Source organism: Acinetobacter calcoaceticus (assembly GCF_051947995.1).
Lineage (GTDB): Bacteria > Pseudomonadota > Gammaproteobacteria > Pseudomonadales > Moraxellaceae > Acinetobacter.
In genome coordinates this window covers 1-92,603 of sequence record NZ_JBLVVH010000011.1, presented here as the reverse complement: position 1 = coordinate 92,603, position 92,603 = coordinate 1, and the positions used below count along the sequence as shown (strand labels likewise).

Annotated in this window: 84 protein-coding genes; 34 read left to right on the top strand and 50 right to left on the bottom strand. The window is 43.8% G+C overall.

The window, feature by feature from the left end; all coding sequences use genetic code 11:
* The first annotated feature begins 240 nt into the window (after positions 1 to 240).
* The 6 genes from ACNQO6_RS16600 (at position 241) to ACNQO6_RS16575 (ending at position 5,043) form a co-directional block, all read left to right on the top strand.
* On the top strand, positions 241 to 1,128 hold the full coding sequence (locus ACNQO6_RS16600) for an MlaA family lipoprotein (RefSeq protein ID WP_440209696.1): 888 nt from the start codon (positions 241 to 243) through the stop codon (positions 1,126 to 1,128).
* 130 nt (positions 1,129 to 1,258) lie between these two features.
* Positions 1,259 to 2,227, top strand: coding sequence for an RsbU family protein phosphatase GigA (gene gigA, locus ACNQO6_RS16595; RefSeq protein WP_032871171.1), 969 nt, complete (start codon positions 1,259 to 1,261; stop codon positions 2,225 to 2,227).
* Positions 2,228 to 2,329: 102 nt separating this feature from the next.
* Entirely contained in the window at positions 2,330 to 2,851 is a 522-nt protein-coding gene (gene gigB, locus ACNQO6_RS16590; protein WP_004774748.1) for an anti-anti-sigma factor GigB, read from the top strand.
* 28 nt (positions 2,852 to 2,879) lie between these two features.
* Positions 2,880 to 3,704, top strand: coding sequence for a carbon-nitrogen hydrolase family protein (locus tag ACNQO6_RS16585; RefSeq protein ID WP_440209695.1), 825 nt, complete (start codon positions 2,880 to 2,882; stop codon positions 3,702 to 3,704).
* Positions 3,705 to 3,914: 210 nt separating this feature from the next.
* A complete protein-coding gene (locus ACNQO6_RS16580) occupies positions 3,915 to 4,277 on the top strand; it encodes a DUF4951 domain-containing protein (RefSeq protein ID WP_343578865.1) in 363 nt (120 codons plus the stop codon).
* 331 nt (positions 4,278 to 4,608) lie between these two features.
* Complete coding sequence (locus ACNQO6_RS16575; protein ID WP_440209694.1) at positions 4,609 to 5,043, top strand: organic hydroperoxide resistance protein; 435 nt, start codon at positions 4,609 to 4,611, stop codon at positions 5,041 to 5,043.
* Positions 5,044 to 5,107: 64 nt separating this feature from the next.
* On the opposite strand, the gene gspE is transcribed toward ACNQO6_RS16575, so the two are convergent.
* Positions 5,108 to 6,598: a type II secretion system ATPase GspE gene (gspE, locus tag ACNQO6_RS16570; protein ID WP_440209693.1), complete on the bottom strand. Its 1,491-nt coding sequence runs from the start codon at positions 6,596 to 6,598 to the stop codon at positions 5,108 to 5,110.
* A gap of 93 nt (positions 6,599 to 6,691) precedes the next feature.
* Here gspE and ACNQO6_RS16565 point away from each other — a divergent pair, with 93 nt between their 5' ends.
* Positions 6,692 to 7,513, top strand: a complete 822-nt coding sequence (locus ACNQO6_RS16565; protein ID WP_005283463.1) for a hypothetical protein — start codon at positions 6,692 to 6,694, stop codon at positions 7,511 to 7,513.
* A 9-nt stretch (positions 7,514 to 7,522) separates the two neighbouring features.
* On the top strand, positions 7,523 to 8,440 hold the full coding sequence (locus tag ACNQO6_RS16560) for a mechanosensitive ion channel family protein (RefSeq protein WP_005228801.1): 918 nt from the start codon (positions 7,523 to 7,525) through the stop codon (positions 8,438 to 8,440).
* Here the strand turns inward: ACNQO6_RS16560 and ACNQO6_RS16555 are convergent, their stop codons facing one another.
* Positions 8,441 to 11,302: a DUF2339 domain-containing protein gene (locus ACNQO6_RS16555; RefSeq protein ID WP_440209692.1), complete on the bottom strand. Its 2,862-nt coding sequence runs from the start codon at positions 11,300 to 11,302 to the stop codon at positions 8,441 to 8,443. It abuts the gene before it with no gap.
* A 188-nt stretch (positions 11,303 to 11,490) separates the two neighbouring features.
* On the opposite strand from ACNQO6_RS16555, the gene polA reads away from it, so the two are divergent.
* Positions 11,491 to 14,256: a DNA polymerase I gene (polA, locus tag ACNQO6_RS16550; protein WP_440209691.1), complete on the top strand. Its 2,766-nt coding sequence runs from the start codon at positions 11,491 to 11,493 to the stop codon at positions 14,254 to 14,256.
* Positions 14,257 to 14,383: 127 nt separating this feature from the next.
* Positions 14,384 to 15,511, top strand: coding sequence for an acyltransferase family protein (locus tag ACNQO6_RS16545; RefSeq protein WP_440209690.1), 1,128 nt, complete (start codon positions 14,384 to 14,386; stop codon positions 15,509 to 15,511).
* A 43-nt stretch (positions 15,512 to 15,554) separates the two neighbouring features.
* Here ACNQO6_RS16545 and ACNQO6_RS16540 read toward each other — a convergent pair whose 3' ends face one another.
* From ACNQO6_RS16540 to ppx, 5 genes are read right to left on the bottom strand one after another with little or no spacing between them, the layout of a single operon-like run.
* The gene (locus ACNQO6_RS16540; protein WP_440209689.1) at positions 15,555 to 16,124 is read right to left on the bottom strand and encodes a YggT family protein; all 570 of its coding nucleotides are present in this window, start codon (positions 16,122 to 16,124) and stop codon (positions 15,555 to 15,557) included.
* 16 nt (positions 16,125 to 16,140) lie between these two features.
* Positions 16,141 to 16,980: a pyrroline-5-carboxylate reductase gene (proC, locus tag ACNQO6_RS16535; RefSeq protein ID WP_005228795.1), complete on the bottom strand. Its 840-nt coding sequence runs from the start codon at positions 16,978 to 16,980 to the stop codon at positions 16,141 to 16,143.
* Between the two features lie 15 nt (positions 16,981 to 16,995).
* Entirely contained in the window at positions 16,996 to 18,249 is a 1,254-nt protein-coding gene (gene tilS / locus ACNQO6_RS16530; protein ID WP_440209699.1) for a tRNA lysidine(34) synthetase TilS, read from the bottom strand.
* A gap of 56 nt (positions 18,250 to 18,305) precedes the next feature.
* Positions 18,306 to 19,130 carry an acetyl-CoA carboxylase carboxyltransferase subunit alpha gene (locus tag ACNQO6_RS16525; protein ID WP_005228791.1) on the bottom strand — a complete coding sequence of 275 codons (825 nt, stop codon included), beginning with the start codon at positions 19,128 to 19,130 and terminating at the stop codon, positions 18,306 to 18,308.
* A gap of 28 nt (positions 19,131 to 19,158) precedes the next feature.
* Complete coding sequence (gene ppx / locus ACNQO6_RS16520; RefSeq protein ID WP_343578857.1) at positions 19,159 to 20,679, bottom strand: exopolyphosphatase; 1,521 nt, start codon at positions 20,677 to 20,679, stop codon at positions 19,159 to 19,161.
* Between the two features lie 273 nt (positions 20,680 to 20,952).
* Between ppx and trxA the strand changes: the two genes are divergently transcribed.
* The 3 genes from trxA (at position 20,953) to ACNQO6_RS16505 (ending at position 23,501) form a co-directional block, all read left to right on the top strand.
* The gene (gene trxA, locus ACNQO6_RS16515; RefSeq protein WP_343578856.1) at positions 20,953 to 21,279 is read left to right on the top strand and encodes a thioredoxin; all 327 of its coding nucleotides are present in this window, start codon (positions 20,953 to 20,955) and stop codon (positions 21,277 to 21,279) included.
* Positions 21,280 to 21,608: 329 nt separating this feature from the next.
* A complete protein-coding gene (gene rho, locus ACNQO6_RS16510; RefSeq protein ID WP_004906752.1) occupies positions 21,609 to 22,877 on the top strand; it encodes a transcription termination factor Rho in 1,269 nt (422 codons plus the stop codon).
* A 387-nt stretch (positions 22,878 to 23,264) separates the two neighbouring features.
* Positions 23,265 to 23,501 (top strand): hypothetical protein, encoded by a 237-nt coding sequence (locus ACNQO6_RS16505; protein ID WP_440209688.1) that lies wholly within the window; start codon positions 23,265 to 23,267, stop codon positions 23,499 to 23,501.
* Positions 23,502 to 23,601: 100 nt separating this feature from the next.
* Here the strand turns inward: ACNQO6_RS16505 and ACNQO6_RS16500 are convergent, their stop codons facing one another.
* The 3 genes from ACNQO6_RS16500 to pheS all read right to left on the bottom strand — a co-directional run bounded on the left by ACNQO6_RS16500 (position 23,602) and on the right by pheS (position 27,331).
* Positions 23,602 to 23,898 (bottom strand): integration host factor subunit alpha, encoded by a 297-nt coding sequence (locus ACNQO6_RS16500; RefSeq protein WP_000126166.1) that lies wholly within the window; start codon positions 23,896 to 23,898, stop codon positions 23,602 to 23,604.
* The gene (pheT, locus tag ACNQO6_RS16495; RefSeq protein ID WP_440209687.1) at positions 23,895 to 26,276 is read right to left on the bottom strand and encodes a phenylalanine--tRNA ligase subunit beta; all 2,382 of its coding nucleotides are present in this window, start codon (positions 26,274 to 26,276) and stop codon (positions 23,895 to 23,897) included. The genes ACNQO6_RS16500 and pheT overlap by 4 nt, the downstream gene beginning before the upstream one ends.
* 74 nt (positions 26,277 to 26,350) lie before the next feature.
* A complete protein-coding gene (pheS, locus tag ACNQO6_RS16490) occupies positions 26,351 to 27,331 on the bottom strand; it encodes a phenylalanine--tRNA ligase subunit alpha (RefSeq protein ID WP_005283435.1) in 981 nt (326 codons plus the stop codon).
* Between the two features lie 231 nt (positions 27,332 to 27,562).
* Between pheS and ACNQO6_RS16485 the strand changes: the two genes are divergently transcribed.
* Positions 27,563 to 28,567 (top strand): hypothetical protein, encoded by a 1,005-nt coding sequence (locus ACNQO6_RS16485; RefSeq protein WP_440209686.1) that lies wholly within the window; start codon positions 27,563 to 27,565, stop codon positions 28,565 to 28,567.
* 53 nt (positions 28,568 to 28,620) lie between these two features.
* Here ACNQO6_RS16485 and ACNQO6_RS16480 read toward each other — a convergent pair whose 3' ends face one another.
* Both ACNQO6_RS16480 and ACNQO6_RS16475 read right to left on the bottom strand, forming a co-directional pair.
* Entirely contained in the window at positions 28,621 to 28,818 is a 198-nt protein-coding gene (locus ACNQO6_RS16480; RefSeq protein ID WP_440209685.1) for a hypothetical protein, read from the bottom strand.
* Positions 28,819 to 28,924: 106 nt separating this feature from the next.
* Complete coding sequence (locus ACNQO6_RS16475; RefSeq protein WP_440209684.1) at positions 28,925 to 29,302, bottom strand: hypothetical protein; 378 nt, start codon at positions 29,300 to 29,302, stop codon at positions 28,925 to 28,927.
* 72 nt (positions 29,303 to 29,374) lie between these two features.
* Between ACNQO6_RS16475 and ACNQO6_RS16470 the strand changes: the two genes are divergently transcribed.
* Positions 29,375 to 30,511, top strand: a complete 1,137-nt coding sequence (locus ACNQO6_RS16470; protein WP_440209683.1) for a hypothetical protein — start codon at positions 29,375 to 29,377, stop codon at positions 30,509 to 30,511.
* 41 nt (positions 30,512 to 30,552) lie between these two features.
* On the opposite strand, the gene rplT is transcribed toward ACNQO6_RS16470, so the two are convergent.
* Together rplT and rpmI are read right to left on the bottom strand one after the other, a co-directional pair.
* The gene (gene rplT, locus ACNQO6_RS16465) at positions 30,553 to 30,912 is read right to left on the bottom strand and encodes a 50S ribosomal protein L20 (protein ID WP_004655655.1); all 360 of its coding nucleotides are present in this window, start codon (positions 30,910 to 30,912) and stop codon (positions 30,553 to 30,555) included.
* An 11-nt stretch (positions 30,913 to 30,923) separates the two neighbouring features.
* The gene (gene rpmI, locus ACNQO6_RS16460; protein WP_004637967.1) at positions 30,924 to 31,118 is read right to left on the bottom strand and encodes a 50S ribosomal protein L35; all 195 of its coding nucleotides are present in this window, start codon (positions 31,116 to 31,118) and stop codon (positions 30,924 to 30,926) included.
* Between the two features lie 236 nt (positions 31,119 to 31,354).
* Between rpmI and ACNQO6_RS16455 the strand changes: the two genes are divergently transcribed.
* Positions 31,355 to 32,608: an MFS transporter gene (locus ACNQO6_RS16455; RefSeq protein ID WP_440209682.1), complete on the top strand. Its 1,254-nt coding sequence runs from the start codon at positions 31,355 to 31,357 to the stop codon at positions 32,606 to 32,608.
* Between the two features lie 37 nt (positions 32,609 to 32,645).
* Here ACNQO6_RS16455 and ACNQO6_RS16450 read toward each other — a convergent pair whose 3' ends face one another.
* The 7 genes from ACNQO6_RS16450 to thrS all read right to left on the bottom strand — a co-directional run bounded on the left by ACNQO6_RS16450 (position 32,646) and on the right by thrS (position 38,249).
* Positions 32,646 to 33,071, bottom strand: coding sequence for a YqaA family protein (locus tag ACNQO6_RS16450; protein WP_005283420.1), 426 nt, complete (start codon positions 33,069 to 33,071; stop codon positions 32,646 to 32,648).
* Positions 33,072 to 33,137: 66 nt separating this feature from the next.
* Positions 33,138 to 33,986: an arylamine N-acetyltransferase family protein gene (locus tag ACNQO6_RS16445; RefSeq protein WP_440209681.1), complete on the bottom strand. Its 849-nt coding sequence runs from the start codon at positions 33,984 to 33,986 to the stop codon at positions 33,138 to 33,140.
* 119 nt (positions 33,987 to 34,105) lie between these two features.
* Positions 34,106 to 34,498, bottom strand: coding sequence for a hypothetical protein (locus ACNQO6_RS16440; RefSeq protein WP_262769892.1), 393 nt, complete (start codon positions 34,496 to 34,498; stop codon positions 34,106 to 34,108).
* 46 nt (positions 34,499 to 34,544) lie between these two features.
* Positions 34,545 to 35,165 carry a glutathione S-transferase N-terminal domain-containing protein gene (locus tag ACNQO6_RS16435; protein WP_440209680.1) on the bottom strand — a complete coding sequence of 207 codons (621 nt, stop codon included), beginning with the start codon at positions 35,163 to 35,165 and terminating at the stop codon, positions 34,545 to 34,547.
* Positions 35,166 to 35,276: 111 nt separating this feature from the next.
* The gene (locus tag ACNQO6_RS16430; RefSeq protein ID WP_440209679.1) at positions 35,277 to 35,612 is read right to left on the bottom strand and encodes a DUF7709 family protein; all 336 of its coding nucleotides are present in this window, start codon (positions 35,610 to 35,612) and stop codon (positions 35,277 to 35,279) included.
* Between the two features lie 157 nt (positions 35,613 to 35,769).
* Positions 35,770 to 36,321: a translation initiation factor IF-3 gene (infC, locus tag ACNQO6_RS16425; protein ID WP_079281829.1), complete on the bottom strand. Its 552-nt coding sequence runs from the start codon at positions 36,319 to 36,321 to the stop codon at positions 35,770 to 35,772.
* A 5-nt stretch (positions 36,322 to 36,326) separates the two neighbouring features.
* Positions 36,327 to 38,249, bottom strand: a complete 1,923-nt coding sequence (gene thrS / locus ACNQO6_RS16420) for a threonine--tRNA ligase (RefSeq protein WP_440209678.1) — start codon at positions 38,247 to 38,249, stop codon at positions 36,327 to 36,329.
* 264 nt (positions 38,250 to 38,513) lie between these two features.
* Here thrS and ACNQO6_RS16415 point away from each other — a divergent pair, with 264 nt between their 5' ends.
* Entirely contained in the window at positions 38,514 to 40,157 is a 1,644-nt protein-coding gene (locus ACNQO6_RS16415; protein WP_440209677.1) for an acyl-CoA synthetase, read from the top strand.
* A gap of 53 nt (positions 40,158 to 40,210) precedes the next feature.
* On the opposite strand, the gene yjgA is transcribed toward ACNQO6_RS16415, so the two are convergent.
* From yjgA to mazG, 9 genes are all read right to left on the bottom strand, one after another.
* Positions 40,211 to 40,744, bottom strand: coding sequence for a ribosome biogenesis factor YjgA (gene yjgA / locus ACNQO6_RS16410; RefSeq protein WP_262755543.1), 534 nt, complete (start codon positions 40,742 to 40,744; stop codon positions 40,211 to 40,213).
* Positions 40,745 to 40,746: 2 nt separating this feature from the next.
* Positions 40,747 to 41,016: an HPr family phosphocarrier protein gene (locus ACNQO6_RS16405; protein ID WP_004804467.1), complete on the bottom strand. Its 270-nt coding sequence runs from the start codon at positions 41,014 to 41,016 to the stop codon at positions 40,747 to 40,749.
* Positions 41,013 to 41,864, bottom strand: a complete 852-nt coding sequence (gene rapZ, locus ACNQO6_RS16400) for an RNase adapter RapZ (protein WP_005228753.1) — start codon at positions 41,862 to 41,864, stop codon at positions 41,013 to 41,015. Before rapZ ends, ACNQO6_RS16405 begins: the two co-directional genes overlap by 4 nt.
* A 21-nt stretch (positions 41,865 to 41,885) precedes the next feature.
* Positions 41,886 to 42,731, bottom strand: coding sequence for a pantoate--beta-alanine ligase (gene panC, locus ACNQO6_RS16395; RefSeq protein WP_032871131.1), 846 nt, complete (start codon positions 42,729 to 42,731; stop codon positions 41,886 to 41,888).
* Positions 42,732 to 42,734: 3 nt separating this feature from the next.
* Positions 42,735 to 43,544, bottom strand: coding sequence for a 3-methyl-2-oxobutanoate hydroxymethyltransferase (gene panB, locus ACNQO6_RS16390; protein WP_343578839.1), 810 nt, complete (start codon positions 43,542 to 43,544; stop codon positions 42,735 to 42,737).
* A 39-nt stretch (positions 43,545 to 43,583) separates the two neighbouring features.
* Positions 43,584 to 44,072, bottom strand: coding sequence for a 2-amino-4-hydroxy-6-hydroxymethyldihydropteridine diphosphokinase (folK, locus tag ACNQO6_RS16385; RefSeq protein WP_440209676.1), 489 nt, complete (start codon positions 44,070 to 44,072; stop codon positions 43,584 to 43,586).
* Positions 44,069 to 45,517, bottom strand: a complete 1,449-nt coding sequence (pcnB, locus tag ACNQO6_RS16380) for a polynucleotide adenylyltransferase PcnB (protein ID WP_440209675.1) — start codon at positions 45,515 to 45,517, stop codon at positions 44,069 to 44,071. The genes folK and pcnB overlap by 4 nt, the downstream gene beginning before the upstream one ends.
* 140 nt (positions 45,518 to 45,657) lie before the next feature.
* Positions 45,658 to 46,083, bottom strand: a complete 426-nt coding sequence (locus tag ACNQO6_RS16375) for a ComEA family DNA-binding protein (protein ID WP_440209674.1) — start codon at positions 46,081 to 46,083, stop codon at positions 45,658 to 45,660.
* The gene (gene mazG / locus ACNQO6_RS16370; protein ID WP_440209673.1) at positions 46,052 to 46,858 is read right to left on the bottom strand and encodes a nucleoside triphosphate pyrophosphohydrolase; all 807 of its coding nucleotides are present in this window, start codon (positions 46,856 to 46,858) and stop codon (positions 46,052 to 46,054) included. Before mazG ends, ACNQO6_RS16375 begins: the two co-directional genes overlap by 32 nt.
* Before the next feature lie 102 nt (positions 46,859 to 46,960).
* Between mazG and ACNQO6_RS16365 the strand changes: the two genes are divergently transcribed.
* Positions 46,961 to 47,734: an SDR family oxidoreductase gene (locus ACNQO6_RS16365; protein WP_440209672.1), complete on the top strand. Its 774-nt coding sequence runs from the start codon at positions 46,961 to 46,963 to the stop codon at positions 47,732 to 47,734.
* A 46-nt stretch (positions 47,735 to 47,780) separates the two neighbouring features.
* On the opposite strand, the gene ACNQO6_RS16360 is transcribed toward ACNQO6_RS16365, so the two are convergent.
* From ACNQO6_RS16360 to cysM, 4 genes are all read right to left on the bottom strand, one after another.
* The gene (locus ACNQO6_RS16360) at positions 47,781 to 50,084 is read right to left on the bottom strand and encodes a RelA/SpoT family protein (RefSeq protein WP_440209671.1); all 2,304 of its coding nucleotides are present in this window, start codon (positions 50,082 to 50,084) and stop codon (positions 47,781 to 47,783) included.
* Positions 50,085 to 50,115: 31 nt separating this feature from the next.
* On the bottom strand, positions 50,116 to 51,525 hold the full coding sequence (gene rlmD / locus ACNQO6_RS16355; protein ID WP_440209670.1) for a 23S rRNA (uracil(1939)-C(5))-methyltransferase RlmD: 1,410 nt from the start codon (positions 51,523 to 51,525) through the stop codon (positions 50,116 to 50,118).
* Between the two features lie 9 nt (positions 51,526 to 51,534).
* Positions 51,535 to 52,356, bottom strand: a complete 822-nt coding sequence (locus ACNQO6_RS16350; RefSeq protein WP_440209669.1) for a 3'-5' exonuclease — start codon at positions 52,354 to 52,356, stop codon at positions 51,535 to 51,537.
* 78 nt (positions 52,357 to 52,434) lie between these two features.
* Positions 52,435 to 53,364, bottom strand: coding sequence for a cysteine synthase CysM (gene cysM, locus ACNQO6_RS16345; RefSeq protein WP_343578829.1), 930 nt, complete (start codon positions 53,362 to 53,364; stop codon positions 52,435 to 52,437).
* A 149-nt stretch (positions 53,365 to 53,513) separates the two neighbouring features.
* Between cysM and ACNQO6_RS16340 the strand changes: the two genes are divergently transcribed.
* The 5 genes from ACNQO6_RS16340 (at position 53,514) to rsfS (ending at position 59,381) form a co-directional block, all read left to right on the top strand.
* On the top strand, positions 53,514 to 56,324 hold the full coding sequence (locus ACNQO6_RS16340) for a GacS-like sensor histidine kinase (protein ID WP_032875850.1): 2,811 nt from the start codon (positions 53,514 to 53,516) through the stop codon (positions 56,322 to 56,324).
* A 75-nt stretch (positions 56,325 to 56,399) separates the two neighbouring features.
* On the top strand, positions 56,400 to 57,188 hold the full coding sequence (locus tag ACNQO6_RS16335; RefSeq protein ID WP_440209668.1) for a crotonase/enoyl-CoA hydratase family protein: 789 nt from the start codon (positions 56,400 to 56,402) through the stop codon (positions 57,186 to 57,188).
* Between the two features lie 21 nt (positions 57,189 to 57,209).
* On the top strand, positions 57,210 to 58,076 hold the full coding sequence (locus tag ACNQO6_RS16330; RefSeq protein ID WP_440209667.1) for an NAD(P)-dependent oxidoreductase: 867 nt from the start codon (positions 57,210 to 57,212) through the stop codon (positions 58,074 to 58,076).
* A 30-nt stretch (positions 58,077 to 58,106) separates the two neighbouring features.
* A complete protein-coding gene (locus ACNQO6_RS16325) occupies positions 58,107 to 58,901 on the top strand; it encodes a hydroxypyruvate isomerase family protein (RefSeq protein WP_440209666.1) in 795 nt (264 codons plus the stop codon).
* 81 nt (positions 58,902 to 58,982) lie between these two features.
* A complete protein-coding gene (gene rsfS / locus ACNQO6_RS16320; protein ID WP_005228728.1) occupies positions 58,983 to 59,381 on the top strand; it encodes a ribosome silencing factor in 399 nt (132 codons plus the stop codon).
* Between the two features lie 41 nt (positions 59,382 to 59,422).
* Here rsfS and ACNQO6_RS16315 read toward each other — a convergent pair whose 3' ends face one another.
* Positions 59,423 to 60,694, bottom strand: a complete 1,272-nt coding sequence (locus tag ACNQO6_RS16315; RefSeq protein ID WP_440209665.1) for a hypothetical protein — start codon at positions 60,692 to 60,694, stop codon at positions 59,423 to 59,425.
* A 336-nt stretch (positions 60,695 to 61,030) separates the two neighbouring features.
* On the opposite strand from ACNQO6_RS16315, the gene ACNQO6_RS16310 reads away from it, so the two are divergent.
* The gene (locus ACNQO6_RS16310; protein ID WP_440209664.1) at positions 61,031 to 61,651 is read left to right on the top strand and encodes an NUDIX hydrolase N-terminal domain-containing protein; all 621 of its coding nucleotides are present in this window, start codon (positions 61,031 to 61,033) and stop codon (positions 61,649 to 61,651) included.
* Positions 61,652 to 61,717: 66 nt separating this feature from the next.
* Here ACNQO6_RS16310 and ACNQO6_RS16305 read toward each other — a convergent pair whose 3' ends face one another.
* The 4 genes from ACNQO6_RS16305 to soxR all read right to left on the bottom strand — a co-directional run bounded on the left by ACNQO6_RS16305 (position 61,718) and on the right by soxR (position 65,830).
* Entirely contained in the window at positions 61,718 to 63,172 is a 1,455-nt protein-coding gene (locus ACNQO6_RS16305; protein WP_440209663.1) for an NAD(P)(+) transhydrogenase (Re/Si-specific) subunit beta, read from the bottom strand.
* Positions 63,173 to 63,175: 3 nt separating this feature from the next.
* Positions 63,176 to 63,499 (bottom strand): proton-translocating transhydrogenase family protein, encoded by a 324-nt coding sequence (locus tag ACNQO6_RS16300; protein ID WP_004774657.1) that lies wholly within the window; start codon positions 63,497 to 63,499, stop codon positions 63,176 to 63,178.
* A gap of 11 nt (positions 63,500 to 63,510) precedes the next feature.
* Positions 63,511 to 64,638 carry a Re/Si-specific NAD(P)(+) transhydrogenase subunit alpha gene (locus ACNQO6_RS16295; RefSeq protein ID WP_032871103.1) on the bottom strand — a complete coding sequence of 376 codons (1,128 nt, stop codon included), beginning with the start codon at positions 64,636 to 64,638 and terminating at the stop codon, positions 63,511 to 63,513.
* 706 nt (positions 64,639 to 65,344) lie between these two features.
* Positions 65,345 to 65,830, bottom strand: a complete 486-nt coding sequence (gene soxR, locus ACNQO6_RS16290) for a redox-sensitive transcriptional activator SoxR (RefSeq protein ID WP_440209698.1) — start codon at positions 65,828 to 65,830, stop codon at positions 65,345 to 65,347.
* Positions 65,831 to 65,898: 68 nt separating this feature from the next.
* Between soxR and ACNQO6_RS16285 the strand changes: the two genes are divergently transcribed.
* From ACNQO6_RS16285 to ACNQO6_RS16270, 4 genes are all read left to right on the top strand, one after another.
* The gene (locus tag ACNQO6_RS16285) at positions 65,899 to 66,318 is read left to right on the top strand and encodes a RidA family protein (protein WP_440209662.1); all 420 of its coding nucleotides are present in this window, start codon (positions 65,899 to 65,901) and stop codon (positions 66,316 to 66,318) included.
* A gap of 18 nt (positions 66,319 to 66,336) precedes the next feature.
* A complete protein-coding gene (locus ACNQO6_RS16280) occupies positions 66,337 to 67,533 on the top strand; it encodes an MFS transporter (protein WP_440209661.1) in 1,197 nt (398 codons plus the stop codon).
* A gap of 113 nt (positions 67,534 to 67,646) precedes the next feature.
* Positions 67,647 to 68,651 carry a tRNA dihydrouridine(20/20a) synthase DusA gene (dusA, locus tag ACNQO6_RS16275; protein ID WP_440209660.1) on the top strand — a complete coding sequence of 335 codons (1,005 nt, stop codon included), beginning with the start codon at positions 67,647 to 67,649 and terminating at the stop codon, positions 68,649 to 68,651.
* 259 nt (positions 68,652 to 68,910) lie between these two features.
* Positions 68,911 to 69,390, top strand: coding sequence for a CHAP domain-containing protein (locus ACNQO6_RS16270; protein WP_343580828.1), 480 nt, complete (start codon positions 68,911 to 68,913; stop codon positions 69,388 to 69,390).
* 16 nt (positions 69,391 to 69,406) lie between these two features.
* Here the strand turns inward: ACNQO6_RS16270 and ACNQO6_RS16265 are convergent, their stop codons facing one another.
* Positions 69,407 to 70,171, bottom strand: coding sequence for a tRNA threonylcarbamoyladenosine dehydratase (locus ACNQO6_RS16265; RefSeq protein WP_440209659.1), 765 nt, complete (start codon positions 70,169 to 70,171; stop codon positions 69,407 to 69,409).
* 462 nt (positions 70,172 to 70,633) lie between these two features.
* Between ACNQO6_RS16265 and ACNQO6_RS16260 the strand changes: the two genes are divergently transcribed.
* Positions 70,634 to 71,395: a hypothetical protein gene (locus tag ACNQO6_RS16260; protein WP_440209658.1), complete on the top strand. Its 762-nt coding sequence runs from the start codon at positions 70,634 to 70,636 to the stop codon at positions 71,393 to 71,395.
* A 45-nt stretch (positions 71,396 to 71,440) separates the two neighbouring features.
* Here ACNQO6_RS16260 and acnA read toward each other — a convergent pair whose 3' ends face one another.
* From acnA to ACNQO6_RS16235, 5 genes are all read right to left on the bottom strand, one after another.
* Complete coding sequence (acnA, locus tag ACNQO6_RS16255; protein WP_440209657.1) at positions 71,441 to 74,197, bottom strand: aconitate hydratase AcnA; 2,757 nt, start codon at positions 74,195 to 74,197, stop codon at positions 71,441 to 71,443.
* Between the two features lie 119 nt (positions 74,198 to 74,316).
* Positions 74,317 to 75,129 carry a TatD family hydrolase gene (locus tag ACNQO6_RS16250; RefSeq protein WP_440209656.1) on the bottom strand — a complete coding sequence of 271 codons (813 nt, stop codon included), beginning with the start codon at positions 75,127 to 75,129 and terminating at the stop codon, positions 74,317 to 74,319.
* A gap of 6 nt (positions 75,130 to 75,135) precedes the next feature.
* Positions 75,136 to 76,044, bottom strand: a complete 909-nt coding sequence (locus ACNQO6_RS16245) for an RsiV family protein (protein ID WP_440209655.1) — start codon at positions 76,042 to 76,044, stop codon at positions 75,136 to 75,138.
* A 119-nt stretch (positions 76,045 to 76,163) separates the two neighbouring features.
* Positions 76,164 to 76,988: a hypothetical protein gene (locus tag ACNQO6_RS16240; protein WP_440209654.1), complete on the bottom strand. Its 825-nt coding sequence runs from the start codon at positions 76,986 to 76,988 to the stop codon at positions 76,164 to 76,166.
* Positions 76,989 to 77,057: 69 nt separating this feature from the next.
* On the bottom strand, positions 77,058 to 78,647 hold the full coding sequence (locus tag ACNQO6_RS16235) for a peptide chain release factor 3 (RefSeq protein ID WP_199950220.1): 1,590 nt from the start codon (positions 78,645 to 78,647) through the stop codon (positions 77,058 to 77,060).
* Positions 78,648 to 79,057: 410 nt separating this feature from the next.
* Here ACNQO6_RS16235 and ACNQO6_RS16230 point away from each other — a divergent pair, with 410 nt between their 5' ends.
* On the top strand, positions 79,058 to 79,750 hold the full coding sequence (locus ACNQO6_RS16230; RefSeq protein WP_440209653.1) for an alpha/beta fold hydrolase: 693 nt from the start codon (positions 79,058 to 79,060) through the stop codon (positions 79,748 to 79,750).
* 16 nt (positions 79,751 to 79,766) lie between these two features.
* Here the strand turns inward: ACNQO6_RS16230 and ACNQO6_RS16225 are convergent, their stop codons facing one another.
* A complete protein-coding gene (locus tag ACNQO6_RS16225) occupies positions 79,767 to 81,176 on the bottom strand; it encodes a methylenetetrahydrofolate reductase C-terminal domain-containing protein (RefSeq protein ID WP_440209652.1) in 1,410 nt (469 codons plus the stop codon).
* 385 nt (positions 81,177 to 81,561) lie between these two features.
* Here ACNQO6_RS16225 and ACNQO6_RS16220 point away from each other — a divergent pair, with 385 nt between their 5' ends.
* From ACNQO6_RS16220 to ACNQO6_RS16205, 4 genes are all read left to right on the top strand, one after another.
* Positions 81,562 to 82,530 (top strand): DUF1852 domain-containing protein, encoded by a 969-nt coding sequence (locus ACNQO6_RS16220; protein WP_440209651.1) that lies wholly within the window; start codon positions 81,562 to 81,564, stop codon positions 82,528 to 82,530.
* A gap of 36 nt (positions 82,531 to 82,566) precedes the next feature.
* Positions 82,567 to 83,595: a methionine synthase gene (locus tag ACNQO6_RS16215; RefSeq protein WP_440209650.1), complete on the top strand. Its 1,029-nt coding sequence runs from the start codon at positions 82,567 to 82,569 to the stop codon at positions 83,593 to 83,595.
* An 87-nt stretch (positions 83,596 to 83,682) separates the two neighbouring features.
* Complete coding sequence (locus ACNQO6_RS16210) at positions 83,683 to 84,174, top strand: flavin reductase (RefSeq protein ID WP_440209697.1); 492 nt, start codon at positions 83,683 to 83,685, stop codon at positions 84,172 to 84,174.
* Between the two features lie 287 nt (positions 84,175 to 84,461).
* Positions 84,462 to 84,848, top strand: coding sequence for a carboxymuconolactone decarboxylase family protein (locus ACNQO6_RS16205; protein WP_440209649.1), 387 nt, complete (start codon positions 84,462 to 84,464; stop codon positions 84,846 to 84,848).
* Between the two features lie 59 nt (positions 84,849 to 84,907).
* Here the strand turns inward: ACNQO6_RS16205 and ACNQO6_RS16200 are convergent, their stop codons facing one another.
* The 4 genes from ACNQO6_RS16200 to ACNQO6_RS16185 form a co-directional block, all read right to left on the bottom strand.
* Positions 84,908 to 85,792, bottom strand: coding sequence for a LysR family transcriptional regulator (locus ACNQO6_RS16200; protein WP_440209648.1), 885 nt, complete (start codon positions 85,790 to 85,792; stop codon positions 84,908 to 84,910).
* Positions 85,793 to 85,812: 20 nt separating this feature from the next.
* Positions 85,813 to 86,544 carry a helix-turn-helix domain-containing protein gene (locus ACNQO6_RS16195; protein ID WP_343580809.1) on the bottom strand — a complete coding sequence of 244 codons (732 nt, stop codon included), beginning with the start codon at positions 86,542 to 86,544 and terminating at the stop codon, positions 85,813 to 85,815.
* Between the two features lie 271 nt (positions 86,545 to 86,815).
* Positions 86,816 to 87,616, bottom strand: a complete 801-nt coding sequence (gene tpgA / locus ACNQO6_RS16190; RefSeq protein WP_440209647.1) for a trimeric autotransporter adhesin/peptidogylcan-associated protein TpgA — start codon at positions 87,614 to 87,616, stop codon at positions 86,816 to 86,818.
* A gap of 71 nt (positions 87,617 to 87,687) precedes the next feature.
* Positions 87,688 to 92,603, bottom strand: a 4,916-nt coding sequence (locus tag ACNQO6_RS16185; RefSeq protein WP_440209646.1) for a YadA-like family protein, incomplete at its 5' end; no start/stop codon positions are given.

Here is a 92,603-nt window from a genome sequence, read left to right as displayed (position 1 = left end):
ACCGCCGATGGATGTGCATTCTACAGCATTTCAGATCAGTTGCAACACCCTTTTCAATCTTTTTTATTCGAGTGTATATTTTTAGATCAAAATTACATTTTTTCTTATATTTTTCGACCGAATTTGTTTTAATACCATAAGAACAATTAAACTGTACTCTCGATATCCATGTTTTGCGTTAAGTGACGCAATCATTTTAATGACTGTATTATTTCGCTCTCACAGCGATTAAGGACTTATATGCATTACTCGAATTTTATCTTGCTTGGGTTGTTAACTGCTGGAGCGTGTTCATCAGTGGCTGCGCAAGAGACGCCCAATGAGTCTGCTGCTCAAACTGCGACATCACAAGCACAGGTTACCCCTGAGCAAAAGGTTACTACCATTCAAGCTATAAAAGACTTAAAGCATCTCACCAAGAATGATTTAAAAGTAAATGCCAATGCTGCACAACCGGATGCAGTAAAAGATCCTTTACAGCCATTGAATCGTCAGATTTACGCATTTAATGACATGTTAGACCGTAACTTGTTAAAGCCCGTTGCGATTCAATATGTAGCTAAAGTTCCTGAACCTGTACGTAGCCCCTATCGTCAGTTCCGTAAAAACCTGGGTGAGCCATGGAATGCGGTTAACCAGCTGATTCAAGGCCGCCCTACCCGAGCAGCAAAAACTTTGGGTCGTTTTACGCTAAATACGTTAACCACTTTAGGTTTTGCTGATCCTGCGCGTCGCTTAGGCCTAGATACAGAAGAAGAAAGCTTTGGCGTGACGCTGGGTTATTATGGTGTACCTTCTGGTCCGTACGTAATGTTACCTTTCTTTGGCCCAAGTACTTTCCGTGATGGCTTTGGCTTGGCAGCAGACAGTTTTGGACGTCCACAAAAATATTTACTGGATGATCAGGAAGGTATTTACTGGTCTACCAATCTCTTGCAAGCCGTTGATGCGCGCTCACAAATTCTGGATATTGAAGAAAGCCTCAAAGGTGATAAATATTCCATGATCCGTGACTTCTACTTACAACGTAAAGCTTTCCAGATCTCAGAAAAACGTGGCGACTCGGATGATATCTCTTTTGTTGGTGATGCTGATGATGTTGATGACTCATCTTCTGACGAAAAATGATCATATTAAAATAATGTTTTACAAACTTATGTATTGTTAGAGAATTTAAACTCTGGCAATACTATGTTATAGGTCATCTTTCATCTATGATGAATCAAAAATGATCATACAAAGGATTGACTATTCATCTATGTATTTCATTCAACCCACACGTGCCATACCCTGTTTAGATCAAGCTTTAACCGAGTTACCAAGTTTGCAGATCATTCAAGTTGATGATCTGGATTTGTATGATCAAACCATTATTGCGATTGCCGACGTACAAGATTTTTTAAAATATCAATGGAAGTTACCTACCGTGGTGCTTGCCTTTGAACACGAAGGTGCAGCGCTGGCGCAGGCATGGGAACTTGGTGCTTTGGCAGGCTGGATTTGGGATAGTTTACCTAAAAATCCAATCCATTCCTTATTCAAGATCGACGCGCAATATAAGCGTAATCAGGATAGCCGTGACTTACCTTCGGCAGCCGAATTACAGAAACGTTTGTTGCCCAACCCGATTGAGCTTCCGAACTACCAGTTTGAATCTTTCTTTCAGCCTTCGGCTTACCTTTCGGGCGACTGGTATGATTACTGGCGTTTGAATGATGAAGAAGTACTATTCTATTTAGCTGATGTGTCAGGCCATGGCGTCACTAGCAGTTTATTAACCTCGTGGATGGCCGCCTTTCATGGACGCTCAAAAACGCCAGGACAACTGATTCAGAAACTCAATGCCATGTTGGTGCAAGAAAATATTGAAAAGCACATCACCATGGTTGCTGGTATTTTAAATCTGGCGACCCATGAAGTACGCTGGTCAAGTGCAGGACACTACCCGCCTCCGATCATTTTTGAACCTAACCAGCCTCCTCAAATTTTAACCACGAGCAGCTTTCCTCTAGGGCTCACGGAAGAACTGGAAGTTGAGGAACATCGCTGTGTATTAAGCCCTCAGGCACGGTTCATTGTGTGTTCGGATGGTGCGCTTGAACCTTTCGATGGTGGCCTGAATGATCAGTTTAATCAACTGGTCGAACACCTGCAAAATGATGCCTTTAAAGCACCGGATCATGTCGCGGATGACATTGCCATACTCAGCCTTCGCCGAATGAATTAATTTAAATATCATAAGCTTAACCAAATCCAGGCATCCACCCACTTGTGTCTGGAATATCACTATGGGATAATTTTATATCCTTTCTCTGAAAATGGCATTTATATGTCAACAGGTCATGTTGAATATGCAAGTTTGAACGGAACGCATATTTTCAAGCTTATTGGCGAAGTGCGTGCTCACTCTTGTATAAGTCTAGACAAACTGCTCAACCGAATTGAACAACAGCAAAATGTTGTTGGTGCAATCGTTGACTTAACTGAAACCACGTTTATTGACAGTACCGTTTTAGGCATTCTGGCAAAACTAGGTTTAAAGCTAAAGCAAGTTCATCAGATCCAAGCAGTCATGCTGTCAACAAATCCGGATATTACGACCTTAGCCAACAGTATGGGGCTTGGGCAGGTATTTGTGATTTTAAATTACTGCGGCGATCCGAGCGTATGTACTTTGGAGCTGACTGATGAACATGTCACCCATAGTGCCATGCTCAATACCGTGCTCGATGCACATAAAACGTTGATGCGTTTAAACGAAAACAACCAGAATATGTTTGAACCTCTGGTTAAACAATTGCAAAAAGAACAAGATTGCCTCAATCTCGATGCACATAAACAAAACGCTTGATCATTAAACCTGATATCGCGGCGCCTATATGACTTTACTTTCTGTTGCACAAATGAACTCCCAAAATGATATCGAAGCCAATTTCGATATCATTGAATCATTAATTCAACAGAGTAAAGCTCAGGCTACCGAGCTCATCGTTTTTCCTGAAAACTTTGTCTGCTTTGCTGCGGGTAAACAGCGTGAAACTGCGGCCCAATTCGAAAGTATTCAAAAACGACTGGAACAACTGGCACATCGCTATCAGATCTGGATAATTGCAGGCACGCTGCCATGTCCTTTCCGTCCAGATGGGTCAATTATTCAGGATGGTCGGGTTCGAACAGTCAGTTTATGTATCAGTCCTGAAGGTACCGAAGCACGCTACGACAAGATTCACTTGTTTGATGTGCAAGTCAGTGACGCAGTGGGCGGATATCAGGAATCCAAATTCTTTGAACCGGGTGATCAGGTGGTTGTAGCCAAAACACCTTTTGGTAACATCGGTCTGATGGTCTGCTATGACTTGCGCTTTCCTGAACTGGCTTTAACCCTGCGCCAGCAAGGTGCCAATATGTTAACCGCCCCTGCTGCATTTACCTATACAACGGGTCAAATGCATTGGCAGTTACTACTGCAAGCGCGGGCCATGGATAGCCAATGTTATGTTTTAGGTGCTGCCCAGCAAGGCTGGCATGGTGAAAAACGTCAAACCTGGGGTCACGCCGGGATTACCGATAGTCGCGGGCAGTTACTTCAAATGATCGAGACTGAAGGTCATGGTCTCATCACCAGTACATTTGATCTTGAAGAACAAAATGCTATACGTACTTCTATGCCACTGATGCAACATCGCAAATTAATTAATTATTAAAAATGCCATAATCGCAAGATTTTCAATGACGGTTTTGTACAAAATAACAGCAACAGCACATGTACTGACCGTATTGTTCAATTTTTATCAATGTGGCTTTTCTAGATTCATGATTTAATACAATTTATTTGATCATGATCGAACAAAGTCGAATGATTTTGGGATAGGCATGATGTAACATCATCAACTGATTCTTATTAAGCTTTATTCATGTTTAGATTTATCGCTGCTTTGTTTTTTTTGGGGACCACAGCATCACTTCATGCAACCACAGTTGATGCAAATATTGAGGAAACGGCGACTTCATCAATAATATTATCCACCCCACAGAACTTATCCTTGAATGCGTTTGGTCAATGGATTATTGGCTGGGGAACCGGTGCAGAAGGTGCCCGTCAACGTCTGGATAATATTCAACGTGAAGATGTTGCCGTGATTAAGCAAAAAGGTACCACGCTGGAAATGATCAAAGCCTGGCAGCAACATTTTGAACTTGAAGCACAAAATAATCTTAGTAACCCGACAGCACGTTATCGCGCCCGTCTCATGAAAAAAATTGCCGATCTCTGGTAACAGCTCAATCACCCTATTTTCCAATATAGGCATAAGTCTCGGTACTTATGCTTTTTTGGCCATCCATAAAGCCCGCTCACAGATTCATTTATGATTTCCAGAAGAGCGAATCTTTATTCGTCGACTGATGAGTGCTTATTTTTATTCAAGATAAAGTGGTAAAACTTAAAAATATCCTTGTCTATGAAATACCAAAGCGGCTGCAAGAAATTCTATTCCCCTACAGATCCCGCGACTAAAGATGGCAAGATCAACAACGTTTGCTGACTTGTATTTTAATTTAGTTCCAGTACGATCAAATTGCATTCAATAATATTCAGGGATAATTATCATGTCATTAGAAAAAGTGGTCTATCGTGCAAAAGCAAAAGCAACAGGCGGTCGAGATGGTCGTGCAATCTCTTCTGACGGTGTCTTGGATGTAAAACTCGGCGTACCTAAAGAAATGGGTGGTGCAGGTGGCGAAGTCACCAACCCGGAGCAACTGTTTGCTGCCGGCTATTCAGCCTGTTTCTTGGGAGCAATGAAGTTTGTTGCTAACCGCGATAAGTTCAATATCAGCAAAGATGCCTATGTAGAAGGTGAGGTCGGTATTGGCCCCATTCCAACAGGTTTTGGGATCGAAGTTACTTTAAATGTATATCTGCTCGGTATGGAACAAGCGGAAGCAGAACAACTGGTTGCTGCTGCACATATCGTTTGCCCGTATTCAAATGCAACCCGCAACAATATTGATGTGAATTTTAATATCGTGACTGCTGCATAATTTGATCGACCATAAAAAAACAGCATGCGATCTGCATGCTGTTTTTTTATTTAAAAGCTTAAATTTACTCTTCCGCAGCTTCATTGGTGACACGAAGTACTTCTTCCAATGTGGTTTTACCTGCTAGGACTTTTAATAAACCATCATCACGGATGGATGCAGCATGACGGCGCGCATGATTTTCCAGTTCATACTCAGCCGCATTGCCATGAATCAAACGGCGCATCGACTCATCGACTGGCACGATTTCATAAATAGCCGTTCGACCGCTAAAGCCTACATGTGAACACTTTTCGCAACCCTCCGGTTCAGGCAGTTGCATCGCTTCATCGGCTTTAAGATGCTGAAAAACCTGACGCTCAAAAGCATCTGCCGCTCGCCATGTGACACAATGCGGACATAGAGTACGCACCAGACGTTGGGCAATCACCCCAATTAAAGAACTGGCCAAGAGGAATGGCTCGATCCCCATATCCTTTAAACGAGTTACTGCCCCAATTGCGGTATTGGTATGCAGGGTAGACAGCACCAAGTGACCAGTCAAAGATGCTTGAACTGCAATTTCAGCAGTTTCCAGATCACGAATCTCACCGACCATCACCACATCAGGGTCCTGACGCAACATTGCCTTCAAGGCACGCGCAAAGGTCATGTCCACTTTGGTATTGACCTGCGTCTGTCCAATTCCTTCCAGTTGATATTCAATTGGATCTTCGGCAGTCAGGATATTACGGGTATTGTCATTCAGATCAGATAAGGCCGCATACAAGGTCGTGGTTTTACCCGAACCGGTTGGGCCGGTCACCAGAATAATGCCATGTGGGCGATGGACCAGTTGAGTTAAGCGCTCGTAGTCATTTTTCATCAAGCCCAAATGGGTCATGTTGAGACGCCCCGCCTGCTTGTCCAGCAAACGCATCACCACACGCTCGCCATGTGAAGAAGGTAAGGTCGAAACACGGACATCTACTTCACGTCCAGCCAGACGTAATGAAATACGGCCATCTTGCGGGACTCGCTTTTCGGCAATATCCAGTTTTGCCATGACCTTGATCCGAGATACCAACAGCGGTGCCAGTTCACGACGTGGCTGAACGATCTCACGCAATTGACCATCAACACGCAAACGTACTGACAGTTTTTTCTCAAAGGCTTCGATATGAATATCCGAGGCGCTGACCCGAATCGCTTCTGATAATAAGGCGTTAATTAAGCGCACAATCGGTGCATCATCTTCCTGATCCATCAGGTCTTCAGCTTCAGGTACCTGATCGGCCAGGCTCAATAAATCGGGATGGTCTTCCAGCCCTGCCGCAACCTGTTGCGACTCGCCGGTATCCCCCGCATAACTGGAACTGAGTAAGGCATGAAATTCCTGATCACTACACAATTGATCGTGAGCAGATTTCCCCAGAATTCGACGCGCTTCCTGCAACGCAATACGCGCAGTGTCCTTGCGTCGTACAATAAAAATTTGATCACCTTCATAGCGCAATAAAACGCCATGTCGCTTCGCAAAACTATAAGGAATTTGTATTTGTTTAAGTATTTGCATCACACAAATAATGATAAGAGAAAGTATTGAGTGTACTCTAAGCAGATTACAGCGTGAAGTCTGTTTAGCATACTCACAAAGGAATTTTGCATCTTGTCTCAAAATAATCAATTTGAAGCACCGCCTTCCAATACTTTGAAATGGTGGGGTGAACAACAATTCGAACTTCAACAGGCCAAAGCTTGGCAATTCGGTTCATTGCTCTTTCGTCTGACTCGTGGCATCAAAGAATGGCGTCTGGAATATCATCGCCCTCAATTTCAGTATGACTACGAACAACAATGGCGAATATTGAACGATATTGAATTTGCCATGCCACCCCCAGCAAAAATTGAACGCTACATGTTTCATAAAACCAATAGCACCTTTCATTTAATGCCACGACTAGCTGATCGTTCGGTGGTGATTCGTCCTGTAGATCCGATTTATATTCCAGCGGGTCAGCGCGGAACCTTATATATCAGCACACCGTTGTGGATCGCTGGTCTGGTGGACGGTCTTTCTGAACCGCTTTTTGATATTCCCGTGATTCAACCCAAAGACACCTGGTTTGGTAAAGACCCACAAAATGGTGAGATTTGCTACGCCACTTCAGTCGACGGCCGTATCGATTTGAACCTACTGAAACCCCGTGCTTTCCGAGCCGTGACTCCGATTGAGTTTCACAATACCAGTCATCATCAATTGCGCTTTGACCGTATGAATGTGCCGGTGCCTGCCCTGCCATTATTCTATAGTGAAAGTACAGGACGCTTATGGACCTCGCAAATCAAGGTCTATTACGAAGGAACCGACCATCCGGCACGTATTCGCATCGAAAACAAAACCCCGACTCAGGCAGGTGAAGTCACCTATGTACATCCCCCTCGAGCTCCAGGTAGCACCTTATTCAATATGTTTGATTCATTTTTCTAAGGGGGTGCCATGCCGAATTCAAATATTCCAAAAGACGTTGCTGGTAGCCTGACCAGTGTATTTACCAACATTAATTTTGAGCGTCTCAGCGAAATCGTGGTCGCCATTATTTTATGTTTTATTGGCTTCCTGATTGCGCGACTGGTGTCCAATGCCTTTATCCGCACCATTGGCAGCCGTTTTAATGCCCATCAACGCTTATTATGGCGTCGAGGTATTTTTTACTTTATTTTCTTACTGTTCATCATGACCAGTTTAAGGGAAGCGGGTTTTAAACTCAGTGTCTTTCTCGGTGCAGCGGGGATCTTGACGGTGGCACTCGGTTTCGCCTCTCAGACTTCAGCAACCAACTTGATCAGCGGTTTGTTCCTGATTGGCGAAGGTTCCTTTGAAGTCGGCGATACCATTCAGATTACCTTGATTCGGGGGCAAACCATTGAAGGTGAAGTCATTTCGATTGACTTACTCTCAGTCAAACTTTTGACGCTGGATAATGTTTATATTCGCTTGCCGAACGAACAGCTGATTCGAACGCCGGTGATGAACTTATCCAAATATCCGATACGGCGGATCCCGATTACGCTGGCGATTAACTTCCATGAAGATATCATCAAAGTTCGCCAAGTCTTGTTAGATGTTGCAGCGAAATATCCACTGGTCATGGATGACCCGAAAGCGACAGTGACGGTAACGGCGTTCAGGGAGTCTTCCATTGAGCTGTTATTTGCAGTGTGGTGCCGTCAGGAAAACTCACTCAAAGTCCGCGATGAAATGCAGGAACGGATTCGTAATGGCTTTCTGGAAAATGAGATCGAAATTCCAGTACCGAAGATGGGTCTGATTGATCGGCCTCTACCCTTGGAAAATGATGAAATCGATCAATATGCCAATCAGAAAGAACTAAAAAAAGACCAGAAAGAAAGATAATTAGCTTTCTTTCTCTGTTTCACTTAGCGCAGGTGGCAACGGTGCCAAATAAGCAATCACCAGCATTACCGCACCCGAACCAATAAACGAAATCACACGGGTTAAAGTGCCACTTTGCGATAAGTCCAATAACAGGAGCTTCAACACCACAATGCCCAATAAAGCCGCACCGACAAACCAGATTTGACGAATATGACGGCGACTAGAAAAGGTCATCAGGATAAACGCCAGAATCACCCATAGCAGCGTCAAACTGAGTTGCACATCACCATTCGACCAGATTGCTGTCCCCCAAAATGGCGCCCCCAAATAATGATGCATGGCACGCACCACCACACTACTCAGCACCAATAGCCCAATCAAAATCGTGGTGACTTTAAAACCCCATTCTATCGAACGCTCTGCGCTAAAGTCATGATGATAAATCATCCAGATCAAGCTAAAAAACATCAATAAAGACAGAATATCGGTCAGGTTAAATAGCGGTAGTACATAATATTGCTGCGCAGAATAAGGATCCAGACTGACCAATACCAACCAGAACAGGGTTAAGCACCAGATCGGAACCTGATGCAGCAATTGGGTGTTCTTCGATATAAATTGCCAAAGACTATAAACCGCAGGGACAATCGCAATTGCAACAAGCGGCATGATTGGAAAAATAGCCAATCCAATACTAGCAAGACTAAGCCAGAGCAAAGCCGACCACAGCATGAGCGATGCTTTAGATCTGTGAGAACTCAAGAACATCAGGATCAAGGTCATGGCAATCGACGCTACAGCAAAGCTGAGCTGGTTTAAGCTACTCGACCAATGCCAAACCGAATACACATTTTGAGCAAAACTTTCCGCGTAGAGCAATGCTAATAAGCCAGTCAACAAGATGAGCTGTACACTGCCCCATTGCAATCGAGATTTAAGCTGTACGGCCAGACTAAACAAAGCTAGCAAGATAGCTGCGACCGCGAGATATGGACTCAGCCCATGTTGTTGCCATTGCATCAATTCAACCGCAGCAATCGCTCCAGAATATAAACCAAGTGCTAAAAACACGCCGCTGAGCATGCGCGCACTGAAATATTTTTCGACTTCCTGATAATGCAACAAGTAAAAAGCCGAAATAAATTGCGCTAAAGCAAAAATCGAGGTGCTTAAAATCGGGAAATGATCATTTGACCAGACCTGAAACAGCAGTGCTACCGAACTGAGCAAGACCAGTGCGACGCCCACATAACGACTTAAACGATAACGCTCGGTGACACCCCAAACGATTAATGCCGTGCCCTGAATCACCCAGCCGGTTGAGGTCCAGTGCGCCCCTTTGGCCAGTGGGAAAATTAATGCAACGAATACCACCGCAAGGATAAAAAAGCTTTTGGCTAAAATTGAAAGTTGCGGATACTGGCGTTTAATCCAGAGATTTAAGGCAATGTAAGTCGCGGCAAGTGCAACTGCTCCCCATGTCAGTGCTGAGGTCGAGTTATGCATTAAATAAGCATGCAAGGAAAAGCCCAGCACAGGCACACTAAAGATCAGGCCGACATCCAGAATCGGCTGTAAGCGCTCAGATGACTGATCGGTTGGTTGCTGGTTTTGAGCGCGTAGCATTAACTGGCTATAACGGATACTGAGCCAGATAAATAAAGCGATATGCAACCACAGGATCACATCCAAAGTATCGAACTGCGACGTCTTGGCATACACCCCGATGCTAGAACCACCAATAAACATGGTGGCAAAGAACGCAATCTGATGCAGGATTTTCCAAGGTTGAATAAAATTCAATGCTGCCACTGCCAAGTTAATGACAAAGTAATAGCCAAACAGGAAAATCACATCCGGATGATTTTGTGGAATCACCAACGGTGCAAGATAAGCCATGGTCAAGGCCAACATGGCCAAATACAGGGCGTGTTGCTTTAAACTCAGATAAACCGTCGCTGATAATAAAATCACAAATAAAATACTGGCCGTGGTTAAGCTGGCAATCACGGCAAAATGATGAGAGAAAATCAAGGTCAGGAACACGACTGCCAGCCCGACGCCTTGCAACGCTACAGCAAAGAGCTGATTTTTCTGTTGCAGCCAATACCCCGCCACAGTCGTCGCGATACCGGCACTGGCAATAAAGCCCAGTTTCACACCCAGACTGAGTTGCCAATGTTCGCTGGCAAAACGTAAGAGTAAAACCACACCTACCATGAGTACCGCGACAGCGACACGCAGAATCGGATTGCCGTGTATAATCCAGTCCAGTGCGGGCTGCCACCAACTTGGTGTATTCGGCTTAGTGGCTTGAGTCACTGGCGTCGAAGTCTGCCCACCTGGTGCTGCAACGGATTCAGTTGTTTGCTGCATCCATGCTGGATGCAGCACGGGGTCAAGAGGAATAGAAGAAGCTGTAGTTGTGTGTTCAAGCTGCTGATCCAGCGGAGTTGACTGGGCTTGAGCGGCGCGCTCGACCTGAATCTGATGGTGTTGAATCACATGCTGTTCCAGATGCAATAAACGGGTCTGAAATGCACTGATGGTTTGGATCAGGCACAACAGCAACACCAATAAAGCACCACCCGCCAGCCACATCCAAGTATTCGCATAGGCAAACAGGGCCACCAATGCCGCGCTATAAATCACAATTTTCTGGACACCCATCCCTGTATCTGGCACAAAACCTTTGACGCTTGCTTGTTCAAGTTGTAGCAAACGCTGATGAATCTCAGACAGAATGTGCACAATAACAACGGTCAGCCCGATCGTCGCGGCAATAGCAGTTGCATGCCATTTGAATGCAACCGCACAAGCCAGCAACACCGTCAAAGCAATCAGGACAACGACTATTCCCTGTTTGTCTTTTTTATACATAGACTTATATCAATTATGACAGCTTCATTGCTGGTATCTTACTTGATCACTGCATAAGCAGGTATTTTCACATACAAAATACTGCAAATCTTAAACGACAAATCCAGCCGTACTCATCCACGTTCAGATAAGACAGCCACCGCTTTTTCACGTAAAATACCGACTAATTTATAATTAGGATTTGCGCAATGCCACCTTTTGTCTTGGTTGACGGGTCTTATTTCTTATTTCGTGCTTTTCACGCTTTACCGCCATTAACGACGTCTACTGGCTTACATACCAATGCAATACGTGGTGCAATTTCAGCAATCCAGAAATTGATGCGTCGTACCCAACCGACTCATATGGCAGTGATTTTCGATACGCCGGAACCGACTTTCCGCCATAAGTTATCACCGATCTATAAAGGTGATCGACCAAGCATGCCTGAGGAATTGTCTCAGCAAATTCCTTATCTACATGCATTAATCAGAGCACAGGGTATTCCGTTGTATAGTCTTCCTGGTGCGGAAGCAGATGACATTATTGGTACCCTTACCAAACGTGCGCTTTCGGAAGGTCATCATGTCCTGATTTCGACCGGTGACAAGGACATGGCACAGCTGGTCAATGAACACGTCAAACTGGAAGACAGCTTCAAAGAACGTGTTTTAGATGAAGCGGGGGTTTTCGAGAAATTTGGGGTCCATCCCAACCAGATCATTGATTACCTGACCCTGATGGGTGATGCATCTGACGGCATCATGGGGGTGCCGGGTGTTGGTGCAAAAACAGCGGCCAAGTTGTTAAATGAATACGGCACCTTGAGCAATATCATTGCCAATGCCGATCAGTTGAAAGGCAAAATCAGCCAGAACATTAAAGATAATCTAGACAACATCAAGATTGACCATCAATTGGCAAGTATTGTTTGTGATCTTGATCTGGCTTTAGATTGGCATGACCTGAAACTCACCAATCCAAATGTAGATCAGTTACGTCACCTGTATACCGAGCTTGAATTCCGTAACCAGTTACAGTCGCTGGATCATCCCAACAACCCGAATAGCCCTGCTTATCAACAGGCTGCACAAAGTATTGCCAAAGCGGAACAAAAGACTGAACAGGTGGTGATTGAAGATCATGCCAGTCTGTCGAGTCAGGATGATCAACTGGGTACAGCGACCTACCATACCGTGCTAAGCCAGCAGGATTGGGATGCATTATTGCAACGTATGCAGCAAGCAGATCATTTTGCGATTGATACTGAAACTACCAATCTAGACTACCGCTTTGCTGAGCTGGTCGGGTTCTCGGTCGCCTTTGATGCCAATGATGCATACTATGTTCCGGTTGCCCATGATTATGAAGGGGCACCAGAACAACTGAATCGTGAACAGCTTCTGGCCCAGATCAAACCGATTCTTGAAAATGATCAGGTCAAGAAAATTGGTCATCATCTAAAATATGATGCACATATCTTTGCCAATCACGGTATCACCATTCAAGGCTGGTATTTCGATACCATGCTGGCGTCTTATGTATTGAATGCGGCAGCCACACGACATGGCATGGATGATGTTGCACGTCTTTATCTCAGCCATTTGACTACGACTTTTGAACAGATTGCCGGTAAAGGCGCCAAACAGAAAACCTTTAACCAGATTGAGCTTGAAGTAGCAGCGCATTATGCGGCGGAAGATGCGCATGTTACCTATCGTTTATATGAAGTGCTCGCAGCAAAACTAAAAGCCCATCCTGAACTGGTGAATATTCTACATAACATTGAGATGCCTGTTGCACGCGTGCTCACGGGTATGGAAGAAGATGGGATTAAACTGGATCACGCCTTCCTTGATCAGCTCAGCGTGGAGTTTTCTGAAACCATTCAGACCCTTGAAGCGCAGGCAGCCGAACTGGCAGGTGAAGCCTTTAATGTCGCATCACCAAAACAGGTTGGTGAAGTGCTGTTTGAAAAGCTTGGACTTAAAGGTGGCAAGAAGACGGCAACCGGTCAATACAGCACCAGCGAAAGTATCCTTGAGAAAATTGAACATCCTTTGGCTGAAGTGATCTTGGAACATCGCGGTTTGGCGAAACTCAAAAATACCTATACGGATCGCCTGATTGAGCAGTCGCACGACTCAACCCATCGTGTCCATACCAGCTATCACCAAGCCTTGACCGCGACAGGTCGTTTGTCTTCAACCGATCCAAACCTGCAAAACATTCCAATCCGTACTCCGATTGGTCGTCAGATCCGTAAAGCTTTTATTGCACCTGAAGGTCGCGTGTTACTCGCTGCCGATTATTCGCAAATCGAATTACGTTTGATGGCGCATTTCTCGCAAGATGATGCGTTGGTGCATGCTTTCCAGCAAGGTCAGGACGTACACCGTCGTACCGCTTCCGAAGTACTAGGTATTGATATTGAAGATGTCACTAATGACCAACGCCGTCAGGCCAAAGCGGTCAACTTCGGTCTACTCTATGGGATGTCTGAATTCGGTTTAACCCGTCAGCTTGGCTTTAGCCGTGAAGAATCGCGTAGCTATATCGCGCGTTACTTCCAACGCTACCCAGGCGTACTGGATTATATGGAACGTACCCGCCAGATCGCACGTGAGCAAGGCTTTGTGGAAACCATTTTAGGTCGACGTTTGTATACGCCTGACATTATGGCGAGCAACAAGATGATCAAACAGGCGGCTGAACGTGCAGCAATCAATGCCCCGTTACAAGGCAGTGCGGCAGATATTATTAAGCTGGCCATGATCGCCGTCGATAAAATGCTACCGAAAGATCAGGCCAAACTGTTATTACAGGTCCACGATGAACTTGTGTTTGAAGCAGATGTGGCAATCGCCGATGAGCTTTCCAAACAAATTGCTGAAGTGATGCAATCGGTATTGGAAATTTCAGTGCCATTTGTGGTGGAAGTCGGACAGGGTCTAAACTGGGATGCTGCGCACTAAGCCATCCACACACACGAAAAACAAAATGTTTCTTGCAGACAGGGGATAAACTCCCCTGCGCTACAAGAAAACTTAAAATAAAGAATATCTGATAAAAATTAATTCGTATAGGAGAAAGGAATGCAATATGTCCTTTAATCAAGTCCAATTTAAGCGTTTTCACTCTATTGATTCATTACGCTGTATTTCAATCTTTCTGGTGTTACTGCATCACTTCAATATTCCTTACAAACTGTTTGATACCTCCATCAACTTCCAGATTTTTGGCGAAAACATCACCACGCTTTTAGCCCGCAATGGCAATTATGGCGTCACCATGTTTTTCGTGATCTCGGGCTATCTCATCACCTCCCATACCATCAAGCGTTGGGGAGCATTGCAGCAGATCAATATGCGGGATTTTTATATATCACGATTTGCACGCATCATGCCGACCCTGATTCTGCTGATCTGTGTGGTCAATCTTCTTGGTGCGTTTGAGCTCAAGCCTTTTATGACACAAGCTCCAAACGGCATCGTGGTGGCTCAATCCACCGTCAATCTGGCGGCTCTGACCTTCTGGATGAATCTGCTGATTATCGAAAATGGCTGGGTCAACTATGCGCTTGGCGTGTTATGGTCATTATCTGTGGAAGAAGTCTTTTATTTGCTGTTTCCGCTGACAGCCGTGCTCTTTAAGAGAAAACCCTACTTTCTATTGGTGTGTTTCGCCTTAATTCTATTTGCACCCTATTTTAGATCTTTGCACTATGGTGAAGAAAGTGGCGCATACCTCTATCATTATTTCTCTAGTTTCGACGGGATTGCTTTTGGTTGTATAGCAGCACTACTGGCACCGTACCTGAAACTACAAGCCCACACTTGGTCAGGCCTGAAATATATAGCCATTGTAACCATGTTCATCATCTACTTTTCTGCCCCGATTAAAGAAAACTGTATCTGGGGAATCAGTCTATTTGCACTGGCAACAGCAATCGTCATTCTTGCGAATGTCGCAAATGAGCAAGTTATACAGGTTCAGCGCTTTAAGTGGCTGCAAGAGATTGGTAAGAACAGTTATGAAATTTATTTATTCCATTTAATTATTTTAGGCTTTTTCAAACTGTTTTATACCCCGGCACTGACCGAGGGTAATATTAAACTGGTGTTATTATTGCTCTATCTTATCCTCGCCATTGGATTAGGTGCATTGATTGCGCGCTACTTTTCCAATCCCTTAAATCAGGCCATACGACAACGCTTGATCAAGAAATAAAAAAATGGGCATGACGCCCATTTTTTTATTGAATCAAACCTGCTTAAAGGCCCGTTAACAGAACTTTAGCCGCTTCATTCATCAGGATTTCAGCCACATAAAGTGCCAGAAATGCCAGAATTGGAGAAAGGTCAATCATCCCCATATTCGGTAATATACGACGGAAAGGTGCAAGCAAAGGCTCAGCCAGCTCCTGAATTACTTCAATATAAGGCGAGCGTGACTGGGTGAACATCACCACCCAACTCAAAATGATGGTGGCAAAAATCAAATAACGACAGAAACGGATCAAGTCCTGAATCATGGTCACAAATGTTGTGATGACCAAATACACTGCGCTGTGTGGCATCTGCCCTGATAAATACATCAAACCAAACATTTTCAGTAAATACAGCACCACCAACAACGCCACTGCCGCCAAATTGACACGGCCTTTACCCACTGTTGGAAAAATACGACTAAAAATATCTACAATCTTGGTTGCTTTCACTGTCGAAAGCACCACGGGATTGTATGGACTCACTGCCGCCAATTGCATTAAAAAACGGAAAAAGACCAATAAAATTGCAACATTGATCAAAACACCAAAAATTAGCGCAGAACTTGCACCCATAATTGTCTTATCCTACTTAAACCGATTTAGTCTTGTCACTCAGCTCTTGTGCAAGCTCTTGGCTACGCTTCTGAGCTGCTGCAAGCGCTGCTTGAATATTTTGTGAAATCTGGGCACGGTCAAACACCTCTAAAGCTGCTTGGGTTGTGCCGTTGGGAGAGGTCACATTTTTACGTAATTCTGCGGGAGAATTTGAACTGGTAATTGCCATTTGTGCCGCACCTAATGCGGTTTGCAAGGTTAATGCAGTTGCAACCTTTTCATCCAGTCCCAGATTTTTACCAGCGCGAATCATGCTTTCCATCAAATAGAAGAAATATGCAGGACCAGAACCCGATACTGCAGTTACTGCATCAATCTGTGCTTCATTTTCTACCCAGAGGGTCAAACCTGTCGCTGCAAGAATCTGACTGGTCAATTCACGGTCTTGTGCATCAACTGCTACAGGCGCATAAATCCCATGTGCACCCGTCTGCACCAGCGCTGGCGTATTCGGCATAACACGAACAATACGCTGACTGCCGCCGATCAAATCTGAAATGGTCTGAATTTCAGCCCCTGCAATAATCGAGATTACCAGTTTATCTGACAATAGGCCTTTTAATGGTTGTAATACCGTTGCCAGTACTTGCGGTTTTACTGCTAATACCACAACATCGGCATGCTTGATTGCTTCAACATTCTCAGTCGTGGTCTGAATTCCTTTTTCTTCCAATACGTGACGAATTTGCTCTACAGGATCAGAAACGGTAATGCGTGTCGTAGGTAATCCACGAGAAAGTAAGCCACCAATCAAGGCCTGGGCCATATTACCGCCGCCAATAAAACAAATATTTTTATTCAATGCTGTCGCCATGTCCTACTCGTCATATCAAAAAGACTGTTGAAAAGTACAGTCAGAAATTAAACTTGGTTGCCAACCACCTTGCTCTACATACTCAGATTGCGCCAACCAAAAACCTTTTGGGCTAAAAACCCCAAGCATAACATTATCCACGACTAATATTTGAATTGTATGACGTAACCAAGGCAAAATCTGTGCTTCCTGAATGGCTTTTTTCAAAGGCCAATGTCCAACACGGCCATAAAGATGAATTTTTTCCCCCCCCTGTCGTTTAAGCAACGTTAACTCTCGTCCTAAAAGCCGAGATGAAAGACCAATTTTTTGAGTTTCAATCTTGAATTGTCCAGCCGCGACCTCGACAGTTTGCCCAATTGCATAGTGTTGTAATACGACATTGGCAACCGACATCTGCTGTTGCGCATACAGTTCATCATGGCTTAAACGATATAATTTTTTCTGATAGCGCACATAATAATGCGGGTGAATATGCAAGCTTGCCTGTGCATCAGCTTTGGCCAGAATGACCTCATTTTGCAGGCGCTGCACCATAGCGTAACTTGGACGATATTGATCTGTGCCTTTAATCCAGGCGGATAATAGCTGCCGTTGTCGCGCAGTTGAGAGTTGAGCCAGTTGGGATAAATCCAGTTCACGATCTGTTGCGCAATCTTGCCAGTCTTGCTTCAATACATCATTGAGGATTTCCGCAGCATCTTGCATCAGATAACTGCTGCGTGCCACAGCGGCCTGCATTTTAGGGAAGCGCTGTTCTAGCATCGGCCATAATTGTTCCCGACACCATGCCCGATCATAATGGGTATCGTGATTGGTAGGATCGGTAACATAGTCCAAGGCCAGTTGTTGTGACCATTGCTCAATCTGTTCCCGACTCAAATCCAAGAATGGTCGCCAGATGGTCATATCCTCTCGGATATCGAGCTGTTGCATAGCAGCGAGTCCAGTGACTCCTGCCCCAGAAAATAAACGCAATAACAGCGTTTCAGCCTGATCTTGCTGATGATGGGCTAAAACAAGAATTTCATTGGACTGTAAATGCTGCTGATAAGCTTGATAACGCGCTTGGCGCGCTTGCTGTTCCAAATTGCCTGTCGCAACATCTACTTGTTGAATAATATACGGGATATTTAAGGCATCTGACTGCTGCAGAACAACACGGCCCCATTCAGCACTCATTGTTTGTAGTTGATGATCAACATAAATGGCACGAACTCGATGTGGAAATATTTCAGCCATCAGATACAGCAACAGCATGGAATCCATGCCGCCGCTACACCCAATCAGGAATCGGGTTTGTTCAGAAAAATGCTGTGTTTGTGCTAAGACGCGATGCCTAAATTGCTGCTGCCAAACTTCATTAAACGTTGATAACGTGCGTCGCATCGTTCCTGGGCATCCATCGGTTGCAATTCATCTAGTGCTTGTTTTAACACATCTTTCAAATCATGCATGACTTTTTCAGGTTGCAAATGTGCACCCTCACCTTCATCCACCACATATTCCACAATACCCAAAGCTTTCAGCTTGTCTGCGGTTAAAGCCAGTGCCTCACTTGCTTGCGCCGCTTTGTCAGCAGTTTTCCACAAAATAGAGGCACAACCTTCAGGTGAAATCACGGAATAAATACTGTGCGACAGCATAATCACACGATCAGCCACACCAATACCCAAGGCACCACCTGAACCGCCTTCACCTAGTACAGTGGCAATGACAGGAACTTTTAAGCTTGAAAGTTGCGCTAAGCTGGTTGCAATCGCTTCAGCCTGACCACGTTCTTCTGCCCCGACACCCGGATAAGCACCCATGGTATCCACAAAAGTAAAGACAGGTAAATTGAAACGCTCAGCCATATCCAGTAAACGCTGTGATTTACGATAGCCTTCCGGGTTACACATACCGAAGTTGTGTTGTAACTTTTCACGGGTACTGCGACCACGATGTTGACCCACCACCATCACGGGCTGTCCGTCAAAGCGTGCCAGACCACCAATCATGGCACCGTCATCACCAAATAAACGGTCACCATGAAGTGCATCAAATTCAGTAAAGATTTCACTGACATAATCTAGAAATTGCGGACGTTCAGGATGTCGTGCAATTTGAACCGTAGCCCAAGCCTTGGACTGAGTCGCTTTATTTTTCATAAGTCAAGAATGGTCCATAATAATATGGTTAATCAACAAATTTGTCTGACTGAATATTTAACTCAATGTCCCAATGCTTAAACTGCACTTGTTCATCATGCAGGTCAGCAACCAATAAAGGCCATTGTTTAGCATCGCCAGATACGCTTAGTTGCCATTGTTGATCATTTACAACACTCAGTTCAATGGCAGGAAGCATCTGATCACTACGACTATGGTTCAGCAAAACCGCCAGACGAAGCAATAAACAGAGATCAAGTAAATGGTTACCACCGACCTTTAAAACGTCATTTTTTGCATCTGCGCGTAACTTGCGGCGATGATGTGAAACCAGATGAGACAAATGGTTTTGATCAATTTGCGAGAAGCCTGGGATATCCGAATGCTGCAATAAATAAGCACCATGACGATGATAACCCGCATGACTAATTGCCAGACCAATTTCATGCAAATAAGCAGCACGACGCAGTAAGTCACTGTCTTCTGTAGTTAAATTCAGTGCCTGTGCCACCCCATCAAACAATTGCTGAGCGGTATTGACAACACGCTCGGCCTGTTTTGGATCGGCATTGTAACGGCCCATTAAGGCTTGCACACTACGGTCACGAATGTCTTCATGTTTGAAACGCCCCAGTAAGTCATACATGACCCCTTCACGTAACGCACCGTCAGAATATGCCAATTTGTCGATATCTAAAACTTCGAAAATGGCGAATAAAATCGCAAGCCCAGCTGGCAAAACTGCTCGACGGTCTTCACGTAAACCTTCGAAATCAATTTCAGAGATATGTTTAAATTTCAGTAAACGATCTTTTAACTTATAAAGGCCATCCCGGGTCAGGTTTTCCTGCTCATCACTTAAACCGAGATTAACTGCAATCTGGCGACAAGCCTTGATCGTTCCACTCGAACCAACAACCGTGTCCCAGCCGACAGATTTATAGGTATTGGCAATACCTGACATTTCTTTACGTGCTGCAACAACCGCTTTATCAAATGCTTTGCTGCTAATCTCGCCGTCAGCGAAATAGGTTTTGCTATACGCCACACATCCCATCTGTAAAGATTCGGTATGCAGTGGCTCAAACTCCTCGCCAATAATAAATTCAGTTGACCCACCACCAATATCCACCACCAGACGACGACCACCATTGGCCATGGTATGTGAAACACCCAAGTAAATCAGACGCGCTTCTTCACGACCGGCAATGATTTCAATCGGTTTGGGTAAAATTTCTGCAGCTTTCTGGATAAATTCATGACCATTTTTTGCCTGTCTTAAGGCATTGGTCGCGACAATTCTTAAACGATTCGGTTGTACCGAACTTAAACGTCCGACAAAACGGGCTAGACATGCCAGTCCGCGCTGTTGTGCTGCTTCTGTTAAATTCTTATTTTCATCAAGCCCAGCTGCTAACTGTACTTTTTCTGACATTGAAGCGACTTTCTTAACTTCACCATGATCAACACGAGCAATTGCAAGATGGAAACTGTTCGATCCCATATCAATCGCAGCAAGTAACTCTTCATCAATCAGAAAATCAGACATTATTCATATAAACCCATGCTCAATTCACGCATTAGAGTAATTCACATGCTTACAATTTTAAAGTCATTTTCATCAATAAAAGTGAGCTATTTCTGCTTTTCATGCATAAATCATTGTAGAAGTCGATGATCGACATCGTCAGCATCCATTAGACTTTTCCTTTTCAAACTTGAATAATCAGAACAAACCCTTACATTGAGTAAAGTAGCAATGTAATATTCATCGTGATGATGAGCTAATTCGCACTTTATTCCTTAAATTTGGAGCAACCTTATGTCTGCGACTATTGTTAATACCACTGATGAAAACTTCCAAGCAGATGTTCTAGATGCTGAAACGCCTGTACTTGTTGATTTCTGGGCTGGCTGGTGTGCACCATGTAAAGCAATTGCACCTGTTCTTGAAGATCTGTCTAATGAATATGCAGGAAAAGTAAAAATCGTTAAAGTTGATGTCACTTCATGTGAAGATACTGCGGTGAAATACAATATCCGTAATATTCCAGCATTATTGATGTTTAAAGATGGTGAAGTTGTTGCTCAACAAGTGGGTGCAGCCCCTCGTTCAAAACTTGCCGCTTTTATTGACCAAAACATCTGATACAACTGTTCAGTTGTCAGTACTCGAAATACATGATTAGATGAATCGTGTATTTCGAGTTAAAAATTGACAAATCCCCTGATTTCATCTATATTTCTAGATCAAGAAGCTTTGAATGGAATCTACTTCATTGCGCTTCTTACAAGACACAAAACATAAGATCGCCGCTCGGCAATAAACAATTGTTTTCACATTTCTCTCTGAAACAATGAACCAGACTACTGAATTGTGGTTGTGTAAATACAATTACATCAGCATGTATGTATGCGGTCGATTTTTATTCTTTCCCTAACGTAGTCCTCCACTTATTCCATTCTGTCTGACCACTTATGAACTTAACTGAACTCAAGAAAAAACCCATTGGCGAACTCATTAAAATTGCGGAGTTTATGGGCCTTGAAGGCATGGCACGTAACCGTAAACAAGATATTATTTTTGCCATTTTAAAACGCCATGCCATGAATGGCGAAGAAATCTTTGGTGATGGTGTTCTCGAAATTCTTTCTGATGGTTTTGGCTTCCTACGCTCTGCGGCTGGTTCATATTTAGCTGGACCAGATGACATCTATGTCAGTCCATCACAGATCCGTCGCTTTAACTTACGTACGGGTGACACCATTACCGGTACAATTCGTCCACCAAAAGAAGGTGAACGTTATTTTGCCCTATTAAAAGTTAACCAGATTAACTACGACACCCCTGAAAACTCACGTAATAAAATTTTATTTGAAAACTTAACTCCCCTCTTCCCGACAGAACAGTTAGTAATGGAGTTGGGTAATGGTACAACCGAAGATTTGACAGCACGTGTAGTCGATCTGGTTGCACCGATTGGTAAAGGCCAGCGTTCAATCATTGTTGCACCGCCGAAAGCCGGTAAAACAATGCTATTGCAAAATATCGCGCAATCCATTGTCCGCAACAATCCTGAAGTGTTCTTGATCGTGCTTCTGATTGACGAACGTCCGGAAGAAGTCACCGAGATGGAACGTACTGTTCGTGGTGAGGTAGTGGCATCGACCTTCGATGAGGCCCCTGCCCGCCATGTTCAAGTTGCTGAAATGGTGATTGAAAAGGCCAAGCGTCTGGTTGAGCATAAAAAAGATGTGGTGATTCTGCTGGATTCGATTACCCGTCTTGCCCGTGCATACAACACCGTGATTCCATCCTCAGGTAAAGTATTAACCGGTGGTGTGGATGCGCATGCATTAGAACGTCCAAAACGTTTCTTTGGTGCGGCACGTAATATTGAAGAAGGTGGCTCACTCACCATTATCTCAACTGCTTTGATTGAAACAGGCAGTAAGATGGATGACGTGATCTACGAAGAATTCAAAGGTACGGGTAACCAAGAGATCACCTTGGATCGCCGCATTGCAGAGAAACGCGTATTCCCTGCAATGAATATCAAGAAATCGGGTACCCGCCGTGAAGAACGACTCATGAGTGAAGAAAATCTGCGTAAAGTCTGGATTCTACGTAAGCTCCTTCACCCAATGGACGAGCTTGCTGCAATGGAATTCCTCTTGGATCGCATGAAAGAAACCAAGACGAATGATGATTTCTTTGATCAAATGAAACGAAAAGCATCGACCTAAAGTCTGATAAAAAGCTACCTTAATGGTAGCTTTTTTTATTTGGTTGACATACTTACATAATATTTACATTTCTTTAAAAAAGTTACCAAAAACACTATTTCATTGATTTAATTATATATTTATAAAATAACTTATTTAATTTCCGCAACTTACCGATTTAAAATTTATAGTTCATAGTTATTTTCTATCAAAAAACAGCCAAATTTTGCCCATTTTTGTCGTTTTGTTGGACAGAACAGTAGTAATTCATGAATTGCTTTGATAGGATAGCCTCAGACCAGTTAGGCTGCTCCCTGCGTTGTTACCTAAAGCGTTTAGGAATAATAAAAGCACAAACAGACTAACTTAAGGTTTTTTTTAATCTCACAAATTTATGAGAGTGATGCCATGTTATTCAAAAAATTCGCTGTTGTTGCTGCTATTGCTACTACTTTAGCTTTCGTTGGTTGCTCTAAGAAAGAAGCTCCAGCTGCTGACGCTAACGCTGCTGCTTCTGAAGCTGTAGCTGCTGCTTCTGAAGCGACTGTTGCTGCTTCTGAAGCGACTACTGCTGCTGTTGAAGCTACTGCTGCTTCTGAAGCTGCTCCAGCTGCTGCTTCTGCTCCAGCTTCTGCTGCACAATAATCTAGTTTTAGATTATCGAAAAAAGAGAACCTTACGGTTCTCTTTTTTTATGCCTGAATATTGCAAAGTACACATAAAACACAAAGATAAAAAAAGCAGATCAATCGATCTGCTCATTTCCAACACGTTGTCTAAATTTCTGACCCGCTCGGAACGTTACCACGCGACGGGCAGAGATCGGAATCTCTTCACCAGTCTTTGGATTACGTCCTGGACGTTCACGTTTGTCACGCAACTCAAAATTACCGAACCCAGAAAGTTTGACCTGTTCACCCGCAATCAATGCCTGGCTGATTTCGTCAAAAAATAACTCGACCATTTGTTTTGCTTCGCGGCGATTTAAGCTAGTCAGCTCACTTAAATGGTCCGCCATATCTGCTTTTGTTAATGCTGTCATGAGGCCCTCAATGTCGCTTGGTAAGTGTCTTCCAACACTTGAATAATGTTATCCATACCAGATTTAATTTCAGCATCTTCAAGCGTACGAGTTGGATGTTGCCATAACACTGCAAAAGCGAGAGAGCGTTTGCCTTGTTCAACCCCTTGCCCCGTATACACATCGAACAACCATGTCGAGTCGAGTAACTCTCCACCAGTTTGCTCAATTAACCGCTGAATATCTCTTACCTCAATATTATCAGAGATTAAAAGCGCAATATCACGTCTAACCGATGGAAAACGTGATAATTCTGTAAAATTAGATACATAAGATTGCAAAACTGCCTGCTGATCTAGTTCTGCCACCCAAGTTGTACCCAAATCGAGTTCACTTTCCAAAGATGGATGTAAACGACCGAGATAACCAATCGACTGCCCAGCCACTAAAATTTCCGCAGACTGGCCTGGGTGTAGCCATGCGCGTTCACTACGGGCAAACTCAACACCAATACGGCCTGCTGCCAGAATCTCTTCAACTTCACCTTTAAAGTCAAAGAAATCCATGGCCTGAGGTTTTGCATGCCAAGACTCTGGTACACGTGAACCAACCGCAATCAAGGCCAATGTCGGGATCTGTTTCAGATCATGAATACTTTGTGCATTCTGATAGTCAAAACGCAAACCTAACTCAAAGAAACGTACACGTGGCTGTTGACGGTTTAGGTTGTACTGTACACAAGGAATCAAGCTTGATAGCAAGGTACTGCGCATCGCAGCCAGATCACTTGAAATCGGGTTTGCCAGCATCAATGGCTGTACCGCTGGATTCAGCTGTTTTTCCAGTTTTGCATCGGCAAAGCTAAAGCTGATCGCTTCTTGATAGCCCAATGTTGCAATCGTTTGACGTAATTGCGCAATTTCAAAACGGTCTTGATATTTCTCTAACTTGACATCAATTTTTGGCAAACTGATTTGAATATTGTCATAACCATCAATACGTACCACTTCTTCAATCAAGTCTTGATAAATCGCCATATCATAACGATGTGAAGGTGGGACCACACTCCACTCACCTTCAGCAATTGCGGTTACAACACAACCCAGACGCGTTAATGCATCAACAATAAAATCACCCGCTACTTGATATCCAAGTAACTGATCAACTTGCGCCTGTTGCAATACAATCGCTTCACGTTTTGGCAATAAAGCCGCTTGCTCAGCAATCGTGATCGGGCCAAATTCACCGCCAGCAAAGGCCTGAATCAATTCAGAAGCACGGTGCATGGCAATCATTGGCAGTTCAAAATCAACCCCACGTTCATAACGTTGAGATGAATCGGTATGCAAGCCAAAACGACGTGCACGACCGGCAATTGCTAACGGCGCAAAGAAAGCGCTTTCAAGGAAGATATCTTGTGTATCATCGGTTACCGATGAGTCCAGACCGCCCATGATACCGGCAATGGCCAAGGCTTTCTGATCATCAGCAATCACCATGATGTCATCTTGCAGCTCAACTTCCTGATCATTAAGCAACATCACTTTTTCTTTAGGCTGCGCTTGACGAACCTGAATTGGACCTTCGATTTTCGCCAGATCAAAAGCATGCATCGGTTGACCTAACTCAAGTAATACATAGTTAGTGATATCCACCAGAATGCTATGTGTACGAATTCCTGAACGTGCTAATGCCTGCTCCATCCAGTCTGGTGTTGCTGCTTTGACATTGACATTTTTAACAATACGCCCCAAATAACGTGGCGTACCTTCAGTCGTGATCGTCACCGCTTTTTCATCAGTGATGGTCGCAGCAACTGACTGAATTTCAGGCTCATTCATCTTTAACTGATTAATGACTGCAATTTCACGTGCAATACCACGGATACTGAAACAGTCACCACGGTTTGGGGTAATACTGATATCAATCACATTGTCATCAAGTTTTAAATATTCACGGATATTGATGCCCACTGGCGCATCAGCGGGTAATTCCAATAAACCGTCAATCTTGTCTTCTAAATCAATTTCAGAAGCGCCGCATAACATGCCATGTGATTCAACACCACGCAGTTTGCCTTTTTTAATTTTAAAATCACCGGGTAATACCGCCCCAACAGTGGCAACAGGCGCTTTCATGCCCACGCGGACATTCGGTGCACCACAAACGATTTGTAATGGCTCACCTGAACCAATATTCACCGTGGTCACACGTAAACGATCCGCATCTGGATGCTGCTCAACCGTGAGTACTTCACCCACAACCACACCGGTAAAGGGTTTCGCCACAGGCGCCAACTCATCCACTTCCAGACCAAGCATGGTTAACTGATCAGATAATGTCTCGCTATCAATTGCTGGATTGACCCAGGTACGTAACCAATTTTCACTAATTTTCATTTTATTAAAAACCTATAAATCTACTTTTGTTCCCCTCTCCTTTTAGGAGAGGTTAGGGAGAGGTCCAAATCTATCTAGGCAAACTGGCGTAAGAAACGCACATCATTTTGATAGAACATACGCAAATCATTGATGCCATAACGCAACATTGCAAAACGCTCTACCCCTAAACCAAAGGCAAAACCTTTGTATTTATCAGGATCAATGCCTGCAGCACGGAGTACATTTGGATGTACCATGCCACAACCTAAAACCTCTAACCAACGACCGCGCTCATCCATGATATCCACTTCAGCACTTGGCTCTGTGAATGGGAAATAAGACGGACGGAAACGTACTTTCAAATCTTTTTCAAAGAATTCATTAAGTAAGTTAATCAACAAACCTTTTAACTCGGCAAAGCTGGTGTTCTCTGCAACATATAAACCTTCGATCTGATGGAACATCGGCGAATGGGTTTGATCCGAGTCACAACGGTAAACACGGCCTGGACACACAATACGAATCGGTGGCTGACTGGTTTCCATGGTACGAATCTGCACACCCGATGTATGAGTACGTAATAAATGTGTTGCATCAAAATAGAAGGTATCGTGCATGGCACGTGCCGGGTGATGCCCAGGAATATTTAAGGCTTCAAAGTTGTGATAGTCATCTTCAACCTCAGGACCATGCGCGACCTGGAAACCTGCTTTAGTAAAGAACTGGCAAATACGCTCCTGAACCTGAGTCACAGGATGAATACTGCCCATGCGCTGACCGCGGCCTGGCAAGGTAATATCAATGGTTTCACTTGCCAGTTTCTTTGCAAGTTCCGCTTGTTGTAATGACTGTTGACGCTCGGTCAAAGCGCTATTGATTGCTTCACGAACAGCATGGATGGCAGCACCTTGTACTTTTCGTTCTTCAGGATCCATCTTTCCAAGTGCTTTCGACTGCTCTGCAAGCTGGCTTTTTTTCCCTGTAAATTGCACACGTACTTGGTCGAGTGCAGCAAGGTCTTGAGCCGCTGCAATGGCAGCAAGCGCTTCAGTGGTCAGGGCTTCCAGTGACATAGTAACTCTCAAAGCAACAAAATATAGAAATATAAGAAAACGCTATAGTTTATCAGCTTTTCACCCATTTTATGAAGCAAAACCCAGCTTTAAATCTTCTGTTTTTTTGTGCAGCAAGTTGGGGGTAAAAGCCCAGGAGAATGAAATAGGCCGATTAATTTTTGAAAAAAATGATCAATAATTAAAATAAAATGGATAAGATACAGATATCGTCAATGAGAAAGAATAACGATGGCGCTTGATCAAATCTGGAAACAGCAACTTGCCCTTGTCACCTATGGCAATGAATACCTTGCAGGAAATCTCAATTTCAGTCGCTGGATTGAACACCCGGTTTTTAATCAAAATCGTCTGATCTTCAGAGATTTAATGTCACAGCATCTACTGGCTCAACATTTCCAGATCTGGCTTGAAGGCTTAAAAAAACAAGGCGTAAAAAAGCTGAGTCTACATTTATCTAGCCTACTCAATGACGAACAGAATCCTAATGCCAATGTTGAACTGCTTCCCTTCGCACATTTTATCGTAAGCCATCAAGCCAATAAAAAGACGGCCTGGATTTGCGGACATGAACTGGCGGAATGGGACGATAGTGATCGTGAATTTCAGGCCCCCGACTCTCAGCAATCAATGATACGTCAGGAAGCTCTTTGGCGTTACGAGCTAAATGATAAGTTCGCCAAGAAAATTGATGCAGATCTCAAAAAAGTGAACTGGAATGAAGTTGCTATTTTTCTGGAAAGAGAATTATTTGAAAGCAAATATGCGGACAACTTTATAGAACCTGAACAGCAGGACTTTCCTTTCTACGGTTATGCAGTCGATCTAGATGACCTATCAAGTCAGCAACTGGCCTTGATCCCGACCGACTATCCAGCTGACTGTGCACACCGCTTATTGCACCGCACCCAGGCATTGGTAGAGCATTTGGAACAGCAAAAGAAGCATCCTTATACTACGGCTGGCGAATTGCTAAGCCCCGAAGAGCAAATTAATGTGCGCAACTTTTTGCAAAAAGCGGATGACCTATTTGCGAAATTGATCGTAAAAACCGCCAATCATTATCAAAGCGCTCAATTGACAGCGGAAGAACCCGAAATCATCGACCGCACCATGGAAATTCCACAACAACGTAATCCAACCCAACAGCACCACAAAGTTGGCGCTTCAGGCGTGATCAAATTAATTCTCCTCACCATTATCATCTGTGTTTGTGCGTATTATTTTGGTTTATAACAACAGGCTAAATAAAAAAACCTAGATCACTTGATCTAGGTTTTTTGTTTAATTTAAAAAGTCGGTCTGATTTTGATAATGACTTTATGGCCACCATCATGCTGATTGACAATGTGATGGATATTTTCAATTTCACCCTCTACTTCCGCATCAGGACCATAGAAGATCCGTATAGTTTCGCCTTTTCTAGGCAAAATACTTAATTCTGTTTCAATCGCGCCTTGTTCTAAACCTTCTACACTCACTCGCATACTTTTTATCCCGATCTTGTTTTCTTTACTGTAAAAAGATTCAGGGAGAAAAGTCTATTGCAAGATGTTTGGGTTATGTAATCTTGAATTAAATCAAAAGATTGATTTAATCATCATAATCCAGCTCATCTTCATCCACATTGATAAAATCGGGTTCAGGGGTTTGCTCAAATTGCACGGCAAGAATATCGCCATGTTCCAGTAAACTTGCTTTGGCAACACGATGCATGCCATCCATGACCCGACCTTCGGCACATAAAATAATGGGATAACTCAGATCAGCGTCTTGAACCAATTGAAAATGTTCTAGGATTTGCTGTGTCGTCGGAAATTGATCTGGAAACCAATAAGCTTCGTTGAGTTCTCGAATATCAGCAAGTGCAACTTTCTTGATCACAAAAGTTTTGGTTAGCTCAACCAGATGATGTACATCCCAAATATAAATATCTTGAGCCACTTGTCTAAAGTGATATTGTCTGCGCACGTTTTAATCCATAGATAATTTCAGCTATGATTATCAACTTAACTTCTCATCAATAATAGTATTTATAAAACCATGACCGAGAATTACTGGAAGTTTATATTAGGTTTACAACATAATGCTCAACAGTTTTTTAAAGGCCTCATTTCTTATCATGCCGTTCGTCATCATTGGAGCATTCGTAATCACGATATTTTTATGGTGAGAGATTTAGATGATTGCTCACTTATTTATGACTCTATTGATGCCTTAATATTTGATCTATTCCATCAAGGTGCTTACGATTGTTCACTTTATCCTTTTACTCTACTTTTTCCTGAATTTGAAAAAATTCAATCTAAATTTTTATTTGAAACAAATAATTATCCAGTATTAGTCTTCAATCTAAGACATACCAATATCGCATTAATAAAAATAGAAAGAGAGATTGTAAAAGATATCCAACCTATAGGCGATCCTAGAGAGTTTTGGGGCACTCTATCTACCCAAGACGAGTGGAACTATATGTTGTTTAGTCTTATTCCTCTAAATTTAGAGCAAAACAAAAAAATTAGAATATTTAATAGTGATCTGAATTGGGAAAATTTCTATAAAGAAACTCAAGAATTTATTCGTTCTGCACCTTATCAATTTTATGGAACCTATGATATTTCGTTCATAAACAACTTACATCTTTATCCCCATGAAGAAGAAGGGTGTACTTTTCCATTGCTAGAAAGTCCCTCTTCACAAAATAATCTTGCATTCACCCTGCTTCAACAGTTCGAAACTTTACAAATTCATCTTCGAGGCTTTAAACATCCACGTAATGAAATGTCTGCATATCAAAACTTTGATTTGGAAGAAATCAATAAATTTAATCTCTATGAAAAATCAGTTGCTCAACAGTTTGTCCAACTTATTTGCCATACTGCTAACAGTTATCAAGCATCTTATATCTCAGTAAAAACTCAAAATGAGTTAGAAAAAGAAATAATATTAAGTAAAAAAGAATCTGGTTTGCAAGATTCATCAGTTATCGAAAATACCGCTTCGCCAGAACCTGAAACTATTTCTGGTTGGCGAGCACTAACTACATTACTCATCGTCTTAGCAATAGTCTTAATAATATTATATGGTCTATTTTTATTGGTTCAGAAATATGAATTTGCTAAGTTTTTATTACTTATTACCACAATCTTGTCTGTACTTATAATGATAGGCAGGAAATAAAAAAGACCGCTAAAAAGCGGCCTTCTTTTGAATCTCTAAGCTTATGCAGCTAATGCGCCTTTAGCTTTTTCAGCTAAAGCAGCAAATGCGATTGCATCATGCATAGCGATGTCAGCTAATACGCGACGGTCGATGATCACTTGAGCTTTTTTCAAGCCATCGATCATACGGCTGTAAGACAAACCGTTTTGACGAGCACCAGCATTGATACGCGCAATCCATAAAGCACGGAATTGACGTTTCTTTTGACGACGGTCACGGTATGCGTATTGACCAGCTTTGATTACCGCTTGGAACGCTACGCGATAAACGCGTGAACGAGCACCATAGTAACCTTTAGCGCGAGCAAGAATTTTTTTGTGACGACGATGAGCCACTACACCACGTTTTACACGAGCCATTTATAATCTCCTTAGATGTATGGGCACATAGCACGAACTGATGCAACGTCACTTACGTGAACCATTACACAACCGCGCAATTGACGGATACGCTTAGCAGATTTTTTGGTCAAAATGTGGCGCTTGAATGCTTGTTTGCGCTTGAAACCGTTTGCAGTCGCTTTAAAGCGTTTAGCTGCACCACGGCGAGTTTTTAACTTAGCCATAGTAACCTCTTTTGGGCACCTGTTCGGCACGTTTGCACGATTGCAAATCGACCTGCAGGTAAGGAAGGCAGTATGATATAGCATCTGCCGCTAAAACAAAAGTAAAATGCTCATTTTTTGATAGAAATAGAGATGTTTTCCGCAAACGTTATTTTCCATAATTAATTCTCAAATTATGAGAAACATACACAAAATCAGCGCCTATAATAGAGTCAAATTCTTAAATACCCATCCATATGAATATACAGAATGATGCTTTCGCCGCCTTGCGGTATCGGGATTTCTCTATCGTGACCGTTAATCAGTTCTGCTTAACACTGGCAATCCTGATTCAGGAAATTATCGTTGCCTATTCACTGTATCAAATTACCCGTGATCCGCTTACGCTCGGCTTTATTGGTCTGGCAGAGGCAATCCCCTTCATTACCTTGTCTTTATGGGGCGGCTATTTTGCAGATAAGCTAAATAAACAGAGCATCATGAAAGTCTGTTTGTTCTTTTCTATCCCCCTGCCGTTGGTACTTTGGGCACTGTTCCATTTACATGGTTTAGAAAAAATTGGCATCGCCACACTCTCTTGGGGCATTTATGCCGTCATTTTCGCCTTGGGCACCATTCGTGGCTTTTACAATCCCTCCGCAACGTCACTCAAGCCTTTTCTAATTCCTCGTGAACTGTATGCCAATGGCGCAACCTGGACCACGATTGGCTGGCAAAGCGGGGTCATTATTGGCCCCATGCTCGGTGGATTTATGCTGGCTTTTTTAGGTCGTGAAACCAGTCTGTTTGCGGTATCCGCATTATTGGCGGTTTGCTTCATTTTAATTAACTGCCTAGCGAAGCGAACTTTTCCGAAAATGGAAACCGAGAATGTGCTGCAAAGCCTGACCGATGGTTTCCGTTTTATCTGGAAAACCAAGATCGTGTTATGGGCCATCTCACTGGATCTGGTCTCGGTACTGTTTGGCGGCGTGATTGCCCTACTGCCGATTTTTGCGGAAGAAATTTTAAAAGTTGGCCCCGAAGGCTTAGGCTACTTACGTGCGGCACCTTCTATCGGTGCACTGATTACCATGATCGTACTGACCAAATTTCCTCCGATGCATCACGCCTGGCGTAATATGCTGTTGGCCGTCGCTGGCTTTGGTATTTTTACCATTCTGTTCGCCTTCTCGAACAATATGTGGCTGTCACTCTTTGCCCTTGCCATGACCGGTGCCTGTGATAGTGTTTCGGTGGTGGTTCGTCAAACCGTGCTGCAAATTTTCCCCCCTGAAAATATGCGTGGCCGTGTCGCTGCTGTAAATGGGATGTTTGTTTCTTCAAGCAATGAACTAGGCGCATTTGAATCCGGTCTGGCAGCCAAATATCTCGGTACCATCACCGCCACCATTTTTGGCGGCTGTATGACTCTGGCCGTCGTGAGTTATTGCTGGTTTAAAACCAGTGACTTATTTAAAGTCGATATTACCAAAGGTTCGGAACAATAAACTTAAAGAGGGAAAAGTCATGACTTTTCCCTTCTTTCTAAAAGATCCCAAGATACAGTGCGTATAAAGTGAGATAACGCCCACCTTTGGCAATGGTGACAATCACGAAGAATCGCCAAAAGTTCTCTTTCATCAAGCCTGCAATCAGGGTAATCGGGTCGCCAATCACAGGTGTCCAACTCAGCAACAGCGAATAGAAACCATATTTATGATAAATCTGCTGGGCTTGTTTTAAACGCTGCTCAGAAACAGGAAACCACTTTTTATCTTTAAAGTGTTCGATTTTTAGGCCAAGCCACCAGTTCACACAGGAACCCAATACATTACCAATGGTCGCAACCAAGATCAGATAAAACGGATTAGATAAACCTTGTACCAATAAGGTCATTAGTACCGCTTCAGACTGTAGGGGTAATAAAGTCGCTGCACCAAAAGCCGAGAGAAATAATAAAAAATAAGACATCAATTTAAAGGGATCACTCAATATCAATCAAAGCATAGCAGCCTATAGCACTATAAGCTGAAATTATTAAGTCAGTGCCAGTTTTCCCCAACTAGCCTGTAATTGCTCATCACTGATATTCATTTGAAAAACGGTCTTAATGGTGCGTTCAAATTCATCAAAATTGCTTAACTCTTTTTTATTTGAGCCGCCTTTGCCATGCGTTCTTAAGACCCGATCTTTTAACGTGATCCGCATTTCGCTATTGGCTGTCGATAACATTAAGTGCTGAGTAAATAAGGATTCTGGTGAGGTCGAAATGTAGTAGTTTGCGACCTGTGTGTCAGCATGTGCAATCTGCTGTTCGGGGTTAATTGCATAGACATTTACCCATTGATCATGAATACAGACTTGCAGCATATATTTCATTTCTGTCAGTACAGCCGTATCCAAACCACTCTGGGCAACTTCAACAAACCTAAAAGGCTCTAATGGTGTCTGCTGTGTTTCACCGATTTGGTCAAGCGTTAAAACCGTCGTTGGTGTCATACCGCCAAACCCGGGATCATATAAAAACAAGTGCTGATCAATATGAACCAGTGTGACCAAATGAGTCCGTACTGGCGTACGAATAGGTGCACGTTGATAATAGACCCGTCCCAGTACGTTATAAGCCTCATATCCCAGTTCGGTTAACGCAATTCTGGTTAAGGTGCTATGCTCTAGACAATACCCCCCTTGATCATTTCTCAATAATTTCTGAACAAGTTGATCAGATTCCAAAGAAACCTCTCCCCCTAAAAAAGAAGAAAAATTAGCAAAAGGAATTTTCTGCACATGGAGACTTAATAAGGTTTTTAGATGAGCCAAAGTGGGGGGAAAATCACCCTCAAAACCAAGTTTGCTTAAATAGTCCGCTGAAATTGTTGATTGCATAATCTTTATTTTTGATAAGTTTAGATCATCGTAACTTGATCGTGCCAAGACAAGATGAAAAATTACACAATTATAAAAGAGTCCTGCTTATAGCAATAAGAAGATAATTACACCAACGATTAGTGCCGAGTACTCAATGTTCTAGATCGGATCGAGAAATGTAAGACGGAAAGGAGAAAGGGAAAAAGAAATAAGAGCCAGAATGTAAGATCAGAACTTACAATCTTCTGATATAGACTCAGTTGTAACGCCGTATTTGAGGCTGCGGCCAAATCCATATAAACCTGATGGTCAAGATAACTGCATAAAACTAATGAGAGGCTTAAAAAGCCAGTGAAAAACCACGTGCTCAAATATGAGTTTTTAGTCTCCAGCTGTAGCCAAGAAAAAAGTGTAGCAAAGAAAAGCCCTAGAATCGTAATGAAAGCAAATACTAAACCGGCTAAATGACTTTCTGAATAAAGCATTTGCAACTGAGCGCAAAGGATTGCTGTCACTAGCAACAATCCCATCGCAATGATCCAATGTTTTAAATAGTACTGCTGTCCAGCCAATAGCTCACTCCACCTTGATCGACAAGGCTTTCTGTATTGCAGGGCGAGCGGTTAAGCGTTCAATATAATCTTTTACATACGGATAATCTTCAAGTTGAATGCCCTGCCATTCATAACGTAATGCCCAAGGCAAGATCGCCATATCTGCAATGGAATATTCGCCTGCCACGAACTTCTGTCCAATCAACTGCTTGTTTAAGACATTGTAAAGACGTTTGGTTTCATTTACATAACGGTCAATGGCATAGGGGATTTTTTCAGCCGCAAACTTATTGAAATGATGATTCTGTCCCAGCATTGGCCCAAAGCCACCCATTTGCCACATCAACCATTGTTCAACTTCAACCCGTTCCTGCTCGTCAGTTGGATAAAATAATCCCGTTTTTCTACCTAAATACTGCAAGATCGCACCCGACTCAAATACGGAAATCGGTTCGCCACGTGGGCCATTTTGATCAACAATTGCAGGGATTTTATTATTTGGAGAGATTCTCAGAAAATCTGGCTGAAACTGGTCGTTTTCAAGAATATTGATGGGAAAAATTTGATATTCCAGCTGCATTTCTTCTAAGGCAATTGTTATTTTATGTCCATTGGGCGTACCCCAGTAGTATAAGTCAATCATTTATGTTGTCCTGTTTGATCGTTATCTTGACTGTTGTTGCGTTATAGCACACTTGGCTTATCTTGATCAGCACATCAGCACGAAAAGAAACAATCGTGCCGTGTTTTAAAGCTAACGATCAGACAACTCGTTTTGCTTTTGCTGAAATTCCCGAGCCTTCTCACCAACAAATTTTCGCCCCGCATTTGTGCCATTAATCCACTCTTCTACCGAAAATAGATCGAACATACCGACTTTAAATAAAGTGGGGACCGCCAAGGTCAGTTCTTCTTCAATCGCCCCACGCACACCTGCATTATAAAGATTGATATTGTGTAGCATGGTCGCCACGGTACCTGTCTGGACACGGCTGCCATCTTTCAGCTTTACTTGTGGTAGAACCTCTCCCTCCTGTACCACTTTTTGATTAACTTCCGAGAGTTCTTGAGTACCTTTAATTGTAGACATGAATTTTTCCAGTTTTTAAATCGTGTAATTATCAAGCAATCTTATCATATCCTGTTTTTACGCCGGGGAATGAGACTAAGCAGATTTTTAAAAAACCATTGCCGATTCAGACATAAAAAAGCACCGCCTGTTGCGGTGCTTTTTTATCAAGAAAAAATTACTTTTTCTTTTTCGGACCAAGTAACATGCCCATCTGACGGCCTTCCATCTTCGGCGCTTGTTCAACAACACCAAACTCAGCAACGTCAGCTTCAATTTTTTGTAATTGAGCCAAACCAAGCTGTTGATGTGCCATCTCACGACCACGGAAACGCAAGGTAATTTTCACTTTGTTTCCTTCTTCAAGGAAACGTAAAATTGCACGCAATTTTACCTGATAATCACCTACATCCGTCGCAGGACGTAACTTGATTTCTTTCACTTGCACTTGATGCTGTTTTTTCTTCGCATCTTTTTGCTTTTGTTTCAAGTCAAATAAGTGCTTGTTGTAGTCCATGATTTTACAAACAGGCGGTTCTGCATTAGCAACAATCTCAACAAGGTCAAGATTGGCTTCTTCTGCAGCACGCAATGCTTCATTTAATGAAACAACACCTTTTTGCTCCCCATCTGCAGCGACGAGGCGTACTTCTTTCGCACGGATCTCATCGTTGATTGCAGGACGGTTACTTTTAGCACCTTGTTGTTGGTTACGGTCAGGCTGTTTAATCTTTATTACTCCACAATGTACCGGCCACGTTCGGCAACGGCAGATTTCACTAAGTCAATAAATGCATCTACTGACATAGTACCTAAATTTTTTCCTGAGCGAGTACGCACATTAACTGTACCTTCTTCAACTTCTCGGTCACCAAGAACTAGAAGGTAAGGAATACGCTCTAGGGTACGCTCACGAATCTTAAATCCGATTTTTTCATTTCTCAAGTCGGAAATAGCACGAAGGCCATTTTCTTTGAGTTTTGCGACCACCTGTTCACTTGCTTCTGCTTGTGAATCAGTAATGTTCATGACACACGCTTGAATTGGTGTAAGCCACGGTGGCATGAAACCCGCATAGTGTTCAATTAGTATACCAATAAAACGCTCGAAACTGCCAAGAATTGCACGATGCAGCATCACAGGTTGGTCACGCTCATTGTCTTCTGTCACATAAGAAGCATCTAAACGGATCGGCAAGTTGAAGTCACATTGAATGGTACCGCACTGCCAGATACGGCCTAAGCAGTCTTTCAATGAAAATTCAATTTTCGGACCATAGAAGGCACCTTCACCAGGTTGCAAGTCCCATGCCAAGCCAGCATCATCAAGCGCATCTGCCAAAGATTTTTCCGCCAGATCCCAAAGTGCATCATCACCCACACGTTTTTCTGGACGTGTAGAGAGCTTCATTTGTACGTCTTCAAAACCGAAGTCTTTATAAACGTCTAAAGTCAGCTTAATAAAATCTGCAACTTCTTTACCAATCTGTTCTTTGGTACAGAAAATATGGGCATCATCTTGGGTAAAGCCACGAACACGCATAATACCGTGTAAAGAACCTGATGGCTCGTTACGGTGACAAGAACCAAACTCAGCTAAACGGATTGGTAAATCACGGTAAGATTTCAAACCCTGATTAAAGACCTGTACGTGACATGGGCAGTTCATTGGCTTCACTGCATAGTTACGACTTTCCGAATGAGTCGTAAACATGTTTTCAGCATAGTTTGCCGCATGACCAGACTTTTCCCAAAGCGTAAAATCTACGATTTGCGGTGTCTTGATTTCCTGATAACCATTGTCTTGCTGAACTTTACGCATGTATTGTTCAAGCAATTGATAAATGGTCCAGCCGTTCGGATGCCAGAACACCATACCTGGTGCTTCTTCTTGCATATGGAACAAATCTAAAGCTTTACCAATTTTACGGTGATCACGCTTTTCAGCTTCTTCAATACGTTTGATATAAGCCGCTAACTGTTTTTTGTCAGCCCATGCTGTACCGTAAATACGTTGTAATTGTTCATTTTTCGCATCACCACGCCAGTATGCACCAGAGATTTTAGTGAGCTTGAATGATTTTAAGAATTTAGTATTCGGTACGTGTGGACCACGGCACATATCTAAATAATCTTGATGGTAGTACAAGCCCATTTGAGTTTCATTCGGCATGTCTGCAATCAAGCGTAACTTATATTCTTCGCCACGTGCTGTGAATTCTGCAATCACATCTTCACGCGGTGTCATCTTTTTAACAACGTCATAGTCCTGATCGATAAGCTTTTTCATGCGCTCTTCGATTGCTGCCATATCATCCAGGGTAAATGGACGTGGCATCCAGATGTCGTAGTAGAAACCTTCTTCGATCACAGGACCGATCACCATTTTCGCTTCCGGGAACAACTGCTTAACCGCATGTCCGACCAGATGCGCACAAGAGTGACGAATGATTTCTAAACCCTCTTCATCTTTCGGGGTAATAATCTGAACTGTCGCATCTTCTGTGATTAAATCACAAGCATCCACCAAGCGATCATTGATACGGCCAGCAACTGTATTTTTTGCAAGACCTGGACCAATGCTCTGAGCAAGTTCCATCACGGAAATTGGCTGATCAAACTGTTTCTGATCACCATTTGGTAAAGTAATGATTGGCATATAAAAAATCCTTAAGGAGTGATGCCCTATACGAAGGAGCATATCACCGCGAGATTATGTATTGAGGCGAGGCCTCAAAAGATAAAAAACGGCGGATAAAAAAGTATCCAAGATTTTACACGGGTTTAGCTGTGGATGAAACCTTTGGACCAGAAAAACCCGATATCTCTTACGATTCCCCTCCGACTAAAGCCTAAATGATTTAGACTCGACGACAGAATAGTTTAGTCAATAATGAAAACAACATAAAATGGAGTAATACACATGGTGAGTGCATATGACGAATTACCACGGACAGCTGCCAATTTTATAGCCCTGTCTCCGTTACGTTATTTAGAACGTGCGGCTTATATTTACCCTCAGCAAACTGCAATTATTCATGGCGACCGTCAAATCACATGGCAACAAACCTATCAACGCTGCCGCCAATTTGCACATCAACTGGCAAAACTGGGAATTCAAAAAAACGATACTGTTTCCGTGTTGCTCCCCAATATTCCTGCCATGATCGAAGCACATTTTGCTGTACCAATGGCCGGTGCCGTACTCAATACCTTAAATACCCGCCTTGATGCCAAAACTATCGCCTTTATGCTGGAGCATGCTGAATCCAAGGTACTGCTGGTTGATCCAGAATTTCGCGAAGTCGCGGCAGAAGCACTTAAACTGGTGCCGCAAGAGATCGTGGTGATTGATGTATTTGATTCCGAGTTTGAAGGCGAGCAGATTGCCATCGGACAATATGAATATGAATCATGGCTTGCTCAAGGAAATCCTGAATTTGAATGGTTACTCCCGCAAGATGAATGGGATGCAATTAGTCTTAACTATACCTCAGGCACCACTGGCAATCCTAAAGGCGTGGTCTATCATCACCGTGGTGCTTACCTGAATGCAGCCAGCAACATTCTGGCCTGCGGCATGAAACCACGGGCGGTTTATCTCTGGACACTTCCTCTGTTCCATTGCAATGGCTGGTGCTTTGCCTGGTCCATCGCGGCCAGTGGCGGGACCAATATCTGTCTGCGTCGCGTCGATCCTGTCCTGATTTTTAAATATATTGCGCAATATAAAGTGGATTACTTCTGTGGCGCGCCGATTGTGCTGTCCATGCTGATTAATGCTCCCTCAGAACAGCGAACTTCATTTGATCATCATGTCGAAGTCATGGTGGCTGGCGCTGCTCCACCCGTGGCAATTATTGAAGGGATGCATCATCTAGGCATCAATGTAAATCACGTTTATGGTCTGACTGAAACCTATGGTCCTTCGGCCTTATGTGCCTCACAGGCAGGCTGGAATGATTTATCCATTCAGGAACAGGCACAACTACATTCCCGTCAAGGTGTACCTTATCCCTTACAGGACAGTATGCGGGTACTTGATCCAGAAACCATGCAACCGGTTCCCAATGATGGACAAACCATGGGGGAAATCATGTTCCGTGGCAATATTGTCATGAAAGGCTATTTAAAGAATCCAGAAGCCACGCAGGAAGCCTTTAAAGGCGGCTGGTTTCATACCGGAGATCTGGCGGTGAGTCATCCCGACGGTTATGCCAAGATCACAGATCGCTCAAAAGATATTATCATTTCAGGCGGAGAGAATATTTCATCGCTTGAAGTGGAAGATGTACTCTACCGCCACCCTGCTGTATTGACTGCTGCGGTCGTGGCAAAACCGGATCAACGCTGGCAGGAAGTGCCTTGTGCCTTTATTGAACTCAAACAGGGAGCAACCGCAACCCCTGAAGAGATCATTGCGCATTGTCAGCAACAACTGGCCCGCTTTAAAGTTCCAAAAGATGTGGTGATCGCCGAGATTCCAAAAACCTCAACCGGAAAATTGCAGAAATTTATTTTAAGGGAATGGGCAAAACAACGAGCCAGTGGCGAATTCGGAAATTGATACAGCAGATAAAAAAAGAAGTTTCCGGGGAAACTTCTTTTTTATTTTAAACCTTACTGCTCAGATAACAGCGCGACCTGTTGAACATAATTGACGAATTTACGTTTCGAGGCTTCAAGCTCTTCTTCACTCACTTGCTGCTTAATATCGCGATGAATACGTAATACATGCTGACGCAAGGTATGGCGTTCAGAAGCGTTAAATACTTTACTAAACTCATTAATAATTGGGTCGCCTTGATCAATCATACGATCGACCCAACGCATCAATTGCATTTGTTTTTTAGCGCCCTGTTGCGGTGTAAGATAAGACAAGATCGTTGTTTCATCTTCGTTACGCAATAACTTTCCAACGCGTTGGAACTGACGACGACGCGCTTCAAATGAGCTAATTTTCTGCACTTCAAGCAAGGCATCAATTAAACGCTCATCGACAGGAAGTTTTTGAATCTGCTTTGGATTCAGTTGAGCCAACTGCTCACCCAAAGCGGCCATGCGCTGGACTGCCTTTTTTTGCTCAGTTCGACTCGCACGCCCTTCTAATGACTCAAAATCTTCATCTGTATAACGTTGGGGACCACGTGCCACTATTACTCTGCCTCGTAAAATTTTGCTGCGAACAGCGTTTGAATTTCTTCCAGTGCCTTGTCTTCATCAGCACCCTCAATCACCAGTCTTAATGTGGTGCCTTTACCTGCACCCAACATCAACAATGACATAATATTTTTTGCATCAACTAACTTATCGCCCTTACCAATCTGGATAGAAGAACGAAATTTTGTCGTCACTTCAATCAGTTTACCAGATGCGCGAGCGTGTAAGCCGAGTTTATTAATTACATCAATTGTTGTGTCTATCATGACCAGTGCTTCATTTCTCTATGTAAGATTTGGACAGCCCATTTTGCCTCAAGGGCCTGTTTGAGTCTATCCACGATATAAACCGAACGATGCTGCCCGCCCGTACATCCCACGGAAATGGTCATGTAATGGCGATGTCCTTCAGCAAAAGCGGGTAACCACTTATCAAGAAAGCCATAAATATCTTCAAACATTTCATTGGTTTGTTGACTGCCTTCTAAAAAGCGACGCACAGGTTCATCTAAACCTGAAAAACGGCGTAATTCTAAGTCCCAATGTGGATTTGGTAGATGGCGTACGTCAAATACATAATCCGCATCGAGTGGAATACCGTGCTTATAGCCAAAAGACTGTAAAATTACAATTAAGTTATCCGACTGCCCCAGTTTAGACAATAGGATATGTTTTAAATCATGGACACTTTTATCCGTGGTATCAATATGTACGGTAGAACGAAACTGGATCGGAATCAGCAGTTGCTTCTCTTCCTGAATACATTGCAACAGGCTATTGAAGCGACTGGCCAACGGATGCGGTCGACGTGATGCACTAAACCGTGCAATCAAATCCTGATCCTGTGTGGTCAGATAAATAATATCCACCGAACCATGGCGTTGTAATTGCTCAAACACATGATCGAACTCTTGCATATCGGCACGGGTACTGCGGATGTCTACGCCCAGTGCCAACTGTTCAAGATTATTCTCGTGATCCAGTTTCGCCACAATTTCAGGCAATAATGCCAAAGGTAAGTTATCTATACAATAATAGCCCAAGTCTTCAAGCACTTGTAATGCAGATGATTTGCCTGAGCCTGATTGTCCTGTCACGATAAGAATACGCTTCATGGCATTTTGCCCTTCATTTTTTTATGTTTTAAAGTCAACTTGTAGATTATCAATCAAACGGGTTGCACCCAGTTTTGCAGCAACAAAAACAACAAGGTCCTGATCAAATTGCGCAATCGGTTGCAGGTTGGTCTGACGAGCTTCCACATAATCCACAACAAAGCCAGCCTGTGTCAATTGTGTCGAGATATTTGCTAACACTTGGTTGAGTGCCTGCCCTTCACGTAACTGTTGTTCGGCCTGTTTGAGCGATTGATAAATGGTCGGTGCAATGGCCCGTTGCTCTTCGGTTAAATAACCATTACGAGAACTTAAAGCCAAACCATCTTCGGCCCGTACAATCGGCACGCCAATCACTTCAAGCGGCATGTTCAGGTCTTGTACCAGCTGACGAATGACTGCCAGTTGCTGATAGTCCTTTTGGCCGAAGAACGCGAAATCTGGCTGTACAATATTGAACAGCTTGGTCACCACAACTGCAACGCCATCAAAATGACCTGGACGTGATTTTCCACACAGGTCATCGGTAATCTGACCCACACTGATATTGGTCAAACGCGGTTGTGTACCGTACATTTGCTCAACAGTGGGTGCAAAAATAATATCGCAGCCCACATCTGCCAATAAACGGCTGTCTTGCTCTAAAGTACGTGGATAACTATCAAAATCCTCGCCTGCACCAAACTGGATTGGATTGACGAAAATACTGACCACCACCACATCACACAGTTTTTTTGCTTCACGTACCAAGGTCAAATGACCTTCATGCAGGTTCCCCATGGTCGGTACAAAACCAATCAGTTTCTTTGAACTACGCGCTGGAGAAAGTGACGCAGTTAAGCCTTGTATCGTTGTTTCAGTCTTCATGAATTAAAGCTCAACCTGAAAAGTATGTTCTTTGGCTGGGAACGACTGATCCTGCACGGCAGCATGATAGGCTTTAAATGCATCGACAATGGCAGTTTCGCCAGATTGCTCTTTCATGAAGTTACGCACGAAACGCGCAACACGGCCAAAGGTCAGACCAAGCATGTCCTGAACCACCAATACCTGCCCATCTGTTTCATGCCCTGCACCAATTCCGATTACGGGTGTATTCGGGAACAGTTCTGCAATTTCTTTACCCAGTTGTGCAGGCACACATTCAAGTACCAATACTGCTGCACCGGCATCAATCACCGCCTGACAGTCGGCAATCAGCTGATCCGCTGCCTCACGTGTTTTTGCTTGCAATTTGTAGCCGCCTAACACATTTACAGATTGTGGCGTTAAACCTAAATGTACACACACAGGAATACCATTACGGGTCAATACGGTAACCAGTTCGCTGAGCCAGGCACCGCCCTCGATCTTGACCATTTGTGCGCCAGCTTGCATGACAGTTTTTGCATTTTTCAAACCATCTTCAAGCGTGGCATAGCTCATAAATGGCAAGTCAGTCATAATCAGGGCATGTGCATTACCGCGACGCACAGCGGCCGTATGGTAAGCCATATCTTCAACCGTCACAGGAAGTGTAGAGTCTCTGCCTTGAATCGCCATTCCAAGAGAGTCACCGACTAAAATCGTATCAATTTCAGCCAACTCCATTCCTTTAGCCATACTTGCATCGTAACAAGTAAGACATGAGAACTTGCGTCCTTCGGCTTTAAACTTTCTTAAGTCACTTAGACTAATCATGATGATGTCCTCTACAGGCGTTTCCAGAACGAAACAGTCTTAAGCGATTGCCCAAGACTGGTCTGCTATTACAGTCAAATTTGCTTGCTGTACCAGTTCTAAATCTTTTAAAGAATGACCATTTAATTGTAAATGGGCATCTAGGTCTAATAAGGGAATAACGACGAAATCACGCTCTAAAATACCCACATGTGGCACTGTTAAGCGTTCATTGCGGATCTGCTCCTGACCATAGATCAGTAAATCCAGATCCAGCGTACGCTCTCCCCAGCGTCGTAAACGGACACGCCCTGCTTCTTGCTCAAATTGTTGTAATTGATCTAACAGCGCAAGCGGTGCAAGGTCGGTATCCAGTTGCACAACTGCATTGAGGTAATTCGGTTGGTCTTGCGGCCCCATCGGTGGACTTTGATAAAGCCGGGAAACCTGTACAGCGCCCAATGTTGCCAGCTTCGCAACAGCTTCACTCAGAATCTGCTGCGAATCACCTAAATTACTACCAAGACCAATATAGCTACGCATCGTCATTGCGTTGGCCCAAAAACCACTTGGCTCAAATCACGTTGCACACGTTTACGCTTGAGGATCGGGTGATCCGCATTAACTGAACCCGTCGTCGCTTTTTCAATAAAACGGCTCGCAGACTCATCCGCTCGAACCCGTTCTTTTTTACCACGACGGCTTCTTGGCTCAGGTAGATTCACCAAAGGCTCAATTTCAGTCGTCTTCGGCTCATCTGCTTCGACCGCCTTACGACGTGTCTTGCTGCGTTGACGATTGTATTGACGGATTGCCGCTTCTTTTTGATCCGTGGTCATTTCCTGATAGCTTTCCCACCAAGCGCCCATCCCTTCCGTACTACTATCGCCAGACTTCTCACGTAACAGCAAGAAGTCAAAACCGGCACGGAAACGGGCATGGCCAGCCAAAGCCTCAATCTGTTGTGGCTTTGGATTGAGCAAGCGGGTCTGCATTTCCCAGACTTCACGAATAAAGGTTTCCGCAAAACGCGGAATAATGGTCCGGGTCGCCTGACGTTTTAAGACATCAAGTCCAGCTTGTGCACGTGCTTCCGCGGGTACCACACCTTTATTCAAATAGTAGTTACAACGTTCTAAAAATGGTTTCCACAACAGGACTGCATAGAAAAATGCCGGGTTGATGGTTTTACCCACTTGAATACGCTGATCGGTATTTCGTGCAGCACGCTCAATAAATGCGGTGATATTGGGCTGAATTTCAGCGAAAAGCTGCTTCCACACACCAAACTCGATCAACATCGGCAAGACACGGGTCAAATGCCCCATGGTGAACAGTTTTTGTGATTCATCATATAAACGATGGGGTGAGACATCACGCAATAATTGCGTCATTTCAACATTAAACACATCGAGAATGGATTGATCAATCTGGAAGTTCAGTTTTGCAGCAAAACGCAATGCACGTAACATCCGTACAGGATCTTCTTCAAAACGCTGTGCCGGCTCACCCAGAAAACGTAAGGTGCGGGTCTTGATATCCTCTACCGCATGGCAGAAATCAAGTACGATCCCTTTTCGTGGCTGGTAATACAGGGTATTGATCGAAAAATCTCGGCGAGCAAAATCCTGCTCAATCGTTCCCCAGTTATTATCACGAAGAATCATCCCGGAGGCACTGGTGACCGCTTTTTTCGGTGGGGCACGGAAGGTCGCCACTTCAATCAGTTCACGACCGGAATAAACATGTGCCAGCTCAAAACGTCGTCCGATAATCCGGCAACGTCGACCAAATACTTCTTTCACCTGAGCTGGTGTAGCATTAGTAACCGCGTCAAAATCCTTTGGATTAAGACCTAACATCATATCTCGAACACCACCGCCCACAATATATGCCTCGTAGCCTGCTTTAGTCAGACTATCAATCACATCTAGAATTGAGGAAGGAAGTTGAGTTGTGGACAAGCCACATTTTGACGCACGCAAAGTTTGCAAAAGACACTGTCTCCTACGTCAGGACGTAAATAACAATTTGTCGCTAATCATAGCTCTAACACACACAAAGGGCAATTTATTCTGTTGTAAGTTTCAACAGATCTGTCTGCCTCATTCATCACTTTACGACAATATCAGGTTTATAACATCAGCCTTGCTTTGTTTTTCTCTAATAATTTTGGCCCGATTCCCTTGATATTCATCAACTCATCGACGCTTTTAAAACCGCCATTTTTTTGCCGATATTCCATAATGGCCTGCGCTTTTTTCTCGCCCACCCCATTTAACATTTGTAATTGCTGCAAGCTGGCCTGATTCAAACTAATCTTATCACCCGGAGTATTTACAGAAGATGAAAGCCGCTGTGGAGCCTGCTGAGTGGGGCGGGATAAATAATAATTATTATTTGCCTGATTCGCCAACTGCTGGTCACGTAGCTGTTGCTGAGTTTTCCATTGCTGATAGGCTTGGTCAAACTGCTGTGCGCTAAGAGGTGATACACACCCCAAGCACAAAATAATGAATAGAAAAAACTTATGTTTGCGGCATACTTGCTGCAATATCATGGTTGCTCTCCTGAGCTTTTAATTGTCGTTTTGCTTGCTCCCAGAGCTCATCCATTTCAGCCAAACTCATGTCTTGCAAGTCTTTGTGTTGTCGTTGTGCCTGCTGCTCAATAAAAGCAAAACGGCTTCTAAATTTATGTATCGTCGCCAATAATGCGCTCTCACTCGACACGCCAAGCTTTCGTCCCACATTGATCAGTGAGAATAAGCAATCTCCAAACTCTTCCTGAATATCATCGCTATTGTGGCTTTTGATCGCCTGCTGTAACTCTTCGAGTTCCTCATCCAGTTTGCCATAAGCGTCTTCAACACTTTCAAAATCAAAACCCAGCTGTGCTGCCTTTTTTTGAATTTCATGTGCCTGTACCAGTGCAGGTGCATGCTTGATCTCATCTAACCGAGACTGTACTTTACCCTGTTTTTCCTGTTTTTTAATCTGTTTCCATAATGCACTGACTTGCTCAGCACTCAAATTTTGATATTTTTCAGCCTCAAAAACATGGGGATGACGGCGAATTAATTTTTCACTGATCGCATTTACCACATCCTGAAAATTAAATATCCCTTTTTCATCAAACATTTGCGATTGGAACACCACTTGCAACAGTAAATCCCCCAGTTCATTGCGGATTTCATCAATGTCTCCCGAACGGATTGCTGCCTCAACTTCATAAGCTTCTTCAATGGCATAACGGGTTAAGCTTTCTGGTGTTTGCTGTTTATCCCATGGACACTTTTGTCTTAACTCTTGCATGATTGCCAATAACTTTTCCATGATGATCTCCACACTTGATCGAAGCAACGTGTTGCAGCCTGAATACGCTTATGCCTAATATACACGCACGCAAAAACTATCAATATAAAGCAAGGAAAGGCAATGCAACAGAGTGTTTTTATTAGTGGGGCTGCACAAGGTATCGGTGCTGAAATCGCCCACCTCTTCTACCAGCAAGGTTTCAAAGTGGGGATCTATGATATCAATCACCCCCAGGCACAGGCTTTAGCTGCAGAGCTGGGCACGCATGCCAAAGCAGGTTATCTGGATGTCAGTAATTACCAACAATGGCAAACCGCGTTGCAGGAATTTACTCACTGGGCTGGTGAACTTAACCTGCTCATTAACAATGCCGGCATTCTCTACTCAGGGCCATTTGAAAATACGGATATTCAATCACATCACCGCATTATTGATATCAATGTCAAAGGCATGATGAATGGCTGTCATGCCGCGTTAGCACATTTGCAACAGGCCAGTTTTGCCCGTGTCATCAATCTCTCCTCAGCCTCAGCGATTTACGGTCAAGCGGATCTGGCGTCCTACTCAGCCAGTAAATTTGCAGTGCGTGGTTTAACTGAGGCCCTGGATGTAGAATGGCAGAAATATAAAATTCGTGTCCTGGATGTCATGCCTTTATTTGTACAAACCAACATGGTGAAAAACATGGACGCAGGCAGTATCCAGAATATTGGTGTGGATTTAACTCCTGCCGATGTCGCAAAACAGGTTTTACATTTGGCACAACACAAAGATCATGCCTTACTCTCGACACATACGGCAGTCGGTATAAAAACCAAACTCCTTTATCAGTTATCCAGCATTAGCCCACAGTTCCTGAATCGCTTGAGCAACCTGTTTTTATCCAAACGTTAGGCATAAAAAAGCTGCATCGAAATGCAGCTTTTTTATGTTGGGCAGCTTAACTGCCTTGAACCAGACGTCTGGCACTGATAATCCCGGGTTGCTGCTCCAGACGAGCCAGCAATCTGGACAACTGTGCCAATCCTTTGACTTCAATCAACAACTTCATATTGGCAATACCATCTGCTTCAGAAATGGTATTGACCTGACGGATGTTGATCTGGTCTGAGAAAATCACTTGGGTCAGATCCTTGAGCAAACCACGACGATCATACGCTTCCACCACGATCTGTACACTCTGGCCGCGAGTTGGCTGCATTTCCCAATCGGCTTCAACAGCACGCTCAGGTTCCTGAGTGGTCATGCGCAGGTAATCCGGACATGCAATCTTATGGATACTGACACCACGATTCAAGGTGATATATCCCCCAATCGATTCACCATGCACCGGCTGACAACATTGTGCAATATGCAGCTCCACATTATCCAGCCCATCAATCAGGATACCATGCGCAGATAGCGTATGGCTGGCACGCGGATTTAACGCTGGTTTTAGCACCAGTTCAGGTTCATCCTGATCCAGATGCATCTGCCGGTTGACCTGATTCATTAAAGCATGCAGGCTGATATCACCGCTAACCAAGGCCACCAGGATATCATCACCCGATTTCAGGTTAAAATGAGATGAATAATCCTTCAGGTCGATACTCTTTGGATGGATAGCTAAACGCGCCAGCTCCTTATTGAGTAACTCACGCCCAACTTCGACATTCTTGCTACGGTCTTGCTGTCTAAACCAGTGGCGTAACTTGTCACGTGCACGTGCAGTCTTGATATAACCCAGCGAATTCACTAACCAGTCACGGTTCGGTTCACGATCTTTCTTGGTTAAAATCTCGACCTGCTCACCGGTCTTTAACATATAGGTCAAAGGCACATAACGCTGATTCACTCGTGCCGCATAGCACTTGTTCCCAACCTCGGTGTGCACATGGTAGGCAAAGTCTAGAACAGTGGAACCACGTGGTAATTCCTTGATATCCCCATCACGGCTAAACACATAGATCTTTTCAAAATTCTCAAAATCCTGAATCTGATCAATGCCGTTCGACTCTTCATCTTCAGCATGTGGCGTGGTTTCAGTACGTTCCTGATAATGCTCAAGCACCGCACGTAATGAATGCAAACGATCATTAAAGGAATGATCGGTATTCTTGGCGCCTTCTTTATAGTTAAAGTGCGAACACACCCCAAGCTCAGCTTCGTTATGCATTTCAAAAGTACGAATCTGTACTTCTAATGACTTGTTCTCAGCAATCACCGCGGTGTGCAATGAACGATAGCCATTGGCTTTCGGATTGGTGACATAGTCATCGAACTGGTTCGGAATATGCCGCCAGATCTGATGTACAATGCCCAGAGCGTGATAGCAATCTGGAACGCTCTTGACCAGTACACGCACTGCGCGAATATCATAAAGCTGATCGAAGCTCAGGTTTTTGCTTTTCATTTTTCGATAAATCGAATAAATGTGCTTCACGCGCCCAGTGATTTCCGCCTGAATATCATATGCAGCCAGTTCGGTTTTCAGTTTATCAATCACAAACTGAATATATTGCTCACGTTCCAGACGCTTTTCATTCAGCAAAGACGCAATTTCTTTATAGCGTTCCGGGGCCAGATAACGAAAGGCCAGATCCTCCAGCTCCCATTTGAGCTGGGCAATCCCCAGACGGTGCGCAAGCGGTGAGTAAATGGTCAGAATCTCACGTGCCACACGCTCTTGGCGCTCTTTACTGGCGGTTGCCAACTCACGTAAGGCATAGGTACGTTCTGCCAGCTTGATCAGTACCACCCGAACATCTTCCGTCACTGAAATCAGCATTTTATAAATGCCGTTTAGATGTTCACGTTGATTATTATTAAAATGGTCTTCTAAACGCTTATTCTTTTCAATCAACTCCGACAGTTTACCCATTGCAAGTGTGCCTTTCACCAAAGCCAGAACCTGCTCGCCAAACTGCTGTTGAATGTCCTCTAAAGTAATCAGACCTTCACGTACACTACGATATAACACTGCCGCTGAAAGCGTGTCTTCATCGACATGTAAATGGGCCAAAATATCTGCCATACCAATGCCTGTACTAAAGGTATTGATACGATGATCCGTCGCTTGTAACTCTTTTGCTAAGGTCAGCTCTGCAACTTTTTGAAGTTGTTTCAGCTCAGCCCCATCCAAAATACCACGCACCCGATCTAGCCAGGAGACCAGACTACTTTGCGCTTCAGCGGCATGTTCTACAGTCGCTTCCTCAGACAACTCTTGGAGTCGTCCAGGTAACTGTTCACGTACTGTGACCATACCTTTCTCCTCTGGATATGTAACTCATTTTTTAATCGTTTATCTCTTCGATTTTTTCCAGCTTCTCAATTTTCTCAAACAGGGCAATCGACTCAACATGTTCAGTATGCGTAAACATGTCCATCACCGCAGCTTTCTTTAACCGATAGCCATATTGTGCCAGTACACCTGCATCCCTTGCCAGTGTTGATGGGTTACATGATACATAAACGATTCTTTTCGCTCCAAAATTAGGTACATATTGCATGACTTCAAACGCACCTGATCGTGGAGGATCAATTAATAATGCATCAAATCCCTGTTTCGCCCAAGAATGATGCGAAAAGTCTTTTGTTAAATCTTGTGAAAAGAACATTGCTTGTGACAATTGATTCGCTTTCGCATTTTCAGTTGCCCGTTGCACCATCTCATCACTTGCTTCAACACCCACCACTTGACCCGTTTCTCCCACACGACGTGCAATCGGGAGCGAGAAATTGCCTAATCCACAGAACAGGTCAAGCACTCTCTCCCCTTCCTGTAACTGAAGCAATTCACATGCCAAGTGAATCATCTGTGCATTTACAGCGCTGTTCACCTGGGTAAAGTCTAAAGGTGAAAATGCAAATTTGACTGCAAAATCATCCAGACTGTAATGCAAGCGCATCGGTGCCTGAGCATCATCTACTCGATGTAAACTCTCTGCCCCTTTGGGCTGCAAATACAACTGCCATCCCTTGAGTAACGTAAACTGACGTAATTGGTTGACATCCGACACATTTAATTCATCCAGATGACGAATCAGCAATGCCACCTCGGTATCGCCCATGGCCAATTCTATATGACCGATATGGGCTTTGCCTGTAAGACTTTCGAGTAACTTTCTAAGTTCAGGCAAGCTTTCGGATAAAGTTTGATCCAATACGTTGCACTGCTGGATGGCAGTGAGATGATTACTATGATGCTCACGGAAGCCCATTACCAAACGGTTCTGTTTGGCAATATAGCGCACCCCGATACGGGCACGACGGCGATAATCGGTTTTTACCGAACGGATCGGTGGCAGCCACTGCTCAGGTTCCAGCCCTGCAAAATGTTGTAAATGCGACTTCAACACATTCTGTTTTAATAAAATCTGCTGGTCAGGATGAATATGTTGCAGGCTACAGCCACCACATACTCCAAAATGAGGACAGATCGGATCGACACGACCTTCAGCCGCCTCACCTTCCAGCTTGATCATATCGGCTTCTTCCAGACGAGAAGTCTGGTTGGTAATCTTTGCCTGTACCGTTTCACCGACGAGACCATAGCGAATAAAGACTTTCTTGCCATGCTTTTCTTTAGGATGGTCAGGATGCGTTCCATAATGCGCGATGCCGCGCCCTTCATGAGAAAACGCTTCGATTTGAAAGGTATATGTTGGATATTGGGCTGGGCGATGTTTCGCTTTGTGTTTCAAAAGATGAACCTAATTTTTTGGCGCAAAAGTGGGTGCGGTAAATACAGTATATTGCGATGTTTGTTGCCATACCTGTAAAAATTCTGTTTGTTGCGTTTGAGTTTGTAAATAATCAATCGTCGCCTGAATCAACTGTTGATGATCCTTTTGATTGAGCTGACCTTTTAGCAATAACCAGCGGATATAGACCAACCATGTATTCAGCACATCGCCTTCACAATAACTGGTCAATTTTAACCATTGTTCAGTACGTACATAGTCTGGCACATGATAGCCCACCTCACCACGTTTACCAGGGAAACCCAGCAAACAGGCAATATCATCCAGCTTCTGGAAATTACGACCATTAAACATGGCCATCACATCCATCAGGTCAACATGACGATGATGATAGCGATTCTGATAATTGTTGTACCGCTTCTGCTGGTCAATTTCGCCCTGATCAAACAGGCTCGGCGCAGAAAGGCCATGGTACATGGCACGGAACAGAATCACAGGCAAGTCAAATTGTGAGCCGTTCCAGCTCACCAGTGTCGGCTGTTTCTTGTCAAAAATAGACAGAAACTTGGCCAGCATTTCTGCTTCGCTATTCTGTTCCTGACTGAATGAAAACAGGCGGAAGCCTTTTTCATCAATCCATAATCCAGAAATACAGACAATCTCATGTAAAGGCAGACGCTGAAACTCTACACCTGATTCCTGACGGCGAATCTTGGTCAACGCCTGTTCTACATCGGCTGCTGGCAAATCCAGATCATGGAGATGTGCCCCGGCCTTGAGATCAGTCAGGGTTTCAATATCAAACACTAAAATTGGAAAGCGTAAATTCATTTCAGAATTCCCTTACGGAGCGAAACAGCTCCCTTGAACCAAGGGTGAGCTGTCATTATAACAGCGCCCGACGGGAGATTAGTCTTCATCTTGAACTGAAAATAACCCCGTTGATAAATAACGGTCACCGCGGTCGCAGATAATGCAGACAATCACGGCATCAGGGGTTTCTTCAGCAATTTTCACCGACGCCCAAACTGCGCCACCGGAAGAGGTCCCCGCACTGATCCCCTCGGTACGTGCCAGCTTACGCATGGTTTTTTCTGCTTCAATCTGGGGAATATCAATAATACGATCGACACGACTGCGATCAAAAATGGTTGGCAAATATTCTTCAGGCCAGCGGCGAATCCCCGCGATGCTGGAACCGTCTGAAGGTTGCAGACCGACAATCTGAATATCAGGGTTTTGTTCCTTCAAATATTTAGAAACCCCCATGATCGTACCTGTGGTGCCCATCGAGCTAACGAAATGGGTAATCTTGCCGCCTGTTTGCTTCCAGATTTCAGGTCCTGTGGTCAGGTAATGGGCCTCGACATTGTCTGGGTTACCAAACTGGTTCAGTACAAAACCCTTGCCTTCTGACTGCATTTGCATTGCCAGGTCACGCGCGCCTTCCATACCTTGCTGCTGAGTCACTTCAATCAACTCCGCACCATAGGCCAGCATGGCATCTTTACGCTCCTGACTCATGTTGTTCGGCATGATCAGTTTCATTTTATAGCCGCGCATGGCCGCAACCATCGCCAAAGCAATACCGGTATTACCACTGGTCGCTTCAATCAAGGTATCGCCTGGCTGGATCTGTCCACGTTTTTCGGCCTGTACAATCATGTTATAGGCAGGACGATCCTTAACCGAACCTGCCGGATTGTTACCTTCTAATTTGGCTAATACCATGGCCTGGGTATGACACGCTAAACGCTGCAAACGTACTAAAGGGGTTTTACCGACATACTCATCCAGTAAAAATTCATCTGCTAAAAAATCAGTTTGCGTATTCGTCATGATCGACACCGATATTAAGGTGGCGACTATTGTATGAAAAAAACAGAAATACTGCACCATTTCACTCTGCTTTTTATTGGCAAGCAGGTCTCTGCGCTTATTAGAAAGCATGCTAAGATATTGCGCAGAATGATAAATCTGACCGAACTATGTCAAATTTCAATAAGACCATATCGAAACGTTTACGCCTCAATCATGCTTATGGGCAGTTGATTGCACTGATTCTTGTGCCAATTGCAATTTTGACAAGTGTAGGAATTCTCTGGGTTTTAGCCGAAACCACCAACTCAGCGAAACAGCAACAGCGCTCAGATGCCTCGGCGATTCTGGCGCGTTATCATCAAACCGCGAATGATTTATTAAAGCTGGTGCAAGAGCAGCCCGATCAATATGACCGCGCACAAAACATCATGCAAAAAATGTTTGATGAAAAGAATTTACAACGTGCAGTGCTGATTGATAATAAAGGACAGACCTATTTAAGTGTCGGTTATCAAAACAACCGCTTCTGGCCTAATTTCCCCAATAACAGTAATTTTTTCGGTCCGATTTCGCATAACCACAACAATATTTACGGCGCAAAACTGGACAATGGTAATCCTGATTCCGTCTGGCTGATGATTGAACTGGACAATCAACCGCTGGAACTGGCCCGCTATAAAGTTTTACTTTCATTGGTAGTCACCGGTTTATTGACCATCCTGATTTTACTGTTCTGCCTGAATGTGTTCTCCCGTCGCTGGCTGGCCCCGATCTACGAGATTCGTATGCAGATGCAACGACTCAATGCCGACACCCTCGATCAGCACATTGTGGTGAACAGTACCGGTGAACTGCGTTTACTACAGCGTGACATTGCCAATGTCGTCAAACGCCTGCACTTTAGCTTTCTCGAATTAAAAGAACATACCGAACAGACCGAAGAAGATTTACGTCGGACTCTGGATACCTTGGAAGTTCAGAACATTACCTATCGTCAGGCACGTGACCAGGCGATTTCATCCAATCAGTCCAAGTCGGTTTTCCTCGCCAATATCAGTCATGAACTCAGAACGCCACTGAACAGTATTGATGGCTTTATTCATTTGTTGCTACGTCAGCAAAACCTGAGTAATGAACAGAACCTGTACCTGCAAACCATTCGAAAATCCTCAGCGCATTTATTGGCACTGATTAATGATGTACTGGACTTTTCTAAAATTGATGCGGGTAAACTGGAACTTGAAACCGCCCCCTTTGATCTTGAAGAAGCCATCTTTGATGTGATGGATATGCTCTCGCCGCTGGCGGCACAAAAGCATATCAATATGGCCTTCTATTATGCTGAAAACATTCCACAGCATGTGGTCGGTGATGCGCTACGTTTCAAACAGATTCTGACCAACCTGATTTCCAATGCGATCAAGTTCACCCCTGACGGTGAGATCATTGTGCGGGTGCGGATGGAAGATGATGAAATTGGACAATGTTTATTGCATTTCAGCGTACAGGACAGCGGTATTGGCTTAAGCGGGACTGACCGTAAAAAATTATTTGAATCTTTTTCCCAAGGGGATGCTTCGGTTACCCGTCAATTTGGTGGAACCGGCCTCGGTCTGGCCATTTCCAAGCAGCTCGTACATTTGATGCATGGTCAGATTGGCTTTGAAGACAATCAGGAACGTGCACCTACAGAGAAAGGCTCGACCTTCTGGTTTACCGCATCCTTTAAAGTGGAAGAACAGGATGAGTTTGTCGAGCATCCTCATTTTGACCATTTACAGGTGGTGTCTTATCTGGCCCACCCTGCGACGGCCAGCGTGCTACGTTCCTATCTGGAAAATTATCGGGTTTCTCATATCGAAACCCAATCTATTCTGGACTTGTTTAGCCGTTTAAATCATCTCAATCAGCAAGAAAGCACCTGGCTGATTGTGGACCATAGCGGCGATACCGAAGCACTGTTAAAAGAAATTCGTCAGCGTTATCACGGTAACCTTGCGGTGTATGGTTACCAGATGAGCCTTGATCCGAATATGCTGAATGAATATCGCGCTCGTCCGCTGTATCAACCGCTTAGTCGTCGCGAACTGGTTCAGTTACTCGGTAACCAGCCGATTTTCGAACAGGAACCTGAAGACTTTAATGGTCAAGGCCTACACGTTCTGGCCGTTGACGATCATCTACCGAACCTGATTGTACTTGAAGCTTTACTGGGTGAACTGAATGTCACCACCACCAAAGCACTCAGTGGGCAAAAAGCCATTGATATTATTCAGGAACGTATCGAGCAAAAATCACCGCCATTCGATCTGGTATTTATGGACATTCAAATGCCGGTCATGTCAGGGATTGATACCACGCGCGCCATCCGCTCTCTAGAATCGACGCTTGATAACGGCATGCAACTGCCTATCATTGCCCTCACCGCACATGCGCTGGCAGATGAAAAACAGAAGTTACTTAAAGTGGGCATGAATGACTATGTCACCAAACCGATTCAGATGGAACAGATCATCCAGATCTTGACGCACTGGACCAAGAATAACTTTAGTGCCCAGCCAGTCAATATTGAACAAAAGCGTCCAATCGAGTCCATTGACCCTCATATTCTGAACTGGCAACAAAGCGTGCAGTTGGCTGCGAACAAAGAAGATTTGGCGCAAGACCTGTTAAATATGCTGGTCGACAGTTTCGATACCGAACTTGCAGAAATGCAGCAGTTGATTGAAATGGAGGATTTTCCACAGCTCGAGCATGTGCTGCACCGTCTGTATGGCGCAACCCGCTATGTCGGTACACCGAATCTGCAACAGGTCTCAGGTGAGTTTGAACAGTTTGTTTCGACCTTACGCAAAGAGCGCCGTAAAGCAGATGATCAATTTATCCGTGAAACCAATCATCGTTTCAGCGAGCTCAATACTGCGATTGAACAGGTCAGACAGGCAGCACATTTGATCTTGCATGCGCACGACAGTTAAGGTGACTGGGGTGTCATGTTTCAGCCCTGACACTCATGTTATGCTGCCTCATCGAACACAATAAGAGTAAGACAGATGGCACTTTTACGCGTTGAAAAGAACAATGGAATTGCGACCGTTTCTTTAAACCGACCAGACAAACGCAATGCAATGAGCTTTGCCTTGCTAAAAGAACTGGTGATCACCGCCAAAAAAATTGAAAAAGACCGTTCAATCCGCTGTGTCATCTTAACGGGTGAAGCCAATGTATTTAGTGCTGGCATCGATCTGTCTGATCTAAACAACCCGAAGAATACGGCATTTGCAGCATGGGAACTGATCAAGCCTGGCCAGAGCCTGTTTCAAAAAGCATTTTTAATCTGGCAGAACCTGCCGATTCCTGTGATTGCAGCCATTGAAGGCTTTTGCTTTGGCGCTGGCATGCAACTGGCACTTGCCGCAGATATTCGTATCGCAACACCAAGTACTAAAATGTCGATTATGGAAAGTCGCTGGGGCCTTGTACCGGATATGGGACTGACCCGTTCGCTGAAAGGTCTGATTGGCGTTGATCTTGCCAAAGAACTGACGCTGACCGCACGCATCTTTGATGCCGAATATGCCAAGCAAATTGGTCTGGTGACGCATTTAGACAACGATCCATTGGCAAAAGCCCAGTTGATTGCCGGAGAAATGTTACAGCGTTCACCCGATGCGATTATGGCCGCAAAACGCGTGCTGGACGCAATGGAACACCAACCGGAAAAAGCATTACGTCTGGAAAAGCTGTGGCAACTTAAATTATTGTTAGGTAAAAATAGTCGTCTTGCGCGTAAGAAAGATAAAAATCCGGAAGTGGAATTTTTACCGCGCCAATATAAATAAGCACAATCAGGGAACATTCACATGCAGGTTAATCAACAAACACCTATCGCATTTTTAGGGATGGGATTAATGGGCACACGTATGGCCAGCCGACTGTTACAAGCGGGTTATACGGTGGCGGTCTGGAACCGTAGTCCTCATGCATGTGAAGTGCTGATTCAACAAGGTGCTCAAAGTCTGGACTTGGCAGAGATTGGAAATTATCCTGTGGTTTTAACCTGTCTAGCCGATGATCAGGCAGTTCAAAATGTGTTTTCCCAAATTCAGCCAGCCTTAAAAGCACAACAAATCATTGTGGATTTTTCCAGCCTATCCGTTGCCGCGACGTTAAGCCTTGCTCAAGCAGCACAACAACAGGGTGTGATCTGGATTGACTCTCCTGTATCCGGTGGAACCATGGGGGCTGAACAAGGAACCTTAGTCATTTTTGCAGGTGGTGATGCGGAGATCATCCAGCAACTTGATCCTATTTATCAGGTGCTGTCCCAGCGTGTGACCCGTATGGGTGACTCGGGTACAGGCCAAGCCACCAAGATTTGTAATCAGTTAATTGTGGCTGCCAACAGTACTTTGATTGCTGAAGCGGTGGCACTGGCGGATCAGGCCGGCGTAGACACCACCCTGCTCGCACCCGCCCTTGCAGGTGGCTTTGCCGATTCAAAGCCGTTCCAAATATTAGCACCGCGCATGGCAACCGATACCTTTGAGCCGGTACAATGGAAAGTGCAAACCCTGTCAAAAGACCTCAACAATGCACTACAACTGGCACAAAGTTTTAACTTAAAGATACCTGTTGCACAAAAAGCTCTACTACAGTTACAAGCCCACCAAGAAAATGGCTTTTCCGAGAAGGATTTAGCTACTATTATCAAAGTTATAGAACAATAAACAGGGTCTATTGATTCAGGGAGTCAGAACATGAGCCATCTCGCAGTCAATTTATCAATGATCTTTACCGAAGTCCCTTTAATTGAGCGCTTTGCTTTGGCCCATGCGCACGGATTTCAACAGGTTGAAATTCAGTTTCCTTATGAATTAGATGTAGTTGATCTACGTACCCAACTGGAACAGCACAATCTGTCACTATGCCTGATTAATGTTCCTGCCGGTGATCTGATGCAAGGCGGTAACGGGCTGGCAGGCATCCCGGGAAAAGAAATTGAATTCCATCAGGCACTTGAACTGGCAATACGCTATGCCACCGCACTCAATGTGCCGCGCGTTAATATTCTGGCTGGCAAACAACCGCTGGATGCAGATCTGCTCCCTTGCCTGAATACGCTGGCCAGCAACCTGAAGCTTGCTTGCCACATGTTGAGCGAGCAAGGAATCGAACCGGTTTTCGAGATGATTAATGGCACCGATATGCCACGTTTTTTGATTCAGAACATTGCTCAGGGTCAGGAAATGTTAGAGGCAGTCAACCATCCGGCCTTAAAAATGCAATATGACTGTTATCATATGGCGATGATGGGGGAAGATGTTTTAGCCGGGCTACAAGAAAATCTGCACCAGATTGGACATATTCAATTTGCCGACTGTCCGGGTCGCCATGAGCCAGATACAGGAAATATCCCGTATAAACAAATCTTTGACTGGCTGCTACAAAGTGACTATCGCGGTCTTATGGCAGCGGAATATCGACCAAAAAACCAGTCAGATCAATCTTTTGCTTGGAAAAAGAAGTACTTTTCCAATGATGTGAATACATAAACTGTTACTGCTAAAATTTGAACTTTTTAGAGAAAAACGGTATATTTGACAATGAGCAATTGTCAGGAAAATATACCCTCTATGAATTTAGAACCATCGCCCAGCGCTTCTAATTCTCACGACCTAAAAATCAAAACAGCGAACAAAGATGTACACGCTTGCCTTAAAGTTGTACATGAAGCTCTCACTGATGTAAAAGCCAAAGATATTCTTGAACTTGACGTAAGTACGATCAGCAATGTTGCCGATGCAATTGTAATTGCAAGCGGTACATCGACACGTCACGTTAAAGCCCTTGCAGATAATGTTGCTGATGAAGCACGTAAAGCAGGTTTCCGCCCAATCGGTGTCGAAGGTGAACGCGATGCCGAATGGATCTTAATCGATCTCGGTTTCGTTGTGGTACATGTAATGTTACCAACCGCGCGTAAGTTCTATGACCTAGAAAGCTTATGGCGCGCACCCGAATCTGTAGCGTAAAGCTCTCCAAAAAAGCGACCAAATCGGTCGCTTTTTTATATTTAAGTAAGTAACTCTTGGACTTTTTCACATTCCACTTGATATTGTTTTGTGAGATTAAAAACCTGACAAAAGGTAGCAAATAAAGCACCCCGCTCCGACTTTTCTTCATTCGTCCAAATTGGTTTATAGTACTGATACTGGACCTCACTTAATAATTCCTTAACCTTTTCTACTAGAATCTGTTTTTCTCTGTTGGTATGACCATATTTCCATAGGCAGATAAGCCAATCAAACTTATTCCAAAAAGAAAAATGATCGCAAGCCTCTAAACGTTGAGCTATACCAAGCTGCTCATTACTAAATTGATAAAGATTATCAAGCTGTCTAGGTTGAATACGTTCAAGTAAAATAAATTTTCGCAACAAATAAAAAGGTAATCTTAGTTGTTTTTCTTCCAGCACTTTCACAACTTCATTTAAATCAAAATATTCCAACTTCATCGCCTTATATAAAACAACAAATAAAACAGAAGGTTGATTTAAAAGCTTAATCAAAGAATAAAAGTCCTGCTTATCCCATTTTAATAACAACATTTGCATCAACCCGAGTCTAACTTTTTGTTCAGTTAAAGAAGAGGGGATTAAGAACTTTTCAAAGTATTTAGAAAAATCAAAATTCCGTTGTTTTAACTCATAAATAGCAATATCGATGATTGATAAATACTGACTATTCAGTGCTTGAAGTAGAATAACTTCATCCAACTCACCCCGCTGTTGCAATTCATATAAAATTGCTTTTTTAACATCAGCGTATTGCGTTTGTATTAGCTGCTGCTTTATGAATACAACATCTTGCTTCACAACAAAAGAAATCCAGTATTTACGAATTCCTTGATCATTGGCGAATTGTGCTATCTCTACCAGCTCAAGCTCCGAAAGTAATTTTTTATCTAAAAGATAGTGATAAAGCGTTCGACTGAGTTTTCCTTGTTTAAAACGTAATACAGGTTTTACCTTATCCAAATTCTGGGATATTTTCCTCATCAATATATCTTCAATCTCACCCACGATACGAATTCTTTTATGAATCGCATAAATATCAAGAAAGTAATCAAGACAAAGATCTATACATTCAGGTCGGTCAACCCATCTCAATAAATGTTGAGCTGCTAGTTTTCGGTTAATAGGTACATAATCGCTTAATTTGCGTAACAAATGCGGAAATAAGATTGGTTCAAAACACCCCTTTAAGTGTTTCAAGGCAGCTTCACGCTCGTATCCATCATACCAATAAAGCTGGTTAATATACTTTTGTAACTTATCTGGAGTCATTATATTCAAAACATTTTATAAAATTATCACTGCAAGACATTAAAGCCGTTTTATAAATAAATAGAAAGTTAATGAAAACGAATTTCATCAATTTTATCCCGCTTCGTAAGACCATGTTTAGCTTCTGACCTAGAAAGCTTATGGCGTGTACCCGAATCTGTAGCGTAAAGCTCTTCAAACAAGCGACCGAATCGGTCGCTTTTTTTATACTTAAAAACTCGTTTTAAGCTATTTTTATGATTCCCTATTCAGCTTGATAAATTCCTTCTTTGCATTGCCAATCAACATAACAATGCTAGTATGGATTCAATGATCAGCAATTAAATCTAAAACAAGATGAAAGATTCAACCGAATGGATTGAAACACTCAACAAAATTACTGGACTAGCGCAAACAGGTTTGTACTATTCAAAAGATGTCTATGACAAAGAACGTTATGACCAGATTATCAGTTATGTCCGCACTTTGATTGATTTAAAAGAAATAGACACTCAAGACTTTATTGCAGACGTGCTTCAAGATGTCGGATATGCAACACCTAAAATAGATGTACGTGCAGTCGTATTTAAAGACAATAAACTCTTATTAGCCAAAGAAACACAGGATGGCTTATGGTCCGTTCCAGGTGGCTGGGCTGATATTGGCTACTCAGCAGCAGAGAATGCAGAAAAAGAAGTATTAGAAGAAACAGGTTTAGAAGTGAAAGCAACAAAATTGCTCGCACTGACAGATCGAAGAAAACATCCTCATCCAGCCATGTTTTTACATGTGTATAAGGCTTTCTTTTGGTGTGAAATCACTGGCGGTGAGTTAAAACCAAGTATTGAGACCTCTGAGGTTGGATTCTTTGGTAAAGATGAACTGCCACCCATTTCCACAGCACGTGTCACAGAAGCACAAATTCATCAATTTTTCGAGTTACTGCAAGGACTACCCGAAAATACATATTTTGATTAATCCCCCTAGATAAACGCAAATAAAAAGCCACCCGAAGGTGGCTTTTACAATCCTGACTAGGTCAGATTAGTGACCACCACCATTGATTGCTTTGGTCATATCTTCCACAACTTTCTTGGCATCACCAAAGATCATCATGGTTTTTTCGTTGTAGAACAAGTCATTGTCTAGGCCAGCATAACCTGTCGCCATTGAACGCTTGATGACCATAATGGTACGGGCTTTATGCGCTTCAAGGATCGGCATACCATAAATTGGTGAACTTGGATCATCTTTCGCTGCCGGGTTAACCACGTCGTTCGCACCAATCACAAGTACCACGTCTGTTGCAGGGAAGTCCGAGTTGATCTCATCCATTTCCAAGATGTCTTCATACGCAACATCTGCTTCTGCCAACAATACGTTCATATGACCAGGCATACGACCTGCCACTGGGTGAATCGCGAAGCGAACTTTTACGCCCTGCTCTTTCAGAATTTCACACAACTCTTTCACTGCATTCTGTGCACGACCTTGCGCCATACCATAACCCGGTACAATCACAACGCTGTCTGCATTTGACATCAGGAAGCCTGCGTCATCTGCTGAACCAGAACGGTGGTTACGTTGCACTTGCTCACCTTTGTCTGCTGAAGCAACTGCTGTACCGCCCATTGCACCACCAAACAATACATTGATGATTGAACGGTTCATCGCCTTACACATGATGTAAGAAAGAATCGCACCAGATGAACCTACAAGCGAACCGGCAACAATCAACATATTGTTTTCAAGTGTGAAACCAATACCTGCCGCAGCCCAACCAGAGAATGAGTTCAATAGTGAAACCACAACCGGCATATCACCACCACCGACTGGTGCAATCCATACCCAGCCAAATGCAAGTGCAAGTGCTGTCATTGCCCAGAATGCAGTCATGTTACCGGTAGTGAAGAAGTAGAAACCACAGGCCAGCATCGCAATAAAGATGATCGCCTGAACCGGTTTAACCCATGCACCCGAAATTGTTTTCGCCCATTTCTTCGCAGCCAATTTACCGTAAGCAAATACAGAAGCGGTAAAGGTGATCGCCCCCACGAAGCAGCCTACGAACAATTCAAACAAATGAACTGAACTCATATGTGCATGTTGAACACCCGCAACCGTTAAAGCAGCTTCATTTTGTGCAAACAATGCAGTGAGCTGGTTGTTATGCAAGATCGCAGCAATCGCAATCAATACCGCAGCCAGACCGACCAAAGAGTGCATCAATGCGACAGTTTCAGGCATTTGTGTCATTGGAACAGTTTTCGCACGTGCGATACCCACAACAGCACCTAACACCATTGCACCGCCAATCATCCAGACCACCGGATGCTCAGCAACAAAGAAGGTAGTCACAACCGCAATCGCCATTGCGATCATACCGTAACGGTTACCCGCAATTGCAGTCTTAGGGCCAGACAAGCCACGTAAGGTTAAGATAAAGAGGACAGCACCAATCAGGTAGAACCAATCCGCATAGTCTCGAATGAATTCCATCGCTTAGCCCTCTTTTTTCTTTTGCTTCGGCTTGAACATTTCAAGCATACGAGCAGTTACAGCAAAGCCACCGAAAATGTTAATGCTTGCCAGGAATACAGCGATCGCACCAAGCACACTCACCACATTGACACTCTGGAATGCAACATTGGCATCCACACCAATCGCAGGCATCCCCACAGTCTGGATCATCGCACCCACCACAATAATTGAAGACAACGCATTGGTTACCGCCATTAATGGTGTATGCAATGCAGGTGTTACGCCCCACACCACGTAATAACCTACGAAGATGGCAAGGACGAAAATTGTAATCGTTTCAACCATGAGAACTCTCCTTAACCGCGCTTGAGCAGTACTTGACCGCCATGTGCCACAAGTAACGCTTTCTGGATTTCATCTTCCTGATTGATCGCAAAGACTTTGTCTTTATCGAATAATGTCTCAAGGAAGTTAAATACGTTACGCGCGTACAATGCAGATGCTTCCGTTGCAACCGTGCCTGGGATGTTTGGGATACCCAAAATTTTCACGCCATTTTCAGTTGTAACCGTTTCGCCTTCTTTAGAACCTTCAACGTTACCACCCGTCTCAACTGCCATATCTAAAATGACAGAACCCGGTTTCATTTTGGCAACGGTTTCAGCTTTAATTAAACGCGGCGCATTACGACCTGGGATCAATGCAGTGGTGATTACGATGTCAGCATTTGATACAGCTTTATCGACAATCGCAGCTTGATCTTTGATGTATTGCTCACCCGGCTGCCAACCATAACCGCTTTTCGCAGCTTCAGCAGCACGTTGTTTTTCTTCATCAGACATTGGCACGTCTAGCCATTTGCCGCCTAAAGATTCAACTTGCTCTTTTGCGGTCGGACGTAAGTCTGTTGCTTCCACAACAGCACCCAAACGTTTCGCAGTCGCAATCGCCTGAAGACCAGCAACACCAACGCCCATAATCACAACACGGGCAGGTTTTACTGTACCTGCTGCGGTCATTAACATTGGGAACATACGTTGATATTCAGCCGCTGCTAACAATACAGACTTATAGCCTGCCAAGTTTGCCTGAGAAGAAAGTACATCCATGTTTTGTGCGCGAGACAGCGTACGTGGAAGCAGTTCTAAAGCAAAAGCAGACACTTGCTGAGCAGCAAACTGGTCTAATTCTGGATTGCGGTAAGGGTCAAACATAGCAACCACAGTCGTATTCGCCGCAAGTTTTTGAATTTCGTCGCCTTTAGGGGCACGTACCTTCAAAATAATTTGGCTACCTGTATATGCATCGTCCGTAATGGTTGCGCCAACTTGTTCATAAGCACTGTCAATATACGCAGCTTTAACACCAGCACCACGTTCAATGACAACGCTATGACCTGCGTTAATCAACTTCTTCACTGTTTCCGGTGTAGCCGCTACACGACTTTCACCAGCGACAGTTTCGGTTGGGATTCCGATCTGCATGAGCGTCCCTCAAGCTAGTTTTTCTTAAGTAAACATCGCCAATAGCAATGTTTCCCCCAGGAGTATTCTTTGTAGAAATTTGGATTCTAATGGAAGTTTTTTAAATTTCCACCCAATATTTATTTAATAAATACCCATATTTTGAACTGATGATTCACATTTATATTGAAAACTTGTATGCTCAGCATGTTTGACTTTTTGAAAAGCAAAACTCTCCATTCATATATTCTCAATATGAAATTTTGATCAGTCTCCAAGCGATCCGTTCAGTTTTAATTGCGGTATTCCGTACCAGAAGGTATACCCACACGGTATTTATTCAACAAATTTACTCCTCATCCTTATCTTGAACAGCCTTGAACCAAGTTCCGTTTATATTCCTTTGGTTTTTATTGTGGCTATTCAAAAATAATGGGTTGAATCAGCATCATAGACATGCTGCTGGGGAGTGGGATTGGCTTCTCTTGCTTTTCTCTTGGTCGTTTCGGCGACTTCTTGATAAATGTGTCAGCACTACTTGCTGGATGACTTGCGATGAAATGACAAATTCTCTTATCAATAAATCTGAATTGAATTGAGATAAACCCTCAGAAAAACCAAAAAGAAATGTAAAAACTTGAGCAGGCATTTTTTCAAGTGATATTTGTATGGTTTTGTCTAGCAAAAGCCGTATTTTTGCACAATATTGGTGCAAAAATTAAACAACTTAATGATTCGCTTCATCCTTCTGATTCAGCAATAATAAAATTTCCTGAAAATGCGCCCCCATTGCCTCTTCTGCGAGACAATCTTCCGGGTTTCTTAATGGACATTGTTGCAAAGACAGGCAGCCACAACCAATACATTGATCCAGTTGTTGACGTAGCTGAAGCAACATCATGATTTGCTGATCGAGTTGTCCCTGCCATTGTTGTGACATGACCTGCCAATCTTCTTTCGTGGCCACTTGCTGCTTCGGCAGGGTCGCAAAACTCTCTTTCATCTGTTGCAAGCTGATCCCGACTTGCTGGGCTGCTTTAATAATCGCAATCCTTCTCAACATCGCCCGTTGATAACGGCGTTGGTTCCCTGTCGTTCGCGTGCCCCAGATCAATTCTTTTTCTTCATAAAAACGGATGGTTGGAACTGAAACACCACTTCTTTTCGCCAATTCGCCAATACTCAGCCAAGTCTGTAATTGTTGTTTCAAAATCTGCTTGACCTCTAGTTAACTTGAGCTTTGATACTAACATACCACAGCAACCAAAATGAGTTTTAGCCATGAATCAGCCCCATACCGATGCATTTCAATTGATCAATCCCGATGCGCTCTATGACCCGCATCGCAATGGTTATAGTCACGTCGCGATTGTAAAGCCCAATATGCGGATGATTCATATCGCAGGTCAGGGTGGCGAAAATAAAAATGGCGAGCTGTCTGAATATTTTGACCAACAGGTACAACAAGTCTTCTATAATATTCAGCAGGCTTTAGCTTCAGCCCAGGCCCAGCTGTCAGATATTGCCGTGCTACGTATTCTGGTCGTCAATCATGATGCTGATAAGCTTCAGGCGCTGGTCGCGATCATACAAGCTTTATGGAAAAATCAGGCATTTCCAGCCTGCACCCTGATTCCTGTACCTGCGCTAGCCCTAGAAAACATGCAAGTCGAAATCGAAGCTACCGCTTATACCGCATAAATCAGAACAGAGAATCCTATGTCTATCCCTCAAGAAGATATCAGTCAAAATAAAACTTTACTTTGGTTTATGGCAGCGGCATGCGGTTTATGTGCGGGCGCCAACTATTATAGTCAGCCCTTGATTCATTCGATTCAGCAATATTTTTCAGTGAGCGAAGGTCAGGCAGCCCTAACTGTCACCTTTGCGCAAGTGTCCTATGCACTCGGCCTGTTGTTCATTGTGCCAATGGGCGATGTAGTTAACAAAACCCGATTTATTCCTTTATTGATGGGTTTATGCGCTATTGGCTTATTCATCAGTGCCTTTTCAGTAAATTTACCGATGTTGTGGTTGGGCACAGTGATGGCTGGCCTGTTTTCAGTGGCAGCTCAAGTGCTGATTCCGCTGGCCACCATGACAGTAAAACCTGAGAAGACAGGCGAAGTCATTGGCTTTTTGATGAGTGGCTTACTGGTGGGTATCTTGCTTTCAACCAGTCTCGCAGGATTATTTTCCAACCTGTTTCACTGGAAAGTCATTTATGTGGTCAGTGGTATTCTAATGTTGATCCTGGCCTATGCCTTAAAAAGCCGCCTGCCGTATGTGATGCGTATGAAGCTGAATTATGGTCAGGTTTTTGTCTCCATGGCGCAACTGCTGAAGCAAGAAAAACGTTTGGTGTTACGCGCACTTGCTGGGGGTTTTGCCTTTGCCGCGGTCAGTATTTTATATTCAACCATCGCCCTATTATTGACGTCAGCCCATCATCTACAAGATCTGCTGATTGGCATGGTACCACTGGTCGGTATTTTTGGGGCGCTTTCTACCCAATATATTGGTAAATATGCAGATCAAGGCTATACCAGCCGACTGACCTGGATCGGTTGTGCTTTATTCATTCTCAGCTGGATATTTTTCTATTTCGGTCAAACGATTTTAGTGAGCTATATTCTTGGTTTTGCATTGATCCAGTTAGCTTTGGCATTAGTCCATACCAGTAACCAGAGCATTATTTTCCGGTTACGTCCCGATGCCAAATCACGGATTAATGCCATTTATATGACTGCCTACTTCACTGGTGGCGCTGGTGGTTCGGCTCTGGGAATTTTTGCTTGGAATCATGGTGGCTGGAGTGCAACCTGTCTGGCAGGTATCAGTCTGGTATTGGCCTGCATGCTATTTAGCTTTATAGATTATCTAGCAACCAAGCGAAACCAGATTGTTACACCTTGAATCTGGCTGTTTATGCTTAAAAATTGAAGTGATCGGGATCAGCATTGGTGAAATTTTGCTAAAACTCGTATAATGCTGCCCTTTCTTTTCTTGTCCACATCCGAGAGCCGTTTATGCCATCACTAGAATCATTAAAGCCACGTATTTCCGTTGCGCCAATGATGGATTGGACAACAAAAGACTATCGATTCTTTGCACGCCTGTTTAACCCCAATGTGGTGCTCTATACTGAAATGGTCACGACAGGTGCGATTATTTACGGCGGCGCCAATCGCCATCTCGACTTCAACAAAGAAGAACACCCGATCGTGTTACAGCTGGGTGGTTCAAATCCACAAGAACTCGCGACCTGCAGCAAAATGGCAGAGGACTGGGGTTATGATGAAGTTAACTTGAATGTCGGCTGCCCTAGCGACCGTGTACAAAACAATAAAATTGGTGCCTGCCTGATGGCGGAGCCCCATCTGGTGGCCGAATGTATTCATAGCATGCAAAAAGCCGTATCAATTCCGGTAACCGTGAAACATCGTATCGGGATCGATGATATGCAGTCTTATGAAGAAATGCTGCATTTTGTCGATACTGTCGCAGCAACAGGTTGTAAGCATTTTATCGTGCATGCGCGTATTGCGATCTTGCAAGGTTTATCACCAAAAGAAAACCGTGATGTTCCCCCTTTACGTTATGAAGATGTGTATCGTCTGAAACTGGAACGCCCCCACCTGACCATTGAAATCAATGGCGGAATTAAAACCTTTGCGGAAACCCAGCAGCATTTACAGCATGTTGATGGTGTGATGATTGGTCGTGAGGCCTACCATAACCCGTATTTATTGGCGGAGATGGGGCAACTCTGGAATCTGGAAGCGCCTGATCGTTTTGAGATCATGCAGCAAATGATGCCGTATATTCATCAACGCGTTGCTGAAGGCGCTCCATTATCGATTATCACCCGTCATATTTTAGGTCTATTCCAGAACTTGCCGGGCGCACGAAAATGGCGTCAGGCACTCAGTGGCGGCAATGCAAAAACCATAAGCGATATTGAAATTGCCATTCAAAATATTCAGGCCGCCATGCAGCGTACCGAAGATTATCTGAAAGAGCATCAAGCCTAACAGCCCCTAAAAAACGTGACACACTTCACACTGTGAAATATCATTTTACAAATCTGAAATTTTTTTTAGTGTGTCACATAACTTGCTTATAATTAAGATAATCTTCAATAAATATTGATTAAGAATTCATTATAAATTCGAAAATTTGTTATATTATTACATTACATTTTGGTTTTTTTGAGATTTATCGCTTACCATGTGCCGCGTAATAGATTCTGGCACACGTTCAGTTGTTTTGAAAATGCGGTAGAGATTCACAATGATTTATGATGTACCTTCAGTTGATCACAGTATGATTCACCCCCCTGCTCAGCAGGTGGTTATTCCTTATCGAGAAATGCCGAAGGCTCCATCAGCACCTGCAATTGATGTGAGTAAATTCTCGCAAAAACTGGCTAAACGGGCGTCTTATCGCAGCTCATCTCAATGTGCCAAATTTGTCAGAATCGCCTTACAGTCTGCGGGCGCCAATATCGTGCAACATCCTGTCGCAGCTTCAGACTGGGGACGTACTCTACAACAGATCGGCTATCAACAGATTGCACCGGAGTTTAACAATCCTCAGCCAGGTGATATTTATATTATTCACCGCACCAAAAAGCATCGTTACGGTCACATCGCAGGCTTCACAGGTTCACAATGGGTCTCTGATTTTAAACAGACCAGCTATGACGTTTATAAAGATCCGAATGTTACTTACAGCTATTACCGCTTAGCGCCGCAATACCCACAAGCATAATCAATCCAATAAGAATTTAAGTCCTGAGCTTATCCAGTTTTTTCAGGACTTCCGCAACGGCAACCATCGCAAAACTTGACGTCACCACTACGGCTGAACCATAGCCTCCACAACGTAGACCAGCGCTTGGACATACCTCTGCACTTGAAAACGGATTATCGATCGAATAAACGCAAGTAATGCCAAATTTCTCTTTTGGCTTTTTGCAAATGCCCATAGAACGAAGTTGAGTACGCAACTTTGCCAACATCGGATCTTGCTCGGTTTTGGACAAATCTGCGACACGAATTTTCAGTGGATCCAGCTTACCGCCTGCACCGCCCGAAACAATCAAGGGAATCTTGTTAAAGCGACAATGCAACATCAAGGCAAGCTTGGCTTTGACGTCATCAATACAATCTAAAATAAGGGTCGGAACCGGATTAAGGATCTCTTTGACATTTTCGGGTGTGAGATAGTCATCAATCACATTCACTTTCATGCGTGGATTAATTTGACGGCACCGTTCAGCCATCACTTCAATTTTCTCTTGTCCCAGTGTTGAACTCATTGCTGGCAATTGACGGTTGATGTTTGATGCCGCAACGACATCCATATCCACCAAGGTGAGCTCGCCAATTCCCGTACGTGCCAGTGCTTCAACCGCCCAACTGCCCACACCACCAATCCCGATGACCATGACATGGCTTTGCTCATAATGAGCAAATGCACTTTCTCCATAAATTTTGGCAACACCAGCAAAACGGCGGTCATATTCATCATTTACAGGTACATCGGTCATAACAGTGGTGATCTATACATTTCAGCAAAGCACTATTTTAACGTGTTTCAGGCGGTTTGGGTGAGGAAGATGAGACTTTGCCAGCGAATTGCTGGTCTCGGATTAACATCAGCAATAACACAAAAAATGCTTGTGCAATAAATAATAAACATATCGTGGTAACTGGTTCAAAACCATCTTCCTGACTGATTGATTACCAACACCTTAATCCTAAACAGCTAAAACTTAAATAAAAAAAGATGAAAGACCAGCCTCCATCTTTTTAAACAATTTACTGGGAGAGATAACCACACTCAAGAAAGTCTTAATACCCAGACTTGGCATTCCAAATAGGTTTAATTTAAACATCGATAGCTCAACCATTTAAAGCAATCTACTCATCTATTTTGATCAATGGCATTACAAATAAAGGCAGAGTTAATAAGGAGTATTGTATGATAAAAAAATAATTCATTCGAAAATATGATTATGGATAAACAAAATCAACAGAACATTATCTTATGTATTCCAGGCGTCTGGCAAAATCATTCAGCCTTATTACAGGCGCTATTGACCCATGACACAGGCTATATTTATGCAGGACTAATCATTAAAGCATTAGCCAGTGATTATTTTGCTGAAATTGAAGAACATAAAAATGATCCTAATGTAAGCCAGGTATTTAGGCAGCAGAGTATGGATCGTTTTTCAGAACAAGAACTACAAGAAATTGAACAGCATCATATGGTCATTTATGTGATTTGCGAAGCCGGATCAATAGCCTTAGCACAACAAGCGCTGTTACTGGGTCAGGCACTAATCAAAGCCGGTGGATTAGCCATTAAAGTTGAAACGTCTGGAGTGACTCATCTTCGATCGGACTGGCTGAACTTTGATGCAGAGAATCTATTTGATCTATATAAAGCATTTATTCCCACTGTTTTTGATCAGGACTCACTTTATTCTTGTGGCATGCATCAATTTGGCAAAGCTGACGGCTGTATCAACTTAAAAGTAGAACATGCCTCATATGTCTTGAATCAGTTTTTACTCTATTTACTGATAGAGAATCCAACCCTGTTAGAGAATCAAACTTTTTCTGTAGAGAAAGGTGCAGAGGTGTTAAAACTTCAAAAAAAACAATCGAGTGATTTCTTCGAGGAAGACTCACTATATTTTAATCGATGGGGTGTTTGGTCGTTGAAGCCGAGCTTTAGCCTGAAGAAGTTATTCAGATTTAGCTAAATTCTGAAATGGAAGAGCCCTGTAAATATACAGGGCTCACTTCAATTAAGCAGCAATCAAATTGCGTAAAACATAATGCAGAATACCGCCTGCCTTAAAGTATTCCACCTCATTTAAGGTATCGATTCGACATAGCACCTTAAATTTGGCCTGACTACCATCTTTCCGAACGACCTCAACATCCAGTGTCTGGTGCGGTTGAATATCATCAGACAAGCCATGGATAGAAATGGTTTCATGCCCAGTTAAATTCAGGGATTGACGGGTTTGCCCATCCACAAACTGCAACGGTAACACGCCCATTCCCACCAGATTCGAGCGGTGGATCCGTTCGAAACTTTCGGCAATCACGGCTTTGACACCCAGTAAGTTGGTTCCTTTGGCAGCCCAGTCGCGTGAGGAGCCAGTCCCATATTCCTTACCTGCAATAATCACCAATGGTGTATGTTGTTGCTGATAACGCATAGCAGCATCATAAATCGACATTTTTTCACCTGTCGGAATATAAAGCGTATTACCGCCCTCTTCACCACCCAGCATCTCGTTTTTAATCCGGATATTGGCAAAGGTGCCGCGCATCATCACTTCGTGGTTACCACGCCGCGATCCATAGGAGTTAAAGTCTTTTGGTTCAACACCCTGATCCTGTAAATAACGTCCGGCAGGACTGTCTTTCTTGATATTACCTGCAGGTGAAATATGATCGGTGGTGACTGAGTCTCCCAGTACCGCCAGAATATTGGCCTGTTCAATATTATCGATGGCTTTCGGTGGCTGGTTAATCTCCTCAAAAAATGGCGGATGACGAATATAGGTGGAGTTATTTTGCCAAGCGTAAGTCTGGCTCTGTGGAATCTGGATCGCTTGCCAAGTCGCATCTCCATCAAACACCGCAGCATATTCCTTATGGAACATGTCGGTATTCACCTTCTGTAATACTGCATCAATTTCGGACTGGCTTGGCCAGATATCTTTTAGGTAAACATCCTGTCCGTCTTTGCCTTGCCCAATCGGTTGCGTGGTTAAATCAGTCCGGATATTACCGGTTAAACCATAGGCCACGACCAGAGGTGGTGATGCCAGCCAATTGGTTTTCACCAGTGGGTGCACACGCCCTTCAAAGTTACGGTTCCCAGAGAGTACCGATGCCACATTTAAGTCATGACATTGAATAGCCGCTTCAATCGGCTCTGGCAACGGTCCCGAGTTGCCGATACAGGTAGTACACCCATAACCCACCAGGTTATAGCCCAATTGATCCAGATAAGGGGTTAAACCTGCTGCTGCCAGATAATCCGTCACCACTTTAGAGCCGGGTGCCAGTGAGCTTTTAACCCAGGGTTTTCGCTGCAAGCCTTTCTCGATCGCTTTTTTGGCTAGGAGACCCGCAGCCAGCATCACGCTTGGGTTAGAGGTATTGGTACATGAGGTGATCGCAGAAATGACCACATCACCATCGTTTAAAGGATAAGATTTTCCGTCAATGGTACAAGAAGGTTCCTCATGCGCAAGATTGGCTTTCTTGGCCTCTACTGCCGTACCACCCCCGCCTTCATTCTCCAAACGCTCTTTGGCTTCTTTGGCGGGTTTCAGGTTCAACTCCATTAAGGCATTAAAGGTTTTCGGTACATCAGACAGCAATACGCGATCTTGAGGACGTTTCGGTCCGGCCAGACTGGCTTGTACCGTGCCCATATCCAAACTCAGAGTATCAGTAAAAACCGGCTCATCGCCTGCATTACGCCATAGGCCCTGTGCCTTGCTATAGGCCTCAACCAGATCAATCCGTTGTTGCTGACGACCTGTCAGGGCTAAATAACCGAGTGTGACTTCATCAATCGGGAAGAAACCACAGGTCGCGCCATACTCTGGCGCCATATTGGCAATCGTGGCACGGTCCGCCAAAGGCAAATCAGCCAGACCATCGCCATAGAACTCTACAAATTTACCCACCACGCCTTTTTGACGTAGCATCTGGGTAATGGTCAATACCAGATCGGTTGCGGTAATGCCTTCATTCAGTTTACCCGTCAATTTGAAACCAATTACTTCCGGAATCAACATCGATACCGGCTGTCCCAACATGGCCGCTTCGGCCTCAATCCCGCCAACGCCCCAACCGAGCACACCTAATCCGTTAATCATGGTGGTATGTGAATCTGTGCCAACCAAAGTATCCGGAAACGCAAAATCCTGCCCTTCATCTTCACCTAGCCACACCGCTTGTGCCAGATATTCCAGATTAACCTGATGACAAATTCCGGTGCCCGGAGGTACCACGCTAAAGTTATTAAATGCAGACTGTCCCCAACGCAGGAATTGATAACGTTCACCATTACGTTGCATTTCAATTTCGACATTCTCAGCGAAAGCCTGATCGTTGGCGAAATGATCCACCATCACCGAATGGTCAATAACCAGATCGACTGGGGAAAGCGGGTTAATCCGATTTGGATCACCTCCTGCTTGCGCCATTGCAGCTCGCATGGCAGCCAGATCGACTACCGCAGGTACACCGGTGAAATCCTGCATCAATACACGGGCGGGACGATATTGAATTTCCTGATCTGAACGTTTGCTTTTCTGCCAGTCCACCAGTGCCTGAATATGCTCGACTTTTACACTTTTTCCATCTTCAAAGCGCAGTAAATTTTCTAGCAAAACCTTGAGTGATTTGGGTAAGCGATCAATATTACCCAGTGTCTGTGCGGCTCGGGTAAGGTTAAAAATTTGATAAGATTTAGAACCGACTGTTAATGTTTGTAATGCATTGAAACTATTGATTTTGCTATATCTGGCCATCAGGTTGCCCTCCCAGTATTGGCTGATTGTTTATTATGAAGTTCTCTGTTTAATGTAACCCTGTTTGGAAATGGATGTGTTCCCTTTTAGTTACCTTATTTTTAACGGGATTATGGTTGTTATCCGAGACGCAAGGCTGTGCATGAGTTTTGCCACAGTTGCTGGGCAAGTTGTGCTTGGGGTAGCTCAAGTATTTGCGCTAAGCTGTCTAACACATAAGGTAAATTGACAGGCGTATTGCGAGTTCGATGTTCGGTTGAAGTCTGGCAACACAACGGCGTCATATCTGGACAATCGGTTTCAATCACCAGATGTTCGGGACCAATGGCATGCACCACCTGATGCAGTTTTTTGGCATTTGGATTGGTAATTTGCCCGGTGATGCCGACTTTAAAGCCCAGCTTGATCATGGCTTTGGCTTCTTCAACACCGCCACTGAAAGCGTGCGCAATCCCGCCTAACTTGAATTTTTGCGCCTTTAAAATCGCAATGGTTTCAGCATGGGCTTTACGGATATGCAACAGCACCGGTTTTTGATACTGCGCTGCCAATGTTAATTGCTCAATAAAATAATGCTGTTGTTTGCTAAATAATTCAGGCTGTTTATGTTGTTTTAAAAAAGTATCCAGACCAATTTCACCCACAGCCACACAATCCTGCTGCTGTAAAATCTGTTCTAAATCTTGTAAATGTTCGGGCTGATGCTGTTCGATGTAAAAGGGATGTAAACCGGGTGCCAGATAAGACTGGGGTACATTCTCCCAGCCTTGTAACTGCTGATGAGTCTGGATTAGGTCATCGAATCGTGATTGTAGAAAACCGATTAATACCAATGCCTCAACCCCCACCCGTTTGGCCTGCACAGCCAGCTGTTGCCGATCATGGTCAAAATCGGCAACATCAAAATGGGTATGGGTATCGAACAGTTGCATCAGCGCTTACTTGTTCTCATTTGCGACAGGTGTAGAGGCGGCTGGTGTGTCCACTTTTGGCAAATATTCAGGTTTTAATACCCCTTGTAATTCACTAAATGGAATCACCAGACGTGGTAAACCGACCGCATATGGGCCAATATCATATTCGCCATATTGCAGGATTAACCCCTGTTCGCCCAATAAGAAATTATCTGTCACCTGAAATGGCCAAGCCTGTTCGTATTCCTTAGGATCAGTGGCCAGTTTGGAATCTACAATCCAGGTTTTAAACGCTTCATGAGCCAGCTTGTCTAAGGTCGCTTTTTGTTTTGGCAATAACAGATCCTGCAACTGTACCTGTTTCTGATTTGCCAGATCAAAGTTGTAATAACGCTGCGAAGTTGCGCCATGCGCCCCACCTAAGTAACTGCTGCTATTCAGGACCACTGTTGCCAGTTTACCTTTCGGCTGCAAGATCTTTGGCTTGATCATTAAGCTGATCTGGTGGCTGCTACTTAACGCTTTTAACTCTTCATCAATTTTGACAAATGAATCAGCATATAACTGCGCCTGAGTGTCCAGATCGGATTTTGATCCAGTGTTTTTTGCGGTTGAAGCTGCTGGTGCATCCGCATCGACCACCTCGAGCATTTTGCCAAGCTGTTCAAGAATTTGCTGATCGAGTAACTGATCAATAAACGGGAAATTACTTTGCAAACGCTCAACCGTAAAGTCAGGACAGGTATTGCCCTTACATTCAGGGAGTTTTACCGCAATCTTAACCGTTTCGCCTTGTAAAACAGGTTCAGCCTGCTGTTGTACCGCAGGTGGATCTTGCGGCTTATCCTGTGATTGTTTTGGCTCCGATTTAGGCTGGCAGGCTGCAAGTAAAACAGCACATGCAAGAACGCTATATTTATAAAATGTTTTCATCTGAAACCTATAGGCATTGTTATTACACAAGATTTTTAAATGCTATCGAAGTTCATGCAAAACTGCCAGAAGCACATGCAATTTCTATACGAAACTCAAAAAAGCAGCCCTAAACAAAATCAAAACATGCGTTGATAAATCTCAGCTTGCAGCATCTGCCGAGTCTGTTCAGTGGTTAAATAAATATCCAGTTGCGGGGCATCTTTGCTAATTTCATTGGCCCGATAATGTAAACCGATACCCTCGCCATCAAAGAACCAGTCCGCCTGTCCCCAATACAGTTTTTTTGGCACCTGTTTTTTCACTTCTGCCGATTGTTTTGCAATCCATTGTTGATAATGGGCCTGTACAATATCGTTTAAGGCATTTTGCTGATTTTTCTGGATCACATCCAGCACGCTGAGACTCTTTTGCAACTTGCGATCCGCCACAAAGAAATAGAAGCGATCTTTCACCGCAATATCTTCTTGCTGGGCATTAACTCCCACCTGTAACAGCACATATTGATTGCGCTGTGAAGCAATCCGGGTATTCAGATGCAGTTCATAGGCCTTATTTTTAGAATACTTGTCCTGCCACTCATCTGACTTTTTCACATAGGCATTAATAGCTTGTTGCAGCGTCAGGTTTTTATCCAGCTCAATTTGCTGCTGGATCACCTTGGACTGATTTTTTGCAATCCATGCATTTAGCCATTCGTCCTGAGTTTTTACCGTCTGGATATCGACATCAATACAGTTTTTCTTTTCACAAAATGGCAAGGCATAGTCGGCCTTGGCCTCTTTCATATTTAAGTAAGGCAAGACTTCAGCTTTTTCGACTGGTACCGCAGCCGGTTTGCTTTCGGCGGTATCGGCTTTATTTTTATCTGGATGATCACATGCGGTTAAAGCCATCATTCCAATCAAGACACTGACAGCAAAAAGTGGTTTTAAAGCATTCATCTCATCATCCTTTATTTTTAGATCGTTCAATTAAAAACAGCCTCTAATTAGAAGCTGTTTTTATACAGTTTAGTGTTCTCGTGTGTTACGGAACTGGATATCCGGCCAGCGTTCTTGCATCAATTGCAAGTTAACACGGCTTGGTGCCAGATAAGTTAAGTGACCACCACCATCAACCGAAAGCTGATCATGCGCCTTTTTCTTAAACTCATTCAGGATTTTTTCATCATCACAGTGAATCCAGCGTACCGTATGAACACTCACCGGCTCATAAATACAGTCCACCTTATATTCTTCTTTTAAGCGATAGGCCACCACATCAAACTGTAACACACCGACTGCACCGACAATCAGGTCATTACTGATTTGTGGCATGAACACCTGTGTTGCACCTTCTTCAGATAACTCTTTCAAACCTTTTTGCAATTGCTTCGATTTCAAAGGATCTTTCAAGCGTACACGGCGGAACATTTCCGGTGCGAAGTGTGGAATACCGGTAAAGTGCAAGCTTTCACCACTGGTAAAGGTATCACCAATCTGGATAGTACCGTGGTTGTGCAAACCAATGATATCCCCCGGCCAAGCTTCTTCCAGATGCTCACGCTCACCCGCAAGAAAGGTCAATGCATCACTGATACGCACGTCTTTACCGATACGTACATGATTCATTTTCAGGCCTTTTTCATATTTACCTGAGCAAATACGCATGAAGGCAATCCGGTCACGGTGTTTCGGATCCATGTTGGCCTGAATCTTAAACACGAAGCCAGTGAAACCTTCTTCTTTGGCTTCAACCATACGTTCTTGAGTTGGATGTGCTTTCGGTTCTGGTGCCCAGTTAATAAAGGTATCCAGAACATGGTCCACGGCAAAGTTACCCAATGCCGTACCAAACAGAACAGGAGTTTGCTTGCCTTGCAAGAATAATTCACGGTCCAGTGGTTCATTGGCCATCTGCACCAGCTCAAGGGATTCTTCAAAAGAAGCCCATGCCAACTCACCCACTTTTTCACGGATATCCGGATGATCATAACCATCACGAACATCGATATCGGTAATGGTTGAACCAAAACCAGCTTTATAAACATAAAGCTTGTCTTCAAGCAGGTTATAGACACCCGCAAAGTCACGTCCCATCCCCAAAGGCCAGGTGATCGGTACGCAACGGATGTTCAGGACACTTTCAATTTCATCCAGCAATTCTAATGGTTCACGGATTTCACGGTCCATTTTGTTGACGAATGAAATGATTGGCGTGTCGCGCATACGACACACTTCCATCAATTTAATGGTCCGTTCTTCGACACCTTTGGCGCCATCGATCACCATGAGTGCCGAGTCAACCGCCGTCAAGGTACGATAGGTATCTTCCGAGAAGTCTTCATGTCCCGGTGTATCCAGCAGGTTGATGGTGTGCTTTTTATAAGGGAATTGCATCACCGAGGTAGTAATCGAAATGCCACGCTCTTTTTCCATTTCCATCCAGTCGGATGTAGCAGAACGGTCAGACTTACGGCTTTTTACCATCCCCGCAACCTGAATGGCCTTACCCCATAACAGCAGTTTCTCTGTCATGGTGGTTTTACCCGCATCGGGGTGGGAAATGATCGCAAATGTGCGTCGTTGGGCAACCTGTGCCGCTAATTCATCTTTAAACATGCTAAAAATCTACAATTTGTGCACCCATATGTATCTGCAAACGATGGCAAGAACAGATGGCGTGCGAAAGAATTTAAAATTGGCGCAATTGTAGCAGATTTCTAAAATATATTTTTCGATTGTTGATATGTCTTAAGTTATCCACATCACAGTTAAAATCCCCCTTATTTATTAACCTTTTATGACAATCTCACTTACAAAAGCTCAGCCCTTGATCCCAATAAACATAAGTATAAAAAACTAAAAATTAAAGTGACCAAAGACGATCATCAACTGGAACTCGAGTAACCCTATACCTAACGCTCTAAGCGGAACATCTAATCAACCCAATCCTGAGCTAACATTCTCCAAGTTGCCCACTCTCCTGATTTAGGTAATACTGAATAAAATGAGTAAGACCTCTCAATCCAATGAATCAAAAAAGCATATCCATCGTGTTCATTCCTGGCTTTATGTTAGATGAATCTCTTTGGGATGAACTTGTTCCACTGCTCCCAGAAACATGGAATATCATGAGAGCAAATTTATTACAGGGTGAGACAATTACTGAAATTGCTCAGAACATTGCAAAAGATGCGCCTAAGGAATTTATACTCGTCGGATTTTCATTAGGCGGTTATATTGCCCGATCTTTAACTGAACAATTTCCAGAGAAAGTTTCTAGCTTAATTCTTATTGCCTCATCTTTACGACCTGACACAGAAGAACAAAAACAACAAAAGCTCACCGCGATTCGACTCAGCACCCAAGAAAAGTTTCATGGTTTGAGTTCAATTTCTATCGCCAAAACCCTCCATCCAGCGGATGTACAAAATAAGCTGCTCATTAAACGCATTCAAAAAATGGGGATCAACCTTGGTTATGAGGCTTTCGTAAGGCAATCTTTATTAAACAGAAAATGTGGAGATATGAATAAAATAAGCTGCCCAACACTCATTATCTCTGCTGCTCAAGATCAACTCCGCTCAAAAGAAGAAGCACTGGAGCTTTCTCATGAAATTCGTGATTCAGAATTAGCAGTAATCGAAAATTCTGGACATATGATCCCCCTTGAGCAGCCTGAACAATTGGCTCAGGTCATTTCAGAATGGATCAACCAATAAGTACCAATGACTCTAATCAGTTTAGGTCTGAATTTCTAAACCAGTTTTTCCATGAACTGGTATAACGGGTTTCAATTGAAATCGCAGGGATCAGTTTACTTCTTAACACCTCGGTTTGATCTATGCTTTTTGCCAATCGGGCTTTGACTGAATGGATACACTCTCGGTCACCAAACTCGCACCGGTCTAAACTTGTCCCGCCACAGGGACCATTGGCAAGCCCTTTGGGACAGGTTTCAGGGCAGATATACAGCGTGTCATCCAGACGGCAGTGCCCACAACTTTCACAGCCCACCAGTGGATGTTTGCTCCAATGTTCCATTTTCAATAAAAGCTGATCAGGCCGAGCTTTATTCCAGAAATTGGCTTTAAAAATAAAACGGCCAATCCCGAGCGCCGCATGAGACGCAAAAAAAAGCTGATGCATTAAATGCATTTGCTTATATTTTAAAATCTGGGCTGGTGGGACAGGTTTTGAAAAAGTGGACAGCTCAGGCTTAAGCTCAAGGCCTGTCTCCATTCTCCACAATTGTTTCCAAGCTTTTTCACAGGCTGCTAAAGACCAGTTTTCATATTGCTTTAAAAACTGTTCCAGTTTTTGTTGTTCTGATTGCTTATGACAAGCCGATAAATGCACCCCAACAAAACCAAGATGTTTACAAATCAGGATCTGCAACGCACAACGCGCGTAGACATTTGCTTCCGCCTGAACAGGATCAGTCTCGTACTCACTCTTCAGGACATGCACAATATGTGCTGGAATCACCAGTCCAGCAACCTGATGTTTCAGCATAAATTGCGCGCGTTTTAAAGTCAGCGGCATGACGCAGGCAATTAAAGGAAATTGTTTATAATGCTGAGAGATAAAGGATTGGCTGTGCTGAAGACAATCCAGATCAAATCCAAGCTGGGTAATCAAAAAGTCTGCGCCCGCTTTGATCTTTTTATGCAGTTTCAGATATTGGGCATCCCGCTCCGCTGTCGTATATTTAAACGGATTAAAAGCCACGCCGATATTAAACACATTCCGTTGTTTCGCCGCCATCACAGCACTTACGGACTCTAAATAACGAGACCGTTGTGCAGGAATGTCCCGTCCAAAATTATGATTCTTCAGTTTATCTCCAGTTAATAAAAGAAGATTGTGATATCCCTGCTGCTCGGCCTGATCGAGAAAGTGTTCAAATTCTTGAATATCCCGACCTTTACCGGAAAAATGCAAAAGTTTTTCAATCTCAGGCGCGTATTTTTGTGCCAACTCTAATGGTGCAAGGTCTTCATCGCTATGCACACGATCAGCCAACGTCATCATGGCGGGATAGCCAGCCAGACTTGGGGGAACTGCGGGCGTATCACGGTTAGAACATAGATATTCCACTAGAATACAGAATTGCTTCTGCTCTAAGCACTGAGAAAATAAAGACATAATGAAAAAATTTAAAAAGGGAGAATTCTGGGCCATAGCGCAGACCTGAAATTATAAGGGATATACCTTGAAAGTAAACCAGAGGATCATTTTACGATTTCTGGGGTCGTGCAATGGCCGTGAGAGCACATAAAACTTGCAAACATGAATTTCACTCACTTTTCAGTGAAACAAAATCATTTTTATTCATGTCATGTTTCAAGTATAAATTACTGCATGCTCTTCACACGAGACAATCTGAGGGTTGATTCTGATGGAACTGCTTCGGCAAACATCAGAACCGACTGAAAATCCGATTGACTGGGAGACTCCAATAAATTGGAACATCCAGAAAGGGCAACACAGAAATAAGGTTTTATCTCAGAATTTAGGGTATCAGATCATCATGAGCAAAGAGTTTACATTTACGATTAAGCGCATTAGTTTCGATGAAAACTATCAGCCCTCAGACAATACGCGGATCACCACTAACTTTGCCAATTTGGCCAGAGGTGAAAGTCGCCAAGAAAATCTGCGCAATACCTTAAAAATGATTAACAACCGTTTTAATAGTCTGGCACATTGGGATAACCCGATAGCAGACCGTTATTCTGTCGAACTTGAAATCATTTCGGTTGATATTGATGTTGAAGGTAAAGGTGAGACCTTCCCGACCATTGAAATCCTGAAAACCAATATTGTAGACCATAAGAATAATCAACGCTTTGACGGTATCGTCGGAAACAATTTTTCCTCGTATGTGCGCGATTATGATTTTAGTGTGTTACTGCTTGAACATAATAAAGACAAGACGCAATTTAGCCTTCCAGAAAACTATGGTGAATTGCACGGGAAAATCTTTAAATCATTCCTGAACTCAAATACCTATAACAGTAACTTCCATAAATCTCCGGTGATTTGCCTGAGCGTTTCCAGCAGCAAGACTTATCATCAAACTGCAAATCAGCATCCAGTGCTGGGCGTAGAATATCAGCAGGATGAATATTCATTAACGGATCAGTATTTCGAAAAAATGGGCTTAAAAGTTCGCTATTTCATGCCGCCAAATAGTGTGGCCCCGTTGGCCTTTTACCATCGCGGTGATCTGCTGGATGATTACACTGACCTGGAACTGATCGGCACGATTAGTACCATGGAAACCTTCCAGAAAATCTACCGCCCAGAGATTTATAACGCGAATTCAGTCGCAGGAAAAACTTACCAGCCAAGCTTGAAGCATCAGGACTATTCATTAACACGTATTGTTTATGACCGGGAAGAGCGCAGCCAGTTGGCGATTAAACAAGGTAAATTTACCGAAGAACAGTTCATCAAGCCTTACCACACGATTCTTCAGCAATGGGCTGCAAACTAATTAATTTATTCACCTAGATAAACAAGATTATTGATTATGAAAATATTATTACCGACTTCAACTGCTGGCAGCTTACCAAAACCGTCTTGGCTGGCGGAACCTGAAAAACTCTGGTCACCTTGGAAGTTGCAAGATGAGCAATTAATTGAAGGCAAACAGGATGCATTGCGTCTGTCCTTACAAGAACAACGCCATGCCGGTATTGATATCGTCAGCGATGGCGAACAGACCCGCCAGCATTTTGTCACCACCTTTATTGAACATCTGGACGGCGTCGATTTTGAAAAACGTGAGACCGTGCGTATCCGTAACCGCTATGATGCAAGTGTGCCATCAGTGGTCGGGGCCGTATCTCGTCAAAAACCGGTGTTTGTGGAAGATGCCAAGTTTTTACGCCAGCAAACCACTCAACCGATCAAATGGGCGCTGCCTGGCCCGATGACCATGATTGATACGCTTTATGATGGTCACTATAAAAGCCGTGAAAAGCTGGCGTGGGAATTCGCTAAAATCCTGAATCAGGAAGCACGAGAACTCGAAGCGGCTGGTGTTGATATTATTCAATTTGATGAGCCTGCATTTAATGTGTTCTTTGATGAAGTGAATGACTGGGGCGTGGCAACTTTAGAGCGTGCACTGGAAGGGCTGAAATGTGAAACCGCGGTCCACATTTGCTACGGTTATGGCATCAAAGCCAATACCGACTGGAAAAAGACACTGGGGTCAGAATGGCGCCAATATGAAGAAGCGTTTCCAAAGCTACAACAATCTAAAATCGACATCATCTCACTCGAATGTCAGAACTCTCGTGTGCCTATGGATCTGATTGAACTGATTCGTGGCAAAAAAGTGATGGTGGGTGCAATTGACGTTGCTACCAATCAGATTGAAACACCTGAACAAGTTGCAGATACCCTGCGTAAAGCGCTTCAGTTCGTGGATGCAGATAAGCTCTATCCTTCGACCAATTGTGGCATGGCACCGTTATCACGTCAGGTGGCCACAGGCAAACTGCATGCTTTAAGTGCGGGTGCCGACATCGTTCGAAGAGAACTCTCCGCTTAATATTTACCCATCTCTTGATAGCTAAAGGGTTACATCAGCTAGCCCTTGGCTTCTTCAACAGATCAGGCTCAATTTGGGAATAAAGTGATGATTGAAGCGACCGACTTTAGAAATGCAATGTCTTTATTAACAAGTGCCGTCAGTGTCATTACCACGGCTGGCTTGTCTGGTCGTTACGGATTCACTGCATCTGCTGTATGTAGTGTGACCGATACACCTCCGACATTACTGGTCTGTATGAATCAGGCATCCAGTTCCCATACACATTTTGTGGAAAATAAAATCCTCAGCGTAAATGTGCTAAGCGCTCAGCATGAACATATTTCTAAAGCATTTTCATCCCGATTAAGTCCGGAAGAAAGATTTACACATGGGCTGTGGACTGAATTAGAAACTGGTGCACCGGTGTTAAAGGATGCACTGGTGAATTTTGATTGTGAGATTGAGCAGGTTCAGGCCGTGGGAACCCATACCATTTTTATTTGCCGCATCGTCGCCATTCAGCAAGGCCAGCATGACCATAGTCTGGTTTATTTTAATCGTGCTTATCATCAGGTCGGACAAACAGAAATCGCTTAAATTACACAATAGTCCATGCTCTATTTTACACGATTCAAAATCTGCTCCAGATATAAATCGCAACAGCTCAAATGATTGGCTTTAGCCTTTGTGGATATCGCTTCACTTATCCACAATTGAGCTACTACGAAAATTAAATCGCTCATCATCTTGTTTGAAAATTTTGTTTATTCAGCTTGAGAACCGTCAGTCCATTGCAATGACTTTAGCTTATGGAATGATTCGGTTAGGATAAAATACGTTTCGCAACCTTACTCCTTCTGTTGCGTGCTTAAAAGAGTAAAAATATGTCACAACAAGATTTTGAAAATGGATTAAAAGTTCGTACCGAAGTCATGGGCGAATCATTTGTAAAACGTGCACAGGACAATACCGTTCCTTTCACTCAACCCTTACAGGACTGGATTAATGAGCATGCCTGGGGATCAACCTGGCAACGTGAAGGCGTATTGCCACGTAAATATCGTTCTCTGGTCACGATCGCATTCCTCACCGCACTGAAAAGTCCAACCGAGTTGAAAGGACATATTCGTGGCGCGTTAAACAATGGCGCCAGTGTCGAGGAAATACAGGAAGTGTTATTACATAGCCTGCCTTATTGCGGCGCACCAGCCACTCAGGAAGCCTTTCGGGCAGCACTTGAAGTCATCAATGACGATCAGAACGCTCAGTAAAACAAGAAAAAAGCCCTTCAAAATAAGGGCTTTTTTCTTGTCAGTTGATCAGGACTAAACTAAAAATAGCGTTTTTTCACAATCTCTAAAAATGAACGGGCTTTTTCATTGTCCATACTTTGAGACTTCACGATGCCGACATTCAAATGCAGCGGAAAATCTTTTAGCTCAATACGTTCCAAGCCATTATTTTTTAAACTAAACTTATCAAAAAAAGGTTTCGGGAAAATTCCCAACCCTTCACCTCTCAGAATACTCTGCAACTGCAGCTCCAGCCCGAAGATTTCCCGGTTAATATAAAATCCCAGATTCCGTTCATATAATAACTTGGCCAGACTTTCCCGGAAGCAGCAACCTTCCGGATGCAAGATCCAGCCTTTTTTACTGCACTTTTCAAAGTTACTGTATTTATAAGCCTGTCCCCTTTTACAGACCACTACAAATTCAAGTGTACCAATTTTAGAAAAGAGTAAATCAGGGGGAATCCTGAGGTTAGACGGAATCATAAAGGTAGCAAGATCAATTTCTTCCTCCTGAATTTGCTGGATCAGACTACGCCCCCAGCCACTTGAGATATCAAGATCTCTGAGTAAATCCGTTTTTTTTGCTTCAAAAACAACGTGCTCCAGTAAATCATCTGCAAGTGTGTGTGGAATTCCAATCTTAATTTGCTTGTTATTGTTTTCTTCTGCCTGATAACCAGAATTTGCAAGAGCCTCTAGTTCCTTTAAAATCAGGCATCCTTTGAAATAAACCTTTTCGCCCAAACTGGTGAGTTGTAACGGTCTCGTTTTACGGTTAAACAATACACCTTTGAGGATGTCTTCCATATTACCAATACGTTTCGTCACCGTCGACTGATTCACACCTAGCTTTTCAGAAGCAATGGTGATCGACTGGTTATCGACAACGTATATAAAGGTTTTTAAATCCCGAATATCCAAATTATCTGCCTCACATTGGGTTATTTAAAATACTTTCTGAACTGACAAGGCGAACATCCTGTCCATCCTTTAAATGCACGTGTAAATGCGCTATGTTCCGTATACCCCAATGTGTAAGCGATATCCGATAAGCTCACATCTTTATCCTGCAATAAAAGTAATGCCTTCTCATGTCTTTTTCTTTTTACCAATAGCTTAAACTCCTCTCCTTCATTTTTTATTTTTTTAGATAAAATTCGCGGTGTTAATTTCATTTTTTTCGCGACTTTTAATAAATAAGGTTCTCCTTCCGATAAAGTATTATTAATCTGCTGATTAACTTTCTCGATAAAATCGATCGATTTTTTATTTTCATATACATATGGATTGGCTGCAAAAAACGCCTCCATACATATTTTATTAAAACTTCTGCAAATGGTCACAGAATCAAAAAAGTAACTCGAACATAATGCATTTTTATAAGCAGGTTCGAGATCAGATTCGAATATACAATGAATATCTTCTGCTTCCAGTCGTTCAACTAAATAGGCCACACCTTTTAAAAACTCTGTTTCAGAAAAGCCCTGATCTAATATTTCACACTTGTAGACCAGGATAATACGAAAGAAATCTAATGATAGATCATCGATAATCGAAAAAAATTTTTCAACATCGAGCAGAAAAAAAACCACTGCATGTTTTAAATCTTTATTTCCGATTTCAATAAGATGTAGTTTTATATTTCTTTCACAATGTAAAAAAGTATGAAACATACCATCTATCTCAGTATTTACTCCCCTATACCCTAACAAAATTCAAGTTGATTTATTTAACACTTTAGAACATTAAAATAACCATTTTAGGAAAAATTTAAGATTTAGTTTATTTTTACTTTTTTTTAGATTCATCTTTTTTATTTTATATATCTATTACTTTACCATTTATTCAAATATACAAATAAAAAAATAAGTGTTTTTCAATCATATAATTTCATTTAAAACAGTGCAGGTGAAAAACACCTGCACTTTGTTCATTCAGACTCACTTACCACTGAATATTGACACGACGGTTCGGTGCCAGACATTCAAGCAACTGGGTATTTCGTGCCTGACCTGAACAGTGTTGATAAACTTCTGTCTCTCCATTCGCCTGTACCTGTATACGGGCGGGATCAACGCCTTGCTGGATCAGCAGTTGGGTCACGGTATTGGCCCGTTGTGAAGAAAGTGCCTGATTATAATTAAATGCTCCCAGACGATCTGTATAACCGGAAATCATCACAGGCTGGTCGGATTTTTTAATTTGCTCCGCCATCTCTGCCATATTGGCAGAACCTGGCTCTATCGCGTTGGCATCTGAACGGTCAAAAGCAAAGAAGACCGCGCCTGATTGCGGGGTTGCTTGCGGTAATGGTGCAGGTAAAGGTGTTGGCACCACATTGTTAGCACCCCACGCCATTAACCCCTGACATTCCTCACCTTTCCACGATAAGCGATTGGCAATGTAGTGCTTGTCAAAGTCAATCCGTAGCTGGCAACGTTTATAGTCCTGAGTATTGGGAACGCGGATATCCAGTACATAGTTCCAGGTCTTGACCGCAAATACACCTTCACTAAAGTGCGGATTACCAAGAATATGACGGAACTGGTCCTTGTTCATACCAGTATCCAGACGGGCCACATCGTTATATTCATAACGCTTGACCAGCTTAAGATAGCTTTTATTCACTTCCGGAAACGTCACGTCCTGAGCTTGGGTTAACTCAACTTCACCCTGTGTTTCTGCCTGAATCGTGAATGCGGTACTTGCAAACACCATCAATGCTAAAGCTTGTATTTTTTTCATGTGTGCCTCTCTTGATTATTGTTGTAATCAGGAGAACCCGCGCGGGGTTCTCCTTGCTCTAGAATGGATGATTAATCAAATACGCCACTCAGACCGACACGGAAACTTGGATCACCCTGAGAAGCAGCCGCCACGCCCGTGGTCAGTGACCAGCGTCCATTGTCAGCAGTTTTACGCAGAGTGACACCGACTGCATTTTCGCCACCATGGTAAGCGGCCCCGACAGCATAGGTATATTTACCCGAAATATAAGGTGCAGTTTCAAGGGCCATGGCAGCAGCAACACCGGCATTGGCAAGTTTTTTAACATCATCAATGCGTTGGTTGGTGTCATAGAAAGCCTGTTGCATCTGGTCGCCAAGGTTGGTAATCCGGTCACCCAATGCTTTATCGGCATTATCCAGCGCTCCTAATGCGTCACCGACATTGTCATGTTTAGTTCCAGCGATCTCATAACTTGGCCCAGTCCAGCCTTTCGACGGATCATAGCTTGCACCGCCGCCAAGCGCTGCGCCTACATCCTGATAAGACTGATGTAACTGGCTACCGTTAATTGCATCTTTCGAATCCTTGGCAATCGCACCATCTGCAACCCCGGTGACTTTCTTGCCACCTGCATTGATACCGCTTGTGGTCATGCTTGGACCCTGCTCGCCCTTCGGTCCAGTGATACTGATGCCGCCACCACTGATACTGGTCTTGCCCTGATCACCAGCAACATTGACCTGATCCGCATCAACCTGTTTGACCTTGATCTTGTCTGCCAGACCCACTTCATAGTCGGTACTACCATCTGTTTTAGTCGTTTTATTGATTGTAAGATTGTTGTCCGTATTGCTTACCGAAGTTTTTGCAGCTTGGGCATCCTGTTTCACAGATTTAATCGCATCATTGATGTTGTTATAGCCTGTGTCACCAATATTGCTGGTAGTGATCGTACCATCTGGATTCACCGTGGTATTACCACCAATCGCACCTGCAACACTATCTGAAACGCCTCTTAACTGCCCGCCATTAACTGCATCTTTCGAGTCTTTGGCCACGGTTCCATCTGCAACGCCCGTGACTTTCTTGTCACCCGCATCAATACCATCTTTGGTGACGCTTGGACCACCATCAATATGTAAACCATCGCCATCTACTTTGGTACCGCCAGCCGTCACACTGTCGACCTTAATATCTTTGGCTAAACCAACTTCATAGTCTCTGCTGCCATCCGGTTTTGTAGTTTCATTCACCGTGATATTGCCATCCTTGTTGCTCACTGTAGATTTTGCTGCCTTCGCAGCATCACCGACCGCGCCAATCGCATCATTGATGTTGTCTTTGCCCGTACCACCAATATCCGGGTTGGTGTATTTGCCTGTGTTTGGATCATATTGAGTATTACCGCCAATAATATTCTTCACACCTTCGCCTTGGGCATGGAGCTGACTACCGTTGATGGCATCGGTTGAATCTGCACTGACAGTTCCTGGCGCAACATTGGTAATTTTCTTATTGCCTGCACTGATACCGGCTTTGGTGACGCTTGGACCACCGCTAATGGTCATGCCATCCGTATTGATCAGGGTATCCCCAGCCGTCACGCTATCCACATTCAGATCACGACTCAGACTGTACTTGATGGTATTACCTTTTTTCGCTACTTGTAGGTTTTCTTCACCATCTGCGGTACCGATATCAACCGTGTCACCTGCCTTGACTGCACCGGCATTAGCACCGTTACTTTGTAAGTTCCAGCCTTTGTCTAACTCGGTGATTGCATCGCCCACATTACTGACGTTATTGCCATTCACCGTGTAGTTCGGCGTAGAGATTGTACCGTCCGGATTGACCGTTGAACCGCCACCCAAAGCATCTGCCACGCTTTGAGCATTATTGGCTAACTGGCTACCGTTAACAGCATCGGTTGAATCCGGATTGACATCACCTGCTGCTACACCACTGATTTTGCCTGTCGACCCATCAATATTGACATCACCGACTTTCACGGTGTTGAACTCGACATCATCAGCCGTCGCCACGGTATAGATAGTTTGTCCATCCGCACCCGTCGCACTTTCCACAGTCATATTTTTGCCAGCTTCAACTTCCGTTTTTGCAGCTGCCGCAGCTTTGCCTATTGAACCAATCGCATCATTGATATTGTTCTGACCTGTCCCGCCAATATCTGGATTGGTGTAAGTTCCAGTGTCTGGATCATATTGAGTATTACCACCAATAATATTCTTCACACCTTCACCTTGGGCATGGAGCTGGCTACCGTTGATGGCATCGGTTGAATCTGCACTAACCGTTCCTGGCGCAACCCCCGTGATTTTGTTATTGCCTGCATTGATACCGGCCTTGGTGACGCTTGGGCCACCGGCAATGGTCATGCCGTCATTGTTGATTACAGTATCTCCCGCAGTCACGCTATCCACTTTCAAGTCACGGTTCAGGCTGTACTTGATGTTGTTGCCATCCTTCGCCACTTGTAGGTTTTCTTCGCCCTCTGCGGTACCGATATCAACCGTATCACCTGCCTTGACTGCACCGGCATTAGCACCGTTACTTTGTAGGTTCCAGCCTTTGTCCAGTTCCGTAATGGCATCACCAACATTGTTCAGACTGTTGCCGTTTACACTGTAGTTCGGTGCAGAGACTGTGCCATCCGGATTGACCGTTGAACCACCACCCAAGGCATCTGCCACACTTTGAGCATTGTTGGCTAACTGACTACCATTCACCGCGTCGGTTGAATCCGGATTGACATCACCTGCTGCTACACCACTGATCTTGCCTGTTGCACCATCAATATTGACATCACCGACTTTCACCGAGTTGAACTCAACATCATCTGCAGTCGCCACCGTATAGATAGTTTGCCCATCTGCACCTGTTTTACTATCCACAGTCATGTTCTTGCCAGCTTCAACTTCGGTTTTTGCAGCTGCTGCCGTCTGATCCAGCTGATCTTTATTCACCGCATCCGTACCGTCAGTACCTGCAGCAACATTGCTGATCTTGTTGCCCGCCACATCGATACCTGATTTGGTCATACTCGGACCGCCAGTAATGGTCATACCGTCGTTATTGATGACCGTATCGCCTGCGGTCACGCTATCGACTTTCAGGTCACGGTTCAGGCTGTACTTGATATTGTTACCTTCTTTCGCAACTTGTAGGTTTTCTTCGCCATCTGCCGTGCCGATATCTACCGTATCACCGGCTTTTACAGCACCACTATTGGCACCGTTAGTTTGCAAGTTCCAGCCTTTGTCCAGCTCGGTAATTGCATCGCCAACATTGCTCAAACTAGTACCATTCACGCTGTAGTTCGGCGCAGAGATTGTACCGTCCGGATTAACCGTTGAACCGCCACCCAAGGCATCTGCCACACTTTGAGCATTATTGGCTAACTGGCTACCGTTAACAGCATCGGTTGAATCCGGATTGACATCACCTGCTGCTACACCACTGATTTTGCCTGTCGATCCATTAATATTGACATCACCGACTTTCACCGAGTTAAACTCAACATCATCTGCAGTCGCCACCGTATAGATGGTTTGTCCATTCGCCCCCGTGGTACTTTCCACGGTCATGTTCTTGCCAGCTTCAACTTCTGTTTTTGCAGCTGTAGCAGCTTTTCCTATTGAACCAATCGCATCATTGATATTGTTCTGACCTGTCCCGCCAATATCTGGATTGGTGTAAGTTCCGGTGTCTGGATCATATTGGGTATTGCCACCAATAATATTCTTCACACCTTCGCCTTGGGCATGGAGTTGACTACCATTAATGGCATCTTTTGAATCTGCACTCACGGTGCCTGGCGCGACATTGGTCACTTTCAGGTCACCTGCATCCATTCCGGTACGACTCACACTTGGCCCCACAGGCTGACCATCCGCATCTGTAAATGCCAGACCTGTGCTATTAAGCAATGTAGTATCACCCTGCGCATTCTTGATGGTGGTACCTGCTGCAGTCTGCGCAGTGCTGTTGCCTTGTGCATCTTTAGTAATGGTGCCGCCTGCAACCATCGAAGTAGTGTTCCCCACAGGATCTTTAACTTCAACACCGGTATTATCCAGACGGGTATTGCCAGCTGTCACACTATCCACTTTCAGGTCACGATTCAGGCTGTATTTAATATCATTGCCTTCTTTCGCCACCTGTAAGTTTTCTTCATCATCTGCGGTGCCAATATCAACGGTATCGCCAGCCTTGACGGCGCCCGCATTGCCCCCGTTAGACTGCAGAGTCCAGCCTTTATCTAGTTCTGCCAGTGCATCACCCACGTTATTGGTGTCGGTACCATTAATGTTATAGGTTGGCTTAGAAACAGTTCCATCAGGATTGACCGTTGAGCCGCCACCCAAGGCATCTGCTGTGCTTTGTGCCGTATTGTGCAACTGGCTACCATTAATCGCTTCAGTTGAATCTGCCGCGACAGTACCATCGGTTACACCCGTGATTTTGCCTGTTGCACCATCAATATTGACATCACCCACTTTCACAGTGTTGAACTCAACATCATCTGCAGTTGCCACAGTATAGATGGTTTGCCCATCTGCCCCAGTGCTACTATCCACCGTTATATTTTTACCCGCTTCAACTTCAGTTTTTGATGCGGCAGTAGAGGTTTTTAACTGATCTACATTCACCGCATCCGTACCGTCAGTACCGGCAGCAACATTGGTCACTTTATTGCCCGCCGCATCAATACCGGATTTGGTTATGCTTGGACCATTGGCAATCGTGACACCATCTGTATTCATCACGGTATCGCCTGCAGTCACGCTATTCACGCTTAGATCTTTCGCCAGTTCAATTGCAACTTTGCCATCTTGAACTTTAGTGCTGATGTTTGGATCTGCACCCACTACATCGACTGCTTCACCCAGTTTTTTCTGTACCGTTGTGCCGTCCTGTGCAGTAATGCCAAAACCCTTATCGGTCAGGTCCTGACTGGCCTGATCCAGTTGGCCTTTATTGA

What these genes read in the sequence shown, in the direction of transcription:
- ACNQO6_RS16405 (WP_004804467.1), bottom strand. Translation starts at nt 41,016, where the DNA reads ATGATAGACACAACAATTGATGTAATTAATAAACTCGGCTTACACGCT.
- ACNQO6_RS16235 (WP_199950220.1), bottom strand. Translation starts at nt 78,647, where the DNA reads ATGTTTAAAGATGAATTAGCGGCACAGGTTGCCCAACGACGCACATTT.
- ACNQO6_RS16285 (WP_440209662.1), top strand. Translation starts at nt 65,899, where the DNA reads ATGAATCAGCCCCATACCGATGCATTTCAATTGATCAATCCCGATGCG.
- ACNQO6_RS16375 (WP_440209674.1), bottom strand. Translation starts at nt 46,083, where the DNA reads ATGATATTGCAGCAAGTATGCCGCAAACATAAGTTTTTTCTATTCATT.
- pheS (WP_005283435.1), bottom strand. Translation starts at nt 27,331, where the DNA reads ATGTCACTGGAAGCCCTGACCACTGAAGCGCTTGCTGCCATTGCAGCG.
- gigB (WP_004774748.1), top strand. Translation starts at nt 2,330, where the DNA reads ATGTCAACAGGTCATGTTGAATATGCAAGTTTGAACGGAACGCATATT.
- rapZ (WP_005228753.1), bottom strand. Translation starts at nt 41,864, where the DNA reads ATGAAGCGTATTCTTATCGTGACAGGACAATCAGGCTCAGGCAAATCA.
- ACNQO6_RS16575 (WP_440209694.1), top strand. Translation starts at nt 4,609, where the DNA reads ATGTCATTAGAAAAAGTGGTCTATCGTGCAAAAGCAAAAGCAACAGGC.
- ACNQO6_RS16440 (WP_262769892.1), bottom strand. Translation starts at nt 34,498, where the DNA reads ATGGGATTGTTGCTAGTGACAGCAATCCTTTGCGCTCAGTTGCAAATG.
- panB (WP_343578839.1), bottom strand. Translation starts at nt 43,544, where the DNA reads ATGATTAGTCTAAGTGACTTAAGAAAGTTTAAAGCCGAAGGACGCAAG.
- ACNQO6_RS16195 (WP_343580809.1), bottom strand. Translation starts at nt 86,544, where the DNA reads ATGTTTCATACTTTTTTACATTGTGAAAGAAATATAAAACTACATCTT.
- ACNQO6_RS16340 (WP_032875850.1), top strand. Translation starts at nt 53,514, where the DNA reads ATGTCAAATTTCAATAAGACCATATCGAAACGTTTACGCCTCAATCAT.
- ACNQO6_RS16220 (WP_440209651.1), top strand. Translation starts at nt 81,562, where the DNA reads ATGAGCAAAGAGTTTACATTTACGATTAAGCGCATTAGTTTCGATGAA.
- ACNQO6_RS16240 (WP_440209654.1), bottom strand. Translation starts at nt 76,988, where the DNA reads ATGAATGCTTTAAAACCACTTTTTGCTGTCAGTGTCTTGATTGGAATG.
- ACNQO6_RS16600 (WP_440209696.1), top strand. Translation starts at nt 241, where the DNA reads ATGCATTACTCGAATTTTATCTTGCTTGGGTTGTTAACTGCTGGAGCG.
- ACNQO6_RS16415 (WP_440209677.1), top strand. Translation starts at nt 38,514, where the DNA reads ATGGTGAGTGCATATGACGAATTACCACGGACAGCTGCCAATTTTATA.
- tpgA (WP_440209647.1), bottom strand. Translation starts at nt 87,616, where the DNA reads ATGAAAAAAATACAAGCTTTAGCATTGATGGTGTTTGCAAGTACCGCA.
- ACNQO6_RS16300 (WP_004774657.1), bottom strand. Translation starts at nt 63,499, where the DNA reads ATGGTTGAAACGATTACAATTTTCGTCCTTGCCATCTTCGTAGGTTAT.
- ACNQO6_RS16280 (WP_440209661.1), top strand. Translation starts at nt 66,337, where the DNA reads ATGTCTATCCCTCAAGAAGATATCAGTCAAAATAAAACTTTACTTTGG.
- gigA (WP_032871171.1), top strand. Translation starts at nt 1,259, where the DNA reads ATGTATTTCATTCAACCCACACGTGCCATACCCTGTTTAGATCAAGCT.
- ACNQO6_RS16455 (WP_440209682.1), top strand. Translation starts at nt 31,355, where the DNA reads ATGAATATACAGAATGATGCTTTCGCCGCCTTGCGGTATCGGGATTTC.
- ACNQO6_RS16305 (WP_440209663.1), bottom strand. Translation starts at nt 63,172, where the DNA reads ATGGAATTCATTCGAGACTATGCGGATTGGTTCTACCTGATTGGTGCT.
- tilS (WP_440209699.1), bottom strand. Translation starts at nt 18,249, where the DNA reads ATGGATTCCATGCTGTTGCTGTATCTGATGGCTGAAATATTTCCACAT.
- ACNQO6_RS16245 (WP_440209655.1), bottom strand. Translation starts at nt 76,044, where the DNA reads ATGAAAACATTTTATAAATATAGCGTTCTTGCATGTGCTGTTTTACTT.
- ACNQO6_RS16445 (WP_440209681.1), bottom strand. Translation starts at nt 33,986, where the DNA reads ATGCAATCAACAATTTCAGCGGACTATTTAAGCAAACTTGGTTTTGAG.
- ACNQO6_RS16230 (WP_440209653.1), top strand. Translation starts at nt 79,058, where the DNA reads ATGAATCAAAAAAGCATATCCATCGTGTTCATTCCTGGCTTTATGTTA.
- ACNQO6_RS16555 (WP_440209692.1), bottom strand. Translation starts at nt 11,302, where the DNA reads ATGTATAAAAAAGACAAACAGGGAATAGTCGTTGTCCTGATTGCTTTG.
- ACNQO6_RS16505 (WP_440209688.1), top strand. Translation starts at nt 23,265, where the DNA reads ATGTTATTCAAAAAATTCGCTGTTGTTGCTGCTATTGCTACTACTTTA.
- ACNQO6_RS16225 (WP_440209652.1), bottom strand. Translation starts at nt 81,176, where the DNA reads ATGTCTTTATTTTCTCAGTGCTTAGAGCAGAAGCAATTCTGTATTCTA.
- gspE (WP_440209693.1), bottom strand. Translation starts at nt 6,598, where the DNA reads ATGCAAATACTTAAACAAATACAAATTCCTTATAGTTTTGCGAAGCGA.
- ACNQO6_RS16215 (WP_440209650.1), top strand. Translation starts at nt 82,567, where the DNA reads ATGAAAATATTATTACCGACTTCAACTGCTGGCAGCTTACCAAAACCG.
- pheT (WP_440209687.1), bottom strand. Translation starts at nt 26,276, where the DNA reads ATGAAAATTAGTGAAAATTGGTTACGTACCTGGGTCAATCCAGCAATT.
- cysM (WP_343578829.1), bottom strand. Translation starts at nt 53,364, where the DNA reads ATGACGAATACGCAAACTGATTTTTTAGCAGATGAATTTTTACTGGAT.
- polA (WP_440209691.1), top strand. Translation starts at nt 11,491, where the DNA reads ATGCCACCTTTTGTCTTGGTTGACGGGTCTTATTTCTTATTTCGTGCT.
- ACNQO6_RS16435 (WP_440209680.1), bottom strand. Translation starts at nt 35,165, where the DNA reads ATGATTGACTTATACTACTGGGGTACGCCCAATGGACATAAAATAACA.
- ACNQO6_RS16325 (WP_440209666.1), top strand. Translation starts at nt 58,107, where the DNA reads ATGAGCCATCTCGCAGTCAATTTATCAATGATCTTTACCGAAGTCCCT.
- ACNQO6_RS16525 (WP_005228791.1), bottom strand. Translation starts at nt 19,130, where the DNA reads ATGAAAAATAAAGCGACTCAGTCCAAGGCTTGGGCTACGGTTCAAATT.
- ACNQO6_RS16310 (WP_440209664.1), top strand. Translation starts at nt 61,031, where the DNA reads ATGAAAGATTCAACCGAATGGATTGAAACACTCAACAAAATTACTGGA.
- ACNQO6_RS16540 (WP_440209689.1), bottom strand. Translation starts at nt 16,124, where the DNA reads ATGGGTGCAAGTTCTGCGCTAATTTTTGGTGTTTTGATCAATGTTGCA.
- ACNQO6_RS16265 (WP_440209659.1), bottom strand. Translation starts at nt 70,171, where the DNA reads ATGACCGATGTACCTGTAAATGATGAATATGACCGCCGTTTTGCTGGT.
- trxA (WP_343578856.1), top strand. Translation starts at nt 20,953, where the DNA reads ATGTCTGCGACTATTGTTAATACCACTGATGAAAACTTCCAAGCAGAT.
- rho (WP_004906752.1), top strand. Translation starts at nt 21,609, where the DNA reads ATGAACTTAACTGAACTCAAGAAAAAACCCATTGGCGAACTCATTAAA.
- ACNQO6_RS16485 (WP_440209686.1), top strand. Translation starts at nt 27,563, where the DNA reads ATGGCGCTTGATCAAATCTGGAAACAGCAACTTGCCCTTGTCACCTAT.
- ACNQO6_RS16360 (WP_440209671.1), bottom strand. Translation starts at nt 50,084, where the DNA reads ATGGTCACAGTACGTGAACAGTTACCTGGACGACTCCAAGAGTTGTCT.
- ACNQO6_RS16585 (WP_440209695.1), top strand. Translation starts at nt 2,880, where the DNA reads ATGACTTTACTTTCTGTTGCACAAATGAACTCCCAAAATGATATCGAA.
- dusA (WP_440209660.1), top strand. Translation starts at nt 67,647, where the DNA reads ATGCCATCACTAGAATCATTAAAGCCACGTATTTCCGTTGCGCCAATG.
- ACNQO6_RS16270 (WP_343580828.1), top strand. Translation starts at nt 68,911, where the DNA reads ATGATTTATGATGTACCTTCAGTTGATCACAGTATGATTCACCCCCCT.
- ACNQO6_RS16430 (WP_440209679.1), bottom strand. Translation starts at nt 35,612, where the DNA reads ATGTCTACAATTAAAGGTACTCAAGAACTCTCGGAAGTTAATCAAAAA.
- panC (WP_032871131.1), bottom strand. Translation starts at nt 42,731, where the DNA reads ATGAAGACTGAAACAACGATACAAGGCTTAACTGCGTCACTTTCTCCA.
- ACNQO6_RS16205 (WP_440209649.1), top strand. Translation starts at nt 84,462, where the DNA reads ATGTCACAACAAGATTTTGAAAATGGATTAAAAGTTCGTACCGAAGTC.
- ACNQO6_RS16580 (WP_343578865.1), top strand. Translation starts at nt 3,915, where the DNA reads ATGTTTAGATTTATCGCTGCTTTGTTTTTTTTGGGGACCACAGCATCA.
- ACNQO6_RS16250 (WP_440209656.1), bottom strand. Translation starts at nt 75,129, where the DNA reads ATGCAACTGTTCGATACCCATACCCATTTTGATGTTGCCGATTTTGAC.
- proC (WP_005228795.1), bottom strand. Translation starts at nt 16,980, where the DNA reads ATGGCGACAGCATTGAATAAAAATATTTGTTTTATTGGCGGCGGTAAT.
- thrS (WP_440209678.1), bottom strand. Translation starts at nt 38,249, where the DNA reads ATGCCAATCATTACTTTACCAAATGGTGATCAGAAACAGTTTGATCAG.
- ACNQO6_RS16295 (WP_032871103.1), bottom strand. Translation starts at nt 64,638, where the DNA reads ATGCAGATCGGAATCCCAACCGAAACTGTCGCTGGTGAAAGTCGTGTA.
- folK (WP_440209676.1), bottom strand. Translation starts at nt 44,072, where the DNA reads ATGACGATGCGTAGCTATATTGGTCTTGGTAGTAATTTAGGTGATTCG.
- rsfS (WP_005228728.1), top strand. Translation starts at nt 58,983, where the DNA reads ATGAATTTAGAACCATCGCCCAGCGCTTCTAATTCTCACGACCTAAAA.
- ACNQO6_RS16315 (WP_440209665.1), bottom strand. Translation starts at nt 60,694, where the DNA reads ATGACTCCAGATAAGTTACAAAAGTATATTAACCAGCTTTATTGGTAT.
- ACNQO6_RS16350 (WP_440209669.1), bottom strand. Translation starts at nt 52,356, where the DNA reads ATGAATTTACGCTTTCCAATTTTAGTGTTTGATATTGAAACCCTGACT.
- ACNQO6_RS16335 (WP_440209668.1), top strand. Translation starts at nt 56,400, where the DNA reads ATGGCACTTTTACGCGTTGAAAAGAACAATGGAATTGCGACCGTTTCT.
- mazG (WP_440209673.1), bottom strand. Translation starts at nt 46,858, where the DNA reads ATGGAAAAGTTATTGGCAATCATGCAAGAGTTAAGACAAAAGTGTCCA.
- ACNQO6_RS16365 (WP_440209672.1), top strand. Translation starts at nt 46,961, where the DNA reads ATGCAACAGAGTGTTTTTATTAGTGGGGCTGCACAAGGTATCGGTGCT.
- ACNQO6_RS16560 (WP_005228801.1), top strand. Translation starts at nt 7,523, where the DNA reads ATGCCGAATTCAAATATTCCAAAAGACGTTGCTGGTAGCCTGACCAGT.
- ACNQO6_RS16500 (WP_000126166.1), bottom strand. Translation starts at nt 23,898, where the DNA reads ATGACAGCATTAACAAAAGCAGATATGGCGGACCATTTAAGTGAGCTG.
- ppx (WP_343578857.1), bottom strand. Translation starts at nt 20,679, where the DNA reads ATGTCTGATTTTCTGATTGATGAAGAGTTACTTGCTGCGATTGATATG.
- ACNQO6_RS16210 (WP_440209697.1), top strand. Translation starts at nt 83,683, where the DNA reads ATGATTGAAGCGACCGACTTTAGAAATGCAATGTCTTTATTAACAAGT.
- rplT (WP_004655655.1), bottom strand. Translation starts at nt 30,912, where the DNA reads ATGGCTCGTGTAAAACGTGGTGTAGTGGCTCATCGTCGTCACAAAAAA.
- ACNQO6_RS16545 (WP_440209690.1), top strand. Translation starts at nt 14,384, where the DNA reads ATGTCCTTTAATCAAGTCCAATTTAAGCGTTTTCACTCTATTGATTCA.
- ACNQO6_RS16480 (WP_440209685.1), bottom strand. Translation starts at nt 28,818, where the DNA reads ATGCGAGTGAGTGTAGAAGGTTTAGAACAAGGCGCGATTGAAACAGAA.
- ACNQO6_RS16450 (WP_005283420.1), bottom strand. Translation starts at nt 33,071, where the DNA reads ATGTCTTATTTTTTATTATTTCTCTCGGCTTTTGGTGCAGCGACTTTA.
- ACNQO6_RS16330 (WP_440209667.1), top strand. Translation starts at nt 57,210, where the DNA reads ATGCAGGTTAATCAACAAACACCTATCGCATTTTTAGGGATGGGATTA.
- ACNQO6_RS16260 (WP_440209658.1), top strand. Translation starts at nt 70,634, where the DNA reads ATGATTATGGATAAACAAAATCAACAGAACATTATCTTATGTATTCCA.
- rpmI (WP_004637967.1), bottom strand. Translation starts at nt 31,118, where the DNA reads ATGGCTAAGTTAAAAACTCGCCGTGGTGCAGCTAAACGCTTTAAAGCG.
- acnA (WP_440209657.1), bottom strand. Translation starts at nt 74,197, where the DNA reads ATGGCCAGATATAGCAAAATCAATAGTTTCAATGCATTACAAACATTA.
- ACNQO6_RS16470 (WP_440209683.1), top strand. Translation starts at nt 29,375, where the DNA reads ATGACCGAGAATTACTGGAAGTTTATATTAGGTTTACAACATAATGCT.